The 115,343-nt window shown below is 37.5% G+C and carries 106 protein-coding genes (2 of these 106 cut by a window edge); 50 read left to right on the top strand and 56 right to left on the bottom strand.

Annotated features, from left to right (window positions below; genetic code table 11):
* The 5 genes from ACQWU4_RS11730 to ACQWU4_RS11710 all read right to left on the bottom strand — a co-directional run.
* Window positions 1-1,711: the 5' portion of a T9SS type A sorting domain-containing protein gene (locus ACQWU4_RS11730; RefSeq protein ID WP_429935941.1), read on the bottom strand. It extends 353 nt beyond the left edge of the window; the window shows 1,711 of its 2,064 coding nt (coding positions 1-1,711); the start codon lies at window positions 1,709-1,711; its stop codon lies off the left edge, out of view.
* A gap of 365 nt (window positions 1,712-2,076) precedes the next feature.
* Window positions 2,077-2,754, bottom strand: coding sequence for an RluA family pseudouridine synthase (locus tag ACQWU4_RS11725; RefSeq protein ID WP_429935940.1), 678 nt, complete (start codon window positions 2,752-2,754; stop codon window positions 2,077-2,079).
* A 3-nt stretch (window positions 2,755-2,757) separates the two neighbouring features.
* Window positions 2,758-3,078 carry a hypothetical protein gene (locus tag ACQWU4_RS11720; protein ID WP_429935939.1) on the bottom strand — a complete coding sequence of 107 codons (321 nt, stop codon included), beginning with the start codon at window positions 3,076-3,078 and terminating at the stop codon, window positions 2,758-2,760.
* Between the two features lie 3 nt (window positions 3,079-3,081).
* Window positions 3,082-3,897, bottom strand: a complete 816-nt coding sequence (panB, locus tag ACQWU4_RS11715; protein ID WP_040999307.1) for a 3-methyl-2-oxobutanoate hydroxymethyltransferase — start codon at window positions 3,895-3,897, stop codon at window positions 3,082-3,084.
* Between the two features lie 62 nt (window positions 3,898-3,959).
* Window positions 3,960-4,673: a Crp/Fnr family transcriptional regulator gene (locus ACQWU4_RS11710; protein WP_429935938.1), complete on the bottom strand. Its 714-nt coding sequence runs from the start codon at window positions 4,671-4,673 to the stop codon at window positions 3,960-3,962.
* A gap of 89 nt (window positions 4,674-4,762) precedes the next feature.
* Here ACQWU4_RS11710 and ACQWU4_RS11705 point away from each other — a divergent pair, with 89 nt between their 5' ends.
* The 10 genes from ACQWU4_RS11705 to ACQWU4_RS11660 all read left to right on the top strand — a co-directional run bounded on the left by ACQWU4_RS11705 (window position 4,763) and on the right by ACQWU4_RS11660 (window position 15,277).
* Window positions 4,763-7,141: a heavy metal translocating P-type ATPase gene (locus ACQWU4_RS11705; RefSeq protein ID WP_429935937.1), complete on the top strand. Its 2,379-nt coding sequence runs from the start codon at window positions 4,763-4,765 to the stop codon at window positions 7,139-7,141.
* 109 nt (window positions 7,142-7,250) lie between these two features.
* Entirely contained in the window at window positions 7,251-7,478 is a 228-nt protein-coding gene (ccoS, locus tag ACQWU4_RS11700) for a cbb3-type cytochrome oxidase assembly protein CcoS (RefSeq protein ID WP_048505436.1), read from the top strand.
* A gap of 5 nt (window positions 7,479-7,483) precedes the next feature.
* Window positions 7,484-9,745 (top strand): cytochrome-c oxidase, cbb3-type subunit I, encoded by a 2,262-nt coding sequence (gene ccoN, locus ACQWU4_RS11695; protein ID WP_429935936.1) that lies wholly within the window; start codon window positions 7,484-7,486, stop codon window positions 9,743-9,745.
* Window positions 9,746-9,761: 16 nt separating this feature from the next.
* Window positions 9,762-9,962 carry a cbb3-type cytochrome c oxidase subunit 3 gene (locus tag ACQWU4_RS11690; protein WP_184162687.1) on the top strand — a complete coding sequence of 67 codons (201 nt, stop codon included), beginning with the start codon at window positions 9,762-9,764 and terminating at the stop codon, window positions 9,960-9,962.
* A 10-nt stretch (window positions 9,963-9,972) separates the two neighbouring features.
* Window positions 9,973-10,854: a cbb3-type cytochrome c oxidase N-terminal domain-containing protein gene (locus tag ACQWU4_RS11685; RefSeq protein WP_429935935.1), complete on the top strand. Its 882-nt coding sequence runs from the start codon at window positions 9,973-9,975 to the stop codon at window positions 10,852-10,854.
* 94 nt (window positions 10,855-10,948) lie between these two features.
* On the top strand, window positions 10,949-12,403 hold the full coding sequence (gene ccoG, locus ACQWU4_RS11680; RefSeq protein WP_429935934.1) for a cytochrome c oxidase accessory protein CcoG: 1,455 nt from the start codon (window positions 10,949-10,951) through the stop codon (window positions 12,401-12,403).
* Window positions 12,404-12,464: 61 nt separating this feature from the next.
* Window positions 12,465-12,917, top strand: a complete 453-nt coding sequence (locus tag ACQWU4_RS11675) for a FixH family protein (RefSeq protein WP_429935933.1) — start codon at window positions 12,465-12,467, stop codon at window positions 12,915-12,917.
* On the top strand, window positions 12,908-13,663 hold the full coding sequence (locus ACQWU4_RS11670; RefSeq protein WP_429935932.1) for a sulfite exporter TauE/SafE family protein: 756 nt from the start codon (window positions 12,908-12,910) through the stop codon (window positions 13,661-13,663). Before ACQWU4_RS11675 ends, ACQWU4_RS11670 begins: the two co-directional genes overlap by 10 nt.
* 17 nt (window positions 13,664-13,680) lie before the next feature.
* On the top strand, window positions 13,681-14,421 hold the full coding sequence (locus tag ACQWU4_RS11665) for a hypothetical protein (RefSeq protein ID WP_429935931.1): 741 nt from the start codon (window positions 13,681-13,683) through the stop codon (window positions 14,419-14,421).
* Window positions 14,422-14,500: 79 nt separating this feature from the next.
* Window positions 14,501-15,277 (top strand): hypothetical protein, encoded by a 777-nt coding sequence (locus ACQWU4_RS11660; protein ID WP_429935930.1) that lies wholly within the window; start codon window positions 14,501-14,503, stop codon window positions 15,275-15,277.
* A 76-nt stretch (window positions 15,278-15,353) separates the two neighbouring features.
* On the opposite strand, the gene serS is transcribed toward ACQWU4_RS11660, so the two are convergent.
* Window positions 15,354-16,622, bottom strand: coding sequence for a serine--tRNA ligase (gene serS, locus ACQWU4_RS11655; protein ID WP_429935929.1), 1,269 nt, complete (start codon window positions 16,620-16,622; stop codon window positions 15,354-15,356).
* Between the two features lie 66 nt (window positions 16,623-16,688).
* Entirely contained in the window at window positions 16,689-17,213 is a 525-nt protein-coding gene (locus ACQWU4_RS11650; RefSeq protein ID WP_429935928.1) for a hypothetical protein, read from the bottom strand.
* A gap of 76 nt (window positions 17,214-17,289) precedes the next feature.
* Between ACQWU4_RS11650 and ACQWU4_RS11645 the strand changes: the two genes are divergently transcribed.
* Together ACQWU4_RS11645 and ACQWU4_RS11640 are read left to right on the top strand one after the other, a co-directional pair.
* Complete coding sequence (locus tag ACQWU4_RS11645; RefSeq protein ID WP_429935927.1) at window positions 17,290-18,522, top strand: oligosaccharide flippase family protein; 1,233 nt, start codon at window positions 17,290-17,292, stop codon at window positions 18,520-18,522.
* Window positions 18,509-19,117 (top strand): acyltransferase, encoded by a 609-nt coding sequence (locus ACQWU4_RS11640; protein ID WP_429935926.1) that lies wholly within the window; start codon window positions 18,509-18,511, stop codon window positions 19,115-19,117. The genes ACQWU4_RS11645 and ACQWU4_RS11640 overlap by 14 nt, the downstream gene beginning before the upstream one ends.
* 21 nt (window positions 19,118-19,138) lie before the next feature.
* On the opposite strand, the gene ACQWU4_RS11635 is transcribed toward ACQWU4_RS11640, so the two are convergent.
* The 5 genes from ACQWU4_RS11635 to ACQWU4_RS11615 all read right to left on the bottom strand — a co-directional run bounded on the left by ACQWU4_RS11635 (window position 19,139) and on the right by ACQWU4_RS11615 (window position 25,144).
* Entirely contained in the window at window positions 19,139-19,627 is a 489-nt protein-coding gene (locus tag ACQWU4_RS11635; protein WP_429935925.1) for a hypothetical protein, read from the bottom strand.
* A gap of 102 nt (window positions 19,628-19,729) precedes the next feature.
* A complete protein-coding gene (locus ACQWU4_RS11630) occupies window positions 19,730-20,515 on the bottom strand; it encodes a (Fe-S)-binding protein (RefSeq protein ID WP_429935924.1) in 786 nt (261 codons plus the stop codon).
* A 49-nt stretch (window positions 20,516-20,564) separates the two neighbouring features.
* Window positions 20,565-21,905 carry a 4Fe-4S dicluster domain-containing protein gene (locus ACQWU4_RS11625; RefSeq protein ID WP_429935923.1) on the bottom strand — a complete coding sequence of 447 codons (1,341 nt, stop codon included), beginning with the start codon at window positions 21,903-21,905 and terminating at the stop codon, window positions 20,565-20,567.
* Window positions 21,906-21,912: 7 nt separating this feature from the next.
* Window positions 21,913-22,863, bottom strand: coding sequence for an MlaD family protein (locus ACQWU4_RS11620; RefSeq protein ID WP_429935922.1), 951 nt, complete (start codon window positions 22,861-22,863; stop codon window positions 21,913-21,915).
* 127 nt (window positions 22,864-22,990) lie between these two features.
* Window positions 22,991-25,144, bottom strand: coding sequence for a SurA N-terminal domain-containing protein (locus ACQWU4_RS11615; RefSeq protein WP_429935921.1), 2,154 nt, complete (start codon window positions 25,142-25,144; stop codon window positions 22,991-22,993).
* A gap of 261 nt (window positions 25,145-25,405) precedes the next feature.
* On the opposite strand from ACQWU4_RS11615, the gene lon reads away from it, so the two are divergent.
* From lon to ACQWU4_RS11600, 3 genes are all read left to right on the top strand, one after another.
* Complete coding sequence (gene lon / locus ACQWU4_RS11610; protein WP_429935920.1) at window positions 25,406-27,811, top strand: endopeptidase La; 2,406 nt, start codon at window positions 25,406-25,408, stop codon at window positions 27,809-27,811.
* 381 nt (window positions 27,812-28,192) lie between these two features.
* The gene (locus tag ACQWU4_RS11605) at window positions 28,193-29,305 is read left to right on the top strand and encodes an AI-2E family transporter (RefSeq protein WP_429935919.1); all 1,113 of its coding nucleotides are present in this window, start codon (window positions 28,193-28,195) and stop codon (window positions 29,303-29,305) included.
* A gap of 147 nt (window positions 29,306-29,452) precedes the next feature.
* Window positions 29,453-29,830, top strand: a complete 378-nt coding sequence (locus ACQWU4_RS11600) for a DoxX family protein (protein ID WP_429935918.1) — start codon at window positions 29,453-29,455, stop codon at window positions 29,828-29,830.
* Window positions 29,831-29,896: 66 nt separating this feature from the next.
* Here the strand turns inward: ACQWU4_RS11600 and ACQWU4_RS11595 are convergent, their stop codons facing one another.
* Window positions 29,897-31,255, bottom strand: coding sequence for an acyl-CoA dehydrogenase family protein (locus ACQWU4_RS11595; protein ID WP_429935917.1), 1,359 nt, complete (start codon window positions 31,253-31,255; stop codon window positions 29,897-29,899).
* A gap of 208 nt (window positions 31,256-31,463) precedes the next feature.
* Here ACQWU4_RS11595 and ACQWU4_RS11590 point away from each other — a divergent pair, with 208 nt between their 5' ends.
* The 12 genes from ACQWU4_RS11590 (at window position 31,464) to ACQWU4_RS11535 (ending at window position 42,450) form a co-directional block, all read left to right on the top strand.
* A complete protein-coding gene (locus ACQWU4_RS11590) occupies window positions 31,464-32,381 on the top strand; it encodes a DUF4349 domain-containing protein (RefSeq protein WP_429935916.1) in 918 nt (305 codons plus the stop codon).
* Between the two features lie 155 nt (window positions 32,382-32,536).
* Window positions 32,537-33,406 (top strand): TraB/GumN family protein, encoded by an 870-nt coding sequence (locus ACQWU4_RS11585; RefSeq protein WP_429935915.1) that lies wholly within the window; start codon window positions 32,537-32,539, stop codon window positions 33,404-33,406.
* A gap of 100 nt (window positions 33,407-33,506) precedes the next feature.
* Window positions 33,507-33,941 carry an RNA polymerase sigma factor gene (locus ACQWU4_RS11580; RefSeq protein ID WP_429936049.1) on the top strand — a complete coding sequence of 145 codons (435 nt, stop codon included), beginning with the start codon at window positions 33,507-33,509 and terminating at the stop codon, window positions 33,939-33,941.
* The gene (locus ACQWU4_RS11575) at window positions 33,931-34,539 is read left to right on the top strand and encodes a hypothetical protein (RefSeq protein ID WP_429935914.1); all 609 of its coding nucleotides are present in this window, start codon (window positions 33,931-33,933) and stop codon (window positions 34,537-34,539) included. The genes ACQWU4_RS11580 and ACQWU4_RS11575 overlap by 11 nt, the downstream gene beginning before the upstream one ends.
* A 197-nt stretch (window positions 34,540-34,736) precedes the next feature.
* The gene (pgi, locus tag ACQWU4_RS11570) at window positions 34,737-36,377 is read left to right on the top strand and encodes a glucose-6-phosphate isomerase (RefSeq protein ID WP_429935913.1); all 1,641 of its coding nucleotides are present in this window, start codon (window positions 34,737-34,739) and stop codon (window positions 36,375-36,377) included.
* 3 nt (window positions 36,378-36,380) lie between these two features.
* Window positions 36,381-37,205, top strand: coding sequence for a class I SAM-dependent methyltransferase (locus ACQWU4_RS11565; protein ID WP_429935912.1), 825 nt, complete (start codon window positions 36,381-36,383; stop codon window positions 37,203-37,205).
* A 21-nt stretch (window positions 37,206-37,226) separates the two neighbouring features.
* On the top strand, window positions 37,227-38,111 hold the full coding sequence (locus ACQWU4_RS11560) for a bifunctional 5,10-methylenetetrahydrofolate dehydrogenase/5,10-methenyltetrahydrofolate cyclohydrolase (RefSeq protein WP_429935911.1): 885 nt from the start codon (window positions 37,227-37,229) through the stop codon (window positions 38,109-38,111).
* 7 nt (window positions 38,112-38,118) lie between these two features.
* Window positions 38,119-38,748, top strand: coding sequence for a 7-carboxy-7-deazaguanine synthase QueE (locus ACQWU4_RS11555; RefSeq protein WP_429935910.1), 630 nt, complete (start codon window positions 38,119-38,121; stop codon window positions 38,746-38,748).
* Between the two features lie 45 nt (window positions 38,749-38,793).
* Window positions 38,794-40,164 (top strand): exopolysaccharide biosynthesis polyprenyl glycosylphosphotransferase, encoded by a 1,371-nt coding sequence (locus tag ACQWU4_RS11550; protein WP_429935909.1) that lies wholly within the window; start codon window positions 38,794-38,796, stop codon window positions 40,162-40,164.
* 120 nt (window positions 40,165-40,284) lie between these two features.
* Entirely contained in the window at window positions 40,285-41,037 is a 753-nt protein-coding gene (locus tag ACQWU4_RS11545) for an MlaE family ABC transporter permease (protein ID WP_429935908.1), read from the top strand.
* The gene (locus ACQWU4_RS11540) at window positions 41,037-41,852 is read left to right on the top strand and encodes an ABC transporter ATP-binding protein (RefSeq protein ID WP_429935907.1); all 816 of its coding nucleotides are present in this window, start codon (window positions 41,037-41,039) and stop codon (window positions 41,850-41,852) included. The genes ACQWU4_RS11545 and ACQWU4_RS11540 overlap by 1 nt, the downstream gene beginning before the upstream one ends.
* The gene (locus ACQWU4_RS11535; RefSeq protein ID WP_429935906.1) at window positions 41,836-42,450 is read left to right on the top strand and encodes an outer membrane beta-barrel protein; all 615 of its coding nucleotides are present in this window, start codon (window positions 41,836-41,838) and stop codon (window positions 42,448-42,450) included. Before ACQWU4_RS11540 ends, ACQWU4_RS11535 begins: the two co-directional genes overlap by 17 nt.
* A 35-nt stretch (window positions 42,451-42,485) precedes the next feature.
* Here ACQWU4_RS11535 and ACQWU4_RS11530 read toward each other — a convergent pair whose 3' ends face one another.
* Window positions 42,486-42,794, bottom strand: coding sequence for a hypothetical protein (locus tag ACQWU4_RS11530; protein ID WP_429935905.1), 309 nt, complete (start codon window positions 42,792-42,794; stop codon window positions 42,486-42,488).
* A 95-nt stretch (window positions 42,795-42,889) separates the two neighbouring features.
* The gene (locus ACQWU4_RS11525; protein ID WP_429935904.1) at window positions 42,890-43,696 is read right to left on the bottom strand and encodes a M48 family metallopeptidase; all 807 of its coding nucleotides are present in this window, start codon (window positions 43,694-43,696) and stop codon (window positions 42,890-42,892) included.
* 109 nt (window positions 43,697-43,805) lie between these two features.
* On the opposite strand from ACQWU4_RS11525, the gene ACQWU4_RS11520 reads away from it, so the two are divergent.
* Complete coding sequence (locus ACQWU4_RS11520; protein ID WP_429935903.1) at window positions 43,806-44,351, top strand: DUF4251 domain-containing protein; 546 nt, start codon at window positions 43,806-43,808, stop codon at window positions 44,349-44,351.
* Here the strand turns inward: ACQWU4_RS11520 and meaB are convergent.
* Entirely contained in the window at window positions 44,348-45,331 is a 984-nt protein-coding gene (gene meaB, locus ACQWU4_RS11515) for a methylmalonyl Co-A mutase-associated GTPase MeaB (protein ID WP_429935902.1), read from the bottom strand. The genes ACQWU4_RS11520 and meaB overlap by 4 nt on opposite strands.
* Before the next feature lie 141 nt (window positions 45,332-45,472).
* Between meaB and ACQWU4_RS11510 the strand changes: the two genes are divergently transcribed.
* Genes ACQWU4_RS11510 through ACQWU4_RS11500 form a run of 3 tightly spaced genes read left to right on the top strand, consistent with a single transcriptional unit; the run spans window position 45,473 to window position 46,453 of the window.
* On the top strand, window positions 45,473-45,763 hold the full coding sequence (locus tag ACQWU4_RS11510) for a c-type cytochrome (RefSeq protein WP_429935901.1): 291 nt from the start codon (window positions 45,473-45,475) through the stop codon (window positions 45,761-45,763).
* Between the two features lie 21 nt (window positions 45,764-45,784).
* A complete protein-coding gene (locus ACQWU4_RS11505) occupies window positions 45,785-46,072 on the top strand; it encodes a cytochrome C (protein WP_429935900.1) in 288 nt (95 codons plus the stop codon).
* A gap of 15 nt (window positions 46,073-46,087) precedes the next feature.
* Window positions 46,088-46,453 (top strand): hypothetical protein, encoded by a 366-nt coding sequence (locus ACQWU4_RS11500; RefSeq protein ID WP_429935899.1) that lies wholly within the window; start codon window positions 46,088-46,090, stop codon window positions 46,451-46,453.
* Between the two features lie 3 nt (window positions 46,454-46,456).
* Here ACQWU4_RS11500 and ACQWU4_RS11495 read toward each other — a convergent pair whose 3' ends face one another.
* The 12 genes from ACQWU4_RS11495 to ACQWU4_RS11440 all read right to left on the bottom strand — a co-directional run bounded on the left by ACQWU4_RS11495 (window position 46,457) and on the right by ACQWU4_RS11440 (window position 64,414).
* Window positions 46,457-47,449, bottom strand: coding sequence for an enolase C-terminal domain-like protein (locus ACQWU4_RS11495; RefSeq protein WP_429935898.1), 993 nt, complete (start codon window positions 47,447-47,449; stop codon window positions 46,457-46,459).
* Between the two features lie 86 nt (window positions 47,450-47,535).
* On the bottom strand, window positions 47,536-47,994 hold the full coding sequence (locus tag ACQWU4_RS11490; protein WP_429935897.1) for a hypothetical protein: 459 nt from the start codon (window positions 47,992-47,994) through the stop codon (window positions 47,536-47,538).
* Window positions 47,995-48,118: 124 nt separating this feature from the next.
* Complete coding sequence (locus tag ACQWU4_RS11485; RefSeq protein WP_429935896.1) at window positions 48,119-50,722, bottom strand: T9SS-dependent M36 family metallopeptidase; 2,604 nt, start codon at window positions 50,720-50,722, stop codon at window positions 48,119-48,121.
* Between the two features lie 348 nt (window positions 50,723-51,070).
* The gene (locus ACQWU4_RS11480; protein ID WP_429935895.1) at window positions 51,071-53,671 is read right to left on the bottom strand and encodes a T9SS-dependent M36 family metallopeptidase; all 2,601 of its coding nucleotides are present in this window, start codon (window positions 53,669-53,671) and stop codon (window positions 51,071-51,073) included.
* Window positions 53,672-53,722: 51 nt separating this feature from the next.
* Entirely contained in the window at window positions 53,723-54,223 is a 501-nt protein-coding gene (locus ACQWU4_RS11475; RefSeq protein WP_429935894.1) for a tetratricopeptide repeat protein, read from the bottom strand.
* Window positions 54,210-54,908 (bottom strand): peptide chain release factor H, encoded by a 699-nt coding sequence (gene prfH / locus ACQWU4_RS11470; RefSeq protein WP_429935893.1) that lies wholly within the window; start codon window positions 54,906-54,908, stop codon window positions 54,210-54,212. Before prfH ends, ACQWU4_RS11475 begins: the two co-directional genes overlap by 14 nt.
* Window positions 54,909-55,460 carry a nucleotidyltransferase domain-containing protein gene (locus ACQWU4_RS11465; protein WP_429935892.1) on the bottom strand — a complete coding sequence of 184 codons (552 nt, stop codon included), beginning with the start codon at window positions 55,458-55,460 and terminating at the stop codon, window positions 54,909-54,911.
* 80 nt (window positions 55,461-55,540) lie between these two features.
* Complete coding sequence (locus tag ACQWU4_RS11460; protein WP_429935891.1) at window positions 55,541-56,932, bottom strand: RtcB family protein; 1,392 nt, start codon at window positions 56,930-56,932, stop codon at window positions 55,541-55,543.
* Window positions 56,933-56,958: 26 nt separating this feature from the next.
* On the bottom strand, window positions 56,959-57,693 hold the full coding sequence (locus ACQWU4_RS11455) for a hypothetical protein (protein ID WP_429935890.1): 735 nt from the start codon (window positions 57,691-57,693) through the stop codon (window positions 56,959-56,961).
* Between the two features lie 401 nt (window positions 57,694-58,094).
* Window positions 58,095-59,075, bottom strand: coding sequence for a M28 family peptidase (locus ACQWU4_RS11450; protein WP_429935889.1), 981 nt, complete (start codon window positions 59,073-59,075; stop codon window positions 58,095-58,097).
* A gap of 78 nt (window positions 59,076-59,153) precedes the next feature.
* Window positions 59,154-61,274, bottom strand: coding sequence for a methylmalonyl-CoA mutase (scpA, locus tag ACQWU4_RS11445; protein ID WP_429935888.1), 2,121 nt, complete (start codon window positions 61,272-61,274; stop codon window positions 59,154-59,156).
* Window positions 61,275-61,411: 137 nt separating this feature from the next.
* Window positions 61,412-64,414: a reprolysin-like metallopeptidase gene (locus ACQWU4_RS11440; protein ID WP_429935887.1), complete on the bottom strand. Its 3,003-nt coding sequence runs from the start codon at window positions 64,412-64,414 to the stop codon at window positions 61,412-61,414.
* A 474-nt stretch (window positions 64,415-64,888) separates the two neighbouring features.
* On the opposite strand from ACQWU4_RS11440, the gene ACQWU4_RS11435 reads away from it, so the two are divergent.
* The 6 genes from ACQWU4_RS11435 (at window position 64,889) to ACQWU4_RS11410 (ending at window position 70,328) form a co-directional block, all read left to right on the top strand.
* Complete coding sequence (locus ACQWU4_RS11435; protein WP_429935886.1) at window positions 64,889-65,170, top strand: hypothetical protein; 282 nt, start codon at window positions 64,889-64,891, stop codon at window positions 65,168-65,170.
* 11 nt (window positions 65,171-65,181) lie between these two features.
* The gene (locus ACQWU4_RS11430; protein ID WP_429935885.1) at window positions 65,182-66,747 is read left to right on the top strand and encodes a helix-turn-helix domain-containing protein; all 1,566 of its coding nucleotides are present in this window, start codon (window positions 65,182-65,184) and stop codon (window positions 66,745-66,747) included.
* A 142-nt stretch (window positions 66,748-66,889) separates the two neighbouring features.
* Complete coding sequence (locus tag ACQWU4_RS11425) at window positions 66,890-68,389, top strand: hypothetical protein (protein ID WP_429935884.1); 1,500 nt, start codon at window positions 66,890-66,892, stop codon at window positions 68,387-68,389.
* Between the two features lie 101 nt (window positions 68,390-68,490).
* The gene (locus tag ACQWU4_RS11420; protein WP_429935883.1) at window positions 68,491-68,913 is read left to right on the top strand and encodes a transposase; all 423 of its coding nucleotides are present in this window, start codon (window positions 68,491-68,493) and stop codon (window positions 68,911-68,913) included.
* Window positions 68,889-69,224 (top strand): helix-turn-helix domain-containing protein, encoded by a 336-nt coding sequence (locus ACQWU4_RS11415; protein WP_429935882.1) that lies wholly within the window; start codon window positions 68,889-68,891, stop codon window positions 69,222-69,224. Before ACQWU4_RS11420 ends, ACQWU4_RS11415 begins: the two co-directional genes overlap by 25 nt.
* Before the next feature lie 189 nt (window positions 69,225-69,413).
* A complete protein-coding gene (locus ACQWU4_RS11410) occupies window positions 69,414-70,328 on the top strand; it encodes a hypothetical protein (RefSeq protein WP_429935881.1) in 915 nt (304 codons plus the stop codon).
* Between the two features lie 57 nt (window positions 70,329-70,385).
* On the opposite strand, the gene ACQWU4_RS11405 is transcribed toward ACQWU4_RS11410, so the two are convergent.
* The 3 genes from ACQWU4_RS11405 to prfA form a co-directional block, all read right to left on the bottom strand.
* The gene (locus ACQWU4_RS11405; RefSeq protein ID WP_429935880.1) at window positions 70,386-72,428 is read right to left on the bottom strand and encodes a prolyl oligopeptidase family serine peptidase; all 2,043 of its coding nucleotides are present in this window, start codon (window positions 72,426-72,428) and stop codon (window positions 70,386-70,388) included.
* Between the two features lie 153 nt (window positions 72,429-72,581).
* Complete coding sequence (locus tag ACQWU4_RS11400) at window positions 72,582-73,256, bottom strand: hypothetical protein (protein ID WP_429935879.1); 675 nt, start codon at window positions 73,254-73,256, stop codon at window positions 72,582-72,584.
* Window positions 73,257-73,360: 104 nt separating this feature from the next.
* On the bottom strand, window positions 73,361-74,446 hold the full coding sequence (gene prfA, locus ACQWU4_RS11395) for a peptide chain release factor 1 (RefSeq protein ID WP_429935878.1): 1,086 nt from the start codon (window positions 74,444-74,446) through the stop codon (window positions 73,361-73,363).
* Between the two features lie 566 nt (window positions 74,447-75,012).
* Here prfA and ACQWU4_RS11390 point away from each other — a divergent pair.
* From ACQWU4_RS11390 to ACQWU4_RS11365, 6 genes are all read left to right on the top strand, one after another.
* Window positions 75,013-75,618 carry a hypothetical protein gene (locus ACQWU4_RS11390; RefSeq protein ID WP_429935877.1) on the top strand — a complete coding sequence of 202 codons (606 nt, stop codon included), beginning with the start codon at window positions 75,013-75,015 and terminating at the stop codon, window positions 75,616-75,618.
* Between the two features lie 11 nt (window positions 75,619-75,629).
* Complete coding sequence (locus ACQWU4_RS11385; protein ID WP_429935876.1) at window positions 75,630-76,403, top strand: hypothetical protein; 774 nt, start codon at window positions 75,630-75,632, stop codon at window positions 76,401-76,403.
* A gap of 29 nt (window positions 76,404-76,432) precedes the next feature.
* A complete protein-coding gene (locus tag ACQWU4_RS11380) occupies window positions 76,433-77,224 on the top strand; it encodes a hypothetical protein (RefSeq protein WP_429935875.1) in 792 nt (263 codons plus the stop codon).
* A gap of 33 nt (window positions 77,225-77,257) precedes the next feature.
* Window positions 77,258-77,440, top strand: coding sequence for a hypothetical protein (locus ACQWU4_RS11375; RefSeq protein ID WP_429935874.1), 183 nt, complete (start codon window positions 77,258-77,260; stop codon window positions 77,438-77,440).
* Window positions 77,441-77,521: 81 nt separating this feature from the next.
* The gene (locus tag ACQWU4_RS11370; RefSeq protein ID WP_429935873.1) at window positions 77,522-78,331 is read left to right on the top strand and encodes a hypothetical protein; all 810 of its coding nucleotides are present in this window, start codon (window positions 77,522-77,524) and stop codon (window positions 78,329-78,331) included.
* A 2-nt stretch (window positions 78,332-78,333) separates the two neighbouring features.
* Entirely contained in the window at window positions 78,334-79,503 is a 1,170-nt protein-coding gene (locus ACQWU4_RS11365) for a hypothetical protein (protein ID WP_429935872.1), read from the top strand.
* Window positions 79,504-79,525: 22 nt separating this feature from the next.
* Here ACQWU4_RS11365 and ACQWU4_RS11360 read toward each other — a convergent pair whose 3' ends face one another.
* Both ACQWU4_RS11360 and ACQWU4_RS11355 read right to left on the bottom strand, forming a co-directional pair.
* The gene (locus ACQWU4_RS11360) at window positions 79,526-82,363 is read right to left on the bottom strand and encodes an alpha-amylase family glycosyl hydrolase (RefSeq protein WP_429935871.1); all 2,838 of its coding nucleotides are present in this window, start codon (window positions 82,361-82,363) and stop codon (window positions 79,526-79,528) included.
* 218 nt (window positions 82,364-82,581) lie between these two features.
* Window positions 82,582-84,660: a T9SS type A sorting domain-containing protein gene (locus ACQWU4_RS11355; RefSeq protein WP_429935870.1), complete on the bottom strand. Its 2,079-nt coding sequence runs from the start codon at window positions 84,658-84,660 to the stop codon at window positions 82,582-82,584.
* 148 nt (window positions 84,661-84,808) lie between these two features.
* On the opposite strand from ACQWU4_RS11355, the gene ACQWU4_RS11350 reads away from it, so the two are divergent.
* The gene (locus ACQWU4_RS11350; protein ID WP_429935869.1) at window positions 84,809-85,678 is read left to right on the top strand and encodes a helix-turn-helix domain-containing protein; all 870 of its coding nucleotides are present in this window, start codon (window positions 84,809-84,811) and stop codon (window positions 85,676-85,678) included.
* 95 nt (window positions 85,679-85,773) lie between these two features.
* Here ACQWU4_RS11350 and ACQWU4_RS11345 read toward each other — a convergent pair whose 3' ends face one another.
* Both ACQWU4_RS11345 and ACQWU4_RS11340 read right to left on the bottom strand, forming a co-directional pair.
* Window positions 85,774-86,058 (bottom strand): hypothetical protein, encoded by a 285-nt coding sequence (locus ACQWU4_RS11345; RefSeq protein WP_260541601.1) that lies wholly within the window; start codon window positions 86,056-86,058, stop codon window positions 85,774-85,776.
* Between the two features lie 93 nt (window positions 86,059-86,151).
* A complete protein-coding gene (locus ACQWU4_RS11340) occupies window positions 86,152-87,759 on the bottom strand; it encodes a fumarate hydratase (RefSeq protein WP_429935868.1) in 1,608 nt (535 codons plus the stop codon).
* Window positions 87,760-87,895: 136 nt separating this feature from the next.
* Between ACQWU4_RS11340 and fumC the strand changes: the two genes are divergently transcribed.
* Window positions 87,896-89,290 carry a class II fumarate hydratase gene (fumC, locus tag ACQWU4_RS11335; RefSeq protein WP_429935867.1) on the top strand — a complete coding sequence of 465 codons (1,395 nt, stop codon included), beginning with the start codon at window positions 87,896-87,898 and terminating at the stop codon, window positions 89,288-89,290.
* 88 nt (window positions 89,291-89,378) lie between these two features.
* Here fumC and ACQWU4_RS11330 read toward each other — a convergent pair whose 3' ends face one another.
* The 10 genes from ACQWU4_RS11330 to ACQWU4_RS11285 all read right to left on the bottom strand — a co-directional run bounded on the left by ACQWU4_RS11330 (window position 89,379) and on the right by ACQWU4_RS11285 (window position 99,204).
* Window positions 89,379-90,314, bottom strand: a complete 936-nt coding sequence (locus ACQWU4_RS11330) for a Dyp-type peroxidase (protein WP_429935866.1) — start codon at window positions 90,312-90,314, stop codon at window positions 89,379-89,381.
* Between the two features lie 15 nt (window positions 90,315-90,329).
* Complete coding sequence (locus tag ACQWU4_RS11325; protein ID WP_429935865.1) at window positions 90,330-91,049, bottom strand: ABC transporter ATP-binding protein; 720 nt, start codon at window positions 91,047-91,049, stop codon at window positions 90,330-90,332.
* A 13-nt stretch (window positions 91,050-91,062) separates the two neighbouring features.
* Entirely contained in the window at window positions 91,063-92,523 is a 1,461-nt protein-coding gene (locus tag ACQWU4_RS11320) for a DUF5687 family protein (protein WP_429935864.1), read from the bottom strand.
* A 51-nt stretch (window positions 92,524-92,574) separates the two neighbouring features.
* Window positions 92,575-94,224, bottom strand: a complete 1,650-nt coding sequence (locus ACQWU4_RS11315; protein WP_429935863.1) for a DNA repair protein RecN — start codon at window positions 94,222-94,224, stop codon at window positions 92,575-92,577.
* A 90-nt stretch (window positions 94,225-94,314) separates the two neighbouring features.
* Window positions 94,315-94,836 carry an SMI1/KNR4 family protein gene (locus ACQWU4_RS11310; RefSeq protein ID WP_429935862.1) on the bottom strand — a complete coding sequence of 174 codons (522 nt, stop codon included), beginning with the start codon at window positions 94,834-94,836 and terminating at the stop codon, window positions 94,315-94,317.
* Window positions 94,837-94,839: 3 nt separating this feature from the next.
* Complete coding sequence (locus ACQWU4_RS11305) at window positions 94,840-95,745, bottom strand: DUF4835 family protein (protein WP_429935861.1); 906 nt, start codon at window positions 95,743-95,745, stop codon at window positions 94,840-94,842.
* Between the two features lie 37 nt (window positions 95,746-95,782).
* Window positions 95,783-96,988: a bifunctional phosphopantothenoylcysteine decarboxylase/phosphopantothenate--cysteine ligase CoaBC gene (coaBC, locus tag ACQWU4_RS11300; RefSeq protein WP_429935860.1), complete on the bottom strand. Its 1,206-nt coding sequence runs from the start codon at window positions 96,986-96,988 to the stop codon at window positions 95,783-95,785.
* 122 nt (window positions 96,989-97,110) lie between these two features.
* Entirely contained in the window at window positions 97,111-97,434 is a 324-nt protein-coding gene (locus ACQWU4_RS11295; RefSeq protein WP_027372958.1) for a DNA-directed RNA polymerase subunit omega, read from the bottom strand.
* Between the two features lie 41 nt (window positions 97,435-97,475).
* Window positions 97,476-98,471, bottom strand: a complete 996-nt coding sequence (locus ACQWU4_RS11290) for an outer membrane protein assembly factor BamD (protein WP_429935859.1) — start codon at window positions 98,469-98,471, stop codon at window positions 97,476-97,478.
* Between the two features lie 103 nt (window positions 98,472-98,574).
* On the bottom strand, window positions 98,575-99,204 hold the full coding sequence (locus ACQWU4_RS11285) for a TetR/AcrR family transcriptional regulator (protein ID WP_073328854.1): 630 nt from the start codon (window positions 99,202-99,204) through the stop codon (window positions 98,575-98,577).
* Between the two features lie 99 nt (window positions 99,205-99,303).
* Here ACQWU4_RS11285 and ACQWU4_RS11280 point away from each other — a divergent pair, with 99 nt between their 5' ends.
* The 4 genes from ACQWU4_RS11280 (at window position 99,304) to ACQWU4_RS11265 (ending at window position 101,839) form a co-directional block, all read left to right on the top strand.
* Window positions 99,304-99,930 carry a TatD family hydrolase gene (locus ACQWU4_RS11280; RefSeq protein WP_429935858.1) on the top strand — a complete coding sequence of 209 codons (627 nt, stop codon included), beginning with the start codon at window positions 99,304-99,306 and terminating at the stop codon, window positions 99,928-99,930.
* Window positions 99,923-100,648 carry a tRNA threonylcarbamoyladenosine dehydratase gene (locus ACQWU4_RS11275; RefSeq protein WP_429935857.1) on the top strand — a complete coding sequence of 242 codons (726 nt, stop codon included), beginning with the start codon at window positions 99,923-99,925 and terminating at the stop codon, window positions 100,646-100,648. Before ACQWU4_RS11280 ends, ACQWU4_RS11275 begins: the two co-directional genes overlap by 8 nt.
* Window positions 100,648-101,022: a ribonuclease P protein component gene (gene rnpA, locus ACQWU4_RS11270; protein WP_429935856.1), complete on the top strand. Its 375-nt coding sequence runs from the start codon at window positions 100,648-100,650 to the stop codon at window positions 101,020-101,022. The genes ACQWU4_RS11275 and rnpA overlap by 1 nt, the downstream gene beginning before the upstream one ends.
* Before the next feature lie 208 nt (window positions 101,023-101,230).
* Window positions 101,231-101,839, top strand: a complete 609-nt coding sequence (locus ACQWU4_RS11265) for a DUF4126 domain-containing protein (RefSeq protein ID WP_429935855.1) — start codon at window positions 101,231-101,233, stop codon at window positions 101,837-101,839.
* A 48-nt stretch (window positions 101,840-101,887) separates the two neighbouring features.
* On the opposite strand, the gene ACQWU4_RS11260 is transcribed toward ACQWU4_RS11265, so the two are convergent.
* The 11 genes from ACQWU4_RS11260 to ACQWU4_RS11210 form a co-directional block, all read right to left on the bottom strand.
* Complete coding sequence (locus tag ACQWU4_RS11260) at window positions 101,888-103,915, bottom strand: hypothetical protein (protein WP_429935854.1); 2,028 nt, start codon at window positions 103,913-103,915, stop codon at window positions 101,888-101,890.
* A gap of 1 nt (window position 103,916) precedes the next feature.
* Window positions 103,917-104,438, bottom strand: coding sequence for an LPS assembly lipoprotein LptE (gene lptE / locus ACQWU4_RS11255; RefSeq protein ID WP_429935853.1), 522 nt, complete (start codon window positions 104,436-104,438; stop codon window positions 103,917-103,919).
* A 44-nt stretch (window positions 104,439-104,482) separates the two neighbouring features.
* The gene (locus ACQWU4_RS11250) at window positions 104,483-105,769 is read right to left on the bottom strand and encodes a sigma-54 interaction domain-containing protein (protein ID WP_429935852.1); all 1,287 of its coding nucleotides are present in this window, start codon (window positions 105,767-105,769) and stop codon (window positions 104,483-104,485) included.
* A gap of 30 nt (window positions 105,770-105,799) precedes the next feature.
* Window positions 105,800-106,597 carry a tetratricopeptide repeat protein gene (locus ACQWU4_RS11245; protein ID WP_429935851.1) on the bottom strand — a complete coding sequence of 266 codons (798 nt, stop codon included), beginning with the start codon at window positions 106,595-106,597 and terminating at the stop codon, window positions 105,800-105,802.
* Entirely contained in the window at window positions 106,569-107,081 is a 513-nt protein-coding gene (locus ACQWU4_RS11240) for a hypothetical protein (RefSeq protein WP_429935850.1), read from the bottom strand. Before ACQWU4_RS11240 ends, ACQWU4_RS11245 begins: the two co-directional genes overlap by 29 nt.
* Before the next feature lie 8 nt (window positions 107,082-107,089).
* Window positions 107,090-108,526, bottom strand: a complete 1,437-nt coding sequence (gene miaB / locus ACQWU4_RS11235) for a tRNA (N6-isopentenyl adenosine(37)-C2)-methylthiotransferase MiaB (RefSeq protein ID WP_429935849.1) — start codon at window positions 108,524-108,526, stop codon at window positions 107,090-107,092.
* A gap of 213 nt (window positions 108,527-108,739) precedes the next feature.
* A complete protein-coding gene (locus tag ACQWU4_RS11230; RefSeq protein WP_429935848.1) occupies window positions 108,740-109,225 on the bottom strand; it encodes an energy transducer TonB in 486 nt (161 codons plus the stop codon).
* A 115-nt stretch (window positions 109,226-109,340) separates the two neighbouring features.
* Window positions 109,341-110,540, bottom strand: a complete 1,200-nt coding sequence (lysA, locus tag ACQWU4_RS11225) for a diaminopimelate decarboxylase (RefSeq protein ID WP_429935847.1) — start codon at window positions 110,538-110,540, stop codon at window positions 109,341-109,343.
* A 234-nt stretch (window positions 110,541-110,774) separates the two neighbouring features.
* Complete coding sequence (locus tag ACQWU4_RS11220) at window positions 110,775-110,966, bottom strand: DUF5808 domain-containing protein (RefSeq protein WP_429935846.1); 192 nt, start codon at window positions 110,964-110,966, stop codon at window positions 110,775-110,777.
* 15 nt (window positions 110,967-110,981) lie between these two features.
* Window positions 110,982-112,205, bottom strand: coding sequence for a 3'-5' exonuclease (locus tag ACQWU4_RS11215; protein ID WP_429935845.1), 1,224 nt, complete (start codon window positions 112,203-112,205; stop codon window positions 110,982-110,984).
* A gap of 337 nt (window positions 112,206-112,542) precedes the next feature.
* Entirely contained in the window at window positions 112,543-114,069 is a 1,527-nt protein-coding gene (locus tag ACQWU4_RS11210) for a helicase HerA-like domain-containing protein (RefSeq protein WP_429935844.1), read from the bottom strand.
* 362 nt (window positions 114,070-114,431) lie between these two features.
* Here ACQWU4_RS11210 and ACQWU4_RS11205 point away from each other — a divergent pair, with 362 nt between their 5' ends.
* Window positions 114,432-115,343, top strand: partial view of an MBL fold metallo-hydrolase gene (locus ACQWU4_RS11205; RefSeq protein ID WP_429935843.1) — the 5' portion only. The gene runs 498 nt beyond the window's last position; the window shows 912 of its 1,410 coding nt (coding positions 1-912); the start codon lies at window positions 114,432-114,434; its stop codon lies off the right edge, out of view.

The raw sequence follows: 115,343 nt of genomic DNA, 5'->3' as shown, positions 1-115,343 counted from the left end.
TTGCAGTAAGATTTCCAGCAGTTATAGATAATGCCCCCGGAACCGTAAATGGATAAGTACCCCAACCGCTGCCTGATTCTCTTATCAAACCACTTACACCACCGGATCTGGTCAGCATCATCAATTTATAATTGCTTCCCGGCGGAACTGTAAAGTTTAAAGGAACGTAAGTTTTTACATATGGGGCTCCAGTGCCTGTAAGATTTACGGTAATGGTCTGCAGAGTTGTAGCAGGAGAAACATTTCCGTCTTGTAAAGCAATTTCTACAGTCCCGGCTCCCGTACCCATCGGATATACATTTACTCCATTGATTGTAACGGTAGAATAAACATCAAAAAGTAAACCTGCATCCAGGGTATATCCGGTTGTAGATACTGCATTTGCAAATCCGGTTGAAGATGTACCTGTTGTTGAAGCAGCTACATAATAAGGTGTTGTGGTACTTAATGCAGGTGTTGTAAAACTTGATCCTGTACCCACTACATTTCCTGCTGTAGCAGCATCATACCAGGTTATGGATGCTCCGGTATCTGCCGTAGCGGATAATGTTGCAGTCTGATTAGGACAAACAGTTGCTCCCACAGTTGAAAGAATTGCAGGCGGCTGACACTGTGTTATTACCTGTACCGGCTGAAGAGACCATATACTTGTATTTCCCGATCCGCAATTTGACCTGATCCAGACATAATATGCTGTAGCTGGCGCCAAAGGACCTATTGAGGCTGAAGTTCCCGGAACATTCGGGGTTGTAGCAGGAGTTGAAGATACGGGAGGAGTGCTTGACGTACTGTAATAGATATCATATCCTGAAGGCGATGACGGAGAAGCAGTCCAGGATATAGCTGCACTGTTATTTGTAGTGACTCCCCCGGTAAGGCCTGATGGAGCATAACAAGTTGGAGGCACCCAGGTGTAGGTTAATCCTGCAGTTGGCATTCCCGGAACTGCATTGGAGGTATTAAATGCCTGTGTGCTGCTGTTTGCTGTACCTGGTGTAGAATTGATAAATTCAAGTGTTGTTGCATTAAGCCGGGTATTAAAGTCGGCGGCAGCGGTACCTCTTAAACCTATCTGAGCTGTCCCTGAAACAGCTGTACTTCCCACTAAATAAGCTCCGCTGCTATAAACCATCTGAATAATATTAGAAGTTTCCTGCAGACGGATCTGGAATGAAAAGGTATAAGCTGCGGCAGTGGAAGTACTGCTGTTTGGTCTGAAATTTTTCCACTGGATAACAGCTTCACGATTGGGAGCTGTACCGGTTGTTTCCCAACTGATATCACCGGTAGTCGAGCTGATATCGAAAACACTGCTCAAATCCCGCCCAAAAACAGAAATTGCCCCGTCATAAGCTGTAGTACTGGAGATTGGAGTCGTAGTTGTTGTACCCGGAGCTGTTGAACCAAAAGTTATAAATCCGTTTGATGATACATTCAATGCATTGTACGAAGTTCCGTTAAATACAAAATTGAATGGTAATGTTAAAGGATAAACATTACTGTTAAGATTTGTTGTTGAAGCATTACCTGTAGCTGCTCCCAGTATGCTTCCCGATATTGGGGTATAAGTTCCCGCAGCCTGGGCAAAACTGTAAGCACTTACCTGAGCCTTGGCAGCAGTTCCGGCAACAAGCAGAGCAAAACAACTAAAAGCTGTTTTCAAATACTTTTCCCTTCTCTTGTTCAAGAGAATCTTGTAAAAATGTTTCATAATGGAATAGGATTAGATTAACTCACAATTTATGATTTTTTTAAAATATACCACCAATAAATCAATTTTAATATTAAATTTATAATAAATCCAAATAAATAAAGGTAATTCAATACGTTAATTTAAAAAAATAGTATAAAAATGTTTTTCATAAAACACTGTAAAAACAAAAAAAAGAACCACTTCAAGATTGAAATGGTTCTGTATTTTTTCATTTTAAATGCCTTTAATAGTAAAGTTTTAAATTTCGATTAGGATCATATTAATTAGTCCGGTATTGTCGATCAGAGTAAATCCTTTATCCTGCTGGTATATTCTGGTTCTCCTTTTTAGGATATTCGAAGAGGGGCAAATAGAATCAGTTTTTATTCTTCACAAGCCCGCCAGATAGCATCATTTTGCGGAACGGGAGCTATAATCTCTATTTTTTCTTTGGTGACAGGGTGAATAAATTCCAGCTTCCTTGCATGAAGGTTGATTCCTCCGTCAGGATTGGAACGCGGAGCACCATATTTCAGGTCCCCTTTTATAGGAATTCCGGTTTTTGACAACTGGGCGCGGATCTGGTGATGCCTTCCGGTTTCAAGGTCAATTTCAAGAAGCATATAATTATCCAGTGTTTTAATCACATGATACGTTAAAATTGCTTCTTTTGCCCCTTCTGTTGCTTTTGGAAAAACAATGGCTTTATTATTCTTTTCGTTCTTCTTCAGGTAATGAACAAGTCTTTGGCTCTGGGGAATCATTTCTTTTTCTACAACAGCCCAATATGTTTTTTTTACCTCCCTGTTCTTCACCATCTGGGTAAGACGGGAAAGCGCTTTGGAAGTTTTGGCATAAATAACCAGCCCGGAAGTCGGACGGTCTATACGGTGAACTAAACCAAGGAAAACATTTCCAGGCTTAGCATCTCTTTTCTTTATAAAAATTTTAATGGACTCCAGCAAAGATTCATCACCGGTTTTATCTCCCTGAACAAGCTGTCCTACTTTTTTATTAACTACCAGAAGGTGGTTGTCCTCATATACAATCTGTTCCTCCATACCTTATATACGCTTGGGCCTGCTGGTAAAAGAAAGTGCGATTCCTCCAAGCAGACCGATTGTTTTAAGAATCGAAAGCTTAGAATCTTCCGGCAAAGTTGCCCCAACTATACAAAGCAGTGCAGCCGCATACATCGCGTATGTAAAATTTTTATTGGTCAGCAAAGGTGCCTGGACAAAAAAGCTGGCTCCTATCAGATAATAAAAAACTTTTCTGGAAAGAAGAATATTAATTTCCGGAGAAAACAGATTAAACCAGCCCGCTGCAAGACAGACCAGTGCTGCAATTGATAAGATCCCCTGAATAGTTTGTTGGTTCTGCATCAATTAGTAGCTTTCATTTTCATTAGGGAATTCAACACTTTTCACATCTTTTACGTATTGGGCAACCGCTCCCGTAATTTCTGTATAAAGATCAAGGTATCTTCTCAGGAACTTTGGACTGAAACCTTTGTTCATTCCAACCATATCGTGGTACACAAGAACCTGTCCGTCACAGTCCGGTCCGGCTCCGATTCCGATGGTAGGAATAGAAATGCTTTCTGATACTTTTTTAGCCAAATCAGCAGGAATTTTTTCCAAAACAACTGCAAAACAGCCTAATTCTTCCAAAAGCTGCGCATCCGAGATTAATTTCTCAGCTTCAGCTTCATCTTTGGCTCTTACTTTATAGGTCCCGAATTTGTAAATCGACTGTGGAGTCAATCCCAGGTGTCCCATTACCGGAATTCCGGCATTGATAATTTTTTTAATAGATTTTGAAATCTCTTTTCCGCCTTCAATTTTTACAGCATGAGCTCCTCCTTCCTTCATCATTCTTACAGCAGATTCCAGTGCTTTTTCAGGATTACTCTGGTAAGTTCCAAATGGAAGATCCGCTACAACAAGCGCTCTGTCAGTTCCTCTTACTACACTTTGAGAATGGTAGATCATCTGGTCCAGTGTGATAGGCAGTGTGGTTTCAAAGCCGGCCATTACATTGGCTGCAGAATCTCCGATCAAAATGGCATCAACTCCGCCTGCATCTACCATCTTGGCTGTGGTAAAGTCATATGCAGTAAGCATCGTTATTTTCTCCTTGTCGAATTTCATTTTTCTCAAGGTTTCAGTGGTAACTTTTTTAATTTCAGAGTGAACAGACATAATTTATCTATTTTTTAAAAGTTAAAAAGTCGGCTTTCGCCGACTTGAATTTTGTATGATTGTTATAAAACTACGTGACCTAGTTTCATCAATTTGTCGTGGTTTAGAATTTTGATATTTCTTCCATCTACTTCTATGAGACTGTCCTGTTTAAATTCAGAAATCAAACGGATGGCACTTTCCGTAGCAGTACCGATGATGTTGGCAATTTCTTCCCTTGTAAGCGAAATTTTAATAAACCCTTCAGGATCTACTCCCAATTTCTGTTCCAGAAGAATAAGGATTTCAGCCAGCCTTTCTCTTACTGTTTTCTGAGCAAGGAAAGTGATCGTATTGGAAGACTCTCCTAATTCAAATGAAATTTTCTGAAGCATCGCAAAAGAAAGCTGCGGATCTACTTCCAGAAGATACATGAAAACATCTGCCGGCAGGAAAATGCATTCAATGTCTGTCATAGCCTCAGCCTTTGCCTGGAAATTTTCCCCACAAAGTAATGAACGATAGCCGATAATATCCCCCTCTTTGATAAATCTTAAGATCTGGTCTTTTCCAAAAGCTCCGGATTTGGAAAGTTTAGCTGCTCCCTTTTCTAAAACATAAACTCCTTTTGGTGCTTCTCCGTCTTCGAAAATGGTGTCGTGCTTCTGAAAACTTAATTTTTTCTTGCTGTTAATGTATTTTTCAAAATCAGTGCTAGAAAGTCTTTCCTTAAATGATTTATCATTAAAAACTCTGGCGAACCTCTCTTCAATTGCAATCTGTTGTTCCTGCGACATTTTATATGACATTTATCACAAAAATAGAACTTTTTAACGCGATAAACAAAAAAAATTGTTATAATTTTGTAGTTCAATATTTTATGGTGGTGAGCGAGAACTGTTTTCATTGTGGTCAAGGTATAGAAAAGGAGCGAATTTTATTTGATGAAAAGACTTTCTGCTGCAACGGCTGCAAGTCTGTTTACGAAATTCTGAATATCAATAATTTAACTAATTTCTATGAACTTAATAAAAGAGCCGGAATCCGTCCAAGCGATGAGAGCTCTTCCCAGTTTGAATATCTTGACACTTCTGAAATCTTCGAAAAGATCACCGATTTCTCTGAAGGAAGCACCAGTCTCGTCACCTTCAAAATTCCTGTAATACACTGTTCTTCATGTATCTGGCTCTTGGAAAGCCTTCACACACTGAACGAACATATCAAGTATTCCCAGGTGAATTTCACCAGAAAGACCTTACAGATCTCATTCAATCATAATGATCTAAAATTAAGCGAACTAGCTAATTTCTTAACCAATCTCGGATACAAACCCGTTATCAGCCTGGAAACAGCTGATAAAAACGTAGATCATCTTGACAAATCTCTTCTCATAAAATTTGCCATTGCCGGTTTTGCTTTCGGAAACGGGATGTTCCTTGCTTTTCCTGAATATGTAGGCGGTGAAGATTTCTGGATGGAGCATTATAAAGGTCTTTTCAGAACACTGATGTTCCTTTTGGCGTGTCCTGTTGTATTTTATTCTGCTTCGGATTACTATAAATCTGCCTGGTATGGATTGAAAAACAAGATCGTTAATATTGACGTTCCTATTGTTTTGGGAATTTTCGTCCTTTTCGGACGAAGTATTTATGAAGTGGTTACAGATTACGGACCTGGTTATTTCGATACCTTGTGCGGACTCCTTTTCTTCATGCTGATGGGTAAAATTTTCCAGAAAAGAACATATAGTGCATTGTCTTACGACAGAGACTACAAATCATTCTACCCTATTGCCGTTACCAAAGTAGATTTTGAAGGAAAGCAGGATAACATTCTTCTTTCTGAGGTAAAAGTTGGCGACAGGATATTGGTAAGAAACCAGGAAATCATTCCGGTGGATGCCATTCTGATCAATGGAGAAGGAAATATCGACAACAGTTTTATTACCGGAGAAAGTGAGAGCATCAGCAAACAGCCTGGCGATAAGATATACGCAGGAGGAAAGCAGATCGGCTCTTCTTTGGAACTCGAAGTAATTAAAGATGTAGATCAGAGTTACCTGACACAACTTTGGAACAAGGAAGCTTTCAAAAAACATGAAACCGGCCTTGATACACTGACCAACAACATCAGTAAATATTTCACTTTCATTATTTTAGGCATTGCAGTAGTTTCAGGAACTTACTGGGCTTTTATTGATCTGGAAAAAATGTTCCAGGTAATTTCAGCCATTCTGATTATCGCCTGTCCATGTGCATTGGCATTATCTGCACCGTTTACTTTCGGGCACATTATGAGAATTCTGGGCCGTAATAAGTTTTATGTAAAAGATACTTTAACGATTGAAAAGATTGCCAAACTTGACACCATTGTTTTTGATAAAACCGGAACAATTACCCATAGAAAGAAATCAAATATCAGATATGAAGGCACTGAAATCAATGAATTTGACTACCTGAATATCAAGACATTATTAAAAAATTCCAATCACCCGCTTTCTAAATCCCTGTATGAATTTATAGAGGTCAATGATGATTATTTCACTGTTGAGAATTTCCGGGAGATTTCCGGAAAAGGATATGAAGCCAGTGTAAGAGGAAATATTTATAAAATCGGTTCCGCACGTTACAACGATCAGGAACCCAAGAACCTTGAAACCGCTGTTTACATCAGCAAGAATAACCAGTTTTTAGGCAAATTCATCTTTAAAAATGAATACCGTCCGAAACTGAAAGAGCTGTTTACAAAGCTTGCCAGCTACAAAATATTCATCCTGAGCGGCGATAACTCCTCTGAAGAAAACCAGCTTAAAGAACTGATCCCGAATTATAAAGGAATGGCTTTCAACCAAAGCCCTGAAGATAAGCTTAATTACATCAAAAACCTTCAGGATCAGAACATGAAAGTTGCCATGCTGGGTGACGGGCTGAATGATGCCGGAGCATTAAAACAAAGCAATGTAGGGATTGCGATTGCAGATGACACCAACAGCTTTACGCCTTCCTCCGATGTAATTATGAATGGTGATAAAGTCGTTACACTAGACAATTATCTGAACGTATGCAAAGGCTCGATTACTATTGTAAAAATGACATTCATAATCAGTTTTCTATACAATATTGTTGGTTTAAGTTACGCAGTTACAGGCCATATGCACCCGCTCTTCGCAGCAATCATCATGCCAATCAGTTCCATCACTGTGGTTACATTCACTACTCTTTCCACCTGGATTTTGGGCCGAAAACATTTCAAGAAACAGGCGTAGAAGCCCTTATTTAGACTGATTTTAAATTAGCTGAAATCCGCATTTCGTGATGAATGTCATTATTTTTCACTAAATTTGAACCCCGAAAATAGGTTAATTTTGTTGTCCAATGGATATTCTATATTTAATGATCCTTTGCAGTGTTTCTTTAGCTGCGATTTTCTTGGTCGTATTTATAGTGTATGCCCGAAAAGGACAGTTTGAAGATGATGAATCTCCGGCTGTCAGAATCCTTTTTGATAATGGAGAGATCAAGGAAAAGGATGAAAGCGGCAACAAAGATAAAGACGAGAAAAAAATAGGAGAGAATAATAAAATTGAAGAAAAAAGTGAATAGTTGATATGGAAACACAAAAGTTTAGTTATGACAACAGTATTGTCCGTGCGTTCCTTTATGCGACCTTAGTTTTCGGTCTTATAGGATTTACGTTCGGGCTTACGGCGGCATTAATGCTTTTCTACCCGGAATTGCCGGAATTTATTTTCGGTACAGATGATACAACCATCAAAAGCCTTGCATCAGGCAATATTCAGGGGTTAATAAACACTCATGGTGCATTTGGTTTTGGTAGAATCAGAATGCTTCATACCAATACCGTAATCTGGGCATTTGTATGTAATATCGTTTATACCGGTATTTATTACTCATTGCAGAGATTATTAAAAACAAGAATGTACAGTGATACATTATCTTGGTTACATTTCTGGACTTGGCAGTTTATGATTGTTGCTACGTTCATTACATTCTTTATGGGGATCAATACTTCAAAAGAATATGCTGAACATGAATGGCCGATCGACATATTGATTGCATTCTCTTGGATCATTTTCGGGGCGAATATGTTCCTTACGATCGCAAAAAGAAGAGTAAGACACCTTTATGTAGCAATTTGGTTCTATATCGGAACATGGATTGCTGTAGCAATGCTTCACATTTTCAATAACTTAGAAGTTCCATTATCTTTCGCCGGCTGGAAATCTTATTCAGCATATGCGGGGGTAAAAGACGCCATCGTACAATGGTGGTACGGTCACAATGCAGTTGCATTCGTACTGACAACTCCGGTTCTTGGTTTGATGTATTACTTCCTTCCGAAGGCAGCAGACAGACCGGTTTTCTCTTATAAACTGTCTATTATTCACTTCTGGTCATTAATTTTCGTATATATCTGGGCTGGTCCTCACCACCTTCAGTATACAGCTCTTCCTGCATGGGCACAGGCTGTGGGAACAGGTTTCTCCATCATGCTTATTGCACCGTCTTGGGGAGGAATGTTGAACGGTCTTCTTACGCTTAGAGGGGCTTGGGATAAAGTAAGGGAAAACCCTATCCTTAAGTTCTTCGTAGTAGCTGTTACCTGCTACGGTATGGCAACATTTGAAGGTCCGCTTCTGGCAACTAAAAATATCAACAAAATTGGTCACTTTACAGACTGGGTTATCGGTCACGTACATTTAGGAGCTCTTGGATGGAATGGTTTCATGGCATTCGGGGTTATCTATTATCTGGTACCAATTATGTGGAGAACAAAAATCTGGTCTGTAAAATTAGCTAACTGGCATTTCTGGTTAGGGACATTAGGAATTATTTTCTATGCAGTACCAATGTATATTTCAGGATTCACACAAGGTTTGATGTGGAAACAGTTCAATCCGGACGGTACTTTGATGTACAAAAACTGGCTGGATACAGTAACTGCTATCATCCCTTATTTCAAGATGAGATTCCTAGGAGGTGTATTCTATATTTCCGGAGCTATCTTAATGATCGTTAACGTAATCGCTACAGTAAGAAAAGGTTCATTCCAGAAGGAAGTTCCTGCTGAAGCACCTGCGTTGGCTAACATCGGAAACAAACGTAAAGAAGGTGAAGGAACTCACTTATGGCTTGAAAGAATGCCTGTATTATTAGGTATTTTATCTTTCTTCACTATTTCCATCGGTAGTTCCATTGAAATTATCCCTACACTGTCTCTAAAGAAAAGTGTACCTACAATTTCAGCAGTAAAACCATATTCACCACTTGAACTGGAAGGTAGAGATATTTATATCCGTGAAGGATGTAATGCTTGTCACTCCCAGATGATCAGACCTTTCCGTGATGAGATCACCAGATTCAACGGTAAGAACGGACAGTATTCTAAAGCAGGAGAATTCGTTTATGACAGACCATTCTTATGGGGTTCTAAGAGAACAGGACCGGATTTACATAGAGAAGGAGGGAAAAACCCAAGTTCTTGGCACTACAAACACATGTATAACCCAAGATCTACCTCTGCAGGTTCCATCATGCCTCGTTACCCTTGGTTAATTGCTACCAACTTAGACAGATCTAAAATGGTAGACAAAATGAAGCTGATGAAGAACACATTTGAGGTTCCTTACACTAAAGCTGAAATAGATTCTGCAAATACATGGGCAGATAACCAGTCAAAGAAAATTGTAAAAGATATCTTCTCTGAAGCTAATGACCTTAAAGTTGCTTATGCTAAGAGACCTCAGGGAGAGTTGGAGAAAAAAGAGATCGTAGCTCTTATTTCTTTCCTTCAAAGACTGGGAACAGATATCAAGACAACAGAAATAAAAACAGCAAGTACTAACTAAACATTAAAAGGTTCACATGATTCCTCAGAACTTTAAAGATATATTATCCAATACAGAAAACGCTGGTCTCTACCAGACGCTGGCTCTGATTTTCTTTATGTTGTTCTTCGTAGCTCTTGTAATCTATGTTTTTACCAGACCTAAAAAATATTACAAAGAGGAAGAAGAAGCTCCGCTTGGGGATGATGAGGATGACGATTTTAATTTAAAAAATTAAACTATTTATTATGAAACAAAGAACACCTGTTGTTGTAAACATCTTAATAATAACTGGACTTTTAATAGTTTTTTATTATTTGTTTGTACAAAGCTACTCGTTCCTAGCTTCACCTTACTTCTGGGGAACTGTGGTGATCAGTGCTATTTTGGCATATATCCACAGTGCAATTGGAGATTTGATTGAAAATAACAAATTCAAAAAATTAACTCCGGAAGAAAAAGCAGCTTATTTAGCAGAAAAGAAAATTCCTTTCTTAAGAAGAATGTACGACAGTGCATTCAAAAAACAGTCTGCTACTGAAGAAAAAGATATCCTTATTGACCACGGTTTTGACGGGATTATGGAATTGGACAACCAATTACCAAAATGGTGGGTAGGTTTATTCTATTTTGGGACTGCTTTTTGTATTGTATATATTGCAGCTTACTCTTTCACAGATTTCGCACACCCGTTGAGCGAATATGAACAAGAATATAAAGAGCAGATGGCAAGCATTGCTGAATATGAGAAAAACCAGCCTCCTGTAACTATAGAAACAGCAAAATATTCTGCTGATAATATTGCAGACGGTAAAGAACTCTTCAAAACCAACTGTGCATCTTGTCACAAAGAAGACGGAAGTGGTGGTATCGGTCCAAACCTTACGGATAACTACTGGATCAACCAGCCGGAGAAAACTTTATTCAAAAATGTATTCCATATGGACTGGAATGGTTCTCCTACTAACCCTGCGATGAGAGCATTCGGTAAAAACGGAGAGGTTTCGGGTGCAGAGATTGAAAAGATTGCAGCTTATGTATATCACATCAATCAGGAACAACCTCCAGTAACGCAGGCTCAGGGAGGAGCTGCTCCTCAGGGAACCGAAGCGCATTGGGAAAAAGAGTAATTTAAAAGATTAGAAAACATATGAAAAAAACATAATTTGTTATTAAAAAAAATAGTAACGAATTATGTTTTTTCTTTTTTAAACACATTACGAAATGTCAGATATAGAAGAAATAGAAGTACGCGGCGGACAGGGACAGGTTCTGGACCCTGAGACTTACAGAGATTCTATCGGGACAATGGAGCAATCCGGTAAAAGAAAATGGGTATTTCCAAGAAAGCCAAAAGGGAAATACACCAACTATAGAAACATTGTAAGCTATGCTTTATTAATTGTTTATTTTGTGGTGCCATTTTTAAAAATCAATGGTAACCCATTCTTTTTATTCAACGTTATTGATAGGGAGTTTTTCATTTTCGGACAGCCTTTCTATCCACAGGACTTTTTTATCCTTACTTTAGGTGCCATCGCATCTTTAATATTTATCATCATTTTTACGATTGCGTTCGGAAGAATTTTCTGCGGGTGGATATGTCCTCAGACAATTTTTATGGAATCTATCTTCCGTAAAATTGAATATCTTATTGAAGGTGACCGAAACAAGCAGATGAAGCTGGACAGACAGGAGTGGAACAGTGAAAAAATCTGGAAACGAAGCTTGAAATGGACTGTTTACATTATCATTTCATTGATCATCACCCACTTTATGCTGATGTATATTGTTGGCTATAAAGAAATATTCAGAATCATATCGGAAGGGCCATTTGCCCACCCTACCAACTTCATCGTCATGGTTCTTTTTACAGCAGCATTTTACTTTGTATTTGCTTGGTTCAGAGAACAGGTTTGTACACTGGTTTGTCCATACGGAAGATTGCAGGGAGTTTTAATAGACAAAGATACCATCAACGTTTTTTACGATTTTAAAAGAGGAGAAAACAGATCGAAATGGAGAAAAGGCGAAGACCGTAAAGCCGCAGGAAAAGGAGACTGTATCGATTGTCATCAATGCGTCGTGGTTTGTCCTACAGGAATTGATATCAGGGACGGACAACAGCTGGAATGCGTAAACTGTACAGCCTGTATTGATGCCTGTGATGAAGTAATGGAAAAAGTAGGTCTTCCGAAAGGACTGGTAAGGTATGCTTCCGAGAACGAAATTGAAAACCAGACCCAGTTTAAATTTACGGGAAGAATGAAAGGTTTTGCCGTGGTTCTTGTTCTACTGGTTGGATTCCTAGGATTCCTTCTTTACAGCAGAGGTGAAATGGAAGCAAAATTCATCAAACCTGCAGGAAGTACATTCTTTGTAAGAGACGGAAGAATTACCAATACCTATAACTATACATTCCTGAATAAAACGAATGATAAGAAGATCGTTACGATCAAAGTTCTTGAACCTGCTCATGGTGAGATTACCTACAGTGCATCCAGTAAAATCCAGGTAGACAGGGATAAAATTTCGAAAGGAACCATCAATATCAGTTTCCCGGAAAATGATATGAAGCTTTCAAAACAGAATATAACCATCGGCGTGTATGATATGAAAGGTAAGCTTGTAGATTCTTACCAGACTTATTTCGAAGGGCCGTTCAAACTGCAATTTTAATTTTAAGAAACCTCTGTAATTAATCATTGAGGTTCAAAAACAAATAAAAAATCCGGAAGAAATGAAAAACTTTAGTTGGGGACACGGTGTTGTAATTGCATTATTTGCATTCATTGTTTTTATATTATCTATGTTATTTCTTTTCCCGAACGGGCAGAAGAATTCTGAAATGGTAACTGATAATTATTATGAAGAAGAGCTTAAGTACCAGGATGTAATTGATGCTAAGAAAAGAGCTGATGATTTGCAGGAAAAACCGGTATACAGCCAGGAAAAAAACGGAATCAAGATTACTTTTCCAAAAGAATATAACAATACAAATACTACGGTAAAATTTGTTTTAAACAGAACCGACGACCAGAATTTAGACATAAAAAAATCTGTACAGCTTGATGCGGCTCAGTCTTTTTTTATACCGGGACAGGTATTAAAAACAGGGAACTACACCCTGAGACTGATGTGGACAAAAGACAAAACAGACTATAGAATGGATTATGATGTGATATGGAAATAGGACTCATTTTATCGGCTATTGCTTTGGGCTTTGCTTCCGGTTTTCACTGTATCGGAATGTGCGGACCTATTGCTTTATCGATGGGATTGACTAAGAAACAAGCCACCAATTTCTATCTTCAGAATTTGACTTATCAGTTTGGAAGAATCTTCACTTATTCTTTATTGGGTGCTATTCTGGGAATTGTAGGTGAAGGTTTTGAAATGGCCGGTTTCCAGCAGTATCTTACGATTATTGCAGGAATCCTTCTGATTATTATGGCTTTGTTTTCGTTTGGCGGAAAAGATTTCGCCTCTAAAATTCCTTTTCTTTCCAAATTCCTGTTTTCAGTAAAATTGAATTTAGGAAAACTGCTTCAGAAAGCAGATTACCGTTCGAGGTTTACCACAGGACTTCTTAACGGCTTTCTTCCGTGCGGAATGGTTTATATGGCCCTTACAGCAAGTTTGGCAGCCGGAGGAATATGGCAGGGAGCTTCATATATGGCTTTATTCGGGTTGGGAACACTTCCGTTCATGTTTGCAGTAGTTCTGGCCGGAAATCTCATGAATCAGGCTTTTAGAATTAAAATTCTGAAAGCAGTTCCTGTAATCATGATTATTCTGGGAGGATTGTTTATCCTGAGAGGCCTTGAGCTGGGGATTCCTTATATCTCGCCAAGAGCCGAAGCTATGACGATTTCTAAAGATCATAACGGTAGCTGCCACATTGAAGGGCACGATCACAGTTCTACCAACTGTCATTAATACAACTAACTAATTCCATGAAAAAAATCCTCTTTTTATTCGTTGCAGCGCTTTTTGTTCTGCAGTCGTGTACCATCAACTCCGAAATCGTGTATCATAAAGATGCGGCATCCTCTTCTGTTACAGATATTGATATGAGACAGTTTATTTCAGAAATGAAGGCAATGACTCCTGACTCACTGAAACAACAGAAAGAATTTGGAGAAATGGATAAGATTCCAACGGTTTGGACAAGTCTTTTTGATATCCAGAAGCAGGACGGCAAAAAGCAGACTACAGACCCGGATTCCATCAGGATCATGAAAAAGATCTTTATGAAGATGAATAAAGAAAATAGTGAACCGGCCGGATTTTCCTTAAAAACGGATCACTTTACACAGACAGATTATCAAGTACTTAGCAGCTATAATAAAAAGGAAAAGCTTCCGCTGGATCAGAATACCTTCAATAACTGGGACGGAAAGACACTGACAATCAATACAGAAAATTTCAATCTTAAAAATATTGAAGAAACCCTTAAAAGCAAAACATCCAAAGATGAAGCTGAAAAAGTGGAAGGAATGATCACCATGTTTTTCAAAAGTGTTGGAACAACTCTGAAATTTGAAAACAAAATAAAATCTGTCACCGGAAAACATGACTGGGTGAAACAGACAGATAATTACACCATTAAAATTGATTACGATCTCAAGGCAATGTATGATAAAGAGGCTAAATTTAAAAATGCCGACAACAAAATTGTGATCGTTACAGAATAAAAAAAACGGCTGAAATTTCAGCCGTTTTTTGGTTGGTATCTGTTTTGTAATACATAAGAAAACACTAAAAATTTTAGTAATGATTAAACAGATAAATTTTTTATGGGCTGCTATTCTTATCGTGGTTCTTCAATCCTGCTCTATCAATACGGAAACTACCTATTATAAAGATGCTGCAACCAGTATGCAGTCTAATATCCTGATGGATAAAAGTGTGATGGGAATGATGAGCATGATGGGATCTGATCCCCAAAAACTGGGTGAACTTGATAAGCTGCCTACCGACTGGACAAGTCTCTACAATGTTCAGAAGCATGGAAAGATCACTATAAATGAAGATTCAGCGAAAGTATTGAAAAAGGTTTATATGAAAGTAGATAAGGCTAAAAATGAGATTGTTGGTCTATCACTGAAATATGACAAACTTATGCCTTCCGAAATCACACAGCTTTTAGCCAACGATAAACGACTGAAAAAAATTCCTTTACAGGACATTGCAGACTGGAACGGTAAATCATTGACCATTAATACTGATAAATTCAATTCTGATGGTATTCTTAAAATGCTGGAAGAAAAAGATTCTGAAGAAAAAACAGTTCCTAAAACCAAAAGCGATTCTATCGAAGCATACGGAAAACAAATGGCTTCCGGAATGGTAGGTATGCTCAGAATGTTCAACCTTACATTCACCAATACCCTGAAATTTCAGAAACCGATTAAAAGTATTGAAGGAAAACACGATTTCGTAAAACAGGTGGATAATAAAACAGTTGAGATCACTGTAAGGTCCAATGATCTTGTAGATGGCAAAAACTTAGTCAATAAAGATAAAAAAGTGGTTATCACAACTGAATAATTCCAATTTTAACGGTATAAAAGAAAATCCCCTTCCAAAGATGAAAGGGGATTATTTATTATACTGAAATAAATTTCTAGTTAATCAGATTGAATCTCGCATATTCTGCAATCTTCTTAGGAATTCTGATTCCTTCTGCTGTCTGGTTGTTTTCAAGCAAAGCCGCCATAATTCTCGGAAGCGCCATTGCAGAACCGTTTAAGGTATGAACCAGCTGAGACTTCCCTTCTGTTTTGAAACGGCATTTCAGACGGTTTGCCTGGAAAGTTTCAAAATTGGATACAGAGCTTACTTCCAGCCACATTTCCTGTGCCGCGCTCCATACTTCAAAGTCATACGTCATCGCAGCTGCAAAACCCGTATCTCCCCCGCAAAGTCTTAATACTCTGAATGGAAGTTCAAGATCTGTAAGGATTTCTTTGATATGTTCTACCATTTCCTCTAAAACCGCGTATGAATTTTCCGGCTTTTCGATTCTTACGATCTCTACTTTTTCAAACTGGTGAAGACGGTTCAAACCTCTTACGTGAGCTCCGTAGCTTCCCGCTTCTCTTCTATAACACTGAGAGAAAGCTGTATTTTTGATAGGAAGATCTTTTTCCTCAAGCAATACATCACGGTAAAGATTCGTTACCGGAACTTCTGCCGTTGGGATCAGATACAGATCATCCAAACCAACATGGTACATTTGTCCTTCTTTATCCGGAAGTTGTCCTGTCCCATACCCTGAAGCCTCATTCACAACGTGAGGAGGATTTACCTCAAGGTAGCCTTTTTCAATATTCTTATCTAAGAAATACTGAACCAAAGCTCTCTGAAGCCTTGCTCCTTTCCCTAAATAAACAGGAAAACCTGTACCTGCGATCTTTACTCCAAGTTCAAAATCAATCAGATTATATTTTTTAGCCAATTCCCAGTGAGGAATAGCTCCTTCTCCAAGACCTTCTACAGGGTGAGACTGGAAAATATTCTCATTGTCTTCCGCAGAAGCTCCGTTTTTTACCAATTCATATGGAATATTCGGGATCTGGTACAAAATATCCAGTAAAGCTTTTTCCGCTACGTCTAATTGGGATTGCAGTTCTTTACTCGACTCTTTGAATTGTGCTGTTTTAGATTTTGCAGACTCCGCTTCTTCTTTTTTTCCTTCTTTCATCAAAAGTCCAATTTCTTTGGAAATTTTGTTGATCTCGGAAAGCTGGGAATCTAATTCAAACTGGATTCTTTTTCTTTCGTCGTCAGTAGCAATAGCATCGTCTACCAACCCAAGATTCTTGAATTGTCTTTTCTGAAGACCTTCTAAAACGCGTTCTTTATTGTCGCGTAAAAAATTGACTTGTAACATTGTATTGAGATGTTAAATATTAGATGTTAAACTTAAATCCTAAGCTAACAGTTTTGCAAATTTAAATTATTTTATGATAGTAAAGGTATTTATAGCATTGGGTGCATCTGCCTCTTTTGAAAATATAACCTGATCATTGTAAAGTACCTCTGAAACCTGAAACAGTGATGGCGTCCAACGGTAACGGATTTCCATAGCATCTGTAACGGTCACTACCTGATTGTTCACTGTTCTGCTAAGCGAGAAAGTCAGATTTGAATGATAGGTTTTATTCTCCGGACTGATGGAATCCATGATGATCCTTTTGGCTCCGCTTACATATTCAAAATAATATAAGGAATCCGTCGTCATTTTAAGCGGAACGGACACCGGTGATACATCTGTTGCACCGTTGTCATCATTCACTGAAAAAGCAGTATATGAACCCGCTTTTTTAGGGTTCAGCAGATCCTGTCCGGCGCTGTTTTTCATATAGAAATTCATAACCTGATCGATTCTCTGTAAGGATTCATCATCGCTTCCACACGAAGCCATTAAAAACATGACCGCTATAAGTTTAAATAATACAATATGATTCAGCTTGAATTTCATCTTCCGTTAATTTTCAATAATCTTTTTTATTTTATGCAAATGTATAATTATATATTTGTTCTCGTAATATTTTACCATGTTTTTAAACAAACTCAAAAGATTAAACGGCAGCCATATCACCACCATATTCAAAGGAAATTTTATTTCCAAATTCGTTTTGGTGATCGGAGGGCTTCTGCTGGCAAAATATTACGGGTCTTCAGAATATGGTATTTTCAGTATTTACCTGAGTATCATGAGCATATTCACGGTAGTACTCAGCCTTGCACAGGAGCACATGATTATGCTTGAAGGCAATGAACAGGATGTGAATAATAATTTCAGTGCGGCGGGTATGATTTCAGCCGGAGTTATGTTATTGGCTTTCCTGTTGGTATTCATTCCTTTTGATATTCCGAAAAACATCTTATTTCTGGGGATTTTTACTGGTTTTATTTACCTGTTTACGAATAATGCAAAGTTTCTGCTGGCAAAAAAGAAGCTCTTCAAACTCGTTTCTGTACTGACGATCGTAGATTCTGTAGTAAGTTTTCTTTTTCAGGTCGTATTTGTCTTTATTAAGATAGAAAACGGTCTTGTAATCGGCAGTTTGATCGGTTATATTGCTGCTTTTCTTGCTGCCCTTTATTACTCACGGAAATATTTTGTAAAACCTGATCTCAAAAGGTATATTGCCAATGCGAAAAAAAGGCCGGAACTTTTTAAATATTCTTATCCTTCTACGTTAATCAATGCTTTAGGAAATAACATCATGCCAATCCTGATCTCGCTCTATTTTGCCGATTCTTTATTGGGCGAATATTCTTTGGCAGTAAAAATAATGTCTGTTCCTCTTCTTCTGATCTCATCATCCATTGCAACCGTTTATTATCCTAAAGCAGCAGAAATCAACAACAGTGGCAGAAGCAGAAGTGAGCTGTTTGCTTATACGAAGAAGATGAGCCTAATGAATTTTTACATCATTTTTGCACTCTACATACTCATTAATGTGGCCGGAATCCCTATTCTGAAAATGTTCTTCAATAAAAACTGGGAACATCTGGGGCTTTTCATTTTTCTGATGTCCTTCGGATATCTTACCCGAAGCCTTATCAACCCCATTTCCGATATTTTAACGATCCTGAAACGGAACAATGTTGCCCTGGTTTTTAATATTTATCTTTTCCTTGTCAATATAGCAGCCATTTTCATCGGAAAAGAAATGGGAATCAGTTACCTGGTGGGGATTTTTTCGGGATTCTTGTTTATCGGCTACGGATTTTTGTATTTTTACATCATGTTTATTCTGAAGAAAAATGAATCCGATTAAAAAGTTTATTGAATACCAGATCTTCCATAGAATTAATAATTTCTTCTATCCTGAATATTACCGTCAGAAGTATGATTATATGCTTCCTCACGTCCTGTTTTTTCATTATCTGGTTCCCCAAAAAATATTGAGGATCAACGGAAAAGTTCCCTGGCCTGTACATTTTACTTCAGTGATCAGAAATCACCCGAAAATTCAAAAGGGAATTCTTTGTGATCCAGGTGATAATCCTAATATTTATATTCAGGCCAACAATGGTATTATTATAGGAAATAATGTAGGTTTCGGAGCGGGAACTTCCCTGATTTCTGCAAACCATAATCATAACGATCACAGTATTCATGATGAATGCGGGCCGATCATTATAGGAAATAATGTTTTTGTAGGAACTAATTCCGTGATCCTTCCGGGAGTAAAGATCGGGGATAATGTAGTGATTGGAGCCGGCTCTATCGTGGCAAAAGATATTCCTTCGAATTCGATTGCAGTAGGAAACCCCTGTAAGGTCATTAAGCAAAAAGAACCTTACATTGAAGACTTTACAAAGACTGTTTTCAACAGAAAACTGCCTGAAGGCCTCAATCTAAAGTTCTGATTGATTGTTTTTTATATTTGCTTAAGCTATACCTGCAGCCCAGCTTTTATCCAATGGAAGCAGAAAGTGGCTTAAAAAGTCAAGGTAAGTATTTTTAGAAAAATCAAATACCTGAATATCTTTCGGCAGTTCACTGCTTCTCAGCTGAGATTTGAAGTCCTGAAGTTTCAATGTCTTTACTTCTCCGTTTTGCACAAAGCTGGCTTTCATTCTGTCGAAAAGTCCAAGCTGGTACTCTTCGTCTATTTCGCGCATAATCTTCCCCAGAGCATCAATACTGCATCCTGAAGCCATTTCTTTTTCCTCATCTACACATACCACGATAAATTGATTTTTTTCAATTTTAAATGATGAAGCAAGAGGTTTTCCGTGTGCAGCCCATGTTGCCAGAAAGTCAAATAGCTTTTCTGTAATTACTTTAGCTTCTTTGGTTTCAAAAGGTCTGGATGCCGGGTATATAATGACTCTGTAGTCGCTGGTTTCTACTATACTGGATTCTTCAATTTTCATATCCTGTCAATTTTAAAGTATAAAATTAAGAAATATTCCTGAGTTTATGATAAAGAAAAACCCAAGCCTGAGCCTGAGTTTTAATCTATCTTTATGTAATCTTTACAGATCTTCTGCTTCTGCGAGAAGTTCCACAATATCTTTTACAGCTACTTCCGTATTCTTGTTAAAATGTTTTACCCCATCTGTCATCATGGTATTACAGAACGGGCATCCTGTAGCAATAACCTTAGGCTCGAAAGATAGAGCTTCTTCTGTTCTTTCGATATTGATGTCTTTGTTTCCTTTTTCAGGCTCTTTGAACATCTGGGCTCCTCCTGCTCCACAACATAGACCGTTGGTTTTGCAACGCTTCATTTCTACAAGCTCTGCATCAAGCTTTTCAAGAAGCATTCTTGGAGCTTCATACTCGTCATTGGCTCTTCCCAGATAGCAAGGATCATGGAAAGTAATCTTTTTTCCTCTGAAAGCACCTCCTTCAATCTTTAATCTACCCTCTTCCATTAATGTTTTAAGGAACTGGGTATGATGTACCACATCAAAATGTCCTCCTAAGCTCGGATATTCATTTTTAAGGGTATTGAAACAGTGAGGGCATGCTGTAACGATTTTTTTCACTTCATAGGCATTCAGGACCTCAATATTGGTAAGGGCCATCATCTGGAAAACAAATTCGTTTCCTGCTCTTTTTGCCGGATCTCCTGTACAGCTTTCTTCCTGACCCAGAACGGCAAATTCAACACCTATTTTGTTTAATATCTTGCAAAATGCTTTTGTAATTTTTTTGGCACGGTCGTCAAAACTTCCGGCACATCCAACCCAGAATAAAACTTCCGGAGCTTTTCCTTCGGCAGCATATTCTGCCATTGTTTTTATATTGAAATCCATTTGTATTATGAATTTTTATTTAAATAATATCCTGCAATTTTTTGCACCATTAATCATTTGCCCAATTCAGACGGTCTGCCTGGTTATACTGCCACGGAGCGGCATTATTTTCCACATTCGTCATCATAAGATTCAGTTCCTGAGGGGCAGCAGACTGTTCCATCACCAGGAATCTTCTCATTTCGAAAATAATAGAAAGAGGGTCTAGCAATATCGGACATGCGTCTGTACATGCATTACATGTTGTACACGCCCAAAGTTCTTCTTTTGTGATATAATCATTCAGAAGCTTTTTGCCATCGTCTTCAAACTTTCCGTTTTTGTCAATATTTCTGCCTACTTCTTCCAGTCTGTCTCTTGTTTTCATAAGGATGAGCCTCGGAGAAAGTTTTTTACCTGTAATGTTGGCAGGACATACGGAAGTACATCTTCCACACTCTGTACAGGAGTAAGCGTTAAGTAGCTGTACCTGATTAAGGTCAAATATATCTTCTGCACCAAATTTAGACGGAACATCTGCTTCAGCCCCTTCAGCCGGAGCTGCATAAGGGTCGGCATTCGGATCCATCATTAATTTGATCTCTTTGGTTACAGAGTCAAGATTGTTGAATTTTCCTTTTTTATCAAGATTGGCAAACCATGTACTTGGAAATGCAAGAATGATATGTAAATGTTTTGAATAATAAAGATAGTTCATGAAGAAAAGAATTCCTACAAAGTGGAACCACCACGCACCTCTTTCAATAAAAACCAAGAATCCGCTATCAAAGCTAAAAACGTTTAAGAATGGAACAAAAAGCATTTCACTGATTGGAAAAGAACCAATATGATGAAAACCTTCTGCATTTCTTGCCTGTAAAACAGATTCTGAAGCATTCATACTAAAGAAAGCCATCATCAGGGCAAATTCTATGATCAGAATCCAGTTGGCATCGTTTTTAGGCCAGCCAAAAAGTTCTTTCATAGTAAGCCTTTTAACTCCGTAGAAATTTCTTCTGATAAAGAAAATAACAACTCCGATTATTACTAAAAGAGCCAGTACTTCTAAGGTTGCTGTAAAGAAATTGTAGAAAGTATGTCCAAAAATGGAAGACAGGAATCTGTGGGTTCCAAAGATACCATCAACAATAATTTCTATAAGTTCAATATTGATAATAACAAAACCCACATACACAAAAAGGTGAAGAATACCTGCTACAGGACGTTTTCCCATTTTGCTCTGCCCCATCGCCACTGTGGCCATGGTTTCCCAGCGTTCGGATTTCCTGTCGCTTCTATTGATTTCTCTTCCTAATTTGATATTTCTGTAAATCTTTTGCAGGCTTTTTGCAAACAGCCCGAATCCCGCAACTAATAAGATCAGAAAAATAATGTTATCGATGTACTGCATAAGGTGATTAGTCTTTATTGTTCTTACCGAAAACCGAGAAATTGATATATCTCTTAGGGTTTGCTTTCATATCCTCAATCAATGAATTCAGGTTGGTGGAAGCAGAGTTTAAATTGTTGTATAACTGCTCATCTTTCATTAGTTTTCCTAAGCTTCCCTGCCCGTTATCAACTCCTGCAATTACCTGATTAAGTTTTCCTACGGTAGCATCCAAACTGGCGATTGCCGCATTCAGTTTTTTAGTATCAATGCTTTCTGCAAGATTTCCGTATTTATCTAATGTTACTTTTCCGCTCTGCATGGTAACGCTTGCGTCATCAAGTACTTTCTGAAGTTTAGGATCGTTATGTCCTACAAGAGTATTTACGCTTCCTGCTGTAGTTTCCAAAGCACCTACAGTCTTATTAAGATTGGCCAGTAATGCTTTGATTTCAGCTCTGTTTTGCCCGTCAACCAACTGATTGGCATTAGCCATTAGAGAATCTACACGATGTAAAACTGTCTGCAGCTGATCTTTAACCGGGCCTACCTGAGAAGAAAGGCTTCCCAATGTTCCTAATTTGAAAGATCCCTGAAGCGTATCCCCATCTTTTGCAGTTGGCCCTCCGTACATAAGGTTTACTCTCATTTCTTTTCCTGACATTAAACCAGGTTCAAAGATTTCAAGAGTTGAATTTTTGGAAAACTCGAATTTGTCATCTACTGTAATTTTTACTACAAAACTTATCTTTCCGTCTTTTGCCGTTCTGGGAATAATCTTATCGACCTGTCCTACTTTCAGACCATTAATGGAAACTGCGGATGACTGTGCAAGACCCTCCACATTATCATATTTTGCGTAAAATATATTATCGGTAGTAAAAAGACTTCTGCCTTTCATGAATTGAAACAACACCACAAAGCCTACAATAGCTAAAAGTGCAATCACACCAGCTTTTAATTCTTTACTGAACTTCACTTGCTAAATTTTTTCTAATGAGCAAATATAGCACATTTTAAATTAATCTTTTTCTTTATTGCTCTGCGTTAAATACAAAAAAGCGGCAGAAAATTCTGCCGCTTTTGTATCTGTAAAAATTAATTTCTTACTGTTGCTGAGTTCCCAGCTTGTTCCAGATTTCGATTCTGTAATCTTTGATATCTGCATTATCCTGAAGGCTCTTCATCCAAGCCTGTCCGAACATTCCTGCATTTCTCTGGGTAATAGATTCTGTGAACTGCTTAGCATCACCCGGCTGCTTGTTTACTGTTTCTGATTTTTTGATCAGTACATAAACTCCTGTTCCCCCTTCTATAGGATTGGAAAGTTTACCTTTTGCAACACCGAATGCAGCACCTGCAACTTTAGGCTCCATAGAACCTGCTACTGAAGGGTTCAGCATATTAACCTGAGCTGCTTGTTTTGTTGAAGCAAACATTTTAGCAATCTGATCTAAGTTTGAAGCTTTAGCTCCGGCAATTTTATCAGAGATCTGTTTTGCTGCCAATTTATTTTTAACGATTACTTCAATCTGATCTCTTACAGATTCAGGATCTGCAAGACCTGCTTCCTGCTTTCCGTTAAGGTAAGCAACGATTTTATCTCCTGTTCCTTCTACAGTAAAGAATTCGGTATCTCCTTTGGTTCTTTTCTTATCGAAAGCCCAAGCTAAGATCTCTCCGTCTTTGTCTGTACCAAGACCCTGAAGCTGTCCGTCAAATCTTTTGGCTGCTTTAGGATTGGAGAACTGGTAGTTTCCTTTTTTGGCAATATTCACGAAATCGTTGAAAGATTTCCCCTGAACCTGCTGAATGAATCTTCTTGCTTTTTTATCAGATTCTGCTTCTGTAGCATCTGAAGGCTTCACTTCTTTTACAAGGTTAGCTACTTTATAGCTCATTGCCCCTGCTTTTTTATCTTCAATATTGATGATATGGTATCCGAACTGTGTTTCTACAACACCTGTAGCTCCTTTAGGGTTGTTAGCCAGGTAGGTAAGGAACTCAGGAACAAAAGGTGTTTCCGGAGTAGTCCATCCTAAGCTTCCTCCTTGTGCTGCAGAGTTAGGATCATTGGAAAGCTTAAGGAATTCCGTAAATTTAGCAGGGGTAGCTTTTACAATAGCTCCGATAGAGTCAGCTAATTTTTTAGCCTGTTCTTTGGATCTTGTTACACCTTCTCCCGCCGGACTTCCTTTGAAAGCAATAAGGATATGTCTTGACAATGTAGAGTCAGAAGTCTTTTTATCTAAAAGTTTTGAAACTACATAGAAGTTTTGTTCTTTATAAGGACCAAAAGTCTGCCCGATAGCTGCAGTTGCAATTTGTCCCTGGATAGCCTGAGGCAATTGGTTAGGCTTTGAATACTGATTGTTGAAAGGCATATCAGAATTAGCCATTACGAACATAGAGTCGTTCTTTGTATTCTGGAAGTTCTCCGCACCTCCGCTTGCATCTGTACCGGCAGAGAAAAGTTTATTGATTTCCTTCTGAGCTGCTGCATCATCTGCCGCACTTGGTGTGGAAGGGAAATATACAATTCCGATATTTCTGCTAGGTTCAGCTTTGAACATTACAGGGTGCTGCTTGATATAATTTTCAAGGTCTGCTGTACTAACGTTGATCTTTGTTTTCTGAAGGTATGCAGCATAATCGATCTTTACAAAATCGATATCAGCCAGCTGATCTCTCTGCTTCATAAGCTCTTCAGCTTCTTTCTTACCAGTAGTGATCCCTGCAGAAATATTAGTAAACACCTGTCTTGCCATCAGTCTGTACTCAACTGTTTTTCTGGTTTTCAACCATTGGTTGTACCCTTCAGGATTGGTGTTCTTTAATGTTTCAATTTCTTTTTTAAGCTCTTGAGTTTTAAAATTACCTTTCTCATCAAAGAACTGCTGCTGCTGGGCAAACATCTGATCGTACTGGATCTGACTCCAGAAATAATCATCAGTCATCTCAAAGCCCAATTTTTCAAACTGCTGCTTGATAAGTTTAGATTGTACAAGTAACTGCCAAGCCTGCTCTTCAAGTCCCGTTTTTGGACGGCCCTGTTGCTCAGCCTGCTGCTGCAGTACGAAAAGCTGATCATTAAACTCTTCGCGGGTGATTTTCTCACCGTTTACTTTTCCTAAAACATCAGGATTTTTTCCAAAAACCTTGTCGATGCTATCAGGGTTTACCAGAAACGCTAAAAGCGCCAATGCTATCACTCCCATCAAAAGCCAAGGCTTACTCCTAATCTGTCCTAAAATTGCCATTTTATATATTATAGTTTTTTATCAGTTTGCGAAAATACACATTTTTAAGAAATTAGAGAAGCGGAAGTCCTTTATTTTAATTTTTAAAATGAAAGATTATTAAAAAAAGGAAATTTTGACCATATTTTTCAGCAAAAAACAAATGGCACAGGTATTGTGCAATTTAAGGAACTATAATACGCTACAGGTTTTCAGCGTGTATTGTAAAATATCATTTTAACGATTTAAAACGAAGGTGACAATTTGTCATTTTATATAAGTATGACAGAATTTGAAGATATCAGTTTAGAGGAAATGATCAGCGATGGGTTTGATATTGTAGCGGAAGAGATCAATCTTTCAGACTTTTCGGAAACTGATAAGAATTCCGGACAAAGAATATTTCCCATACTTCCTGTAAGAAATATGGTCATGTTTCCAAATGTGGTAATTCCTATTACTGCAGGAAGAAAAACATCAATACAGCTTCTTGAAGAGGCTCAGAAAAACGGTGAGTTCATCGGAATTGTGAGCCAGAAAAATTCAGATCTGGAGCAGCCCGGTGAGAAGGACATGTTCCAGACCGGTACGCTTGCCAAGATCATTAAGATCATCAAACTTCCCGAAGGTAATATCACTGCTATTACGAAAGGTTTTCACAGATTCAAAATAAAAAAGATTGTAGAAAACCAGCCTTATTTTAAAGCTGAAATTTCAAAACTAAAAGATTCCCAACCAAAAAATAAGGAAGAATACGAGGCTTTGCTTGAAAATATTAAAGATCTTGCGTTAAAGATTATTGAGCTGGATCCTAATATTCCGAATGCAGCCAATTTTGCGATCAAGAATATCAATAATAATGATGATCTTCTGAATTTCATCTGTACCAATGCCAGTTTTCCTTCTCCGGAAAAGCAAAAACTGCTTGAAGAGAAGAGCCTTATGGAAAGAGCAAACAAATGCTATGAAATGATGCATGAGGATTTCAGAAAACTGGAATTAAGAAACCAGATCCATCAGAAAACCTCAAAAGATCTTGATAAGCAGCAGAGAGAGTATTTTCTGAACCAGCAGATCAGAACCATTCAGGATGAGCTTGGTGGTGGTCCGGAAAGTGATGTAGAGGATCTTATCAATAAAGCAAAAAGTAAAAAATGGAGCAAGGAAGTAGAGGAACATTTCCAGAAGGAAATCAACAGGCTGCAGCGTCAAAATCCCAATGCTCCGGATTATAATGTACAGAGAAATTATCTCGATTTCTTTACAGACCTCCCTTGGGAGACTTATACAAAGGATATTTTTGATATTGCCAAGGCTGAAAAAACTTTAGATAAAGCTCATTTCGGACTGGAGGATATTAAGAAAAGAATTCTGGAACACATGGCTGTTTTAAAATTAAAAAACAACATGAAATCTCCTATTCTGTTGCTTGTAGGACCTCCGGGAGTGGGAAAAACATCTTTAGGAAAGTCTGTAGCAGATGCTTTAGGCAGAAAATATGTGAGGTTATCTCTTGGCGGGCTTCATGATGAGAGTGAGATCCGCGGACACAGAAAAACATATATCGGAGCTATGGCAGGAAGAATCCTGCAGTCTATCAAGAAATCAGGAACTTCCAATCCAGTGATTGTTTTGGATGAGATTGATAAAATCGGGCAAGGTCTTCACGGAGATCCTAGTTCTGCTCTTTTAGAAGTCCTTGATCCTGAACAAAATAAAGCTTTCTATGATAATTTTCTGGAAATGGGCTATGATTTGTCTAAAGTGATGTTTATTGCTACGGCCAATTCACTTTCCACGATCCAGACTCCGCTTTTAGACAGAACAGAGATCATTCAGATTGCCGGATATACAATGGAGGAAAAAACGGAGATCGCGAAAAGACATTTAATCAAAAAACAGCAGGAAGAAAACGGACTGGATGCAAAATCATTCAAACTTGGAAATCCTGAACTTAAGCATATCATTGAAGCACATACTTCAGAAAGCGGTGTGAGAACCCTTGAAAAAAGAATTGCATCCATTGCAAGATGGGTCGCTCTTCAGACTGCTTTAATGAAAGAATATGATCCAAAAATCACTGTTGAAAAAATAGACGAGATCCTTGGAGTACCAAGACCAAAAAGCTTGTCTGAAATTACCGGAGTACCGGGTGTTGTAACAGGTCTTGCATGGACAAGTGTAGGTGGAGATATTTTATATATTGAAAGTATTTTAAGTAATGGAAAAGGCGCTCTTACCATGACTGGAAACCTCGGAACCGTTATGAAAGAATCCGCAACCATTGCGCTGGAATATATCAAAGCCAAACATGATGAGCTTGGAATACCACAGGAAGATCTGGATAAGAAAAACATCCACGTTCACGTTCCGGAAGGAGCAACACCAAAGGACGGACCATCTGCCGGTATTGCTATGCTGACATCAATGGTTTCTTCATTCAAGAACAAGAAAGTAAAACCTCATCTTGCAATGACGGGAGAAATAACTTTAAGAGGAAAGGTGCTTCCTGTAGGCGGAATCAAAGAAAAACTTCTTGCCGCAACCAGAGCAGGAATAAAAGAGGTTATTCTTTGCGAAGCGAACAGGAAAGATGTAGAAGAAATCAAAAAAGATTATCTGAAAAACCTTACCGTACATTATGTGAACAGAATGGAAGAGGTAATTGATTTCGCCATCGAAAAATAATTCATAACATATCAACTCTCAATAAGAAAACGCTTCTCAGGTAATTCTGGGAGGCGTTTTTTGTTAGTAGATTTAACAACATTTTTATTAACATTTATATATCTTCTAGTTTAATTTTAATAATGATGCATACTAAAGTTCACATTATCTAAAAGCAAAAGTTTACATAACCACGCTGGTAAAAATCGGCCCAATCGGCAAAATCAGCGAGAGATAAAAACACCACTGCCTTTTTATAAAAATATCTAAACTAATTTTAAGAAATACATACCACACTTCCCTATTCATGTACCTTCCTTATCAAAAGAATTATGTTAATTAACCCAAAATGCCCTTGAATTAGATGGGTTTTTCTTATTTTTATACAACAGATTTGAAACTATGAACTTTCTTAGACTCCCTTTTCTTGTCAATCTCACGCTTGTAGTTATTTCCATCATTGGATTGGGCTACCTTTTGGCACTTGGACAGAGCATTTTAGCACCTTTCTTTCTGGCTTTTTTAATGGCTATGCTCTTTCTTCCTGCTGCCACTTTCATGGAGAGAAGGTTAAAGTTTCCAAGATCTATATCCACCATGACTTCTGTTTTTATAATGCTGGCTATTTTATCCGGGCTTATTTACTTTTTCGGATCGCAGCTTTCTGATTTCAGTAAAGATCTTCCGCATCTCAGGGAGCAGGTAACAACGGTTTTCAATAATCTGCAGCACTGGATTTCCAAAACATTCAATGTAAAAATAGATGAGCAGCTTGACTATATTAATCAGGGACTGAATAAATTGTTATCCTCTTCCGGGGTAATTCTTGGCTTTACTTTCGGAATATTTTCAAGCGGTTTCGGATTTATCGTATTCTTCACGCTGTTTTTTATCTTTATTTTAAACTATAGAAGAGTTCTGAATAATTTCATTGTAACCGTTTTTAATGAAAAGCATAAAACAAGTGTACAGGAAGTAGTTACCGAGATCAGGGTTATGACCAAGAAGTATATTTTCGGACTTTGTCTGCAGGTTTTGATCGTTTCAATTCTCTGCTCTATCCTTCTTACTATCTTAGGGATAAAATATGCTATACTCCTTGCTATTCTGACAGGTTTATTAAATGTGATTCCTTATCTGGGGATCTGTATTTCTCTTTTAATATCATGTTTCATCGCCTTTGCAACCGGAGCACCTTCTACCTGTATATACGTAGCTATCGGTTATATTGCAATTCATATTATTGACGGAAACATCGTGCTTCCGTTTGTAGTAGGTTCAAAAGTAAAGATCAATGCCTTATTTTCTTTTATTGGAATTATTCTGGGGGAGCATCTTTGGGGAATTGCGGGAATGTTTCTCTGTATTCCGGCTATTGCCATCATTAAAATCATCTTCGAAAGAGTGGATGGTTTAAAACCCTGGGGCAAACTGCTTGGTGAAGAGGAAAAGCCTGATAAAAAGAAGAAGACCTACAAGATTTCCAAGAATATTACCCTGAAGGAAATGGACTGATTATGAATAATAAGCAATCCCCCAACACTCTATAGAGTTTTAAATTTATAGCACATTTAACAAAAAACTAAAAACATCAACAAAATTCATTGAAAATAATTCAACGAACATCATTTTTGTATTACATTTGATGTAAAATCATCAATTATGAAAATCGTAAAGTTTATTCTTTGTCTTCTGTTTGCCTTGGTTTTCATCAATGCCGGACTGGACAAATTTTTTCATTATTCTCCAATGCCAAAGCTTACTCCTGAACAGGTAAAGATTTTTGCCGCTTTCGCAGAAATTCGCTGGTTATTGCCATTAGTGGGAATTGTAGAAATCGTTGGTGGGCTGCTATTTATTTTTCCAAAGACAAGAGCTTTGGGTGCCATTATTATCCTTCCTGTTATGGTGGGAATAGTTCTTCACAATGTATACAGGGATCCTAACCAGATGGGAGTCATTATGGCTGTGGTAATGTTCCTGATCAATATCTGGGCAATTATCGACAACAGAGAAAAATATAAAGCTTTAATTAGCTAAAAGATTATAGAAAATAGGTGGCAGATATGTTAAATCGTCCATTATCTGCCACCTACAATCTTTAGTCTATACAAATGCACTGAATCCCGTAATTGATCTTCCCACAATCAGGGAATTGATCTCTTTTGTGCCTTCATATGAATAAATAGCTTCGGCATCTGCCACAAATCTGGCTACATCATACTCAAGGAGAATACCGTTTCCGCCCATTACCTCTCTTGCCCTCGAAACAATATCCCTGGTTCTCAAAGTACAGAAAACCTTAGCCAGTGAGGCGTGTTCATCCTTTAAAATCCCTTCATCCTGCATTTCGGATAACCGGAAGACCATAGTCTGCATAGCGGTAAGATTGGAAAGCATTTCTACCAAATGCCCCTGAATCATCTGGAATGAAGCAATAGGTTTTCCGAACTGCTCTCTTGTTCTGGTATATTGCAAAGCACTTTCATAGGCTCCTCTTGCACAGCCTGTAGCCATCCAGGCTACTCCTGCCCTGGTCATACGCAGTACTTTTCCGGTATCTTTAAATGAATCTGCTTTCTGCAGACGGTTTTCTTCGGTAACCAGACAATCTTTCAACGTGATCAAACCATTCTGAACGATTCTCAGCGCCATTTTTCCTTTGATCTTCTCCACTGAATAACCCGGATTATCTTTTTCTACAATAAAGCCTTTTACTTCGCCACTATCCAGATCTCTTGCCCAGATGATTACCAGATCTGCAAATGTTGCATTTCCGATCCACTTTTTCTGACCATTGAGAATCCAGCCTTCAGGGGTCTTTTTGCAGGTTACCGTGAGACCCCCTGCTGCTCCGGAACCTACTTCAGGCTCTGTAAGACCAAAAGCTCCTATTTTTTCAAACTTCTGCATCTGAGGAAGCCATTTTTCCTTCTGCTCTTCAGATCCACAGATATAAATAGATCCCATCGCAAGCCCGGACTGTACTCCGAAAAATGTAGCAATAGAGGCATCAATTCTTGCCATTTCCATAGCGATAACACCTTCCATTAAAAACGGCATTCCCGGACAGCCGTATCCTTCGTAAGTTACTCCGCAGATATTCAGTTTCTGAAATTTCGGGATGAGCTCAAATGGAAATTCGTCTCTGAGCCAGTAATGATTTACCAAAGGTTTCACTTCTTTCTCCATGAAGGCTCTTACCTTCAGCTGAATTTCCCTCTGCTCCGGAGTCAGCGTGTGGTAAATATCATAAAAATCACCATCAACCGGAGGAAGTTCACGTTTTTTCTTGTCGGGATCAAGCATTTTCATCATTCCGTTCAGCTGTTTATCATCCAGTTTGGAAAAATTCTGCATCAGTTTCGGCAAATCAATTTTTTGCGAAATAGCAGTCAGTTGATCAAAATCTATGGATCTGAACAATTCTATAGCGTTTCTGATTTTGGAAAGAGGATTTGACATAATAGTGTTTTGTGGGGTTGGTTTGTAAAAGTGAAGCAAAAACTGCTCCGAAAACAAGAGCTTAATTTTTAATTTATTTTACAAAACACTCATTTACAATAAATTAAACCGGAAATATTTCTTTACAAATTTTTTACGGTTAATTTTCAAATATTACAAATGATCCTTGCAGAACTTTGACCTAAGAAAACCCACAAAAATCAAAGCTATGAAAACGACTTACATTAAATTATCATTATCTGCAGTCCTTTTATTAGGTATTTATTCATGTAAAAAAGGAGAAGCAGGGGCCTCTTCTACCGAGCGTGCAGACTATGCTGTAGCAGATTCTTCGGCTGCAGTTGCACCAGACAGTGTTTCCTCTGCTGCAACTATGAAGGTAAAAGACAAGCAGTTCATTAAAACGGCAGATGTGAATATGGAAGTGAAGGACGTTTATGAAGCCACAGTATCCATTGAAAAAACGGTTCAGGATCTGGGAGGATTTGTCACCAACAGTAATCTCCACAGCAATGTAATTTCTGAAGACACTTATAATACTTCAAACGAAAATGCCATGCTGGTAAAAAAATATCAGACGGAAAATACGATGCAGGTACGCGTTCCTACAGAAAAGTTAGGTGAACTTTTAACGCTGATTAATGATAAAAAGCTTTTCCTGAATTCCAGAATAATCAATGCAGAAGATGTCACATCAAACATCAAGTATGCAGAGCTGGAAAGCAAAAGGGTACAAAAGACAGGCGAGAATATAGACCAGTTAAAGGCAAACAAGGATAAAGTAAAGCTGGACAACGACAATATGGCAGAAGGAAATCAGCAGCAGCTTGCTAAAATGGATGTTTCGGATAATATAAAATACAGTACAATAGACATTTACATCAAAGAACCGAAACTGCGTATTGCTGAAATTGCAGTAACCAATACGCAAAACATTGACAACAAATATAAATTCAATTTTATATATGATGCTAAAAATGCTTTTGTAGAAGGGTTTTACCTGATTCAAAAGATTGCGGTGGGACTTATTACGATATGGCCGCTATTATTAATCCTTGGTGCAATTATTTATTTTTTAAGAAAAAGAAAGCTGATAAAGCCAGATCATACAAAAATTTCAGAATAACAAGAAAATTCCTAACCAATTGGTTATCATCATAATTTTAGATTTTACAAGCCTCCTATTTCAGGAGGTTTTTTATTTTTATAAAAAAAACTGTAACGATCGTGATACTGTCCTTACCTACTGTTTAAAGAATAAAAAATCAAAAACTTAATTATATGAAAAATCTAGTAAAACTTGGGTTCGCAGCATTATTATCGGCAACTTTCATTACAACAAATGCTCAAAGCAAAAACACAGAAAACAGTACGCTTTGGGAAGTTTCAGGAAACGGGCTTACCAAACCTTCTTATATTGCAGGAACGTGTCATATTATGTGCAGTAAGGATTTCGAGATCAAGCCGAAAGTAATGAAAGCGCTTGAAAAATCTGATAATTTTGTCATGGAGATCAATTATACGGATCCGGCTGAAATAGCAGCTATGCAGAAAATGTTTCACGCGGATAAGAAAATATCCGACCAACTTACTCCTGCAGAAGCTGAGGAACTGGATAAGATCCTCGCCGATTACGGAACAGATTTAAAAAAGATGGATAATTCCAGTTCTCAGGGACTTTATGCGCTTATTTCAATGAAAGCGGTTCCATGCCCGCAGACTGAAATAAAAATGTATGAAATAGAGCTTCTTCAAAATGCCCTTAAAAGTAAAAAGAAAGTTTACGGTCTTGAGAAAGTGGAAGACCAGATGACTTCCATCAATAAAGCCTATGATCTGAGAGCAGTGATCGGGCAGTTAAAAATGGGAAAAGAATATGAAATTCTGATGAAGGAGATGGTAGCAGCCTTTAAAAAAGAAGATGTACAGTCCGTCTATACCCTTTTTAAAAATGAAAAAATAATGAATGCCGAACAGGAAAAAGCCATGCTGACAGACAGAAATAAAAACTGGGCAGAAAAAATACCGGAAATAATGACAAAAGAAAGCTCTTTCTTTGCAGTAGGAGGTGCACATCTTATGGGTGAAAACGGAATCATCAGTCTTTTAAAAGCAAAAGGATATACCGTAAAACCTGTATCGAGCCTATAATCCGTAACCAAACCATGAAATCATCGTGAGCAGTCAAACTGAAACCGCTTTTCTAAAGCTCGTCAATCAGCACAAAGGCATTTTGTACAAAGCCTCCCGTATCTATGCGGATTCCCAGGAAGACCGGGAAGACCTTCAGCAGGAGATTCTTATTCAGCTGTGGAAATCTTACCGGAACTTCAAAGGCAACAGTGAATTTTCCACATGGATGTACCGCGTAGCCATCAATACAGCCATTACTTATTTAAAAAAAGAAAAACAAAGAACAAATAATCACACAGACGTTCCTTCTCATTTTGAAGTTCAGCATGAAGATTACAATCCCTCAAAAGATAAACAGCTGGAAGCTTTCTATACTGCTGTTCAGGAGCTTAAAGCTCTCGAGAAAGCAGTTATATTCTATTTCATGGAAGGCATGTCTCACAAAGAAATCGGGGACAATCTGGGGCTGAGTGAGGGCAATGCCCGTGTAAAACTTAACAGAACCAAAGAAAAAATACAGCAAATCATAAAAAAATCAGGTTATGAATTTTGATCAATTAAAAGAACAGTGGAATAATGAAGCCGGAGAAAGCGTTCATATTCCCAACACCATAGAACAGCTAAAGAAAAGCAAACACCCTATTGAAAAAATCAAGAAAAGTATGAAAGCAGAATTTCCGATGCAGATTATTGCCATCATCCTTATCGCATTCTTTCCGCAGCAACTGGGGTTCCCTACCTCACAATATGTTATCTACTATACTTCTTATGTCATACTTTTGGTAATCTCTTCTTATTATCTGTTTGGATTTTATAAATTTTATAAGCAGACAGAATTGTATACCGGTAATACCAAAAACAGCCTCTGGAAAATATATCATGAACTGAAACTGAATATGGAGAGATACCAGTCTTTCGGATTCCTGCTTCTTCCGCACTTTATGATCACTTTAGGACTGGAAATTTTTAATCTGCTGGAGAAAAAAGGAAAATCATTAGGAGATCTTTCCAATTCTTACCAACAAACCTTAATTCTGGCAGTACTTCTCGGAACTGTAGCTATTGTGACCAGCATTGTTTTATGGACAAAATATGTATACGGACGTCACGCTAAACAGCTTGAAAATATTCTCAACGAAACGGATGAATAATTCTTTTCAATATACATCACCAAACAATAAACCTCAGATACATTCTGGGGTTCCTTTTTTAAAAAATTGTTATTTATCCTGTTCAAATTTATCTGAGGTTTTATTTTTCCTTAAATTTGCAGATCAGAAATAAAATGATATGGATCTTAAGCTTTTAAATCGTCCGTCATTTTCTGAATCTATATAATTTCTAAAATATGCTATCAAAAATAAATCCTCTACACACCAACAGCTGGAAAGCCCTTGATGACCATTTTGCCGGAAACGATTTTGACATGAGAAGTCTTTTTCAGTACAATCCTGACCGTTTTAAAGAATTCTCTCTACAGAAAGATAACTTTCTTTTCGATTATTCTAAAAACCTGATCGATTCAAGAACGAAGGAGCTTTTACTTGATCTGGCCAATGAATGCCAGCTGAAAGATGCTATTTCCAAAATGTTTTCAGGAGACAAGATCAATGAAACGGAAGGAAGAGCAGTTCTTCATACAGCTTTAAGGGATTTTTCCGATAAAGAAATCATCGTAGACGGTGAAAATATCAAGCCTCAGATCAAAAAAGTTCTTGACCATATGAAAGCTTTTTCTGAAAAAATTATTTCAGGGGAACATAAAGGGTTCAGCGGAAAAGAAATTACCAATGTTGTGAATATCGGAATCGGAGGTTCAGATTTGGGACCTGTAATGGTTTGTTCTGCTTTAAAACATTTTAAGACAAGACTAAACGTTCACTTCGTTTCAAACGTGGACGGTAATCACATTGCCGAAACCGTTAAAAAACTGAATCCAGAAACGACCTTGTTCATCATTGCTTCCAAAACATTTACAACTCAGGAAACAATGACCAATGCCAATTCTGCGAAGGACTGGTTCCTGAAAGCAGGTAAAGAGGAAGATGTTGCCAAACATTTTGTAGCCTTATCCACTAATGTTGAAGCAGTTAAAAACTTCGGGATTGCAGAAGAAAATATTTTTGAGTTCTGGGACTGGGTAGGCGGAAGATACTCTCTTTGGAGTGCCATCGGTCTGAGCATCGTTCTGGCTGTAGGATATGACAATTTTGAGCAGCTTTTAAAAGGAGCTAATGATACCGATCAGCATTTCCAGACTGCAGATTTTTCTGAAAACGTTCCGGTTTTAATGGGACTTTTAGGGATCTGGTACCGTAATTTCTATGCGGCAACAAGCTATGCAATTCTTCCATATTCTCAATATCTGGACAGATTTGCAGCTTACCTTCAGCAGGGAGATATGGAAAGTAACGGAAAATGTGTAGACAGAAACGGCGAATTTGTAGAGTATGAAACCGGGCCTATCATTTGGGGCGAACCGGGCACAAACGGGCAGCATGCTTTCTATCAGCTAATCCATCAGGGAACTGAACTTATTCCTTCAGATTTTATCGCTTATGTGAAAAGCAGTAATGCGGTTTCTGATCACCAGCCAAAACTTTTAGCCAACTTTTTTGCACAGACTGAAGCACTTGCCTTTGGAAAATCTGAAGAAGAAGCAGAAGAAGAACTGAGAAATGCCGGAAAATCTGAGGAAGAAATTGACAAGTTATTAAACTACAAAGTCTTCCACGGAAACACACCAACTAACTCTATATTATTCAATGAATTAACTCCTTTTTCATTAGGACAGTTAATTGCAATGTACGAGCATAAGATTTTTGTTCAGGGGGTGATCTGGAATATTTTCAGCTTCGACCAGTTTGGAGTGGAATTAGGAAAAGTTTTAGCCAATAAGATCCTTCCTGAGCTTGAAAACAATGAGATAATCATTTCTCATGACAGTTCTACGAACGGATTGATCAATTATTATAAAGGAAATAAGTAGCAGATGTCTGCATTAAGGTCATATTATTATAAACTTCCTCCCGGGCTCAGGCTTTTGGGAAGAAAGATCTATTATTTTCCGATAGATCTTTACAACGGGCTTACCGGAAAAAGATCTGAAAATGAGCCTAAGAAAGGTGATATTTATGTAGGAGGCAGTGACTTTATTCCCCACGGAATACGTCAGGTAAATGCACTTAAAAAATATATTGCCCTACAAAATACCGATCATGTTCTGGATGTGGGATGTGGTATCGGAAGAACAGCGGTAGCCCTCACAGAAGTTCTTGACAAAGGAACTTATGACGGTTTTGATGCTGTAGAAAAAGGAATTAACTGGTGCAATAAGCATATCGGCAAAAAACATCCGAATTTTAGATTCAAGTTTACACCGATTTATAATGATCTGTATAATACTTTCAGCCAAAAAGCTGAGAATTTTACATTCCCTTATGATGATGCACAGTTTGATAAAGTATTCCTGTTTTCTGTTTTCACCCACATGCAGATTCCTGAGATTAAAAGATATCTCAATGAAATCAGCAGAGTATTAAACAGTAACGGACAGTGTCTGGCTACATTCTTTCTGTATGATGAAACTAAAAAAGAATTTGGCACAATGCCATTTCCCCATCAGTATGAAGGCTATAGACTAATGGATGATAAAGTAACCGCAGCCAATATTGCAGTAAGCGTTCCATTGCTGAACCGGATGGCAACAGAAGCCGGATTAAAAGTAACCACCATAAAAGGAGGATTCTGGAGAACCGATGTGGAAAAGGAAGGAGCCGATGAATTCCAGGATATTGTTGTATTCAATAAAATCTAAATAAAAGTAAAAAAAGTAAAAATGGCAGAAATTCTTGACGGACTTAAAGTATCCAAAGAAATAAAAGCAGAGATCAAAATTGAAGTAGATAAGATTCTTGAAAGCAAGAAAAGAGCACCCCATTTGGTAGCAATTCTTGTAGGAAACAATGGAGCAAGTAAAGCCTATGTAAACAGTAAAGTAAAAGACTGTGAGGAAGTAGGATTCCGCTCTTCTCTTTTAAAGTTTCCAAGCACTGTTTCTGAATCTGAACTGCTTGAGAAAATTGATGAATTAAATAAATCCAAGGAAGTAGATGGTTTTATCGTACAGCTTCCATTGCCGGATCAGATTGATCAGGAAAAAATCATCAACGCAATTGATCCGAGAAAAGACGTAGATGGTTTCCACCCTGAAAACTTCGGAAAAATGGCTCTGGAAATGGACACATTCCTTCCAGCTACTCCGTTCGGAATTTTAACATTATTGGAAAGATATAATATTGAAACCAAAGGTAAAGACTGTGTAATTATCGGAAGAAGCAAAATTGTAGGAAGACCTATGAGCATCCTGATGGGAAGAAAAGATTTCCCCGGGAATTCTACCGTAACATTAACACACTCTTACACAAAAGACATCGAAGAATATACTAAAAAAGCGGATATCGTAATTACCGCTTTAGGTGATCCTCATTTCTTAAAAGGAGATATGATCAAAGACGGAGCAGTAATTGTAGATGTAGGTATTACAAGAGTAGATGATGACTCTACAAAAGGATACTACCTTGCCGGTGACGTAGATTTTGACAGCTGTGCAGCCAAAGCAAGCTGGATCACGCCGGTACCCGGAGGTGTAGGCCCGATGACCAGAGCCATGCTGATGAAAAATACCATCATCGCTTACAAAACTTCGGTCTATAACGACTAATTTTAAAATGAACAAAGAAGAAGATATTTTATTAAAAGAAGGTAAAATGCTCCCTGTGATGGAGCATTTTTATACTTTACAGGGAGAAGGAGCCCACACCGGAAAAGCATCCTATTTCATCAGACTGGGAGGCTGCGACGTTGGGTGTCATTGGTGTGATGTGAAAGAAAGCTGGGACCCAAACCTGCATCCATTAATGAATGCAGAAGAAATTGCAGAAACTGCAGCAAAGCACTGTAAAACAATTGTTTTAACCGGAGGTGAACCATTGATGTGGAATTTAGATATCTTAACATCCAAATTAAAAGAGCTGGGATGCACCATTCATATTGAAACTTCAGGAGCTTATCCTATGAGTGGACACATTGACTGGATTACGCTTTCGCCTAAAAAAACAGGGCTTCCGAAAGAAGAAATCTACAAGAAAGCAAGTGAGCTTAAAGTAATCATTTTCAATCAGCATGACTTTACCTTCGCTCAGGAACAGGCAGCAAAGGTTTCCGAGAACTGTAAGCTTTATATGCAAAGTGAATGGAGCAAGCGCGACGAAATGTATCCGAAGATTACCGATTTTATTTTAGCCCATCCGGAATGGCAGGCTTCTGTCCAGACTCATAAATACCTGAATATACCGTAAAAAATACGTACATTAGCTCTTCGTATCCGTTACAAACACTGATAGATGCAGAGAATTCGATACTCTAGATACCTGAAATCGATTATTATTTTGCTTGACCTTTTGGTTATTGCATCTATTTTTATATTCTTTTTTATAAGCAGGAATGAAAATTTAAAGTATCACGAAGAAACCTGGTATCAGAACATTTTATCCCTGATATTGCTCTTTCTGTTCTGGATGCTCCTAAGCGGCAGGACAAAAATTTATAATATCCAGAGAAATCTTACCTATACCCTGTTTCTGGAACGCCTCCTGATTCACTTCCTGTTTTTCATACTCGGCGTTCTGCTTATTGGAAAGGTGAGCAAGAATGTATTTTTCAATTCAGATATTTACTGGCTTTCATTCTATTTTTTTTGTTTTATTTTCATTACCAAATCAGTTATTTATTTTTCCATAAAATACTTCCGTTCTCTTGGTATCAATTATAGAAACGTTATGTTTTTAGGAGAAACAGGCTCTACAGATATTCTAAAGAATATTTTTGAAAACAGAAAAGATTACGGGTATAAAATATTTGAGTACGAAAATTCGGATATAAGCCCGGATGAATTAGTTGGTTTTTGGAAGAAAAATGGAATTCATACCCTGTTTTTATCTACAGAAAACACTTTCAGTGAGGATGTGGAAGCTGAAATTTTTATGCTGGCCGAAAACAATAAGGTTCACGTTTCATTGATTCCGAGTATCACGCAGAGTGATTTTTTCCTCTATGATCTTGGATATATCCAGACACAGCCGGTTCTCAGCCAGGCAAAATATCCTTTGGATTATTATTCCAATTTCCTGGTTAAAAGGACTTTTGACATCGTTTTTTCTATTACCATATTGGTTTTGTTATGTTCATGGATGTTTCCTGTCATTGCTCTTTTAATAAAGGCAACCTCTAAAGGGCCTGTTTTTTTTGTTCAGAAGAGATACGGATTTCATGAAGAAGTTTTCTCCTGTCTGAAATTCAGAACCATGATCGTTAATGAAGAATCTGCAACAAAAACTACACAGGAAAATGATTCCAGGATCACAAAAATCGGAAAATTCCTCAGAAAAACGAGCCTTGATGAACTTCCCCAGTTTATCAACGTACTGAAGGGAGAAATGTCTATTGTGGGACCACGTCCGCATATGCTGGCTGTTGATAATTTTTATAAACCTAAAATAGGAAGATACAGCTTAAGAAGTATGGTATCTCCGGGAATCACAGGCCTCGCCCAGGTAAGCGGACTGCGCGGAGATTATGGAGATGTGGAAGTGGAAATGAAGAAACGGATCCTTGCAGACACCTTTTATGTGAGAAACTGGAGCTTTGTTCTGGATCTGGTTATTATTTTAAAAACCGTTTTTTTAGTTGTCGGCGGAGATAAAAACGCAAAATAAATCAAACAAAAGGTTAAGATTAAAATTGAGGAATCATATTTGCTTCTAAGCTTACATAAACCTCATCCGTCCTATGGATGGCTTATCCTTAATTAAATAAAAAAAGTCTAATTTAGCAGCATGTTAAAAAAGTTTTTCACAGCAATAGGAGAATATATTATCCTTCTAGGTAAATCCTTACAGAAACCTCAGAAAATGAGGGTTTTTTGGAAGCTGTTCATGAGAGAAATCAATGATCTCGGCGTCAATTCTTTTGGGCTTGTGATTTTCACTTCTATATTTGTGGGAGCTGTAGTGGCTATCCAGATGTTCAATAACTTTGATTCTTCCTCTTTTCCTATCCCTCCTTCTTTTGTAGGATATGCCACAAAAGCTGTTTTGGTTCTGGAATTTTCACCAACCATTATCAGCCTCATTCTGGCAGGTAAAGTAGGATCATATATCGCATCAAGTATAGGAACAATGAGGGTTTCTGAGCAGATTGACGCACTGGATATCATGGGAGTAAACTCCCCGAATTTCCTGATATTCCCTAAAATCATTGCCTGCGTCATTTTCAATCCTCTGCTTATTGCCATCAGTATTGTATTTGGTATCGGAGGGGGTTATCTGGCCGGTATTCTGACCGGAAACTGGACGGAAAATGATTATATTGTGGGTATCCAGATGTATATGCCGAATTTATTCGTGTACTACGCATTTATAAAAACTATCGTATTTGCATTTATTATTGCCACAGTTCCTTCTTATTTCGGATATAATGTAAAAGGAGGATCGCTGGAAGTGGGTAGAGCCAGTACACAGGCGGTAGTATGGACAATGGTATTTATTATCATTTCCGAATTAATTTTAACCCAATTAATATTAAGCTGATGATTGAGGTAAAAGATCTTAAGAAGAGTTTTGACGAAGTTGAAGTACTTAAGGGAATTTCAACATCATTTGACAAAGGAAAGGTGAACCTGATCATCGGGCAGAGTGGCTCCGGGAAAACTGTATTCCTGAAAAGCCTGCTGAATGTTTACCAGCCATCATCTGGAGAGATCCTTTTTGACGGCAGGGATATCAACACAATGACCAGAGATGAAAAACAGCACCTGCGTTCAGAAATCGGAACGGTATTCCAGGGCAGTGCGCTTTTTGACTCTCTGACGGTGGAAGAGAATATCATGTTTCCACTGGACATGTTTACAAATCTTACTTTCAGAGAAAAGAAGAAAAGGGTATTTGAAGTAATAGGGAGGGTACATCTTGATAAGGCAGGCAGAAAATTCCCCTCTGAAATTTCCGGAGGAATGCAGAAACGTGTTGCCATTGCCAGAGCTATTGTAAATAACCCGAAATATCTGTTCTGTGATGAGCCAAACTCAGGACTTGACCCTTATACTTCTAATGTAATTGATGATCTTCTCCTTGAAATCACAAAAGAATATAATACAACCACCATCATCAATACCCACGATATGAACTCCGTGATGACGATTGGTGAAAAAATTGTATACCTGAGATTAGGGATCAAAGAATGGGAAGGAAACAAAGACATTCTGATCACTGCAGGCAATAAAAATCTTATAGACTTCGTTTATTCTTCAGAACTGTTTAAAGAACTGAGAGAATATTTACTTGAAAATAATAAAACGATTGAAAATACAATCCATAAAATAGATGATAATGAAAAAGGTACTTAGTATAGCGTTAATCGGGTTTTCAATGTTCGCTTCTGCACAGATTTCACTGGCAGGAAAAGCCAACTTAATATTCCCGACAGGCTCTCCTTCCTGGAAAAACATTAAAGGAACGGTAAATGATGCCATTGAAGGAACAGGAAAAAACAATGCAGGTTTTAATGTGGGGCTTTCATTAAAAGTGGGACTTCCTGGCTCACTGTATGTAATGCCGGAATTGTATTACACTCACTTCAAAAATGAATTCACTACGGAGAATACTACTTTTGATGTAAAGAGCAACCGTCTGGATATGCCGGTTTTATTAGGCTATAACCTTTTAGGGGATATGCTTGGAGTTTTCGTAGGTCCGGTGGCCAGCTATAATTTAAGCAAGGACAATACCTATAATGATTTTCAGGAAAATGCCAAAAATGATTTTACAGTAGGATACCAGTTCGGGGCACAGCTTGAAATTAAAAAACTTATTATCAATGCGCGTTATGAAGGTGCATTCAGCAAAGATGAAAGAAACTTTATCAATAAGGTTTCAGGCTCGGAAATCAGATATGACAACAGACCTAATCTATTTTTGGTAGGTGTAGGTTATAAGTTTAAATAATTTGAAAATAACACTATAAAAAAACCCTCAAAATTCTATATTTGAGGGTTTTGATTTTGATGAAGTTCCGCTTCACGTTTGGCAATATCTGCCGCCTGTTTTTCCAGCTCTTCTTTTTCTTTCTGTAGTCTTTTGAATTCTTTTTTCTTTTCTTCCGCTTTTATGGCGCTTCCTTTACTTACATATCCTACCATTCCGCCAATAATAAGACCAATTCCCACTCCGGCCATTACTCCCATCATATGAGAAATGGTGATTCCTCCCACTGTAAAATCAGTAGTAAGATAAAAAAGCAATGCGGAAACAGCAAGCAGTATAAGTCCGGTAATTGATAAACTTTTCATAGATATTGTGTTTAAGTGGTTTACATTGAAAAAAAGCCTTACCCAATTTAGTAAAAATTCAATAAGGCTTTATACAAGATTAAATTTCTGAATAACTATATTTTCCCTCCGGCCGCTTTATAATATTCCAAAGCTTTTGGAAGGTTTTTATTGATATCTGAGATCCTTGTTTCAGGGTTCGGGTGGGTAGATAAGAATTCAGGCTGTCTGGACCCTGAAGATGCAGCCTCCATCCTATTCCAGAAAGGAATTGCTTCTCTCGGATCATATCCCGCCATAGACATAAGATACAGTCCCATCTGGTCTGCTTCTGATTCCTGATTTCTGCCATATTTCAACAGGGCAACCTGTGATCCGATAGGATACACTTTTTCAAAAATACCTGCCCATTGTGAATTAGAGATTGTTCCACCCAAAATGGAACCTCCATATTGTGCTACCATAGCCTGAGAAATTCTTTCATTACCATGTCCGGCTAAAGCGTGGGAAACTTCATGTCCCATCACTACTGCAATACCATTGTCATTTTTAGTAACAGGTAAAATTCCTGTATAAACCGCAACTTTCCCTCCAGGCATACACCATGCATTGAGTTCTGTACTTTGTATAAGATTAAATTCCCAGTTGTAATTGGCAAGATCCGCAGATCTTCCTATACTCTGGTAATATCTTTCTGCTGCACTTTTTATTCTGCTTCCTACACTCGTTACTCTTTTTGCATCTGCAGTTCCTGTGATAATTTTAGATTTAGACAATGTTGTTTTGTATTCCTGAGCAGACATTGTTAATATTTCCGAATTATTTGCAATCTGTAATGAAGACCTGCCCGTAATTGGATTAGTAGTACATGCGGCAGCTGACAAGGCAACTGCTCCTATTCCTAATAGATGTGTAAATTTCATAGTTGTTTGAGTGTTAATAATTCAACATTTACAATTTTTATTCCAAAATGATTCAGAAGGAATATATTTGCATACAATTTGCTATTTAAATTTAACAATTATTACGGTTATGAAAAAGTATATTTCACTTATATTTATTTTTGGATTTCTTTTTTTGTTCCAAAGCTGTTCCTCACAGTCTTCATTAGATTCCAAAACAGTAGATGCACTGGTAGATTCCCAGGAATTTACTTTTCATGCACAAAGAGCCAATCCTATAAATTATGAGGTGATCAATGCAATGGGATCTATTCAGAATGCCCCATCAATGCGAATTCTTCAACTGGACGAAGGGTCTTATACCATAGAGCTTAGAAAAAATAATCTGGAGGTAGTTCTTCCCTATTTCGGAAGACTATACAACGCTTCATACAATACGGCCAATAACAGTTACCGTTTCACTTCAAAAGATTTCACTGTAGACAAATCCCAGAATAAAAAAGGAAAATGGACGTTAAAGATTAAACCCAATGATGTAAGAAATGCTGATGAAATTAACATAGAAGTTTTTAAAAACGGGAAAGCTCTTGTTTCCATAAGAAGTAATGACAGGCAACCGATCTCGTATGACGGATATGTTTCAAAGAATGACGAATCTCAAAAAGAAAAGCTTTAGTCTTTAGATAAAAATTTTTCAACAAATAATTTTGCTTCAGTGCTGGGATTAGAAACCATTTCTGAAGCATTTTTTTTGTGCTGTATATAAGCTGCTTCCGCAGAATCGCTCCTTTTCATCATGGCCAGAATATATTCCTGAACCCAGTATTCAAAACGTTTTTCTGCCTGATGGGTGCGTATTTCATGAAAACGTCCTGTTTTCTTTTTCAAACCAATAAACTCATCGATTTTATTAAAAACCTCATCCAGGCCTTCATTGTACAGGGCAGAGCCTAAAAGTACAGGAATTTTCCAGTTTTTTTCTTTGGGAGGAATGAAATCCAGTGCCCGTTTCAGTTCCAATCTTGTATTTTTTGCTTTCTGCAGATTGTCCTGATCTACTTTATTGATGAAAATAAGATCCACCATCTCCATGATACCCCGTTTGATCCCCTGCAGCTCATCTCCTCCTCCAATAATTTTCAGAAACAGAAACACATCGGTAATATCTGCTACAAGCACTTCAGACTGTCCTACTCCAACAGTTTCAATCAGAATATAATCATATCCGGCTGCTTCACAGATCATCATCGTTTCAAAAGTGGTATTGGCAACACCGCCAAGAAATCCGGAACTTGGGGAAGGACGGATAAAGGCATTTTCTTCTTTGGCCAGTTCTTCCATTCTGGTTTTATCACCTAAAATACTTCCTTTGTTGATGGAAGAGCTGGGATCAATAGCCAGAACCGCTACTTTTTTACCATTAGCAATGGCAAGTTTTCCGAAATTTTCAATGAATGTGGACTTTCCTGCCCCCGGAACTCCTGTGATTCCTATTCTTACGGAATTTCCCGTAAAAGGCATTATTTTTTTCAGAAGTTCTTCTGCCTGAGTTCTGTGCTCAGCCTTTTTACTTTCAACTAAAGTAATAGCTTTTGCGATCAGGCGTTTATTTCCTGACTGTATTCCCAGTACCAGTTCTTCTGTAGAAAATTTCATTGATTCAAAAATATAAAAATAACCTTCAAACTCCCATATAAAGAGGTATTAATTTTATTTCTTCTAAATTAAAACTAGGGTCCGTTTCATCAATGGAAGTGGTAAATTCCTACATTTGTTTTAAATCAAAATATAAGAAACATGAAAAAAATATCCGCTGCTGCATTATTTATCTGCATTTTACTGGCTTCCTGTACATCAAAAACCTCTACAGCCGGCCCGGTAGGACCTGCCGTTTCCAGTGCAGAACAGATAGCGCAGGGAAAAACAATCTTTGAAAACTCATGTGGAAGATGCCATAAGCTTCCGGATCCTGCATCACACACTTCTGTACAGTGGGTAGGAATTATGAATTCAATGGCTCCGAAAGCTAAACTGACAGACGAGCAGCATCAGTGGGTATATGATTATATTGTTTCTGCAAAAAAATAATCACCAAATCAAAATAGGGGTATGAAAAAAGTAATCTTAAGTATGATCGCAGGTGCCACATTTATGGTATCCTGCGGACCGAAAAGTGTTGCTGTAACCGGACCAAAGTATACAGCATCTGAAAAACTGACTCAAGGGAAAACTATTTTTGAGAACTCATGCGCCAAATGCCACAAACTTCCGGATCCGGCCAAGCATGATGATCAGGGATGGATTAAAACTTTAAGCAGAATGGCTCCGAAGGCTAAATTAAGCGATGAGCAGCACCAGATGGTTTATGACTATCTTATTTCTGTGAATAAAAAATAGAATGTTCTTTCCCTAATGTTCAATTTCATAAAAAAACTGTTCCTAAAGGAGACTTTAACTGGAGAGTGGCTAACGGAAGATGGAAGTGGTTTTTCTATGATTATGGGTTCCTGGATTGAATTCAAACGGGATGGAACAGGCAGTTATGAAAGCTGGTACAACGGAGAGGAGAGCTATCATCTAAAAGGAAGTTTCAACTGGGTTAAAACCGGACCTTTTCAGATAAAAATCCAGGAAAGTAATAAAGATCCTGAAATTATTGATTATAGATTTCAAACCATCCATAACAGGACAGAATTATTAAATTCCTCCGGTAAAGTGGATGGTAAAACTGAATTTGAGCAGTTTTGGAATCTTGGGCAGACGGTATTTAAAAAATAATTCCTATTTAAGTTCAATTCCCAAACCCGGTTTTCCTGATAAAACTATTTTCCCGTTTTCCACAAAGTTTCCGGAGGCATAGTCATTGGAAATAAGGTTGGCTCCGTCCAGATCGGCAAAATCAGTAAGTCCTGCCAGTAAGCAACCGGCAGAAATTCCGACTGTAGATTCCGTCATACATCCTATCATAATTTTATACCCTAATTCTTTAGCTTTTTGGATCATTTCCAACGCAGGAGTGAGACCACCGCATTTCATGAGCTTTATATTGACACTTTTGTAGTAAGGAGCTAATTCTTCCAGAGAATCTATATTCTGGCAGTCCTCATCTGCCATCCAGTTGGCAAAACTGTCTTTTTTCAAAACATTGTAGAGGTCAACCGGCCGCGGCTGTTCTACATACGAGAATTTTTGAACCTCACTGTTTTCCTGAAGCCATAAGCAGTCCTGATCTGTAAAACTGGCGTTAGAATCCAACGCGATACTATGATTTAAGTTCAATAGCATTTCAACACTGTCTTTGTTCAGCCCTTTGCATTTCACTTTGAATTTGTTCCAACTGCTATTTTCTATTTTTCTGATCTGATCTTCAATACCGGCTACAGAAATGGTGATAGAACTTTCTGCTAAGCTATCAGAAGGAATATGATTTAATTCTGTAAAGCTTTTATTTTCAAGTTTTCCGAACAGATCCCAATAGGCACAATCCAAAGCAGACATCAAAAAGGGATGCAGGTTCAAATCTGAAAGAAAATAAAAGAAATCTTTCGGATGAATTATGGGGTATTTTTCCAGTAAGGACTGTATTTCTTTTAATCTGCTGATAAAACTTTTCAGATCAATCTGATAATAATCTATAGCTACACATTCTCCGTATCCTTTACAGTTTAAGTAAGATAATTCTATCAGTAATGCATCTCTTTTGCTGTAATTTCCATAAGCAATTGAGAAAGTTTCCTTTAGCCGGAGCTCTTTTATAATCCAATTTACTTTCATAGCCTAACTAACCCAATCCTGAACTAATTTAACTTCAATCCATTCTCCATTGATCTTTTTATAAATTGCTGTATACCCACTTCCGTTTAAATAACCACAAGAAGTTGAACTTTGAACAATACACATTGTTTTATCTTTATTAAAAAAGGCACAGAAAAGCTTCGGATACATATATACCCAAATTTTTTGTGAAATTCAGTCCAAAAATCGCTTTTCCTGTTTTCCTCCAATGTATTAAGTTCTTCATCTGTCACATATCTGAGTTTTTCATGAATTTTAGCTTTATCTAATCTAAAATCCGAAATTATTTTTTCCTGGTTTTTATAGTAAACAGAATCCTTTCTTGAAAAAATTGTGTCATATGTCAGAACACTCCCCAACGGTCTGGGTTCATTACTATCCCCATTTTCGTTAAAAGAAACTGTTTTCAATGTGCTGATAAAAATGTAATTGTTCTTTTTAAATGAAATACTATCGTTCGCAATCAATTGATTTAAAACTTCATACCTTAAATCTAAATTTTCATCTTTTGGATGGATACTCATTTTGGTATCGTTCTTTTTACAGGAAGTAAAAATCAGTAAGAATAAAAAAATATAATGCTTCATATATCTAAAGCTACAAAAAAAGAGACCATTTCTGGCCTCTTTTATTTATACATGACTAAATTTATCTTACAATCAGTTTTTCAGTCTGAATTTTTTCTCCCTGCTTGATGCTTACCATATACACTCCTTTCTGGAATCCTTTGGTAGAGACAGCTTTTTTAGACTGAGAATCTCTGGAATCCGAGAAAACTAATTTTCCGGACATATCAAATATTTTGATCTGTACATCCTGAGATGATTTATCTAAATTGCCTACAAAGAACTCATCATAGGTAGGATTAGGGAATACAATAAATTTATTATCCGCTGTTTTAATATCCTGAGTAGATAAAACAGTATTACATTCTGCAGGAACAGTGAAATCTTGTACCTGATCTGTCATAACAGTTTTAGAACCTGTAGAAGCATTTACTCCCAAACCTCTTTTCGCAAATGCTTTCCATATCATACATTTGTCGGCTCCTGCATTTCCCAGGACATCAGCCTGAAGAATAGCATCTCTTCCGTCAATAAATGAGGGGCTGCATGCCTGTAGTTTAAGTCCATCCATAACAAGTTGTAAAACTTTTGCATTTCCGGAGGTGGTGCTTGCCAGTACATCATTGTTATATCCATACTTTTCTATGTATTTCCAGGTAAGATCCCAAAGCATGGTTGCCCATACAAATCCTATAGCATGAGATTCAGTCATTGTATTAGTACTTCCATAAGTAAAATTATTTACAGTAAAATCCGGAGAATATTTAGCTGGTCTTAAACCAACTCCTGTCGTAGGCTGATCTTTTGCATATGTACCCATACTTCTTGCTAGGCTGGACGTATCTCCCGGTCTTGCCGTAAGCATTAAGGCAAAGAAGTCTGACCACCCTTCTCCCATCTGTTCCGCACTGTTTGTTTCTGAAAGACAGCCATAACCCGGTCCTGTAAGTCTATTGGAAATACCATGTCCATATTCATGAACCATAATACCATTATCTAAACTTGAATGTTTAAAGCCATTATAATCAAAAGCTAAAGTAGCATTAATTACTGTTCCTGCTGTGATCTGGCCAGCTAAATACTGCCCTTCTGTTTTACCTACCATAATACTTGGGATGGTGATGGTAGCATCTGTTCCCCCCATTGCCTGTGGAGTATCAGAAAACGGATGATATTCTATTACCCCGATAGCGCCAGCATTCTGCAAATTTTTAGTCTTAACAGTGAATGCACAGTTTGCAGCCGTCACCACCGCAATTTTACCTGTCAAACTACCTGCAGGTACAGCTGTACAGGCATCAGCAGGAGTAGATAACGCCAGATTTCCTGTCACAGTCTGACCATCAAATAAAAGAGGTCCGAAAGCCGCTCCATAGCTTATTACTTTAGGCCGGCTTGCTATATTTGCCGGCGAATTATATTGATATCTGGAAATAGGATCTGCAGTAGTCTGTGCTCTGTCCCAAAGATACATCTGCATTCTTGGAGCCATAAGATAAGTTGTACCCGAAATTACGGTTTCATACCCTGGATGGAAGTTAGCATTGCCAAGCCCACTTCCGTCAAATCCTTCAGCATTTACAGCATCTCCGCCTATTCCTCCGTTGGCAAAATTATTGGTCTGATAATTTCTTGCAGTCTCTGTAAATCCGAATTTATAGAAAACATCATGTACCTTATTATTCATATAAAACAGATTGGTAATTGCTGCATCTTTATAATTAAAAGGATTTATATATCTCCCTTCTGCATACGGGAAATCAAAATTCAGTGAAGCTCCGCCATCTGGAGAATATCCCGGTGTATTTGTATTATCCTTATCTGAATAGGCATAAACGTTGTTTCCTCTTGTGATGGTGTAGTTATTCGTACCGTCAGAATGCCATCCTTCCGGAGAAGCTGTTAAATCCCAGGGATTACTGAGAATGGTACGCGGTCCAAAAGTAGGTGCTTCTGTGGGTAAAGGAAAAACATTATAAGAAGCATTGGACGGAAGCAGAGTTGTATTTACTAAATTAGTTAATGTAACTCCCTGTGTATTTTGTAGTGTTCCTGCTGACAAACTCTCGGAATCTAATGGCATTGAGGTTTTAGATTCATTAATTTGAGTATCATGTTTTTCAAAATTACAGCTGAGTGTCATATTGTTTTTTACAAGAACTTCTCCCGAACCTGCATCGGCAATAACATGCCATACATCGGAAGAATTCTTATCGGAAACAAATATTTCTTTTGCCAGTACATATACTCCATTTTTCTCAAAGTATATATTAGGTAAATAATCAACTTTTGAGATATCACTCAGTCCTAAGTTTTGCTTAAGAGTACTGTCAGAAAATTTATCCACAGCATTTCCCTGGCTGGCAACTGTAATATTTCTATTAAAGTCATTTTTTTCAGAGACAATCTTATCTCCTTTAATGATTACTTTTCCTAAAGCATTGTATACTCTTAATCCCTTATAAGTCTGCTGCACGTTTACAATATTTGCCCCCAGACTTGCTGACAGGTCTTCATTCAGAATGATTACGTCTACGTTGGCATTATTGGTGTTGTTTTTCTGATTCAGCTGATTACTTTTCTTATAATAATCCTGAACAAGTGTTTTTGAATTCTGTGCATTCATATTGCTAAAAGCAAAAAATGCCGCCATAGAAATCGGCAATAAAAATAATCTTTTATTCATAATTGTTTTTTTAGACCGTCAAAGTAATGTTTTTTTAATAAAAAACAAGAGAAATTTTTAAATTATATCAAATAACAAAATCAGTTAATCTATTTCTTTTTTTATCTTTTACTTTCATCAGATTTTTTTTCTTTTTTTTCTTTTCTGTGAAAAAAATCCAATCCCTATTATGGCATATTCCATATTTTGTCTCCTAATTATCTCAAAGAGTTTGCAAAAACTTCTTTCATCTGCTCATTTTAAGTCTAAATTTTCATTCTTTACATTGATGTAAACATGAGGAATAATGATCAAAAAATAAAAAAAGAGACCATTTCTGGCCTCTTTTTTATTGATATGTGGTTCAATTTATCTTACAATCAGTTTTTCAGTCTGAATTTTTTCCCCCTGCTTGATGCTTACCATATACACTCCTTTCTGGAATCCTTTGGTAGAAACAGCTTTTTTAGACTGAGAATCTCTGGAATCCGAGAAAACTAATTTTCCGGACATATCGAACATTTTGATCTGTACATCCTGAGATGATTTATCTAAATTGCCTACAAAGAATTCATCGTAAGTCGGATTTGGAAATACAATAAATTTATTATCTGCAGCTTTAATATCCTGAGTAGATAAAACAGTATTACATTCTTCCGGGACAGCAAAATCCTGCACCTGATCATTAGCTGTTGCCTTAACACCAGCTGAAGCATTTACCCCCAACCCTCTCTTGGCAAATGCTTTCCATATCATACATTTATCTGCTCCGGCATTTCCTACAGCATCAGCCTGAAGAATAGCATCTCTTCCGTCAATGAATGAAGGGCTGCAAGCCTGTAATTTAAGTCCATTTACAACAAGTTGCAGAACTTTTGCATTTCCTGAAGTGGTACTTGCCAATACATCACTGTTATAGCCATACTTTTCTATGTATTTCCAGGTAAGATCCCAAAGCATGGTTGCCCATATAAATCCTATGGCATGAGAACCTGAAACCGTATTTGTATTAGCATAAGTATAACTATTTATGGTAAAATCAGGAGAATATTTTGCAGGTCTGATTCCTCCTCCTGTTGTCGGCTGATCTGCTGAATATGTTGACATCCCTCTTGCCAAAGCTGAAGTATCACCTGGTCTGGTCGTAAGCATTAAAGCAAAAAAATCAGACCATCCTTCTCCCATCTGTTCTGCACTGTTAGCTACGGAAAGACAGCTGTACCCCTGACCGGTTAATCTGTTTGAAATACCATGTCCGTATTCGTGGGCAATAATTCCATTATCTAAGCTTGAATGCTTAAATCCATTAAAATCATTTCCTAATGTTACATTGATAGTAGTTCCATTCCCAAGCTCCGTTACCATATACAAGCCTTCCGTTTTTCCAATATTGATGGCAGGAATAGTCACCTGGCTTCCCGAAGCTCCTCCTCCCATGCTGACAGGCGTATCTGTAGAGGGTCTGTAAACAATAGCTCCGATAGCACCTGCATTCTGTGCATTTAAAACTTTAAGTCCATATTCGCAGGTTGTACTCGTTATCACTGCAATTTTCCCGGTAAGACTTCCGGCTGCGGGTGCAGTACATGCATCTGCGGGTACTGAAACGGCAAGATTTCCTGTTACCGTCTGCCCATCAAATAAAAGAGTTCCGAAATTTGCACTTCCTGTCATTACTTTAGGTCTGCTGACAGCAGTTGCAGGAGAATTATACTGGTATCTGGAAATAGGATCTGCTGCAGTCTGTGCCCTGTCCCAAAGGTACATCTGCATTCTTGGAGCCTGGAGATAAGTTACCCCTGAAATCACAGTCTCATATCCTGAACTGAAATTCGCGTTATTCAGGCCGCTTCCATCAAATGCTTCCGCATTTACAGCATCACCGGCCATACCTCCGTTCGCAAAGTTATTGGTCTGGTAATTTCTTGCTGATTCTGTAAAACCGAACTTATAAAAAATGTCATGCATTTTATTATTCATGTAGAATAAATTCGTAATCGCAGCATCTTTTTGTGCAAAAGGACTTATAAACCTGCCTTCCGCATAAGGGAAGTCAAAATTTAAAACAGCTCCTCCGCTTGGAGAATATCCCGGAGTATTGGTATTGTTCTGATCTGAGTAAGCATATACATTATTTCCTCTGGTATTGGTGTAATTATTGGTTCCGTCAGAATGCCATCCTTCCGGAGATACCGCAATATCCCAGGGATTGTTGACAATAGCGCGCGGGCCAAACGTAGGAGCCTCTGTAGGAAGTGGAAAAACATTATATGAAGCATTGCTAGGAGCAAGCAAACCGTTTATGGCAGGTCTATTTACTGCACCGGCAAAAGTTGCAGCTTCGGCTTCAGATCCAAAATGCTGATCTGTTTGTGGCGTTGAATCATTGTCAAAGTGGCTGTCATTCGTAAAATTGCAGTCCAGTGTTAAATTATCTTTTGCAAGAATTTCACCTGTAGCAGCATCTGCAATTATATGCCATACATCTGCAGATTTCTTGTCGGAAACAAACAGTTCTTTCGCTAAAACATAAACTCCGTTCTTCTCGAAATATACATTGGGAAGGTAATCTATTTTGGAAATTTCACTCAGATTCAATTTCTGTTTAAGAAAATCTTCTGAAAACTTTTCTTTGGCTTTACCCTGACTGGCAACAGAAATATTTCTTTTAAAATCATTTTTTTCAGAGATAATTCTATCTTCCTTTATCATTACTTTTCCCAAAGCGTTATAGACCCTGAGCCCGTCATAGGTCTGCTGAACATTCACAATATTTACGCCAAGGCTTTTGGAAGGATCTTCGTTCAGAATAATAACGCCGGTTTTATTACCAGTACCATTTTTTTGTGCAAATTGCCCATTTTTCTGATAGTAATCCTGAATCAGCCCGTTAGAATTTTGGGCATTGATTTTGCCAAAAGCAAAGAAGACGGCCACCGATACTGGCCACAAAAATAATTTTCTACTCATAAGGTTGTCTTTTTCTCAATAAATTTATGAATTTTTTAAGAAAAAACATATTTATTTCTTCTTTTTGCCATTTTTTGTCATTTTATTTTTTATGAATTTTGTTTTGTTCGTCAAAAAATCGGTCATAGCTTGATTATAACTGTACTTTTTTGCTTCTTTTAAGGGCTTCAATGCTTTTTTATATTCATGTTTGATTTCAAAAAGCAACGATTTTTGAATCAATATTCTAGCCTTGTCTATTCCTTTGATTTTTAAGGCATAATTAATAAGCTTTTCAGCTTCATCCAGGTCTTCATTATCCAAAAGGCATTTGATGTAATACTGAGGTATGTTAAGATTCGCAACATTACACTGCATAGCTTCTTCAAAATAAACTTTTGCTCTTTCATAGTCAGTCAGCATTTCGCTGTAAATCCTACCCATCAGGCAAAGGCTGTCTGCATCTTCCGGATCGTAGGAAAGGGCATAATTCAAAGCTTCCAGACAGTCCGGAAGGCTGTAAGGATAATTATCCAGCGCTTCAAAATAATATTTACTTTTAGTTAAGGTCATTTCTATAGTTTTTTAATTCTTTTTTCAGAGTATTTCTCTGTTTTTTAAATGATTTATCCTGATGATTCTTTTTAAAATCTGTTCCGGAAAATGTACGGACCGGATTTCCTCTCTGTACCTGCAGATGATTGTTCCATGTATCCTGCATTCTTTTTTCAAGCTGTTTGATATAAATTCCGGCAACTTTTTCTTTTAATCGCATGATGGCAAGTTTTTTATTTTCCAGTTGCGACCGTGAATCCTGAGCAAACACACTTTCTCCGGTTGGCAAATGAACAGCACGAACAGCTGTATTCACTTTGTTCACATTCTGTCCTCCGCTTCCCTGGCTTCTCGTCGTTTGAAACTGAATATCTTTTTCATTGAAATTGATTTCTTTCAGTCCTTCCAGTTCAAAAACACCAATGAACCAGTTGCTTCTTTTATGAAGTTTCCTGAATGTGCTTTTCCCGGTCCAGCATATGCTTCCCAGCCAGGTTTTTAGGAATATATCCAATTCTTTTGCTTTTAAAAGTATCGTTACAGATTTCAAAGTCAGGTTTTCATCACCGTTTTCGCGGTGGATGATTTCGTAATCTATTTTGTTATTTTTAATTTCCTCAAGGAAAACCTTCAGAACTTTTGCAGTTACCCACTGGCATTCTAAAGGCCCTCTTCCTGAAGTTATCTGTATGAGTTTTTCCATTTAATTTACTTTAGGCATTTCACTTAATTTCGGATGCCCCACAGGGTCGATCCCTTTATTCAATAAGTCTTTGGCAGCCATAACCGCCCAGCATTTATCACTGGAATGAATGTTTCTGTAAAACGTAAGCAAAAGCTCAGGCTTCACAACGGTAAAACCATTAATTTCAATAGTTTCCAGATCATCCTTTTCGAAGAAATCTATGGTGATTCTATGAGATTTACCATTTTCCAGTTCTTCCGTTTTTTCATATCTGCGGAAATTTTCTTCGCTCTGAAGATGATCATAACGAGTCCATACTTTCTGAAATCCTTCCTGCTGAAGAATCATCACAGCTTCTGCAGTATTTTCTTTTTTTACAAAAACATCAATATCCTTGTGGTCATGGGCGTGTTTGTATTCCGTATGTCCTTTTTCTGACATGAAATGCCACGCCCAGCCACCTGATATAATGACTTTTTCTTTTAATTTATTCAAAATTTCAAGTCCGTGACGGATTCTAAATTCCGGCCAGACTTCTCCATATCTTTTTATATTATGAGGTGCTCCCATTTTTTATCTTTTTGTTGTTGGTTGCCTGTTCCGGCTATCAGTTTGATTTTCAACTGATAGCCAGAAACCTGCAACTAAAATTACTTGTCCATCCTGACAATTCTGGGTTGAAATGTTCCAAGAATGTCCACTAATTCACTTTGTGCGTTCATCACTTCATGAATGTCTTTATAAGCCATTGGTGCTTCTTCCGTATTACCGCCCATCAGAGTGACTTTCTTCAGCTTAAGCTCTTTTTTGATATCATTCTGAGTAAAAAGGCTTCTGCATTCTCCTCTTGAATGAGCTCTTCCTGCTCCATGTGATGCTGAGTTCAGGGAATCAGGGTTTCCTTTTCCACGAACGATAAAGCCTTTGGCTGTCATAGATCCGGGAATCATTCCCAACTCATTTTCGTTGGCAGGTGTAGCCCCTTTTCTGTGGACGATCACTTCTTTTCCGTTGTGAATTTCTTTCCACGCAAAATTGTGATGGTTTTCAATTCTTGCTTTTACTCTTCCACCTACCGCTTTTACCAGTCTCCTGTGAATATCATCATGACAGGCGGAAGCATAATCTCCGGCAAGGTTCATTGCAGTCCAGTATTCCAGACCGAGATGAGTACTGAGATCCAGCCAGGCAAACTGCTGGGCTTCTTTTGGTAAAGGACACTGATCTGCTGCTACTCTTGAGTAATATTGTGCAATTTCAGCTCCTAAGCCTCTGGAACCACTGTGAGAAAGAATTCCCAGGTATTTACCTTTCGGAAGTCCTATCTGATCATCCTGTTCCGTGATCTCAACTTCACCGAATTCTACAAAGTGATTTCCGCCACCCGAAGATCCCATCTGTTTAATGGCTTTTCCTTTTAATCTTCTCAAAACCGGGATCATATCGAAGGTATCTCTCTCGAAGATTTCATGATCTACATGAGATTTATGTGTCTCATACATCCCGAATTTGGTATGCTCGGCAAGAGCTTTTTCATATTTGTCTCTTGCTCCGTCAAGATATGAAACCGGTATATCCAAAATACTGAGACTCATCCTGCAGCCGATATCCATTCCTACTCCATAAGGGATTACTGCATTTTCTACAGCAAGAACACCGCCTATCGGAAGACCGTAACCGCTGTGCGCATCGGGCATTAAAGCGCCCTGAGTTGAAATCGGCAGTTTTAGGGCCGTGTACAGCTGGTTTTTTGCTTCTTCAGAGATATTGTTGCCAAAGATCCGGAAGTCGGCACGCTGGGTATTCAGCATTCTTTTTTCTGTTTTCCTGGATGACAGCAGTGATTCTGCAATCTGTCCGAAAGTCAGGTCTTTTTTAAAGTTTTCCGGGTTCAGGAGGATTTCTTTTAAAATAGATTTTACGTGATGAATGTTCTTCGTTGCAAAATTTCTTTTCATGACCTCCAAAGCCACATTGACACTCTGATTGTTCGGATAACCGAGTTTTAATATATCTTTTCCTTTTAGTTTTAAATTTCCCATTGTTTTTGTTTTAAATAATACTGGACCTATAAGTCCTCAAAATATTCTGCAAACTCTGTTGCAGACATGATGCAGTGTGCATATTTCCTGCTTTTGATAAGATCAGTTTCATATTCTCTTTTCCATGGAAATGATTTACAATGAATCTTTTTTTGGATTATTCCTGTCACTTTATATTTTTTTATATATGATTGTACCTCTGCGTATTCTTTTTCAAGTTGTGCATCTACAGGTTTGTAGTGGGTAATCATGTGAGGTCTTATCCGTAAAGTAAATCTCCAGGGTTCAGCGAATTCGTAGCAAGTCTCAATTCTTCTTCTGAATGGATTGTATTCCTGTCTTTTAAGAAAATACAGCCTTTCTCTTGGGACAAGCCCAAACCTGGGGTCTATCCATGTATAATAGGAAATACTGTTGAGTTTCTGCTCTTTTTCCACATATATCCGACGCCCATGCTTTCTCTTCTTTTTAAGAAACAGCCTGCTTTCGGAATACATATAAGAGTTGATCTTCTTCAGAATTCCTTCAAAAAAATCTGCATCTTCAGATCTTTTCACATCATCCCTGAGAACAAAGAATCTTACAAAACCTCTCTGATAAGGCTCTTCCAATGGAATCCACGGAATATCCTTTCTAATGTTCCAAAGCTCACTACTACGTTTATACTTTTTTCTTACCTGTTTTTCTACATTTTTTTTAATTGCTCTTTTCCTGCTCCTCACACTTCTTAAGCATGAGAACAGAAGGTTATTATTTTCCATTAAATAGAAGTTGGAAGTGAGATATTAGAGATTAGATTCTGATAAATCACAACAATTTCTTATTCAACTAAAATACTAGTTGATTGATTTTACGATGAACATTATGAAATATGGCCATAAAAGACCTATTCATTTGTTCTTAATAACACAAAAAATTTCGGGGAAACTGGAGTTTAGATATTGCGCAATAAAAAACCCGAAATCTTTACGACTTCGGGTTTTGATATTTCGTTGTACTATTATTCTAAGAGTATACCAAACCACGAAGCCTTACCACCATAAGCGGTACTCCAGCTGTAGAATTTTGATTCGTTTTGAACATTGCTTCGTTGTTTTTTAATTGGTTAAACTTGATTTTCAGGTGCAAATATATTAATTTTTCTGAATATCAAAATATTTTTTTATTTCAAGTGGATCAGGCTCAGAAAAATACCGTCTATTACTTTGGTCATTCTCACAAGATCCAAAGTTTCCAGAGTATCTGTAGGCTGATGATAGTTTTTATTTCTGAAAAATGATGTATCTGTGATCATCAGGGCAGAATAACCAAAATTCCAATAGTTGAGATGATCTGAAAAATCTGTTCCTTTTACAAATTTAGGGGCCGTAAAAGTTTCTGTTTTGATCTGGTTGGCATCTTTAAATTGGGTGCTGAAATTATTTACAAAATTTCCAGCACTGAATTTTTTAACAAGGGTAATAAAATCTCCTTTGTTACCATAAACCCAGGATAAAATCCCCAACGGGTAGTTTTGTGAATCTTTTTCATCTTTGAAATATCCTATCATTTCCACACTGGCCATACCGTATACATCAATATTGTGATCTTTGAGATATTTAGCATGAATATAGCTTCCCATATTTTCGGTCCTGAAATAAGGCGGCTCTTCGAGTGTGTAGGCAACAAGGTCGATCCTGTAATTCAGCTTTTGACCTTTAAGCATTCTGGCGAGTTCCAGAAGAGCTGTAACGCCGGTAGCATTATCATCTGCTCCCTGCTGGTCGCCGCAAACATCATAATGAGCACCGATAATGATTCTTTTTTTATTTTCCGTTCCGAAAGAAGTGATTACATTTTTATATATTTTTCCTTCAACAGAATATTCCTGAAAAGCTGTACTGTCGCCATATTTACTGAAGTTCTGCTTAATATAATCTGCTACAGCATCTAACTGGTCTGTATTTTTATGATTTCTGAATTCAGGAGTTTGGGTAAGCGCCTTCAGATGGTTTTTAACCAGAGTGACATCAGCCGGTACCGGAGATTTCTGAGCCGGCTTGTTTCCGGAATCTGCTGTAAAACAGAACACTGCTATAAAAATCAAGCCTGCAACAATAATGATCTTATTGGCTGCAGGCTTTGTTATATTTTTAAAATTCATCTCACGGTAAGTTTTATTGTTGGAAATATTGAAATTAGTCTATTTCCGACAAGCTGTGTTACAGGAGAAAATTTTATTCTAATTTTCTAAGAATTTCTGTAGAATTTCTACGGCACATTTGGGAAGATTGGTTCCCGGACCGAAGATAAAATCGGCTCCGTTGGCGTACAGGAATTCATAATCCTGCTGGGGAATAACACCTCCTACCACAATGGTAACATCGTCAGCTCCCAGTTTTTTAAGCTCTTCTACGACCTGAGGAACGAGTGTTTTATGTCCTGCTGCAAGAGAAGATACTCCGAGGATGTGAATATCGTTTTCTACAGCCTGTTTTGCAACTTCTTCGGGAGTCTGGAACAACGGGGCTACATCGACATCAAATCCCATGTCTGCAAATGCTGTTGCTACGACTTTCGCACCTCTGTCATGACCGTCCTGTCCCATTTTGGCAACCATAAGTCTCGGGCGGCGGCCTTCTTCTTCTTCAAATTTCTGAGTCAGATGAAGGGCTTTTTCAAAATATTCGTTTTTCCCGGCATTCATAGCATATACTCCAGAGATTGTTTTAATATTGGCTTTATACCTTCCGAAGGTTTCTTCCATGGCATCACTCATTTCACCAAGGGTAACTCTTCTTCTTGCTGCTTCTATACATAATGCCAGAAGGTTTCCTTTTCCTGTTTTTGCACTTTCACGGATCTGGTTCAGGATTTCCGCAACGGCTTCGGAATTTCTTTCTGCTTTTATTTTTTCAAGTCTTTCGATCTGCTTTCTTCGAACTTCTGTATTGTCGATATCAAGGATCTCTATACCATCCTGTTTTAAAGCTGTTCTGAATGAATTTACTCCAATGATGAATTCTTCACCACTATCAATTTTAGCCTGCTTTTTAGCTGCAGCTTCTTCGATTCTCATTTTCGGAATTCCGGCTTCGATAGCTTTTGTCATACCGCCTTCCTGCTCTACCTCATCGATGTATTTCATAGCTTCCTCGATCATCTGCTGAGTAAGGCTTTCCACAAGGTTGCTTCCGCCCATAGCATCCACCACATCACAGATCCCGCTTTCCTGCTGAAGGATGATCTGGGTATTTCTTGCAATCTTTGCCGAATAATCTGTAGGAAGCGCAATAGCTTCATCCAGGGCATTTGTATGGAGCGACTGGGTTCCGCCTAAAGCTGAAGAAAGGGCTTCAATGGCAGTTCTTGTAATATTGTTAAAAGGTTCCTGTTCCGTAAGAGACCATCCAGAGGTCTGGGAATGGGTTCTTAAGGCTAAGGATTTTTGGTTCTGAGGGTTGAATTGCTGTAAAAGTGTAGCCCAGATGTATCTCGCAGCACGCATCTTGGCAATTTCCATAAAATGGTTCATTCCGATGGCCCAGAAGAATGAAAGTCTTGGGGCAAAATCGTCTACGTTCATTCCGGCTTTTATTCCTGTTCTTACATATTCAAGACCGTCTGCAAGTGTGTAAGCCATTTCCAGTACCGGTGTGGCACCTGCTTCCTGCATATGGTATCCTGAAATGGAAATAGAGTTGAATTTCGGAATATTCTGTGCTGTATATTCAAAGATATCTGCAATGATCTTCATGGAAGGTGCAGGCGGGTAGATGTATGTATTTCTTACCATGAACTCTTTCAAAATATCATTCTGAATAGTTCCTGATAACAGTTCCTGCTTTACGCCCTGTTCTTCTGCAGCAACGATATAGAAAGACAAAATAGGAAGTACGGCACCATTCATCGTCATGGATACGGAGATCTGGTCCAATGGTATTTCATTGAAGAGAATCTTCATATCTTCTACAGAATCTATGGCCACACCAGCTTTACCTACGTCCCCAACAACTCTTGAGTGATCGGAATCATATCCTCTGTGAGTGGCAAGGTCAAAAGCTACGGAAAGTCCTTTTTGCCCTGCTGCAAGATTTCTTCTGTAAAAAGCATTGGATTCTTCTGCTGTAGAAAAACCTGCGTACTGTCTGATAGTCCATGGTTTTTGCACATACATGGTAGAATACGGGCCTCTGAGATAAGGAGCAATTCCTGGAGAAGTCTGTGTTAAAGGTTCATTTTTAACATCTTTTTGGGTGTATGATGATTTTAACTCCAGTCCGTCTTTTTCAAAATTATAGATCTCTCTTTCCTGAGGTTCTATACTAAAATCCGGTTTTTTCACAGAAATTGTCTTTCGCATTCCAATAATTTTTGTCTGCGTAAAGTTAATTTTTTTGAATGAAACATGAAACTTCTGTTAACATTCAGTTTTGGTGAGTTTTACATTATAAAAAAGACCGGACAAATGCCCGGTCTCTGTATTGATATACTTACTTATTATTTTTTGATAAGTTTCGTATTGTAAGTGTTTTTGTCATCTTTAATAGTAATTACATACATTCCTTTTTCCAAACCAGCTACATTAATGATCTCACCATCAAGGTTACCGCTTTGAACAAGTCTTCCGTCTGCACTATAGATTTTATAATCTGCTTTTCCTTTAAGGTTTCTAACACCTACAAAAGTATCGGCAGGGTTTGGATAGATCTCAACTTCAGATTTTGTTGGTTTAGTTTCATCTACTGCAAGTGCAGATCCGAAAATTCTCACTGAGAAATCCATTACACTTCCTGCCCCACTTGGCAGGCTTCCAGCAGCAGTACCACAAGCATTGGTTAGCGCAGCAGCATAATTACTAGCCACTCTCATACCCACAACTCTATTTCCAACAAGAGCTGTAGCAGGAACAGTGAAGTTACCTGAAACACTTCCTACACCATTTGGAGCCGGAGCTGTTGCTGCACTTGTATACACTTTCTCAGTTGTTTCATATACACCGTTCCTATTATAATCGATCCATACGTTATAAGTCATAGGGGCAGCCTGATTATAAATTCCGAAAATAGCTATCGGATAAGAATTCCCTCTGATAAGGTTGATTATTTTCGCAGGATCTTCACTTAAATCTTTGTATGATCTAACGGTAGCATCAATATGGTTAACGTTAGAAAGCTGTACTCTTGCAATGTTTCCTACTGCGTTATATCCTGTGTTCAGGATACAGTAATTTACACCTGTTGCCAATGGTTTTGTCTTGAAAACATAGTTTGAAGAGAAATCTCCAGGTACACTGTTTACAACAGCTGCCACCTGTGTTTCATAAGGCGTTTCGTCTTCCAGACCGCTGATTAATAATGAATTAGTAGTGCTTGTTGCGTTAGTCCATGTTGAAGTCCCTGTTTTTCTGTAATTCACGGAATAAGAAGCAGCTCCCGGCACACTGTTCCAAGATAATATCGCTGAATTCTTAAGGACATCTGCAGCAGTAGTAGATACTCCTGTAGGTGCTGCTGTTGTAGAAGTAGGTGCAGCTCCGATAGTTACTGCAGGAGATACTGCATAGAATATATTATTTATAGCAGATACTCTTAATTTAACAGTTCCTGTTAAACTTGCAGGCATCTGTGCAGTATAGGTACCTGTGTTTGGTGTAGAAGCCACCAATTCAGTCCAGGTAGTACCGTTATTTGCTGTATAGTCTATTTTTACATTCGCAACGTTATAAGGAGCAGCAGTTGTATTGGCTACAGCCCATTTAATCGTGTTTGATGCATTGTTATATAAAGTTGTAGCAGCTGTAAGACCGTTAAATTTAAACGGACCGTCATTTCCTACATTCACTGTTGTTTCTAAGGATGAAAGCATTGGTCTCTGTGCGTTTTCATCTCTTACAGTTACTGCATAGTGAAGTAACCTAGGAACATAAGAAACTGATTCCCAAGTCGCTTTATTGGTAAGTTTTCCGTCCATTACCAAAGGTAAGCTAGGGAAATATCTTCTTCCGCTTGTTGTTCCGAAGAAAGATCTTGCTACAGATCCCTGAGAGTTGTATCCCCAACCAGCATCACCAGAAATGGTAGCATCTTCATCTACGCTATCATACTGTTCCCATGTATATTTTACAGGATCAGTATCTGTTGCTGTAGCATCTAAGTAATAAGCTGTCCCTTTAGGAATGCTGTATGCAGTAAGAGGAGAAATAACAGGTGCTGTATTTGTTGTAATAGTCTGAGAAACACCACATGTTGTCTTGGCATCAAGATTATTAAGAATCTGATTAACAGAAGCATAATGGAAATACGCATCAGAATTCATCTGTACGTTATCGTAAGTAATTCCGGCATAACCCATAATTGTAGTACCACCTCCCGGCTCTACGTTTACCCCAGAACCTTCTGTATTATTTGAGAAGGTATGATTTCCTCCTAACTGATGCCCCAGTTCGTGAGCAACATAATCTATATCAAAAGAATCTCCTAACGGAACTGCATTGGCAGGAGAAGTAAATCCGGAACCTTTGTAAGCTACCGGTGAACCCTGATCCAGTGTCATATCATCACTACAGATACATCCGATACATCCTGCATTACCGCCACCTCCGTCAGCACCAAATAAATGCCCGATATCGAAATTGGCTTCTCCAACGTTGTTATGAAGAACGTTCATTAATTCTCCGTTCCACAATCCATCATCTACACCCGGACCAGAGTCAGAGTAAGGATCGGAAGCAGCATTGGTATAGATAACGTTCTGATAATCCTGAACCAGAAGTTTAATACCAAAGTCTTTTTCAAATACTCCATTCACTCTTGTCATGGTGTTGTTTATCTGTGCAACTGCACCCGGAACACCTGAGAAATAGGTAGTATATTCACCTGTAGTGGACATTGCCAATCTGTAAGTTCTATACTTTGTACTTGCAGGTCTGTTTGTAATTCCTACGTTAGAAAGCTTTTTTTTACCGTTTTCTTTCAAAAACTGGATATCTTTACTGTTCTTTTCGTTGGTTCCACATTCAAATCCCTGCTCGCTGCTTGTTCTTTTTGTTTTATAGAATACTCCGTAAGTCTGCTTGTCGGTAGTAATCGGCTCAATGAACTGGAAAACCCCGTCTTTGATAATCATAGACTGCATTTCTGTAGGAGATGTGCTGAATCTCACATATTTTGAAGGGTCATCAACCCCTACGCCTACATATGATCCTAGCTGATATCTGTCTGCCATAGACTTTTCCATCACCGGATTGCTGTATACTGCAAACTTTTCAATTTTTCCTTCTACAGTAGGAAGAGAAACAATAACCGGTTTTGCATCTTTACCGGTCTCTACTGCATCTTTTAAAATACTTCTCAGGGATGTAAGATCTACTCTGTAAGAGTATTTTACATCAACTTCTTTTCTGATTTGGGATGTTTTCTGCGATACAGACTCCCACCTCTGCGCATTAAAACTGGCAACACCAGCTGCTAATGCACAAACTAGTAAAATTCTTTTTTTCATAATAATCTACATGAATAGAATTAATAAATTTTAAATATCCATAGCAAAAATAACAATTTAATACACAATAACATTAAAAAAAACGGTTAATTTAAATTAGATTAGCCATTTTAATTATTTTTTATCATTAATAAACCATTACTCGTTCTTATTACATATCATGCAAAATGATACAATATCAATAATTTTATCAAGGATTTGTTTAATTGATCTTTTAAGCTTGTGATCTTATTTTTCTCAATTTTTAATCAGATGGACAATTTCTGAAGAAGTTTCTGTTAAAAAAAGAGCAGACCGGGTAATTGATAAAAACAAAAATTATGGAAATCAACATTTTACACTTTATAGAGTCAAGGAAATACTATTTTTTATAAAATAATAATCTGATCATTTTTTGCACTAAATCATAAACGGGCTATTTTAATATCTTTCAGTGACACCTTTTTAATACTTTTGTATAGAAAACCACATTTAATGAATAATATTTATAAAATATTAATCCCGGCCTTATTTTTTATCAGTATTCATCTCTATTCGCAAATTTCGGAGGAGGATCGTATAAAAAATACTTTAAAAATCCGTCTCATACAAAATGCTGAAGCCATCAATCCGGATTCTGCCCTGGTTTTGGCTCAAAAGCTGCTTCCTTCCTTAAAAAATGATCCAAAAACAAGATCGGATCTTTATATCGAAATGGCACAATGCTATACTTTCCAGGCAAGAAAGAGCAACTTTCTTTCTTATACATTAAAATAAAGTCCACTTTTATGAACGGTATCTATAAATTAATATTTATCTGCTTTTTTTTACTAAACTTCCAGTTAAAAGCACAATACTCTGAGAAAGAATTTAGAGAAATTTTAGGGCAAATACAGGCAGCCGAATCTAATTCAGATTCAGCAATTGTGATCGCCAAATCTTATTTACCTAAACTTAAAGACAATAAATTCCATTTGACAGAAATGTATGGGGTAATCAGTCAAAATTATTCCCGACTTGGAAAAAGAGAACAGGCTTTGCCTTATGCCATTAAAGCAAATGAAACTGCTTTAATGACCAACGACTATAAAACCATCGCCCGATTCCATGGTTTATTAGCTGATCAATACCGAAATGTAAAGCTTTACACAAAGGCAAAAGAAACTGCCCGGAAAGGGGTTTTAAGTACTGAAAAAATAGATGATGGTGACGGAAAATGGATAAAAGCAGCTTTGCTAATTGAATATGCAAGTATTCTGGATATGGAAAAAGATAATGATTCTTCCATTATTTATAACCAGCTGGCTTTAAATACCTTATCTCAAGCAAAGACTAATCAGCAAATGATCACGTATTATTATGCAGTTGCGAATTCTAATATCGGAACGAATTATTTCAACAAGAAAGCAATGGACTCTGCGGAGCATTATTATAATAAATCTCTTGGCTTTTCTAAAGGTAGCTTTGATGCTGCTTACAGAAAAAGATATGCTTACACCAATTTATCTCTTGTTTATAATTCCAGAAAACAATATCAGAGAGCTATTGATACTTTAAAAATTATAGAAAAGGAGGTCCGCCCCGAGGAATATCCTATCAAAGCCGAAGTATATGGTTATCTGGCACAAAACTATATGCTGATTAATGACCTGAAAAATTATAAAAAATATAATGAGCTCTATCTCAATACAAAAGATAAGCTTTCTGATGAAGAGGTAAAGGCAATCAATGAAACATTACAGAAACTGGATGAAGATCATAAAAGAGAGACTCAAAAAAACGAATCTCATTTCAAGATGCTGAGCATTATTCTTTTATTAGCTACTATCTCAATAGTACTTCTTATTTATTATTTTCAGAAAAAGAGAAAGAAAGAGAAGTTATTTTACCAGAATTATATTAAAACCCTTGAAGAAAAAAATCTACAAGTGAAAATAGAGGAAGAAAAAGTGATTAAAAAAGCCAATTCTTCCATGGAAATCACAGAAGAAACTGAAAAACAAATCATTACAAAGCTTAATAAGTTTGAAATTTCTGACAGATATCTTAATCCGAATCTCAGCCTGTCTTTATTAGCATCTGATCTTAAAACGAATACCCGCTATCTTTCGGAGATTATCAGCCGTCATAAAGGCAAGAATTTTAATACTTACATCAATGAGCTCCGTATAGAATATATATGCAGGAATATATTGGAAGATGCCAAATTCCGGAAATATAAGATAAGTGCGCTTGCTTCCATTTCGGGATTCTCCTCCGGAGAGAATTTTTCCAAAATCTTCAAAAAAACTACCGGAATTTCTCCTTCTGTTTTCATTGAAAATGCTAACAATGGAAATAAAAACACGGCATAACAAAATCTAAAATAACATATTGAAAATAAACAACTTAAAAACAAAATTCAACCTGTAAAATTCCGAAAAAATCAGAAGTATTGGAATATTTTCATAGGTAATAAGGATACTTTTGCCTCAAAAATCATCCTAAAAAACATTTATGAAAAAAACATTATTTCTAATCGGAATTTTGAGTTTCACTTTTTCCAATGCCCAAGTCGGAATAAATACAGGTGTCCCCAAAGCAACTTTGGATATTACAGGGCTACCTTCAGATAATACTAAAACTGATGGTCTGATTGCTCCGCGTATTACAGGGAATGAACTCAAAGCAAAAGATGCCCTATATGCTTCCGGGCAAACAGGAGCTATTATTTATGCAACAGCTCCGGCCAGCCCCATTACGCCCAAAACGGTTAATGTAACAACAGCAGGATATTACTATTTTACAGGCACTGTATGGACAGGACTGGCAGAAACATCCAATGAGGGTGGAAATTATATAGAACCATGGTATGATGTAGCCACCAATAAACCTGCCACCAAAAATACACAGGATATTTACCAGATGGGTAAAATAGGAACAGGAACAAGCCTACCCATTACCAAGTTAGATGTCCGGGGTTCTATTCGCGGGGGATCTCCCAATGCAGAAGAAATAAGCGGGATTTCTCCTATTGGAAGTAATTCTATTGCCGTAGGGAATAATAATAAGGTGTCAGGGGGAAGAAGTGCTGCTTTCGGTGATAATAACAGTATAACCGGGGTCAATTCTATTGCAACAGGTAATTTAAATATAGTTACATCCGATTATAATGCTGTTTTTGGTCTCCAAAATGATATTGCCGGAAGCCGAAATCTGATAGGTGGGTTTCAAAATATGATATCCGGAAGTGCTACTTCATTTAACTTTATTTCAGGACTTAAAAATATCGTATCACCGATTGCCGGAGTAACAAATTCTGTCGGAAATATAGTAGGAGGAAACACAAATGAGATTCAGAATGATTATTCAATAGTAAACGGGTCTCAAAATAAAGTGTACGGAGATTATAGCATTGTTAATGGAAGCACAAATTCAATCGATCAAACTTCCTCAAGCGTTTTCGCTCTCGGATATCAAAACGTAGCAACCAACTCTTCTTACGTAGGGTTATTTGGGAATAACAATACTGTGGCCAATGCAAACTTAACTTTAGTGAGCGGGGCAAGAAATACCGTAAATTCTCCTACTTCATTTGTTGCCGGAGCAGATAATATTATCAATACAAATGCAGCTTATGCCACTGTTTTCGGACTTAATAATACAATTGGAGGGAATGGCACAATAAATTATGCAACTTCTATCGGAACACGAAATGCTTCTAAAGGACACGTTTCTACAACAATAGGTGCGGATTTAACGGCTAGCTCCTTTTCGGAAATTGTTTTTGGAAGATGGAACGAAATTACCTCTGCTTCCAATCCTACAAGCTGGGTAGCGACAGACCCTATTCTGCAAGTAGGCATCGGGACCAGTGATACCGCCAAGAAAAATGCATTAACTGTATATAAAGACGGAAAAGTACAAGTAAATCAATTGAAAGGTACAGGAAATGCCTATGCATGTCTGGATTCTGAAGGAAATCTCTTCAGAAGCACTACCCCGTGTGCTCCATAAATAGCAATTCTAAAAACACATGATAAATACTATTGCCACATAAGATTTTATGTGGCTCTTTTTCCTAAAGTAAATTTCAATTCTTCAAAATTAAATCGATAATGAATTTTAAAAATATACATATTGGATCCCTGATTCATGAACAAGTTGCAGATTGCGAATTAGAAATGTCCCGGATCTGTAACTTTTTCAAGCATTCTGAAAAGGAAATAGAAGCGATGTACATTTCTGCAAACATCAGTGCTGAAGCTTTATTGAAATGGAGTAAAATACTGAAATACGATTTTTTCAGATTATACTCTCATCACTTAATTCTTTACTGCCCACCATCGATTATAGAAAATAACATTAAAAAGCAAAAATCAGCATTGCCTGCATTTCGTAAAAATATTTATACGAAAGAAATTATTGATTTTATTCTGGACCTCATTAAATCTGGCGAAAAAACCAAACAACAGATTATAAATGAATATAGAATCCCTAAAACCACATTATATAAATGGATAGAAAAATATCAGCCATAAGGACGGAGGTTCCAAATTATGTCAAAATATATGCTGATCTTATCATGATGAAGCATCCTGAAAAAATGAAGGATTGCCAATATTTTCTTTCCAAAAAAAATCTGACCTCTATAGATATTATTAAACTGAATGAAATTATTTTCGGTAAAGCTCCCGCTAATCAAAAATACCGTTCCTATGATCTTTCCACTATACTATCTATCCTTGAGCATCAGAAAAGAAAAGGTATAAATAATACAGAATTAGCCCGCCATTATAATCTGAGCAGAAATACTATAAAAAAATGGAAAGAAAAGTATAATATAAAATAGAAGCAGAGCTATTTTTGATTGTTTTGCAAAATAATGAGAATAGATCATCAACTCAAAAACAAAAAAAACAACAAACTCATTATCAGTAAATTAACCCACATTTCCATCATGTGAAATTCCGAATTTTACAGACAGTAATCTTTTTTTCGGCTTAATAACCGGCTACTTTTGTCAAAAAAACAGAGACAGATGAGAAAATATTTTTTGCCTTGCCTTATTTTATTTATGGCTGATATGTCTGCACAAGTAGGCACGGGAAATGTAGGAATTAATACCGAAGCTCCTGAAAAAACGCTGGACGTAAATGGAAATTTCCGTTCTCAAAAAACGGACTCTTCCACCAGTACACAATATTTACTAGAAACCAACAGTCTTTTAGATCCTGCATATAATCTTGCCACGGTTACTAATTCTTCTGACGGAACCGGGGCTTTATTGTATCAGAATAAAGATTTTTCAGGTTTAAATCAAACTAATTCTAATGGTGAATTTTCAAGGCTGATTTTATTTGGTACTCCTGGAAGTCCTGCTACTAGGCTTGATAGCTCTAGTGGCACTTTGAATACATATATGTATACAAATCCGCTTGGCTTATACATGGATGCACAAGATATATTAACAGGAAGATCCAATTCTTTTTTCATTCCTAATTCTACAATTGGACCATCATTTTCTTATAAAGATACATCAGGAACAATTACTGGTCAGTATTATCTTCCCAGAAATTATGGCTTAAGAGGACAAGTCCTAGTAACTCATGGCAACCCGAGTGCGGCAGGAAATGGCGGAATGGTCAATAATCTTGTATGGAGAAATGTTGCTGATCTTATCGTTCTAAAATCCCCTGGAGGAAATTGCTATAAAATTACCGTAAGCGATACCGGCGTTCTGGGAACAACGCCTGATTCTGACTGTATGGTGGATCCATATGATACAACAACTTATTCCACTACTTCAAGAATGGCCGCCGGAAGTACAGATAAGACCTTAGCAGATCCCAACAAAATGATTGAAGAACAGAAAAAGCAGATTGAAGAAATGCAAAAACAAATGAAGGAGATCAGAAGTAAACTGATCCACAAAAACGCTAAAAACACAAAGTAAAATATAAAAAAGTTCCGGCCGCTCTTCGAGCGGCCGAAACTTTTTATTTATGTGAAATTATTTCAGTTTTGTTATTCCCATTTCATACAGGGCAAAAGAGATAAGATCTGCATTTTCACTGATCACCTGATCGGTTGCCCTTCCGGCTCCGTGGCCTGCATTTTTCTCAATTCTCAATAAAATCGGGTTTTTACAGCCTTGCTTCTCCTGAAGTTCTGCACCGAATTTGAAAGAGTGTGCAGGAACTACTCTATCGTCATGATCACTTGTAATAATCATTGTGGAAGGATAACATGTTCCTGTTTTCACATTATGTACCGGGGAATAGGATTTAAGGTATTCAAACATTTCTTTGCTGTCTTCTGCAGTTCCGTAGTCATATGACCAGCCTGCCCCTGCTGTAAACTTGTTGTACCTCAGCATATCCAGAACACCAACACCCGGGAAGGCTACTTTGGCAAGATCAGGACGCATCGTCATCGTTGCGCCTACAAGAAGTCCGCCGTTCGATCTTCCGGATAATGCCATATATTCTTTTGAGGTATAGCCTTTACTCTGTAAATATTCTCCAGCTGCGATGAAGTCTTCAAAAACATTTTTCTTTTGTGTTTTCGTTCCTGCGTCATGCCACTTTTTACCATACTCACCACCTCCACGGATATTTGGTACGGCGTAAATTCCTCCGTTTTCCATCCAGATCGCATTGACTACTGAGAATGAAGGCTGAAGACTGATATTGAAACCTCCGTAAGAATACAGGATTGTAGGGTTTTTACCGTCTAGTTTTGTTCCTTTTTTATAATTGATCATCATTGGAACTTTGGTTCCGTCTTTTGAGCTATAGAATACCTGTTCAGAAACATAATCTTCAGGATTAAATTTTACTTTTGGCTTTTGATAGATTTCTGATTTCCCTGAATCTGCATTAAATTTATACGTAGTTCCCGGTGTAATATAGTTGCTGAAAGAGAAATAAAGCTCTTTTTCCTCTTTTTTACCTCCAAAACCTCCTATATTTCCTTTTCCGGGAAGCGCAATTTCTCTGATCAGTTTTCCTGTTTTATCAAACTGTTTTACCTGATCAATGGCATCAATCATATAGGTTGCAAAGAAATATCCGCCTCCTGTAGATATGCCCAAAACATTTTCTGTCTGCGGGATCACATCTTTCCACGTTTCCGGTGAAGGATTGGCAATGGTGGTTTTTACAAGACGCATATTGGGAGCATCTTTATCGGTAAAGATAAAAAGATCATCACCCTGAGTGTCTACAATGCTTGCATTAATATCAAATCCTTTATTGATCTGTACAAAATCACCCCCTTTCTTTAAATCTTTGATATACAGCTCATTTCCATTGGTTGCATTGGCAGCTGAAATGATCAGGTATCTCTGGTCTTCGGAAACACCGGCTCCAAGATACCTTCTAGGTGTTTTATCACCTCCGAAAATTAATTTGTCTTCAGACTGCTTCGTTCCTAATTTATGGAAATACACTTTATGCTTATCAGTCATTCCTGAAAGTACTGTTCCTTCCTTCGGCTTATCATAACTTGAATAGTAGAAACCTTCATCACCCTGCCAGGAAATTCCGCTGAATTTTACATCTATCAGGGTCTCGTCAATTTGTTTTTTGGTAATCGCATCGATGATAATGATCTTATTCCAGTCACTTCCGCCTTCGGAAATAGAATAAGCTGCAAGATTTCCTTTTTTGTTGAATGAAAGATTGGAAAGCGAAGTTGTTCCTTTTTCTGAAAATTTATTCGGATCTAAAAATATTTCGGTTGCTTTACTCTTATTATTGGTTCTGTATAGAATAGACTGTGCCTGAAGACCATCATTTTTATAATAGTAAGTATAATCTCCCTCTTTGAAAGGTGCTGAAATTTTCTCATAATTCCAGATCTCTGTAAGCTGATCCTTGATGTTATTTCTGAACGGGATCTTTGAAAGGTAATTCTGGCTGTAGGCTACTTCATCGTCTACCCATTTCTTTGTAGCATCGGAATCATTTTCCAGATCTCTGAAAGGATCTGCCACAGCAGTACCAAAATAAGTATCTGTCTGACTTCCTTTTACGGCTTTGGGATAATTCATTTTTTGAGAATAAAAAGTTGCTGAAAACAAAACTCCAGCGGTTAATAAGATAGGCTTAAAATTCATAATCAAGGGTTTTCTCAAAAATACATAAAGTATATGACATAAAAAAAGCCCTGAAACCAGAGCTTTTATTAATATTTTCAGGGATCATTATTTAGATCCGAAGCTTTCAAAGTAAAAATCCGTTAACCCAGAGACAATTTCATCAGGACTACCATTCCAATAGTATATTTTTCCACCTTCACTAAGCTGATACAAACTGAATTTTTGTTCTGTAGATACAACTTTATCCGCATTTTTAAAATCCTGCACACTTTGAATCAGGTATTTTTTTAGATCTTCAGGCTGAACTTTTTTGATGTCTCCTGACGGAATATCAGAAAATTTCGCAGGAACTCTGAAACTTACCGAGTAATTGATCTCAGCAATTTTCTGGTCTTCTATATATTCATTCTGAACAATTTTTACATCTTTCACGGAAAGCTTTCCGTTTTTAAAATTCTCCATCATGGCGGTAAAGTATTCTTCAGCTTCTTTTCTGCAGGCATCTGCAGTAGGTTTGGAAAAAGCAGATAAAAAATTATCTGTACTTTCTTTCATCATTTCCTGGGAAACGGTTTTAAAATCTACCTGATAAGCTGTCTCACCATCTACAGTCGGCTTTAAATAGTCATTCAGCCTGGAAAGCACAGCAGCATCATTTTTAACAAAAGTCCCGAAGTACATTTCGAAGATCTCCGAAGGTTTTTTCACTTCTGTCTGAGCCAGCAGGCTTTGACTTAACATCGCCAGCATCATGAATATAATGATTTTAAAGTTTTTCATCGTTATACTTTGGTTTGGTTGTTGTAATTGATTTTCTTATTCCTCGAAATCTTGTTATATAAATAAAAAAGCTCCTGAAATTCAAGAGCCTGTATTATCCGTTTTTAATAATTTTCTTCTTCTCCCTTCATCTTTTCTGCATTTTCCGCCATGATTACTGCATCTATCATTTCAGCAATATCACCATTCATATAGGCATCCAGATTATACATAGATTTATTGATTCTATGATCCGTTACCCTTCCCTGAGGATAGTTGTAGGTTTTAATCTTTGCGGAACGGTCTCCTGTAGAAACCATTGTTTTTCTCTGTGCCGCAATATCTCCCTGCACTTCCTGAAGTTTAATATCATATAATTTAGCACGAAGCATTTCCATGGCCAGCTCACGGTTAGCGAGCTGAGAACGTGCCTGCTGACATACCACCACCAAACCTGAAGGCTTGTGGGTAAGCTGTACTTTAGTCTCTACCTTGTTAACGTTCTGCCCACCGGCACCTCCTGAACGGGATGTCTGCATTTCGATATCTGCAGGATTGATTTCCACATCCACTTCTTCAGCTTCCGGAAGTACTGCAATGGTGATTGCAGAGGTATGAACCCTTCCCTGAGATTCTGTTTCAGGAACACGCTGTACACGGTGAACTCCGGATTCAAATTTCATGATTCCGTAAACACCTTCGCCTTCCACTTTCATGATCAGTTCTTTGTATCCTTTAGCAGCTTCATTAGAATCCGTTACCTCATGTCTCCACCCTTTTGCTTTGAAATACATGGTGTACATTCTGTAGATATCTTCCACAAAAATAGCAGCTTCATCACCTCCTGTTCCTGCACGTAATTCTACAATAATATTTTTATCGTCCGCAGGATCTTTAGGGATCAGCAGAACTTTCAGTTCTTCTTCCAGACCCGGAATTTTAGCCTGAGCTTCCAGTTTTTCCTCTTTAGCAAGATCTACAAGATCTCTGTCTGAGCCATCAGCGATAATCTCATCAGATTCTTCAATCGCATCTAAAGCACCTTTGTATTGATCGTAAACTTTTACAATCTTTCCCAAATCACTGTATTCTTTGTTTAAAGCTGAATATTTTTTTTGATCTGAAATAACATCAGGCTGTATAATAAGGTCTGCAACCTCATTATATCTTTGCTTAATAGCTTCTAGTTTTGGAATTAAACTCTTAGACATAGTAAAAATTTAGTTGGCAAAGATACGGATTGATTTGTAGATGTGCTAATTTCAGATAAAATGAGTGCATATAAATGACCCGTATTAATGGGGGCTGAATATTTTTCACAAATTCACTTTAATATGCATTGAATATAATTGCAATTTTTTCCTCATTTACACTAATTAGTCCAACAATAAAACTATTTTAATAAAATTAAATCTGCAGTATTAATTTACAATTAATTAATATACAAAATAAAAATATTATATACAATTTAAACATTTTTATCAAAAATGCAAAATAAATAAGCAAAACATAGTTAAAGTGATTATTAATATATTTTTTTGCGCATTTTTTTGAAAATTTAACAATTTTTAAAATTGAAAGTTTATATATTTGCAGTGTTCGTTTTGCAGAAATTCTGCAGAATGATCAAAAAACACAAAAAACAACAAATACGATGAAAAAAATAGTTGCAGTCATTATGGCTGTTTCTTTCTGCACGCATTATACTGCGCAGATAGGAATAAACACCCCCTCCCCTAAACAAGAATTACAAGTATCCGGCTCAGGAACCGGTATATTGCAGCCTGTTATAAGAATTGAAGGATTAAATAGTACAAATAATCCGGCACATGAGAATGCATCTTCAGTAAAAAGAGTATTTGCAGATTCAAACGGGACGTTAGTAATTGCTAATAACAACCAGACTAACCAATCTTACCAAGTCCAATTACCAACGACTATAATTCCTGCGGGATCTGATAAATCTGTAGCAAGCCAGACATTTACTTTAGAATACCCATCAATTGTCCATGTACAAGCAAAAATAGGATTAAGTTCGGATAAAATTTCAGATGTCGATGCATTGAGAAATGGGCAGGCAAGATTATTTGGAAGCTATTATAAATTCACTTCTGCGCCTACAGGTGTTCAGACTAATATTGCATTTGGACAGGTAATCATTCCTTTTAACACAATAAATGATAATCAAAGACAATTAGGTGGTAAATTTTATATCGAACCAAGAAAAGATCTGTATCTCCCTAAGGGCACTTATACTCTTGCATTATATGGTTACTCCCAAAGCAGCATCTTAGACTTAACGGTCAACGATCCTGAAGCGTCCACTGGTCTTCCCCAGCCTTCACAGCGAATGACAATCAGTATTACTCCCATAAGCTATTAGAAACTCAAATCATGAAAAATATAATCATTTTTAGCTGTTTTATTTTAAACACTACTCATATTTTGGCTCAAATAGGAATATCAACGAAAACCCCTCAAAAAGCGCTGCATATTTCCGGAACAGTTTCTTCTAAATCTGTTCCCGGTACTTCAGTGAATATTATAAGTCCCACGATGAGGATAGATGGGTTAAATAATACAAGCCAAGCCCTTACAGAGGCCCTTCATCCGGTTTCCGTAACAGATAATGGGGATCTAGTTCTATCTCAAACCATCAAACCGATATTAATGATTGACCCTATTAATACTTCAAACAGCAAAAAAGATTACATTCCGACTGCTGTTAGTATTAATCAGGCTTCAGCAACAACAAATGCAGCCATACAGTCATTTGACTTCACTTTAACATCTCCAAGTTTGGTTAAATTTAGCTCTGTTACAAGTTTTAGATTTGGAAAAGCCTCTGATGGGACACCAATTACAGATGGCTCCAACAGAACATGGGGAACAAAGTTTAGTTTTTCAAGAGTACCTTCAGGAAGCCCTATTGTTTTAAACACATATTTTGGAGAATCTGTGAAATCTTATAATAATATTATAAACAGTACCGAAACAGCCACCGGAATATTGTATGCTTTATCTGATGATGCTTTATATCTTCTTCCCGGTGACTATACTTTAGTTGTTAACCTTTCCGTAGCAACTAATACATCTCAGCCTCTTTTAAAAATAACCTATGGAGAAGGATCTGATACACTAAGCATTTTGGCTTATCCAATACAATAGTAATTCAATATAATTAAATTATTTCAACAGTGAAAAACAATCTTAAAATAATATCTGCTATTGTCATATTGACTCTAAGTCAAAATATTTCTGCCCAACAAAATATTGGGATTAAGACAAGCACACCTCAGGAAAAACTCCATGTAGGAGGACCTTCCAGTATTGTAGATAACAATATCGGAACTACAGGTATTCCTCTCATTACACCCACCGTAAGAATAAACGGCCTTAACATAGCTAATAATGCATCTGCTTTTACCGGAACTGACACTACTGCTCCTCTTTATGTAGATAACAACGGTGATACTTCCGTGAAAAAAGGACTGGAAACATTTGGAACTTATATTATTCCGGGAGATGATGCCATTACAACCAGCAAGCGATTAGATGTTGCCGGAGATGAAGTGTTTGCCACCGTCAATCTACTTACCACATCTTTCACTATCAACCAAAGATCCGTAGTTTACATCTCTTCCAACTTATCTGCTGATGTACAAAACTCATCAGGAGGAACACTAGCAGATGGAAAAGACAGAATGATTGTTGGTGCCATCTACTTCACCAGTGCACCAGCTTCTAGTGGAATTGATACCACTTCCAGCTATGCGATTGATACCTTTGTTTTTTCCAATAGATCCACCAATTCAGCGAATAGCTCTTTCAGACTAAATCCAACCTGCGAATTAGTTCTTCCTGCAGGAACCTACACCGTAGTGCTAGCAGGAAGGGGAGTAGCTGCTGCATATGCACCAGATGCCTACCGCATTATCTTCGGAGGAGGATCTGGAGATAAACTTAATGTATTTGCAAGACCTTTATAAAATTATTATCTAACCTTATAAATTTTTTTTATTATGAACACATTGAACGAAAAATTAGCGAAATTTTCTATCGAAAAACTTGAAGAGCGTAAAGAATTTACATTCTACTGCAACCCAACTCCTTGTGAGCCAAAGCCGTGCACGCCAAAACCTCCATGTGGTGGTGATACAACACCTACCGATCCGGGAACTGGGACTCCAGGAACTTTCAGATAGATAATTGATACTGAACTGATTTCAAATTAATTGCAAAGTACCTGATCATGATCAGGTACTTTTAAATTTAAATAAACAGATATGGCAGATATCCAGCCCTCACTATATTTCTTTAGAAACCAAACTCATTTTCTAAAGGAAAACTTCATTATTGACAATGAGGAACTTCTTCAAAAGTTTACAACTTCAGTAGAACATCTTTGTTATTTTACTCTTAAAATGGATAAAATCATCGATGGAGACTATAAATTCAGTAATGAATCTGAAAATAGTGACTTTTATTCCGCGGTAAAAAGCCATCAGGAATCGGTAAGGATTATGACAGAAATTTTTCCAAAAAATCATGACTTCTGGAATCATCTTGATGAAAATAACCGTCAATATTATACTACTCTTTCAAAAGAAAAATACAATACTTCCACTAAACCGGTTTTTACACTGAAAGAATTTGAAAAATATGCAATTGGAAAACATACACTTGCTTTTATCCCTATTATTGGCCTGGATTATATTTTTGAGAAAAAATGCAATATTGAACAATTAAAAGAGGTTTACGTATTAATTTTTAAGGGAATCCAGATGAATGATGATATTGAGGATTTATCTGCAGATATTCAAAATGGTCAATGGACCTACGTGAGATCCCGCGTAGAGGAGTTTATAAAAGAAAACAATCTTTCCAACGAATCTAATCTTGATCAATTTGAGGAAAGAGTATTCTATGTATCAGGAATTGCTCAGGAGCTTATACATTATAGCAAGGAAAGCTTTATCAAAGCAAGAAATATTGCTATAGAAAATAACTATAGAGAGATCACCCAATGGCTTAGCGAAATAATTGCTGACATCAGTAAAAATGAAGAGCTTGTGTTAAGTCTTATAAACGATTAGTTATGTCTTTAATCCGAACAGATTATTTTTTATCTCCCTATCAAACCGGAAAATGGGTCTTGGAAGTTTCCGGGGCACATTTTATTATTAACGATGATACTAAAAAACTAGTTGATATTCTTTCCCGGGCACAAAATTATGAGGAGGCAACAGTACAGTTCAATTCTGATTTTGAAAATCACGACCTCAATGAAACAGAATTTACCAGTTTTACAGAAAAGGTTTTTGAAGGAATTCCCATTTTCAATAATTCTACCATAGAAGTAAAAGAATCAAAAAGCTATATCAAATTTCAAAAAGAACTGCTAAAACCTTCTACTGCTGGAAAAATAGCTTCCCTGATTACTTTCCTGTTTAATAAAAAACTGTTCTGGATTACTTTTTCCCTGCTTGTTTTGCTGGAAATTATAATCATGGTAACAACTTCTTTATCTTCTTTTACAAACCTTTCACCCCTCTGGATTTTGGCAATTTATACCTCAACCATGTTTTTACATGAGCTGGGACATATTGCTGCCTGCAGGAAGTTTACTGGAAAAAATGGAGAAATAGGTTTCGGGATTTATTTTATATTTCCGGTATTATACTCAAATATTTCATCTGTCTGGCATGCCAGCAAACAGGAAAGGGTGATTACCAATCTGGCAGGAATTTATATGCAGCTATTGTGTATGTTTATCTTATACGGACTTTATTTACTTACACATAATGCTTCTTTGCTTTATCTGGCTTATTTTATTGCCTTTTATTGCCTTTTACAGGTCTTTCCGTTTATAAGATCTGACGGATACTGGTTATTATCTGACCTTACATCTACTTCCAATCTTCTTCAGAAATCTGAAACTGAAGTTAGAAGTTTTATCTCAAAACCCTTTGGCTGGCTGAAAGAAAAGAAAGAGAAAAAAGTATTTCTTTTAGGCTATGGCCTTTTCAATTACGCCATTCTTATTTACTTTATTACTACACAACTTATTTTTAACTGGAAGGGAGTTTTATATTTTCCTGTTTATATTTTTAATACAATTAAACAGGTTCTCACTTTACAGTTTGATAAGATGACTTTCGATAATAGCCTGATTACTGTTGTTATATTCTATATTCTTTTATTCAACAACATCAGTAACATTACAAAGAATATTTCAGCATCAATAGATAAAAAAAGAGACCGCTAAAGCAGTCTCTCAATATTTATATTTATTTGATAATCATTTTCTGAATGGCTGTTCCTGATTCAGACCGCAGATGAACCAAATAGGTTCCGGCCGGATAATTTGCCTTCAGTTCATATGTTCCGTTTTCAGCATTTAATTTAAATGAATCCATTTTTTTGCCGCTCATATCAAAAATAACGATTTCCCCGTTTTTAACTTTGTGGTAAACTAATTTTGCCAAACCGTTTTTCACAGGATTATCTGCAATCTGAAGAGACAGTTTATTGGCTGCATTCACATCAATAGTTGATAAAGCTCCTGCATAATTTCCAAAGATTCTGAATTCTCCCGGCTGCAAAGTGATAGGAGCCGTTGTAGAAGCAACATTCGAAATTGAATTATCCATCAGATTCTGCCACTGCCCTGTATAAGGGAAATAAGGAACCACATTCTGAGCTGCAGTAGTATAGTTTGCCAGCACTACAATGTTCTTCACTCCGGCTATTGTATTGTCATATACATAGATTCTGGTAATCAAACCGTCAGGATCGTTGGTAAGATTGTTAGATTCAACTGTGTATGTTTTTGATTTGAAAACCGGATAAGTATTTCTGATATTGATAATTTTAGCCCAGGTATCATATACCGATTTTCTCGCCGCATTGGTATCATATCCTAAAGTAAAGGCCACAGGCTTTTCATCAGTTCTGCACCCACTGCTGATTGTACCGTCTGCACATCTGTTGATACTGAATTCATAACCCAGTTCACCAAACTGCCAGATCATTTTCGGACCCGGAATGGTGAAGAATGTTGCTCCGAAAGTTTTCATTCTTTCAAGGGCCGTATTTAGGTTGGTAACATTGTAAGTTCCATTAACTGCCCCGTAAGCAAGATTCTTAAACATTAATCTTTCTTCGTCATGGCTTTCTCCGTAGCCTACAGCAGACATATTCGTAAAGCCGTGAAGACTGTGATTCATTCTGTCGTAGTTACTGTTCTCTTTGTAGCCCATTGTATTTTGGTTGTATGGATCAGTCTGCTTATTCCAAAGCATTACTCCTTTTCCTTCAGCAATTCTATAATTTGCCCACTGCTGTTCCTCTGCATCTGTTCCCAAATGCTCAAATATCATGTAAGAATTCGGATCGATAGCCCATTGCTTATCAGCATAGTTTTTCATAATATCCACTCTGTCCTGCTGGTAAGCATTGGTGCAGGCTTCGTCATTTTCAGAGCAGCTTTGGGTAAATCCTTTTGTAAGATCCCAACGGAATCCGTCGATATGATATTCAGTCAGCCATTGCTGCAGAGTTCTTTCAACATAATACTGTGTTGCAAGGCTTGTATGGTTAAAATCATTAAATACATTATAAGAATGCTTCGGAACCTGGTTGAAATAAGGGTTATTAGCTGCAATATCTCCAAAACCATCTCCATCAGGATCAATATTCCAAAGCCTGGCTAATGGTGAACGTCCTGTCGCATGATTAAATGCCACATCTAAAATAACAGCAATCCCATTCTGATGACACAGATCAACAAATTCTTTGAATTTTTCCGGAGTTCCATAAGCTTTATCCAGTGCATAATGGAAAGAGGTATTATAACCCCACGAAAGGTTTCCGTCAAACTCCATAATAGGAAGCAGCTCAATAGCGTTGATATTCAGGTTCTTTAAATAAGTTATCTTATTAATAAGTGACTGCCAGTTTTTTTCCTGTGTAAAGTCTCTCAGCAATAATTCGTACACCATCAGGTTTTCCTTAGCAGGTCTTTGAAAATTTGTTACCTGCCAGTTATAAGGAGTCTGCCCGGTTTTAAACATAGATACTTCAAAGTTTTGTCCGGCAGGAAAAGCTGGTAGATTCGGGTAAGTAGTGCTTGAAATCCACTGATCATCATAAGAAGATAAAATTTGCGGAGAGAATGGGTCTGCCACAATCTTTATATCATTTGTTCTGTACTGGAAAGTATATAGTTGCTGTGGAGTCAACCCGGTAAGTTCAATCCAATAAAGATCAGGATTAGCAGTATCTCTCTTCATTAAATAAGTGTCATTCACTGTCCAGTTATTAAAACTTCCTATGACATGTACAAAGTTTTTATGAGGAGCATACAGCGCAAGACCTACTTTGGTCTGATCTGTAGGACTATAATTGATCCCCTGTCTGATCCAGCCCGGAATTGCTTCAGAAATCACATTTCTTGGAATTTGCAACATGAATGTAGCATTCTTGGTGTTTGAATTGGCATCCGTTGCAATCAGCTCCATATTCGCATCCTGAGTTACTGTGTAGCTGTAATTGTAAGATTGAGAAGGTGCAGAAGTAGAATTTACAACTGCTCCGTTGGCTTTTAGCTGGAAAGTTGCGGCAACATTCGTTGTTGCGGTAATGTTGATAGAATTCCCTGCCGGAACTGTAGTCAGACTGTTCGCAGCCGGATTGGTCAGATTTAAATTTAAAATCCCGACATTCACAAAAATATCCGGTGAAGTTTGGTGAGCTCCGGTCTTATCTTTTAATAAAAAGCCAAATCTTCCTATACCGGTCCTTCCGTAAAAAACAGTTGGAGTAAAAGATAAGGAATATGTATCCGTTCCTGCATTATAAGCAAGTTTATTCAGTTCATTGGAGTTATTCCAGCTGCCGTTGGTAGGACAATCCTGGCTATTCTGATAATTGGTATCCAAAGACCATGACCAAATGTAAATGGCATTATTTGAAACACCCCAACCCGTTTCATCAATCTGATCACCGGGAACCGTTAAAGTAATTGCATCTGTTTCATTGAATGGATTCGGAATAATCGTATAGTTGATTTGTCCAAAAACAAAGGCTCCAATAAACAGATAAATAAGGGAATAAAATTTTCTCATTAGTCTATTTTTTTATCGAATATAGGGTTTATTTTCTTTTTACATATTTATTTTTTGATAATGAGACAATATAAAAAAAGACCCATGATTTTTTTTCATGAATCTTTGCAATAAAAGTAATTGTAATGAACTATGCTTTAAAATAAATTAATTCTAAGTTTTCCCAACAAAAGGCTTTCCTAAAAAAGCCTTTGCTGATCAATCAAATAAAGCCGGACCTAGTTTTTAATAATTTTCTTAGAAAAAACCTGCCCGTTCTTTAATTTTAACTCTACCATATAAATTCCACCAGGCACCCCGTTGATGTTGATCTGGTTATTGGTGAACTGTACATTATTGAGCTTTTGCCCAACCATATTGATAATACTTACACTTTCAATCAATGAATCTGCCTTGATATTAAGAATACCATTCGTAGGATTAGGATATATTCCTACTGTTTCAGTATTTTTTATAATATCAGATGTTCCCAGTGCTGAAGCCGTTTTTATGCATCTTACCGCAGAGCCCTGTCCTCTCATTGCTCCCGAAGAAGGATTGGCAATAGTAGAACCTATATATAAATATTTTCCACCGGAGTTGGATGTATCCGAACTCCAGAAATAACCTCTTTGTCCCGCGAACGTAAGAGCTCCGCTTGAAGAACTTCTATATCCCGATGCCGGAAGCTTCAAATGACTGTTATAAGCAGTTCCCGGATTGGCAATATTTTCTGTATTCACAATATCCGTCCATTCAGCCTGAGAGGGCATTTTCCAGCCCGGCCCTACTGCTCTGCAAGGATCTGCCCCAATACTATTTGTTACATTGGCAGGGTTTGAAGCTGACCATTTATCGGTTGCTGCAAAAGTTCCCCACCATGAAGGTGATCCAATGATAAAGGCATTCAAACCCGCTAATCCGTCCGGAGAATTCGGAGATGTTGGGGCTGCTGTGGCTGAATTTCTAAGCTGGTGCCCGTCATCCCATCTTCCCCATTGGAAAAGATCTCCATAGGAAGCCTCATCTCCCATAGAAGAGCTAACCTGAGAGCTTCCCAGGTTCTGCTGAAGCCATATATTTCCATCACTGCCTCTTACCGTAGCATAAGTAACCTGCTGCCCGCGATACGTAAAGGTAACACAGCCTGTATCTCCTGCATTACTTCCCGGATCTGTATTGGTACAACCCGGTGGAACGCCATCCAGCAGAATTCTTTTCACTTTGGTTACACCTTCTGAATAAGCCAGTACCAGATAATTATTCGTCCTGTCTATAGCCAGATCATTATATTTTGCTTCTCCTGCAGAAATAAAATCTCCGCCAAGAGTCAACCAGTTCTGCGTAGCGGTATCAAATTTATAAACCGTATTTCTTAGTAAATTATCATTTTCAAAACGGCTGGCTACAACATAAGGCTGCCCGGACTGGGTAACCGCTATAGCTACATGCTGTACCTTTCCACCGGAAAAATTAGCTTCTCCAAGCTGTATCCAAGCGTTTCCTTCAAATTTCTTTACATTTAATTTCTGGCCGTTTGCCGGGCTGGAAACATAGGCTACATACAGGTTATTATTCCCATCTACAGCAATATCTGATGTATATTGTTCCGAAGAGGAAGCAGCATCCACAATACTTCCGCCAACCAGAGTCCATGTATCTGCAGCCGTAGCTGAAGTGCTGTTCTGATACACCCTCATTCCTTCAGATACACTGCAGGTATATACTTTTTCATTGGATCCTATAACCATTTCTGCAAATGAAGCGCCATTGGAAAACCCTGCATTTCCTACCTGTTCCCAAGCTCCGTTTACATAGCGTTGTACCGTTCCTGAATTCTGTCCTCCAAATGTAAACAGTACATCAGATGGCGAAACTGCTGAAGCATGATAATTGGCTGCTGATGTCGTAACATTAGGAAGCTGTGACCATGAAGTCCCATTAAATTGACGTACTGCAATTCCCGATCCCGGATACCCAATCTGATTAGTATAGAAAATCTTCCCTGAACTGTCAAGCGATAAAGAGTTAAAAGTCGCTGTTCCTTCAGTAATTCCTGCAGATCCTCCTACATATGACCATAAAGTTCCGTTAAATTTCTGTACAGTCCCTTTTGCAACAGAGGTATCATAATAGGACAGGTAATAATTTCCTGCCTGATCCACTGCCAGATTATTGTAACTGCTTCCGGCAGCTGAAACGCCTCCCACACCTCCTACATCTTCCCATTGCTGGCCATATAGATAACTTCCTGCGATGGTAAGTAATGCTAAACCTGCTCCTATTTTACGCATCGCAAAATGTAAATTTTGAAACATATATAATATTATTTTTAATTATTCTAAATTTAATTTAATTTTGCGCAAAATTACTTTACATCCTCAACCTCAAGTTATCATTTTCAAACTTTTTGTTATCCGGTGTAGGAATTTATTTCAAATTGTACCACTCTTAAAGTCATTTCGTATGAAGAATCCATCCCGGAACGGACTATTGTTCAGTTCAGAAAACATCAGGATTATTATACAGGAGGATAAGCAGCCTGAAAAGTTTTCAAGATTACATATGATTGAGAGTAAGGCAAGTTTCAGTCTCCTTTTTCTGCTGAGCCCCAATATAAGGCTGGAGGCCAATGACTGTGAGACAAAATTCCTGTTCAGAAAAAATCAGTATATTCTGCATTACTCTTCCAGGGAAAGTACAGCAGAGCTATGGACTGAAAACCAGGAAACAATAAAATATTTTCAGATACAGATTAACTACCAGTATATTTTCAATCTTATAGATCCGGAATCCAGCAGAGAAAATGCAGAAATTCTCGAAAATATGATCAGAAACAATTATATTTTCCTTCATAAGAAAACTCCGCCTTATATGACTGTGGAAATGCATATGATTCTGAATGAACTGATCAGCTATTCAAAAAAAGGAATGATGCAGAGATTATTTGTAGAAGCTAAAATTATTAAACTTCTCATTCTTATTTTTGAACAGTTCAATGAAAAAAATAAAACACAGGAAGATCCGGGAATTTCTTTCCTGGTGAAAAAATTTATTGATGAAAATTACCATAGGAGCATCAGAGCTGAAGATATTGGGAAACTGACAGGTTTTAGCCAGAATAAGATCAGGAAAGAGTTTAAGTATCAATATAATATGACCGTTACAGATTATATTTCGGAACTGAGAATGCTAAAGGCAAAGAAAATGATCATTGACAAGGATATTATGATCAAGGAAATCGCCATTGAATGCGGTTATGAATATGTACAGAACTTCACCCGCGCATTCAGGAAAAAATTCGGAGTATCTCCTGAAAAGATGAGAAACGGATAATAAAAAAACCGCCTAAAAAATTAAGCGGTTTGTATATGTTGTTTTGCTTTGATATTACTTTTTCAGAATTCAGGTGAAAAAGCAATGACAATCAATTAATGATGATGTCCGTGATCGTGGATGAAAGGACCGTTCCCTTTAGGATTGCTGAAGATTACTTCTACACCTTCCTGCTCATTAACCTCTTTTCTTCTGATATCCTCAGGATCAAAAGGTTTTACTTTTCCGAAATATTCTTTCAGACCTTCAGTTAACCACATTGGGATTACCAAACCGAAGAACATGAAGATACACCAGAACCCTACTAAGAACATAATTATAAAGAATACAGTCCATAGGAACTGGTAGAACGGCCAAAATGCTGATAAAATAGTTATCATTCTCTTAAAGATTTTAGGCAAAAATAGGACTTTTTTGTGTTGTATACAAAAGATACAGGTCCTATTTTATAATTTATTTTGATTTTAAACTAATTAATGGGCAAGATCTGCGAAGAAATCATTGCCTTTATCATCCGTAATAATGAATGCAGGGAAATCTTTTACTTCAATCTTTCTTACAGCTTCCATACCCAATTCCGGGAAGTCCACAACATCTACAGATACAATATTGTCTTTGGCAAGAATAGCAGCCGGTCCACCGATTGATCCAAGATAAAATCCTCCGTACTTACCGCATGCATTGGTAACATCTTTACTTCTGTTTCCTTTGGCCAGCATGATCATACTTCCGCCATGACTCTGGAATTCATCAACATAAACATCCATTCTACCTGCCGTTGTAGGTCCGAAACTACCTGAAGCCATTCCTTCCGGAGTTTTTGCGGGTCCTGCATAATAGATCGGGTGATTTTTGAAGTATTCAGGCATTGGTTTTCCACTGTCGATGATCTCTTTGATCTTTGCGTGGGCAATATCTCTCGCAACGATAAGTGTTCCGTTTAATTTCAATCTTGTTTTGATCGGATATTTCGATAACTCTGCCAATATTTCCGGCATTGGTTTGTTCAGATTGATCTCTACAGCTTCTTCAAGATGTGGTGGTGTATCAGGTAAGAATCTTTTAGGATCCTGCTCAAGCTGCTCAAGGAAAATACCGTCTTTTGTAATTTTTCCTTTGATATTTCTGTCTGCAGAACAAGAAACCCCCATTCCAACCGGACATGAAGCAGCGTGACGGGGAAGCCTGATAACTCTTACGTCATGAGTAAGGTATTTCCCTCCGAACTGCGCTCCGATTGCACTTTCCTGACATATTTTCTGAACTTTAGCCTCCCACTCAAGGTCTCTGAAAGCCTGTCCGGCTTCATTCCCTTCTGTTGGAAGATGATCGTAATATTTTGCAGATGCTTTTTTTACGGCAGCCAGGTTTGCTTCAGCAGAAGTTCCACCTATGACAAGAGCCAAATGGTAAGGCGGACATGCAGCCGTACCAAGGTCTGAAATTCTTTCTTTAACAAATTCTTCAAGAGACTTTTCATTTAATAATGATTTGGTCTTTTGATATAAGAATGTTTTATTGGCAGAACCACCACCTTTTGTTAAAAATAAAAATTCGTAGTAATCTCCTTTTTTTGCATAAATATCAATCTGTGCAGGAAGATTTGATCCTGAATTTTTTTCATCAAACATCGTTAAAGGAACTACCTGAGAGTATCTGAGGTTTCTTTTCTGATAGGTATTGTAAATTCCTTTGCTCAAATATTCTCCGTCATCAACTCCTGTATAAACATTTTCTCCTTTTTTCCCCATCACAATGGCAGTACCTGTATCCTGACATGAAGGAAGAGCTCCTTCAACAGCAACTGCAGCATTCTGCAACAGGTTGTAAGCCACGAATCTGTCATTATCAGTAGCTTCCGGATCATCAATGATTCTTCTGAGACTTTCAAGGTGGGAAGAACGAAGCATGAATGAAACATCAGCCATAGCTTCTTCAGCGAGAAGTTCGAGTCCCTTCGGATCAACCGTTAAAATCTCCCTTTCTCCTAATTTCTCAACCTTTACATAATCTGATGTAAGCTTTTTATACACCGTATCATCCTTCTGAATCGGATACGGATCCTGATATCTAAAATCCATTCAATTTTTGTTTATGCAAAAATACGTCATCCCTTAAAAAACATGAGTAAAATCAGTCATTCGTATTGATATTTATAATGATTATAAATTGCGTGATTCTGCGTTTATGGTTAACTTTATAAAAATTTCAATCACAATGAATTACAGAATCGAAAAGGATACTATGGGAGAGGTTCAGGTACCTGCAGATAAGTTTTGGGGGGCACAGACTGAGCGTTCAAGAAATAATTTTAAGATCGGGCCTGAAGGTTCTATGCCTCATGAGATCATTGAAGCTTTTGCTTACTTAAAAAAGGCAGCAGCCTACACCAACACTGATCTTGGAGTTCTTTCCGCAGAAAAAAGGGATATGATTGCCAAAGTGTGCGACGAAATTCTTGATGGAAAACTAAATGATCAGTTTCCTTTGGTAATCTGGCAGACCGGCTCGGGAACCCAGTCCAATATGAATGTCAATGAAGTGGTTTCAAACAGAGCTCACGTTAACAACGGCGGAACTTTAGGTGACAAATCCGAAATTCATCCGAATGATGATGTAAACAAATCCCAGTCTTCTAATGATACCTACCCTACGGCCATGCATATTGCTGCTTATAAAAAAGTGGTAGAAGTAACTATTCCGGCTGTTGAAAAATTAAAGAATACCCTTGCTGAAAAAGCAGAAGCTTTTAAAGATATTGTGAAAATAGGACGAACTCACCTTATGGATGCTACCCCGCTTACTCTGGGACAGGAGTTTTCAGGATACAAAGCACAGCTTGAATTCGGACTGAGGGCTTTAAAAAATACACTTCCTCACCTTTCTGAGCTTGCTCTTGGCGGAACTGCTGTAGGAACAGGACTTAATACTCCAAACGGTTATGATGTAAAGGTGGCTGAATATATTGCCAAATTCACCAATCATCCTTTTATAACTGCAGAAAATAAATTTGAAGCACTAGCTGCACATGATGCTATTGTTGAATCTCACGGGGCTTTAAAACAGCTGGCTGTCTCTTTATTTAAAATTGCTCAGGATATCAGATTACTGGCTTCCGGGCCACGCTCCGGAATCGGGGAAATCCATATTCCTGAAAATGAGCCGGGATCTTCCATCATGCCGGGGAAAGTAAACCCTACACAAAATGAGGCAATGACCATGGTTTGTGCACAGGTTTTAGGAAATGATACTACAATTTCTTTTGCAGGAACACAGGGAAATTATGAGCTGAATGTTTTCAAGCCAGTGATGGCCTACAATTTCCTTCAATCTGCCCAACTGATCGCTGATGCATGTATTTCCTTCAATGATCACTGTGCCGAAGGTATTGAACCGAACCATGAAAGAATTAAAGAACTGGTAGACAAATCATTAATGCTTGTTACCGCTCTGAACACACACATTGGTTATGAAAATGCCGCTAAAATTGCGAAAACAGCGCATAAAAATGGAACTACTTTAAAAGAAGAAGCCATCAAGCTTGGTCTTTTAACTGCCGAACAGTTTGATGAGTGGGTAAAACCTGAAGATATGGTAGGAAGCCTGAAATAAGATTTCAGTAATTATTGATTAAATATTAGAAAGCCTCAGAAATTCAGAGGCTTTTATTTTTTCAGCATTATTCTGCCAATCTTTTTTATTATCCTGAAAACTCATCCAGCATATTTCGGGTAGGAACAAAGAAAAGTGTTCCGGTAACCGCTGTACTGAAATCTAAAATCCTGTCATAATTTCCCGGAGGATCTCCGATAAACATATTCGTCAGCATTTTTTTAGTTGTACTGAAAGTATTTGAATAAGCAATAAAATAAGTTCCGAACTCATTGGAAGACGGGCTTCCAAAAGGCATATTATCTCTTACAATTTTCAGTTCTTCACCATTTTCGCCTTCAATATTGGCTAAAGCGATATGAGAATTGGATGGCTTTACGGCATCAGACATTTCAATATCATTTTCTTTTGACCTACCGATCACTTTTTCCTGCTCCTCTGTAGAAAGTCCTTTCCATGCATCCATATTGTGGATGTATTTCTGAACAAATAAATAACTTCCGCCTTTATACTGAGGGTCTTCGTCTCCTATTTTGGCAAAATAATCACGGTCTTCTCCATGAGGATTTTCTGTTCCGTCCACAAAACCGAGAATAGAACGTGCGTCCCAGTATTTAAATCCATGAATTTCAAGAATACTTTCTGCGACGGGAGCCAGAAGCTTTGAAATCTCTATCGCCATATCAAAAATAAGGCTTTTATTATCTGCTCTCAGGTGAAAATGAAGATCTCCCGGTGTGGAAACAGCTGCATGTTTTCCCCCTTTAATCTCTTCAAAATTAACTAATTCCTTAGGCAAAGGAGTCGAAAGTTCCAGCTTTTTCCAGGCTTCAAAACCTATTCCCATAACACAGCTCGCCCGGCTGTCGGGAAACCTGTTGAAAACAGAATTATTAAGATTGAGGACCAAAGCACAAAGCTGTTGAAAAACAGGTTTCAGCTGAGGACTTTCATTAAGTTTCCATACCATAAAGATGGTATTGCTGTTAGGATAATCCGTAACGTTCTGTGATTCTATGCTCATTATTTTTAATATGGATTATACTGCTGAAGGCGTAGAAACCTGATCTGCAAAATACTGTTCCAGATCTTTCAATGTTTCCGGATTCGTCTTGATGTCTTTTACCAGCTGGCCTTTGTTTACTACAACAATTCTGTTACAGACTTCCGTAGTATGGGAAAGATCATGACTGGAGATCAGGAAAGTAACTCCATCCTGTTTTGAGAGTTCTTTAATGAGGTTTTTCAGCTTGATCTGGGTAGAAGGATCAAGATTTGCAAAAGGTTCATCAAGAATAATAATTTCCGGATTTCCAATAACAGCTCCTACGATTCCTACTTTTTTCTGGTTACCTTTGGATAAGTCACGGACGTATTTTCCGGAATTAAGGATCTCTCCGTTAAAGAAATCATGAAAAGGCTTCAAGAATTCATCAACAGAAGCTTTGTTCTGGCCTCTCAGTTCTCCGATAAAGTAAAAATATTCTTCAGGGGTAAGATAGCCGATCAAAAAAGTATCATCTACGAATGCAGAGACTTTATTTTTCCAGGCTTCGGACTCATTAACCTTGATATCTTCAATGCTTACAAATCCTGTCGTAGGCTGGATCAGATCAAGCATAAGACTGAAAAGCGTCGTTTTTCCAGCTCCATTGTTTCCTACAAGTCCAAACGTTTCACCGTTAGGGATTTCAAGATGTTCAATATTAAGAACTGTAGCTGTTCCGTATGTTTTGGATAAATTATTGATCGTAATCATAGAAGTTTAGTCTTTATTTTTTAAATGCGTCCAGTGTGCTGTACTTTTCGCTTTTGTATTGTTTAACAATGATATTGAACATTTTTTCTCTGAATAAGAATCCTGCAAATCCTAAAATTGCAATACTCACCACTCCGGCCGTAATTCCAAAAAAGTATTTTGTCAGAGCAAAAACACCCATAGGAAGTAACATTTTAGGAATTAAAAGGAGCATAGATTTAAGGTTAAAGCTGTTTTTCTGTCCTATTCTTTTCTCTTTTGAGTTCAGGTCAATCTGGGTTTTGTTAAATGCTCCGGACCAGAGTGTCAACTGGGAGTTCACTCCTATATTATAAATCCCTGCCGCAAAGAATGTTACGTAAACTTCCCAACCGAAGTAAACATAAAACAACGCAAGAACCACGGAAGCTGCTGTCATGATATTGATGAGCCACCATTTTGCCTTAAGATATTCTTTGTAAGGAACATTCAGCGTCATCATTAAAGGATAGTAAGAGCTGTCGAAAGCTGGAACCCGCTGTCCGAAAAGAAATTGGAAACCACCGGTCACAAATAACCCCATAAGCATCATCATAGCAGGTGTTTTATATCCATTAGAAGTATACATCAGCATTCCATAGAAAAGGAATAAAAAGCTTCCAATCAGGATTCCTTTTGTTACTTTATTTCGTCTCAGCATTTTAATATCATTATTGATAAACGTTCCTATGACACCATATTTGTTTAAGAAAGCAATATTTTCTGTCTTTCCAAACTGTTTCTTAGCCTCCAGTCCCTGATCCAGATAAAATTCTTTACGGACATAGCCGAAGCAGATTCTCCACAGAGCCAAAAACAGAACAACCGGAATGGCAATCAGATAAGGATTTTGGTAGAAACCATATATCAGTTTTTCCGAATAAGAAAGTACTGGTATAATATTATAATAGCCTAGACCGGCAACTGCAGCCAATATACAGCCTATGATAATAACGATGGTCTCTTTATCATTAAACAGGATATTGATAAAATTATTAATATAAAACAATAAAGAAATCCCGATAAACCACGTCAAAATACCCACAACACTATAGCCGTTGAATAATGCAATGATTGAAAATGTGATAAAGAATAAAGAATTCAGCCAACTTAACGCCGAAAGAAAGGTTTTTATAAGCATATAATTAACCAGCGTATTCTTCGGAATATTCAGGGTAAGGAAAGGTTTGATGTTCTGGGTTGGCATTTCCTGCCAGATGTATTTCAGGACCAGATCTACCGCCCATGCAACCACCAAAAGTTTTGAAATTGCTTTTAAAGGGTCCAGATGCATTTCATCCCGCACATAAAAAAATGCAGCAAAGGCACCACCCGCAAGGCACGCCATAAAATAAAGAACAGCCATAAAACGCAGGATCTTCATTAAAAGGTTCACGCCTACAGAAGTACCGCGGAAAAAGCTTTTTACTTCAAGCCTCAGGAACTTTAGAAACATATTTTAGTTTTTTTACATTAGTAAATATAATGTAAAATATGTTACAGTTTTTTAGCCGATTAATTCTTTTGCCTGTGCCAGTGCTGCTTCGGTAATTTTACTTCCGGAAAGAAGCTGTGCGATCTCGTTCAGTTTCTCTTCGCTGCTCAGAGGAATAATTGTAGACTGTGTTTTGCCGGAAACATCCTGTTTTACCACTTTATAGTTGTCATTTCCTTTAGCCGCAACCTGTGCAAGGTGAGAGATAACTATAAGCTGCATATCTGTAGCCATTTCTCTCATCAGGTTTCCGATCTCTTCTGCCACTTTTCCGGAAACTCCGGTATCAATTTCATCAAGAATCAGGGTTGGAAGCTCATCACTTTCGGCAATTATTTTCTTTACGGCAAGCATTACTCTTGATCTTTCACCACCGGAAATAGCCGTCTGAATAGGTTTTAAAGGAAATCCTGAATTAGCCTGGAAAAGCAGCTGGATATTTTCTTTTCCGAATGCATTAAATTCCGATACATCCTGAAGTTCAATATCAACTCTGGCTTTTTCAAGACCTAGTTTTTTAAGAAGTGTTTCTGCTTTCTTGATAAAAACAGGAATAGATTTTTTTCTGTTTTTTGAAAGCTTTTCTGCAAGGGTCTGAAGCGTTTTTTCTTTTTTGGAAATATTTTCTTCAAGTTCTGCTATATGATCTTCAAGTTCCGAAGCCCCTTTCTGCTCACTTGCCAGCTGGTCTCTGAGTTCTCTCAATTCATTGATATCGGAAACATTATGCTTTAGAAATAAAGAATTGATTTTATTATTAAGTTCAACAAGAATGGCAAGATTAGCCGGGTTAATCTCTATTTTTTCCGATTCATTCTCAAGCTCGGAAATAATATCTTTAATTTCTACAAAAGAGGTTTCCAGCCTTTCATCAAGCTCGGAAAAACCATTAGAAACTTCTGAGATTTTTGACAGTTTATTTTTAGCTTCGTTGAAGAAAGAAAGAATTCCTACCTCTTCCTGATGAAACCTGGAGAGAATCTGTACAAGATTTTCAGAGATCATTTCGGCATTTTCCTGGATAGAAAGCTGGTTTTGCAGATCTTCATAGTCTACATCATCGAGTTTCAGTTCTTCCAGTTCGTTCAGCAAAAATTCCTTGTAATCACTTTCTTTTCTGTTCTCGGAAAGCTGATTCTGAAATTTCTTAAGCTGTATTTTCAAGCTCTGAAAGTCTGAAAATTCATTTTGGTAGTCTTCAATCCCTTTTTTATTTTCAGAAAGTCCGTCAATAATTTTAAACTGATATTCCGAAGTGAAAAGATTTGAAGTTTCAAACTGGGAATGAATATCAATCAGTTTTGAGGAAAGTTCTTTAAGCACATCAAGAGTCACCGGAACATCATTAATGAATGCTCTGGACTTTCCGGAAGGAAGAATTTCTCTCCTGATAATTGTATGATGCTCATAATCCAGATCATTTTCAACAAAGAATTTTTTGAACTGGTTATTAAGATCAAACTCCGTTTCTACAATACTTTTTTCTTCTGATGTAGCAATGGATTTTGCTTCAGCCCTTTCACCAAGGATAAGTCTTAAAGCGCCTAAAATAATAGATTTTCCCGCTCCGGTCTCTCCGGTAATTACCTGCAGACCGTTATTCAATGATACTTCAAGGGTATCAATCAAGGCAAAATTTTTAATATAAATTCTCGAAAGCATGGATAATCCGCGTTTTTATCAGATATTAATATTGTAAAAATAGTTTTTTTTAACGAAATCAGTATGACAGATGTGATTAAATGCAGACTTCTAGCCTTCTTTTGAAATCTCATTCATCAGGTCATGGAAGTTGGTATATTTATATTCGAAAGTTCCCTCGTCTTCATGATCCCAAAGTACCACGGCATTACTGTTATGGGTATCAAAACATAAGAGTCCCCAGTCACTGTAAAGGGCAAACGGCACGTATCCTTTATCAAAAAGAAATTCTCTGGGATAGGTTTTAAACATCATTTCACGGAGAGATGCCTTCCAGATGTTGACCGGATGGGAGCAAAAGGAAACTTCTGAAATTTGAAGTTCATAAAAATGCTTATGCTTCAGGAATTTTTTAAAGTCTTCAGGAAAAATAAATCCGGTTTCAGTTTCAAACTCCTGAAGATCGGTGTCTGTTACCGTGCTTTTGATGGGGAGCCAGAATTTCCATTCATCATCAGGTTGCTCCGGAGCAAGCATTTCTTTTTCAATTTCGCACGGAAGCTGATTGACTTCATTTTCAACCCAGGATTTAAGGACCTTGTCTACAATTTCCTCAATTGATTCTCCAACCATATCCTAATTCTTCCATTTATTCCACTTATTCTCCGAATTTTTTGGAGAAAGGGTCATCATCAGCTGTCTCAGATCATTCATCACGATGCCTCCATTATTCCCGGAATTGAAAATATTGAAGATTTCATCACTTTTATTATCGAGAAACAGATTGAAGTAATAGGACTGCTGGAAAGAGTTTTCATATCTTTTCAGCTGCATGAGAGCATCGAAAATCACTTTTTTTGCAGCAGTCTGATCCTGATTGAAGAGATTATCCAAACCTGCTCTGTGATAGGTATACATTGTGGAACGCAACTGGCTCCAGTTCGGATTGATAATTTCATTGATCAGTATCGTACGGCTTCTTGGCTCGTTGATGACATTCCAGCCTTCATAGTTTCTGTTCTGGGAATTCTGGGCAATCTGCTGAGCTTTTGCAAACCACTGAGTCCCGCCCATCGATTGGAAACTGTCTGCATCATAGCCTAAAATGACATATACATAAAAGCTTACCACATCAATCAGGTTTTTTCCGGAGAACTGTCTTTCGTTGAACACAAGGTTTTCATTTTCAATATATTCAAAGGAAAATCTCTGATCCTGAAGATTAACAAGCGGTGATTCATAGCTTGTACTGAATACAGGACGCACAGCCTGGATTACAATACTTCCTTTGAACCTATTCCCATCTCTTTCAGCAATTACAACGGCAAAGTTACATTTGATCTTTTCGAAATTCTGAAGCTTTTTTCCAGTCCAGCTGGTATTGTTGATAAAGTCTCTGAGGCTTTTTTCCAAAGCTTTATAGGCCTGCTGGTTACTTCCTCCCAGCTGCTGGGAATTAATTTGTACGGTTGCAAGCAATTCCTGGGAAAAACTCAGATTGTATATAAAAAGCAGCAAGAATAAGCTTATGATTTTTTTCATTATCTAATTAAAAATTGAGAACGGAAATTTATTAAAATTATTTTAAAAGTTGAGCCTCAACAAAATCCAGAATATCTGCAGCTACTGCATCTTTGGATTTGAGGTCAAATTCTTTCTTTTCTGTTTTTGTAAATATCCTGATTTTATTAGTGTCATTTTTAAATCCGGCCCCTTCATCACGAAGAGAGTTCAGAACAATCATATCAAGATTTTTCTTTTCCAGTTTTCCTTTGGCGTTTTCTTCTTCATTCTGGGTTTCCAACGCAAAACCTACCAAAAACTGATGGGTTTTCTTTTCGCCCATTGTTTTAAGGATATCCGGATTTTTAACCAGTTCGATGGTTAAACTGTCATCATTTTTTTTAATTTTTTCTTTGGCAACTTCTTTTGGAGCATAATCCGCCACCGCAGCGCTGGCAATACCAATATCCACGCGGTCATAAAATTCAAAAACCTTATTCAGCATTTCTCTGGCAGAGATTACTTTATGGAGTTCAATGCTTTTATCATCAGTTACCTGTGTACTTGGTCCGGAGATCAGAATAACTTTTGCCCCTCTTTTGGAAGCTTCCTCAGCAAGGGAAAATCCCATTTTACCTGAAGAATGATTTCCGATAAATCTCACAGGATCAATTGCTTCATAGGTAGGTCCTGCAGTAATCAGCACTGTTTTTCCTTCCAGGCTTTTGGGCTGACTTCCGGAAGCAAGAAAGTTTTCAACAGTTTTGAAGATAGTTTCAGGTTCTGCCATTCTTCCCTGACCTATTAAACCACTGGCCAATTCACCGGTTTCAGCAGGAATAATGATATGTCCGTAATCTTCTGCCAATTCAATATTCTGTTTAGTGGAAGGATGTGCATACATATCCAGATCCATTGCCGGGGCAATAAATACAGGACATTTTGCAGACATGTAGGTGGCAATCACCAGATTATCACACATTCCGTGAATCATCTTGGCTAATGTATTGGCTGTACATGGAGCAACAATCATTACATCTGCCCACAATGCCATTTCTACATGACTGTTCCAGGTACCATTATCACCGTAAAAATCTGAATACACAGGTTTTCTGGAAAGGGTTGAAAGACTTAGTTTTGTTACAAACTGCTCTGCATCGGGTGTCATAATCACCTGAACTTCAGCTCCTTTTTTGACAAAATCCCTGATCAGGAAATGAATTTTATAAGCTGCAATTCCTCCAGAAACAGCGATAAGTATCTTTTTACCGGAAACACTCATTTAGTTTTAATTTTTGAACTCCTAAATTACTTATTTTTTTGCACAAAGACGGGTATAAACAGACAAAGGTCATAAAAGAACTAAATTCCCTTATGACCTTCATATATAAAAAACACAAATGATTATTTTCTGTCTTCTGTCTTTCTGAAATAGATATCTTCATTCAGCCATTCTTCGATAGCGATAGAGGTAGGCTTAGGAAGTTTTTCGTAATGCTTAGAAATTTCGATCTGCTCTCTGTTTTCGAAAACTTCTTCCAATGTAGAATTGTGCACAGCAAATTCATCCAATTTATTGTGAAGTTCCGTACGGATCTCCGCATTGATCTGCTCTGCTCTCTTTCCCATGATAACAATAGCTTCATAGATTGAACCTACTTTATCTTCAATCTTGTCTTTATCGTAAGTAATAGTATTTACTTCTGCTTTTGTATCTTTTACACTCATTTTGAGAAAATTATTTTATTTTAAGATGGCAAATTTACGAATTATCTTTGAATTTTGAAAGTGGCTGCTGGCGGAGGGGTTTGAAGTGCTGCACTATCCCTCTGCATCTGCATTGCTTTCTTTTCATTGCTGATCTGATCTTTGATCTGCTGATCTGTTTTATTCTTTTCTGCCAGTTTATCGGCCTCTTTTTTCTGTTTTGCTGTTAATGCTGCTATTTTTGCTTCCGTCTGCTTTTTAACAACAACAAAATTTTCTTTTTCTTTTTCCAGCTTCACCTTAAGATCTGCTGCCGTTTTAGAATATTCTGTATTCGGAAGTTCTTTTTCTATCATTTTTGTATAAGAAATAGCACTTTCTATACGCTCGTCTTTAAGCTCGTAAACAGATTTCTGAGCCAGCTCATAACGTGATTTCATGATATAATCATAGATCTTCGGACGAAGCTTGGTACTTGGAAAATCTTCAAGTACATTTTCAAAAGCCACGTTAGCAGCTTTGTACGCTCCCATTTTGAAGTACTGTCTTGCATTTTCGTATGCTTTGAATTCTAATTTATAAGCCAGCTCATCAATCAGCTGGCTGATATTCTTAGATCTTTCAGAATTCGGATAATTGGTCAGGAAGTCCTGAAGCTCATTGATCGCTGTTTCTGTAGTAGACTGATCCAAATTGTAATCCATAGAACCTTCATAGTAGCATAATGCAGACATATATGCTGCTTCTTCTGCTCTTGGGTCTTTAGGGAAGTTTACGGCAAAGTTTTTAAACTGATGTCCCGCCAGCTTATAACTTTTGTCATAATAATTAGCATAAGCAGTATTAAAACCTACATTAGGAAAATCATCTGTTCCTGCCACGAGGTTAGTAAGCCTGTCATATAGAGCCAATGCATTCTTCCATTTCTTTTTGGCAAAATTTTCATTAGCTGCCTTTAAGATAAAATTCTTGTCAGCACTCTTCATTGCTCTTTCCTGCTGGCTTACGCATGAGGAAACAACTGCCACTGCAAAAAGACCTAAAATATATTTTTTCATATAAAAAATTCAACAGTTTTCGGATTATACAGCCGATTTACTAATTTGCAAAAATATAACTTTTTTGTCAATAGATTTTTTTTTATGAATATTTAACGTAAAATTAGTCTGCAGCGTATCCCAAAATTGCAAAAACGCTGACTAAAAGATTCATTCTTACTTTTTTCTCCGCTTCTTTGGTGTAAGCTTCTTCATTTTTGCTCGGCACATACAGTTCGTAGAAATTTTTATTTCTGATGACAAATAATGTGGAACCGATAATCATGGTAAGAATATCCTCCGGTTTCGGCGTAAAAGTGAATACTCCAGAAGCAACTCCTTTTTTGATGACATCGTCTAACTTTTTTACAAACAGCTGGTAGAAATCCAGCAGTTCATCTTTTAAATTTTCGGTATGCCTGAGCTCCTGCGTTACAAATCCGTGGAAATAATTGTATTTGAATAGTTGGGAAACAATATATTTTATGATCTCTCTCAGCTGCATCTCCGGTTTACCATCTTTAATGGTATCTGCAAATTCAGAAAAATTCTCCCTGGTTTTCAGTACGCGGTACTGATAAAGATAAGACATCATTTTTTCTTTGGAACCGAAGTAATAGGAAATCATGGCCACATTAATGTTGGCCTTGGAACAGATATCCCTTACAGAAGTTCCTTCGTATCCCTTTTTGGCAATAAGCTCTTCAGCAATATCCAAAATATGGATCTGTTTTTCTGTAAATTTTTTTCTCATGAAGTGTACTTTAGAGTAAAGTTAAGAAATTTTTAACAAAATTATAAACGTTCGTTTAATAATTTTAAATTAATTTTCTGGATAATTGTACTTTTGTGAATGGATTTTTTTGATTTTCACCACCATAAGAAGGATACTCTGTATGGAATTTACAATATAAATTTTGGAACGGTTCCGCCAGATTCCTCATATTCCATAGGTATCCATCCTAAAGATATTAGTGTGGATTCTTTGGAGGAACAGTTCAGCTGGCTGGAATCAAATATTACAGAAAATTGCATGGCTATCGGTGAATGTGGACTGGACTCCCTTGTTCCGGTATCTCAAAGCATCCAGGAAGAGGTTTTCCGCAGGCAGATCATTATTTCGAATGAAGTAAAGAAACCTTTGATTATTCACTGTGTAAGAAAGTTTTATGAGGTGATTTCTTTTAAAAAGGAAGCTGAACAGGCAGTTATCATTCATGGTTTCAACAAAAAGCAGCGCATTGCGGAAGATCTGCTGAAAAATAATTTTTATTTGAGTTTTGGGAAAGCTGTTTTGTATCATCTATCTTTGCAGGATATTGTAAGGAACACTCCTCTGAACAGAATGTTTTTAGAAACTGATAATGAGGAATTTAATATAGAGGAATTATATTCAAAAGTTTCGGAGTTAAAGGGTGTTTCTTTGGAAGAACTGAATGAACAGATTTTAGAAAATTTAGACACGATAAAGAATGGATAAGTATTGGCTGGAGAGAACGGAGCTCCTGATCAAAGAAAAAGGACTGGAAAAGCTGAATAAAGCCAATGTGCTTGTTGTAGGCTTAGGCGGAGTAGGTTCTTTTGCCGCAGAATTTTTAGCAAGAGCAGGCGTAGGAAATATGACGATCGTAGATGGTGATACTGTGGATATTACGAATATCAACAGACAGCTTCCTGCACTACATTCCACTGTAGGAAAACATAAAGTGGAAGTGGTAGCTGAAAGGCTTCTTGACATCAACCCGAAAATAAACCTCATCAAAATCAATGAATTTCTGAATCCTGAAAGAATGGATGAAGTTCTTGATGCAGGAAAATTTAATTACATTCTTGATTGTATTGACAGTGTAACTCCTAAAGTCTGCTTAATGAAGGCCGCGAGAAGACGGAAAATCAAGATTGTAAGCTCAATGGGTGCCGGTGGAAAAGTTGACCCAAGCAAAGTAATAGTAAGGGACATCAGTAAAACCCATAATTGTTTCCTTGCCAGACAGGCGAGAAAACGTCTAAAGAAAGAAAAAATCAATAAAGGAATAAGATGTGTATTCTCTACTGAGATCCACAACGAAGAAAGCCTGAAAATGACCGACGGAGCTAACTACAAAAGGTCTTTCTATGGCACTATCAGCTATATTCCTGCGATCTTCGGACTGTACGCAGCAGCGGAAGTGATTAATCATCTAGTGAAAAAAGATTAATGCAGAATTTCAAATACTCCAGAGAAGAAAAACTCAAAAAAAATACTGAGATTGCTTTACTTTTTGAAAAGGGTAAATGGAGGACCTGCGGAAATCTGAGAATCATTATTCTGAAAGATAAGCCCAATCTGGAGGTAGAAAGCCACAAATTCGGGGTTTCCGTTTCTAAAAGATATTTCAAGAAGGCTGTACACAGGAATCGTGTGAAAAGACTTCTGAGGGAATGCTACCGTCTGAATAAAAATTTGTTTAAAGAAGCTTTTGGAGAAAAAACACTGGCCATGATGTTTTGGGTGTCACCTGAAATGCCTGCTAAATTTCGGGAGGTGGAAGAGCAGTTTATCAGGCTTTGCCAGATGCAGAAGAAATCTTAATCATATAACAGGGAAACAGTTTATCAATAAAATAATCTTGGCAAACTCTCGTGAGAAGCCTTGAAGGTTTTTCTAACCACAGATGGCACGGATTTTCACGGATGATTGTGTATAACAGCTGTTATAAAAATTCATATGAATTTAATTTTTTACAAAATCTTGCATAGTTTTTGTAATTTTAGGGGAAACAATAAATCTGAAAATTAAAATGTTAGATCATATTCCCTACTTTTCTTACGTACTCAGTGCCTTTATCGGTATAGGACTGGCGGCGGCTACAGGCTTCAGAGTCTTTTTGCCGATGTTTGCGGTAAGCCTTGCCTCTTATTTTCACTGGATCCCGATGAATGAGCATTTTGAATGGCTTTCGGGGCTTCCGGCACTTATTACTACCGGAATAGCTACTATTGCTGAAATTTTAACGTATTACATCCCGTTTGTGGATCATTTACTGGATACGATCTCGGTCCCTTTGGCTACTGTGGCAGGCTCTGTTTTATTTGCCAGCCAGTTTGCAGATCTGGGAACTTTCCCTCAGTGGGCCCTTGCATTAATTGCAGGAGGCGGAACCGCAGCTACGATCAGTTCAGGTTTTGCGGGAATCCGGGCAGCTTCTACAGCAACAACAGGAGGTCTGGGAAATTCGGTGGTCGGAACCACTGAAACAGCGGGAGCAGGAATCATGTCTATTCTGGCAATGGCCGCACCCGTTATTGCAGCAGTTTTTGCGATCATCCTGATTATTCTTGTCGTGATATTCGGACGTAAAGCATGGCAGAAACTGAAAGGCACTAAAAATGCCGTTGACGATATATAAAAAAAGCTGAACATAAAATGTTCAGCCTTTTTTTATTTTTTAGCCTGTTTAGCCTTTACTTCTGAAATCTTTTATTTCCTGGATTTTGGATTGGAAATGTTCCTTTTTTTCAGGGTTTTTACTGATCAGAATTTCAAATGCCTTGATTGCTTTAGTATACAGTTTCTGCTCGAAATAAAGATTGGCAAGTGTTTCTGTCATTAAATGGGAGATGTCATCATTCTTTTCTTTTACCACATAAGAACTTTCTTCTTTTAACTGGCTGATTCTCGGATTATTTTCGATAAAAGCTTCAATAACCTTTTCCTGAATAGGTGTTTTTTCTTTTTCAACAGGCTCTTCTGCTGCCCTGTCGATCTTAAGCCAGCTCTGCCATGTATTGATAAATCCGGGAACATTACTGTCAACCGGTCTTTGTACCTCATTTTCAGTTTTAGCTGCCTGAGCAGGCTGTTCCTGTTCTGCTTTTTCTACTGCAAGGCTTGAAATATCTGTACCGAAGAAAGAAACATTCATAACCGGTGCTTCTTCTTTTGGTATTTCTGTTTCGATGGACTCTTCTGAATTTTCAACTTCTTCATGCTTTTCTTCTACAATTTCAGGTATTTTTTCTTCAACAGCCGGAAGTGTCTCTTCTGATACTGTTTCAAGGTCTTTTTGAATTTCTTCAACAATTTGTGGAGCTTTTTCTTCCTTTCTCGCTTCTGTAATAGGAATCTCTTCCTGCTTTGGAGCTTCCGGCTTGGGCTCAGGAGTTTTCACTTCCTTACTGATCATGGAATCCGGCAGGTTGGAGTCTAAGCTCATAGGTTTCCATGTTGAAGCTTCCTGTACAGCCGTTTCCGGCTCTTCTTCTTTTTCCTGAACTTCTACAGCCTCTTCATGCTGTACCGGCTGTTCTATAATTTCTTCTACCGTTTCTGCAACAGGTTCATCAGCTTTTGGTTCCTCTTTTTCAGTAGACCAGAAATGAAAGCTTTGTGTTTCTGCAAAACTGATCTCATGATCGGCAGTTTCGGGTTCTTCATTTTCAACTTTTGGAGCTGACTGTGCTTCTCTCATTTTTTTCTCCACTTCTTCAATCAGTCGTCTCATTTCCTCCTCATGTTTATTAACATTTGGTTTAGAAACTTCAGAAACTACAGCTATATCATCACTGTTCCCCTGGATTTTAACATCCGGAAGGAATTCATCCATTCCGTGAAAACTGATCTCAGCATGGGTTTCAGCTACATTTTCATCTTCATTAATTATTTCCAGAGCCGGATCTGTTTCAATAAGTACAGGTTCTTCAACAGCTTCGGTTTCTTCTGTTTTTTGAACTGCTTCCGTTTCCGGAGTCAAGGTTCCTACTTCGTGAAAGCTTAACTCTTCATCTTTATTTATTTCCTGTTCTTCTGCAGGGCTTTCAATTTTATTCTCTTCAATAATCACTTCGGGAGTGAATTCTGTGCCTGCTTCTGATTCTTCCTGAAGCTCGGTCTTCTCAATTTCCGATTCCTGTACAGTCTCTTTATCCGGGTTTTCAGTAACAGGTTCTGTTTTTTGGGTCACTATTACACCAGATTCCAGAGTAGATTCAAGATCAATTACCTCAGAATGGGTTTCTTCAAGGAAGTTCTCTTCTCCTTCAAACAGAATCCTGTTTCTTTCCCCATTCACGTAAACATGCTTGATTTCCTGTGCAGGCTGTATCATACATGCCGCCTCTTCATATTTCTCCTGATTTTTTTCAGAAGATTCGTCTCTTTTTATCGGGAAACCTTTGTAAGAGTATTTTGCCGGTTTTTCAAGGGATTTAGAAACTTGTTTGTCTTCTGTAATTTCAGGTTTCGGTTCCTTCTGGATTTTACCGTTGATCAGCTGATAAAGAAGCTTTTTATCCGTAGTATAGGCCGCAGTCGTGGAAAGCTCTTTCTGATAGTTTTCTTTATCATAAAGGTGTACCCCAAACAAATGAAGCGCCCTGATATTCTGAACATAAGGAAAGGCATGGATTTCTTCTTTCAAAAGACCGAGATCTTCCGACTGTATATTTTGAGGGCTCTTTATTAATTCTAAAACTCTGGGATTCATCTTACCAATTGGCTACAATATCGTTAAATATCTTATTAATAATTCTGTCTGTTACAAGCTTCACCTGGGAAGTTTCTATCTGGCTCTGGCTCAGGTCACTGTTGTAAACCACTTCATCCGAGTACGTCCTGTCGAAACTGGAATCCGGATGTATTTTGTTTTCGTAATGCACCTTTACACTAATCGTCAGTTTGCTCTGTGCCTGCTGTACTACACCTCCCGAAGGATTTGTCAGTGTATTGGAACTGATGGTAGTAGGTGAAAAATTGTAATCGGATATTTCACCTTCTATCAAAATATCAGGATTGGATTTTGTTCCTTTCAATGTGGTTCTCTGCAGAAATCTGTTCTGGATATCTGTAGAAAACTGCTGGGAAAGGGTTGGGTTCACAAGCGCTGCATTATTAGGAAATTCATTGATCTGAACGGTTTTTTCATCCGTCAGAGATGATCCTGTAAAAGAGTAACACTGGTGAAACAGTGAAAGAATTACAAACCCAAATATTATTTTTAATTTACTCATACCTTTTTTTGATTTACAGACTCTGCATCTTTACAAATCCCATTTTAATCCTCTAAGTTATACTGTTTTATTTTTCTGTATAAAGTTCTTTGTGAAATTCCAAGCTCGTCTGCCGCTCTGTTCCTGCGTCCTTTATGCTTTTCTAACGCCTTGATTATCAAATCTTTTTCATTATTTTGAAGGGACAGGGATTCAGGTCTGTTTTCCTCTATCTCTATATCTTCAATATCCTCATAACTATCATCAACATTTGAAATAATAGCAGGTGCAGCCTGAACTACCGGCGATTTATCTTCAAAATACAGTAATGAATTCTGGGCTACTGGCTGGGCCTGCTCCGCAGAATAGATCCTGTTGATCAGATTTTTTTCCTGATTACTCAGATCGGCTGTTCCTCTGTTTTTGATGAGCTCTGAGGTTAATGATTTCAGATCATTGATATCACTTCTCATATCAAAGAGAATTTTATACATAATCTCTCTTTCGCTTCCGAAATCATTCTGTTTCTGTGCAGTCTGATTATTTACCACCATCGGAAGATGGGTTTCCATAGGAATGTATTCGGCAAGTTTCTCAACACTTATCTGCCTGTTTCTTTCCACTACTGTCATCTGTTCTACCAGGTTTCTCAGCTGGCGGACGTTTCCGGGAAAGCTGTAATTTTCAATATAATGAACGGCACTTGGCTCCAGTTCAAGTTCCGGCATTCTGTACTTCTCAGCAAAATCTATAGAGAACTTTCTGAACAGTAAATGAATATCTCCTTTTCTTTCTCTTAAAGGCGGCATATCAATCTGTACGGTATTCAGACGGTAAAATAAATCCTCACGGAATCTTCCGTCATGAATGGCCTTCATCATATTGACATTAGTTGCAGCCACAATTCTCACATTGGTTTTCTGAACCTGGGAAGAGCCTACTTTCATGAATTCCCCGCTTTCCAATACTCTCAGAAGACGGACCTGAGTCTGTAAAGGAAGCTCACCTACCTCATCAAGGAAGATCGTTCCGCCGTCTGCCACCTCAAAATAGCCTTTTCTGGTTGCTGTAGCTCCTGTAAATGCTCCTTTTTCGTGTCCGAACAGCTCAGAATCAATGGTTCCTTCCGGAATGGCTCCACAATTGACTACAATATATGGCTGATGTTTTCTTTTAGATTCTGAATGAATGATTTTCGGGATAAATTCTTTTCCAACACCACTTTCTCCAATCACCAGAACGGAAATATCCGTAGGTGCGACCTGAATTGCTTTTTCCAAAGCCCTGTTCAATGCCGGGAAATTCCCGATAATTCCAAAGCGGTTTTTTATGTTTTGTAAGTCGTTGCTCATAAGTAAATTTTTGATTATTGATTTAATAATCTACAGTTCTTCGATCTGTTTTCTGTAGATTTTGTTAAAGTGATGAGTATAGACATCTTTCATGATCTTTCCTTCATCGTAAGTTGTTAATGCCAACTTCTTTAAATCCAAATAATCTTTGTTTCTGATTTTAGAAACTTTACTTTTAAAATATATGTTCTCGGCAAAGTCATATTCTTTGCTCTGCTTCTCAAAATGATCCAGGGCTTTGTCATATCTGCCCAGCTCAAAATAGGTTACCCCAAGCTGATAGTGGTCGTACAATCCTTTAAAATAACTTCTGGATGCAAGAAGGTTTTCAATAATTCCGGCTGCTTTTTCTTTCTGTCCTAAAGCACTGTAAGACATGGCTTTCACCACCTCCAGATGATAATCTCCGTTTAAAGATCTTCCCAGGTCATCTGGATAATATTTTTTCAGTGCTTCCAGATCCTGAACAGCACCTTTGTAATCCCTCAGAAACTGAAATTTGCACCAGCCTCTGTAACCTAAGTGCATTTTAGGATCTGCAGCGACAGCTTTGTCTATAAGTATTTTCCAGGTTACAAAATCCCCGTTCTTAAGATATGGAACAGCTTTTTCCATATAGGAATTGGAGAAATCGGGGCATAATTCAATAGCTTTATCAAAAGCTTCCTGAGATTCCCGGCTGCCTTGTCTGTCCGAAGCCCAGTTGTACTGCTCACAAGCTTTTTTGCAGTTCTCACCCTCTACTGCATTACAGTTGACCTGTGCAATAGTATTGGTGTAAACGATAAGCAATAAAAAGCTAAGGTAATACCTCTGAAACTTTTCCATTTTCAATTTTATAGGTTAAATACTGATAATAGCCTGCTTTAAACCCTTTTATCTCTTTCGGAATCCAGCCATCCAGCGATTTTGTAAACCGCAGGAGCCTTTCTCCCAGTTCTTTATCCGGACTTGTTTCCTTCTGATCTGTATTCATCTGCTGAACTCTGAACAGTCCTGTTTTTCCTTCACAATTTACTAAAAATCTTACGGTAATATACCCATTCATTTTAGTTTCGGAAGATATATTTTCTTTTTGCAGTTTTTCTATAATGGCCAATTTCTCTCCTTTATAGTTAAACTCCTTTTTCCCCTGATAATATTGAATACTCATCAATTTTTCGGGAGTACATTTTTCAAAAGCAGGATCATCGATTTTTTCATCAAATTCTATATCACCTACCGTTGCGGGATATTTACCTGTACTTTTTTCTGTCTGACAAGATATCAGTACAGAAGAAAATAAGGCCAGAAAACAAACCGTCTTTATCAAAGCTTACTTTATTCTGCTGTTCTCCCTAAAAGTGTGCCTTGTGTATTGTCATAGACAAAAACGTCCACAATGTCACCAATTTTCTGCCCTTCAAGCATATCGAAAACGCAGACTGCATTCTGGGAGTTTCTTCCCTTCCACTGGTTTTTATTCTTTTTGGAAATTCCTTCAATAAGAACCTGATGTATTCTTCCCACGTAAGATTCCATTCTTTTTCTGGAAAGCTCGCCCTGAAGTGCAATAACCTCAGCCAGACGTGCCTGTTTCACATCAGCAGGAATGTTGTCCTCCATTTTTTTGTGAGCCGGAGTTCCCGGTCTTTCCGAATAGGCAAACATATAACCGTAGTCATATTCCACCTCCTTCATCAGGCTTAGTGTATCCTGGTGGTCCTCTTCCGTTTCATTACAGAAACCGATGATCATATCCTGGGAAAAAGCAATATCCGGAACAATTTCCTTCGCTTTTTTAATTAGCTCCAGATATTCTTCACGGGTATGCTGCCTGTTCATCGCCAGAAGCATATTGTTGCTTCCGCTTTGTACAGGAAGGTGAACATATTTACAGATATTGTCGTGTTTTGCAATCATTCTGAACACATCAAGACTCATATCCTGAGGGTTTGAAGTAGAGAACCTGATTCTCATTTCAGGAACAGCTTTGGCAACCAAATCAAGCAGTTGTGCAAAATTAACAGCCGTTGCTTTCTGCATTTCGGAAGCTTTGTCAAAATCTTTTTTAGGACCTCCTCCATACCATAGGTAAGAGTCTACATTCTGGCCTAAAAGCGTAATTTCTTTGTATCCGTTATTTAAAAGGTCTTTACATTCCTGAATGATAGAATGCGGATCACGGCTTCTTTCTCTTCCTCTGGTAAAAGGAACTACACAGAAGGTACACATATTGTCACAGCCTCTGGTAATCGTTACAAAAGCAGTAACTCCATTTCCGCCTAAACGTACCGGATTGATATCCGCATAAGTCTCTTCTTTTGAAAGAATTACGTTGATGGCATCTCTTCCGTCTTCCGTTTCTTTCAGAAGGTTGGGAAGGTCTCTGTAAGCATCTGGGCCTACCACAAGATCTACCAGCTGCTCTTCTTCTAAAAATTTAGTTTTTAATCTTTCCGCCATGCATCCCAGAACACCAACCGTCATGCTGGGATTTCCTTTTTTCAGTTTTTTGAACTGGGAAAGACGCATTCTTACGGTTTGTTCTGCCTTTTCACGGATGGAACATGTATTCAGAAGGATAAGGTCTGCTTCTTCTACTTTCAGGGTGGTATTGTATCCCTGCTCATTAAGAATAGATGCAACAATTTCAGAATCAGAGAAATTCATCTGACAGCCATAGCTTTCTAAAAAGAGTTTTTTAGAATTTTCAGGCCTTTCGGCAATCGCAAAAGCCTCGCCCTGTTTTGTTTCGTCTATATATTTTTCCTGCACTGTAATCAATTTAAAGTTCAATATTCAGGGCTTAAAGTTCAATGCTGGCGAATGAGTTTTAATCCCTAAACACATTAATCTGCAAAGATACAAAATATTGTGACAGAATGGCAGGAGATTATTTTGGAGGATGAAAATTTAATGGAAGTGTGTAAAAGGGCTTTACAAGTTCTCCATTTCTTTTGCAAGGTCCATTTTTTCTTTCAGGCTTATTTATAGATCTGTAGCCATTGAGGAAAGATTCATTTTGAGTTTTATCTGGGAAGTAACTGGCTGCCCATCGCATGAAGCAGGCGTCCAGCTCTTTTTAATTCGTCTTACCACATATTTCATATCATCAAAAAAGTAAGAACTGTTGGCTACTTTAGGAGTTCCCTCAATATTGGTTACTTTTCCGGTTTTATCAATTGTAAGTGTAAATGTAAAATCGCCGTTCAGAACATAAAAATCTGAGTTCAGATAATCATACATAAATTTTTGAAGGGTATCTTTATAAACTACTACACCGCCTTCAAATGCCGCCGGTTTGAAATCATTACAGTTTTTCACCGCAACCTGCAAAAGAGGTTCCTTGATATCAATTTTTAAAAGGTTTTTATTGGTTTCTGTAATCTGATTGTCATCCCTGTCTTCAACGTCCTGCTGCGCAAATGTAAAATTGGCTACAAGAAGTGCTATAAATAATGTAAAAACTTTCATAGACCTGTTCATTAGTTATTAAAATTGCTTTAACAAAGTTAATTATTTAAATGTTTTATTAAAAAGAAAAACTCCACAGTCATCTGCGGAGTTTATATAAATTTGAATCTGATTTTTAGATTACTTCAATCTGATTTCTTAAAAGGTCTTCAAACTCATCTCTTTTACGGATCAAATGCGCTTTTCCGTCTAAGAATAATACTTCAGCGGGTTTTAATCTTGAATTGAAATTTGAGCTCATTTCAAAACCGTAAGCTCCAGCATTATGGAAAGCTAAAATATCTCCTTCTCTTACTTCATTCAATTTTCTGTCCCATGCAAATGTATCTGTCTCGCAGATGTTTCCTACTACGGTATAGATTCTTTCCGCTCCTTTAGGATTAGAAAGGTTTTCAATCTGGTGGTAAGAATCATAGAACATAGGACGGATCAGATGGTTGAATCCTGAATTTACTCCCACAAAAACGGTAGCCGTTGTCTGCTTGATCACATTAGCTTTCACTAAAAGATAGCCGCTTTTTCCAACAAGGAATTTCCCCGGTTCAAACCATAATTCGAATTTTTTTCCTGTAGATTTTGAAAACTCAGAAATTACTTTCTCTACTTTTTTACCTAAAGTTTTCACATCCGTTTCTTCTTCACTGTCCTGATAAGGAATTTTGAAGCCGCTTCCCATATCCAGATATTTAAGATTCGGAAAATGCTCGGAAAGATCAAGCATGATTTCCAATGCCTGAAGGAAAACGTCCGGATCTTTGATCTCACTTCCTGTGTGCATGTGAAGACCTTCCACATTAAGGTTGGTACTTTTCATCACTCTTTCGATATGACGAACCTGATGAATAGAGATCCCGAACTTACTGTCGATATGGCCTGTAGAAATTTTATAGTTTCCGCCTGCAAAAATATGCGGATTGATCCTTACAAGAATAGGATAGCTGTCTCCGTACTTATTCCCGAACTGCTCAAGAATAGAAATGTTATCAATGTTAATATGAACTCCGAAAGTCATTGCTTCCTCTATTTCAGCCAGGTCAACACAATTTGGAGTGAAAAGGATTTTTTCTTTCGGGAATCCTGCTTTTAATCCAAGTTTAACTTCATTAATAGATACACAATCCAAAGAAGCACCCAGGTTCTTGACATACTTAAGGATATTGATATTTGTCAACGCCTTTGCTGCATAGAAAAACTTTGTGTGTTTTAAAAAAGAAGATGTAAGTTTCTCGTATTGAGTTTTAATAGATTCAGCATCATAAACGTACACCGGGGTGCCAAACTCATTGGCAATCTTTAATAATTCTTTTGAATTCATAATTTCATTTTAACATAAAAAAAGGCAGATTCTTCTGAAAAGAGTCCGCCACATTGATTATTTTTTATGCAAGACAACTCTTTTAAATATTCCAAACCTTAGAGAACTTTACAGCTCCCTTTTTTCCAGTTTTAATTTGTTTAAAATTTTGCATTGCTTCTATTTATTTTTTTGCAAAAATACTATTTATTTTGAGAAAATTGGCCCGAATTCTTATAAAATATCAATATCAGCTTATTTCAGCAGCTGCGAAATAAGACCAATTATAATCAGGATCAATAAAAATACGGAAACAGATAATGGGTTGGCAAAGTTTACAGTCCAGCCAAATCCGAATCTTTTCGGAGGAAATATTCTTCTATCTTCTTTGTTATAATAAAAAAGTCCCAGCTTCCAGTGAGAAGGTTCCTTACCTACACTATTCATAATTTCGTTATTACACTACTTTGGCAATGGAAGTGTCTCAAAATCACCACGAAGCAACGCAAGCTGCAATTCATTATTCATATCTGCAGAGGACAGCGGGAGATCAATTTTCAGCTTGGCCAGTTTGCTTAAAGTCTGAATCTGGGTAAACAGTTCATAAAAACCATATGAAATTACCTTTCCGTTTTCAACAATAAGAAAGAGCTTCTCACCCAATTTTCTTCCCTGGCCGAGCCAAAGCTCATTTCTTTTCCTGAAATCTATTTTTTTAAGAAATACATTCACATCATTAAATTCTTCCTGTGAACCGATAAACTGCACAGCTTTTGTTCCCTGAGTAAATGACCTGAATTTCAGGATGGGTTTTTCAGTTTTATTCAGTTTATTTTTTTCAACAATATATTTATTGTTTCTGAAGTAAAGCCCGAACGGAAATACTTCTCTTTTTTTGATGTTTTTAGAATTAAGGATCAGCTTTGCAATAATATCTGTTCCTGTAAGTTCATAGTTGATCTGTTCCACATCTTTCTGGATCTGTTCCCATTTTTTAGATTTGGAATTGAAAACTTTCTTCGAAAATTTATTGATATCCTGAACATAATCTGATAAGATGATTTTACCTGCTTCGTTCTGAAAATAGACAAAGCCTCTTTCATTGGGAAGGTCCTGAGTCAGGACTTTAATCTTATTGATATAGGTTTTGGCATTCGTTTCGTCGTGCTGTTTCTGGATAATTTCGTTTTCAGTATCTTTTGATATCAAAAGTTTGAACAGCTCCAATGTGGCTCTTGCATCTCCCTCTGCCCTGTGATGGTTCGTTAAAGGTATCCCCAACGATTTCACCAGTTTACCCAATGAATAGCTTACCTCATCAGGAATCATTTTTTTGGCTAAAGGAATGGTATCTAAAGTACTGATCTGAAAGTCATAACCCAGCCTTTTGAACGACTGGCGCAGCATTCTGTAATCAAAATCAATATTATGACCTACCAAAGTTGTATTTTGGGTAATTTCAATAACTCTTTTCGCTATTTCATGAAATTTCGGAGCAGTTTTCACCATTTTTGGCGTTATACTTGTCAGTTTCTGCACAAAAGGGGTAATATCACTTTCAGGATTGACAAGAGATATAAACTGGTCCGTAATTTTCTGGCCATCGTACCTGTAGATCGCTATATCTATAATGCATTCATGTCTGTAACCTGCACCATTACTTTCTATATCTATAATCGAATACATTGAATTCCAGCTATACTGCTATTTTTTTATAATTAATAAATCCTGTAATCATCCACTCCCGAAACTTAATACATAACTTATGCCACAGGTCTTTAAAGATGATACTTGTTCTGCCAATATACAGGCTGACACTTGAAATTATTCCGGCAATAACCGATATGTTAATTTTTTATTCACTAATAAAGGCAACCCTGCGAAAATAACAAAAAATATATCAAAAAGAAGTAAAACAGCTTTTATACTCCCTGTAATCTTAATCAAAATGATCAGTAAAACAAATAAAAAGCTGATACTCTTTACATAGAAAATTATTTTTCAGAATAGTTAAATCTGCATCTTATCTCCTTCTCCCACCCAGTCCGAACATCCCAAGAAGCGCTTTTGCACCTTCACGCATTAAAGTACTGGTAAAAGTTCTTCCGGCCTTACTTTGAAGCACCTGCTCAAACATTCCCGGTTCTTCTTTCACTGGTTTCGTTTTCTGAGTTGGCGCAGAATTTTGTGCCGCCTGCTCCATTCTGTTGGTCAGCATTTCATAAGCAGACTCTTTATCAACCGGCTGCTCATATTTAGCTACTAAGGAAGAATTTCCTGTCAGTTCTGAAATCTCAGCATCGCTTAACACATCCATTCTGGATTCCGGAGAGATCAGATAAGTATGGACAAGCGGGGTAGGAATTCCCTTTTCATCCAAAGCTGTTACAAAAGCCTCTCCAATCCCAAGATTCTGAATCAGGTTTGATGCATCGTAAAATTCGGTTGTCGGATAGTTTTCAACCGCCTTGCTAATCTCTTTTTTATCTTTTGCTGTGAAGCCTCTCAAAGCATGCTGTATTTTAAGACCAAGCTGTGAAAGTACATTTTCCGGAACATCACCCGGAATCTGTGTAATAAAGTAGATCCCGACCCCTTTGGAACGGATCAGCTTTACCATTGTTTCTATCTGTGAAAGCAGAGCTTTTGAAGATTCATCAAAGATCAGGTGGGCTTCGTCTATGAAAAGAACCAGCTTAGGTTTTCCGCTGTCTCCTTCTTCAGGGAAAGTCATATAGATTTCAGCAAAAAGTGAAAGCATAAATGTAGAAAAGAGCTGTGGCTTATTCTGAATCTCTGCCACTCTTAAAATATTCACCACCCCTTTTCCATCTCTTGTCTCAAGAAGATCATGAACGTCAAAGCTTAATTCTCCAAAGAAATCAGCTGCTCCCTGCTGTTCGAGTGCAACGATAGATCTCAGGATTGCTCCTAAAGAAGCCGGTGCAATTGATCCGTAGTTCGCCGCCAGTTCGGCTTTCCCCTGAGCATTATCGGTTACGTACTGTAATACTTTTTTTAAATCATTAAGGTCAATTAACGGAAGTCCTTTATCATCACTGTACTTGAAGACAATAGACATAATGCTTTGCTGGGTATCATTAAGCTCAAGGATTTTACTTAATAAAACAGGTCCGAATTCTGTTACAGTAGCTCTTAATTTCACTCCTTTTCCTCCGGAAATGGTCATCAGCTCTACAGGAAATGCCTGCGGGTTATAAGGAAGCTGTGTTTTGGCATATCTTTCTTCGATTATCGGATTCATCTGTCCGGCTTCGGCTATCCCGGAAAAGTCACCTTTAATATCCAGTACCAGAGAAGGAATTCCTGCGTGGGAAAGCTGTTCTGCAAATACCTGAAGTGTTTTTGTTTTACCTGTTCCCGTTGCTCCTGCAATAAGACCGTGGCGGTTGATTGTTTTCAAAGGAATTGTAACGTTGACTTCCGGAACCACTTCCCCATCCAGCATCCCCTTTCCAAGTATAATATGTTCTCCTTTCGGAGTGTATCTTGCGTTGAGTTCTTCAATAAATTGTGTTTTATCTGCCATCTGATTTTTTTTAGCTTATAAATATAAAATTTTTTATAAAATGTTTGGTTACTAAAGTAATAATAGAAAATAATATTAATGATACTTAGGGAAATTACTTTTAATCCACTATCAGCAAATTTTAAACCATGAATCAAAATGCCTGCAGGTACCAGTACTACATAATTATTTCCATTTCTTAAACATGATAAAAAACAGCCTGTTAAATCACTTCTCCTTACTTTCCGTTTTTCATTCGAAAACAGAGGGTTTTACGGCTGATATCCCTTGAATATTGAAAGAAACTATCATCCGGATTTAACAATTCATTTACATTTCATCTAATACTTCGTATCTTTATCTAAAATTTAAAAAAGACCCCAATGAAAATTGAACAAATATATACGGGCTGTCTGGCTCAGGGTGCCTATTATATTGTATCAGAAAACGAAGCTGTCATTATCGATCCGCTGAGAGAGGTAAAACCTTATCTGGATCGTCTTGAAAAAGACAATGTTACCCTAAAATATATTTTTGAAACCCACTTTCATGCAGACTTTGTCTCGGGACATTTGGATCTGAGTAAAAAAACAGGCGCTCCTATTGTTTACGGACCTACTGCTCAGCCTGCATTCGAAGCTATCATTGCAGAAGATAACCAGATCTTTGAGATCGGGAAAATAAAAATAAAAGCATTACATACTCCGGGGCATACCATGGAGAGTACTACTTATCTTTTAATTGACGAAAATGGTACTGAAACGGCTATTTTTACAGGTGACACCCTGTTTTTAGGCGATGTGGGGAGACCTGACCTTGCCCAAAAAGCAACCAATCTTACTCAGGAGGATCTTGCAGGAATACTGTATGACAGTCTCCAGAACAAGATTATACCGCTGGACGACAGCATTACCGTTTATCCTGCTCACGGTGCAGGTTCAGCATGCGGAAAGAATATGCAGAAGGAAACCGTGGATATATTGGGGAACCAAAAAAAGACCAATTATGCCCTTAATCAGCCGGACAAAGCATCTTTCATCAAAGAAGTTCTTGACGGTCTTACTGCCCCTCCGAAATATTTCGGAATGAATGTAGCAATGAATAAAGGCGGATATGAAAGTCTTGATGTAGTAATGAACAAAGGCCTTAATCCTTTGTCTGCAGAAGATTTCGAAGCACTGGCAGAAGAAACAGGAGCTTTAATTCTGGACACAAGAAGTCCTGCCGAGTTTCATAAAGGATTTATCCCAAATGCTATTAATATTGGCCTTAAAGGAGATTTTGCTCCATGGGTA

The sequence above is a fragment of the Chryseobacterium sp. MIQD13 genome (assembly GCF_050496705.1).
Lineage (GTDB): Bacteria > Bacteroidota > Bacteroidia > Flavobacteriales > Weeksellaceae > Chryseobacterium.
This window is presented reverse-complemented; position numbering and strand designations above follow the sequence as displayed.

Coding starts and splice junctions, on each gene's coding strand:
- ACQWU4_RS11725 (WP_429935940.1), bottom strand. CDS start 2,754: ATGGAGGAACAGATTGTATATGAGGACAACCACCTTCTGGTAGTTAAT.
- ACQWU4_RS11720 (WP_429935939.1), bottom strand. CDS start 3,078: ATGCAGAACCAACAAACTATTCAGGGGATCTTATCAATTGCAGCACTG.
- panB (WP_040999307.1), bottom strand. CDS start 3,897: ATGTCTGTTCACTCTGAAATTAAAAAAGTTACCACTGAAACCTTGAGA.
- ACQWU4_RS11710 (WP_429935938.1), bottom strand. CDS start 4,673: ATGTCGCAGGAACAACAGATTGCAATTGAAGAGAGGTTCGCCAGAGTT.
- ccoS (WP_048505436.1), top strand. CDS start 7,251: ATGGATATTCTATATTTAATGATCCTTTGCAGTGTTTCTTTAGCTGCG.
- ccoN (WP_429935936.1), top strand. CDS start 7,484: ATGGAAACACAAAAGTTTAGTTATGACAACAGTATTGTCCGTGCGTTC.
- ACQWU4_RS11690 (WP_184162687.1), top strand. CDS start 9,762: ATGATTCCTCAGAACTTTAAAGATATATTATCCAATACAGAAAACGCT.
- ACQWU4_RS11685 (WP_429935935.1), top strand. CDS start 9,973: ATGAAACAAAGAACACCTGTTGTTGTAAACATCTTAATAATAACTGGA.
- ccoG (WP_429935934.1), top strand. CDS start 10,949: ATGTCAGATATAGAAGAAATAGAAGTACGCGGCGGACAGGGACAGGTT.
- ACQWU4_RS11675 (WP_429935933.1), top strand. CDS start 12,465: ATGAAAAACTTTAGTTGGGGACACGGTGTTGTAATTGCATTATTTGCA.
- ACQWU4_RS11670 (WP_429935932.1), top strand. CDS start 12,908: ATGGAAATAGGACTCATTTTATCGGCTATTGCTTTGGGCTTTGCTTCC.
- ACQWU4_RS11665 (WP_429935931.1), top strand. CDS start 13,681: ATGAAAAAAATCCTCTTTTTATTCGTTGCAGCGCTTTTTGTTCTGCAG.
- ACQWU4_RS11660 (WP_429935930.1), top strand. CDS start 14,501: ATGATTAAACAGATAAATTTTTTATGGGCTGCTATTCTTATCGTGGTT.
- serS (WP_429935929.1), bottom strand. CDS start 16,622: ATGTTACAAGTCAATTTTTTACGCGACAATAAAGAACGCGTTTTAGAA.
- ACQWU4_RS11650 (WP_429935928.1), bottom strand. CDS start 17,213: ATGAAATTCAAGCTGAATCATATTGTATTATTTAAACTTATAGCGGTC.
- ACQWU4_RS11645 (WP_429935927.1), top strand. CDS start 17,290: ATGTTTTTAAACAAACTCAAAAGATTAAACGGCAGCCATATCACCACC.
- ACQWU4_RS11640 (WP_429935926.1), top strand. CDS start 18,509: ATGAATCCGATTAAAAAGTTTATTGAATACCAGATCTTCCATAGAATT.
- ACQWU4_RS11635 (WP_429935925.1), bottom strand. CDS start 19,627: ATGAAAATTGAAGAATCCAGTATAGTAGAAACCAGCGACTACAGAGTC.
- ACQWU4_RS11630 (WP_429935924.1), bottom strand. CDS start 20,515: ATGGATTTCAATATAAAAACAATGGCAGAATATGCTGCCGAAGGAAAA.
- ACQWU4_RS11625 (WP_429935923.1), bottom strand. CDS start 21,905: ATGCAGTACATCGATAACATTATTTTTCTGATCTTATTAGTTGCGGGA.
- ACQWU4_RS11615 (WP_429935921.1), bottom strand. CDS start 25,144: ATGGCAATTTTAGGACAGATTAGGAGTAAGCCTTGGCTTTTGATGGGA.
- lon (WP_429935920.1), top strand. CDS start 25,406: ATGACAGAATTTGAAGATATCAGTTTAGAGGAAATGATCAGCGATGGG.
- ACQWU4_RS11605 (WP_429935919.1), top strand. CDS start 28,193: ATGAACTTTCTTAGACTCCCTTTTCTTGTCAATCTCACGCTTGTAGTT.
- ACQWU4_RS11600 (WP_429935918.1), top strand. CDS start 29,453: ATGAAAATCGTAAAGTTTATTCTTTGTCTTCTGTTTGCCTTGGTTTTC.
- ACQWU4_RS11595 (WP_429935917.1), bottom strand. CDS start 31,255: ATGTCAAATCCTCTTTCCAAAATCAGAAACGCTATAGAATTGTTCAGA.
- ACQWU4_RS11590 (WP_429935916.1), top strand. CDS start 31,464: ATGAAAACGACTTACATTAAATTATCATTATCTGCAGTCCTTTTATTA.
- ACQWU4_RS11585 (WP_429935915.1), top strand. CDS start 32,537: ATGAAAAATCTAGTAAAACTTGGGTTCGCAGCATTATTATCGGCAACT.
- ACQWU4_RS11575 (WP_429935914.1), top strand. CDS start 33,931: ATGAATTTTGATCAATTAAAAGAACAGTGGAATAATGAAGCCGGAGAA.
- pgi (WP_429935913.1), top strand. CDS start 34,737: ATGCTATCAAAAATAAATCCTCTACACACCAACAGCTGGAAAGCCCTT.
- ACQWU4_RS11565 (WP_429935912.1), top strand. CDS start 36,381: ATGTCTGCATTAAGGTCATATTATTATAAACTTCCTCCCGGGCTCAGG.
- ACQWU4_RS11560 (WP_429935911.1), top strand. CDS start 37,227: ATGGCAGAAATTCTTGACGGACTTAAAGTATCCAAAGAAATAAAAGCA.
- ACQWU4_RS11555 (WP_429935910.1), top strand. CDS start 38,119: ATGAACAAAGAAGAAGATATTTTATTAAAAGAAGGTAAAATGCTCCCT.
- ACQWU4_RS11550 (WP_429935909.1), top strand. CDS start 38,794: ATGCAGAGAATTCGATACTCTAGATACCTGAAATCGATTATTATTTTG.
- ACQWU4_RS11545 (WP_429935908.1), top strand. CDS start 40,285: ATGTTAAAAAAGTTTTTCACAGCAATAGGAGAATATATTATCCTTCTA.
- ACQWU4_RS11540 (WP_429935907.1), top strand. CDS start 41,037: ATGATTGAGGTAAAAGATCTTAAGAAGAGTTTTGACGAAGTTGAAGTA.
- ACQWU4_RS11535 (WP_429935906.1), top strand. CDS start 41,836: ATGAAAAAGGTACTTAGTATAGCGTTAATCGGGTTTTCAATGTTCGCT.
- ACQWU4_RS11530 (WP_429935905.1), bottom strand. CDS start 42,794: ATGAAAAGTTTATCAATTACCGGACTTATACTGCTTGCTGTTTCCGCA.
- ACQWU4_RS11525 (WP_429935904.1), bottom strand. CDS start 43,696: ATGAAATTTACACATCTATTAGGAATAGGAGCAGTTGCCTTGTCAGCT.
- ACQWU4_RS11520 (WP_429935903.1), top strand. CDS start 43,806: ATGAAAAAGTATATTTCACTTATATTTATTTTTGGATTTCTTTTTTTG.
- meaB (WP_429935902.1), bottom strand. CDS start 45,331: ATGAAATTTTCTACAGAAGAACTGGTACTGGGAATACAGTCAGGAAAT.
- ACQWU4_RS11510 (WP_429935901.1), top strand. CDS start 45,473: ATGAAAAAAATATCCGCTGCTGCATTATTTATCTGCATTTTACTGGCT.
- ACQWU4_RS11505 (WP_429935900.1), top strand. CDS start 45,785: ATGAAAAAAGTAATCTTAAGTATGATCGCAGGTGCCACATTTATGGTA.
- ACQWU4_RS11500 (WP_429935899.1), top strand. CDS start 46,088: ATGTTCAATTTCATAAAAAAACTGTTCCTAAAGGAGACTTTAACTGGA.
- ACQWU4_RS11495 (WP_429935898.1), bottom strand. CDS start 47,449: ATGAAAGTAAATTGGATTATAAAAGAGCTCCGGCTAAAGGAAACTTTC.
- ACQWU4_RS11490 (WP_429935897.1), bottom strand. CDS start 47,994: ATGAGTATCCATCCAAAAGATGAAAATTTAGATTTAAGGTATGAAGTT.
- ACQWU4_RS11485 (WP_429935896.1), bottom strand. CDS start 50,722: ATGAATAAAAGATTATTTTTATTGCCGATTTCTATGGCGGCATTTTTT.
- ACQWU4_RS11480 (WP_429935895.1), bottom strand. CDS start 53,671: ATGAGTAGAAAATTATTTTTGTGGCCAGTATCGGTGGCCGTCTTCTTT.
- ACQWU4_RS11475 (WP_429935894.1), bottom strand. CDS start 54,223: ATGACCTTAACTAAAAGTAAATATTATTTTGAAGCGCTGGATAATTAT.
- prfH (WP_429935893.1), bottom strand. CDS start 54,908: ATGGAAAAACTCATACAGATAACTTCAGGAAGAGGGCCTTTAGAATGC.
- ACQWU4_RS11465 (WP_429935892.1), bottom strand. CDS start 55,460: ATGGGAGCACCTCATAATATAAAAAGATATGGAGAAGTCTGGCCGGAA.
- ACQWU4_RS11460 (WP_429935891.1), bottom strand. CDS start 56,932: ATGGGAAATTTAAAACTAAAAGGAAAAGATATATTAAAACTCGGTTAT.
- ACQWU4_RS11455 (WP_429935890.1), bottom strand. CDS start 57,693: ATGGAAAATAATAACCTTCTGTTCTCATGCTTAAGAAGTGTGAGGAGC.
- ACQWU4_RS11450 (WP_429935889.1), bottom strand. CDS start 59,075: ATGAATTTTAAAAATATAACAAAGCCTGCAGCCAATAAGATCATTATT.
- scpA (WP_429935888.1), bottom strand. CDS start 61,274: ATGCGAAAGACAATTTCTGTGAAAAAACCGGATTTTAGTATAGAACCT.
- ACQWU4_RS11440 (WP_429935887.1), bottom strand. CDS start 64,414: ATGAAAAAAAGAATTTTACTAGTTTGTGCATTAGCAGCTGGTGTTGCC.
- ACQWU4_RS11435 (WP_429935886.1), top strand. CDS start 64,889: ATGAATAATATTTATAAAATATTAATCCCGGCCTTATTTTTTATCAGT.
- ACQWU4_RS11430 (WP_429935885.1), top strand. CDS start 65,182: ATGAACGGTATCTATAAATTAATATTTATCTGCTTTTTTTTACTAAAC.
- ACQWU4_RS11425 (WP_429935884.1), top strand. CDS start 66,890: ATGAAAAAAACATTATTTCTAATCGGAATTTTGAGTTTCACTTTTTCC.
- ACQWU4_RS11420 (WP_429935883.1), top strand. CDS start 68,491: ATGAATTTTAAAAATATACATATTGGATCCCTGATTCATGAACAAGTT.
- ACQWU4_RS11415 (WP_429935882.1), top strand. CDS start 68,889: ATGGATAGAAAAATATCAGCCATAAGGACGGAGGTTCCAAATTATGTC.
- ACQWU4_RS11410 (WP_429935881.1), top strand. CDS start 69,414: ATGAGAAAATATTTTTTGCCTTGCCTTATTTTATTTATGGCTGATATG.
- ACQWU4_RS11405 (WP_429935880.1), bottom strand. CDS start 72,428: ATGAATTATCCCAAAGCCGTAAAAGGAAGTCAGACAGATACTTATTTT.
- ACQWU4_RS11400 (WP_429935879.1), bottom strand. CDS start 73,256: ATGAAAAACTTTAAAATCATTATATTCATGATGCTGGCGATGTTAAGT.
- prfA (WP_429935878.1), bottom strand. CDS start 74,446: ATGTCTAAGAGTTTAATTCCAAAACTAGAAGCTATTAAGCAAAGATAT.
- ACQWU4_RS11385 (WP_429935876.1), top strand. CDS start 75,630: ATGAAAAATATAATCATTTTTAGCTGTTTTATTTTAAACACTACTCAT.
- ACQWU4_RS11375 (WP_429935874.1), top strand. CDS start 77,258: ATGAACACATTGAACGAAAAATTAGCGAAATTTTCTATCGAAAAACTT.
- ACQWU4_RS11370 (WP_429935873.1), top strand. CDS start 77,522: ATGGCAGATATCCAGCCCTCACTATATTTCTTTAGAAACCAAACTCAT.
- ACQWU4_RS11365 (WP_429935872.1), top strand. CDS start 78,334: ATGTCTTTAATCCGAACAGATTATTTTTTATCTCCCTATCAAACCGGA.
- ACQWU4_RS11360 (WP_429935871.1), bottom strand. CDS start 82,363: ATGAGAAAATTTTATTCCCTTATTTATCTGTTTATTGGAGCCTTTGTT.
- ACQWU4_RS11355 (WP_429935870.1), bottom strand. CDS start 84,660: ATGTTTCAAAATTTACATTTTGCGATGCGTAAAATAGGAGCAGGTTTA.
- ACQWU4_RS11350 (WP_429935869.1), top strand. CDS start 84,809: ATGAAGAATCCATCCCGGAACGGACTATTGTTCAGTTCAGAAAACATC.
- ACQWU4_RS11345 (WP_260541601.1), bottom strand. CDS start 86,058: ATGATAACTATTTTATCAGCATTTTGGCCGTTCTACCAGTTCCTATGG.
- ACQWU4_RS11340 (WP_429935868.1), bottom strand. CDS start 87,759: ATGGATTTTAGATATCAGGATCCGTATCCGATTCAGAAGGATGATACG.
- fumC (WP_429935867.1), top strand. CDS start 87,896: ATGAATTACAGAATCGAAAAGGATACTATGGGAGAGGTTCAGGTACCT.
- ACQWU4_RS11330 (WP_429935866.1), bottom strand. CDS start 90,314: ATGAGCATAGAATCACAGAACGTTACGGATTATCCTAACAGCAATACC.
- ACQWU4_RS11325 (WP_429935865.1), bottom strand. CDS start 91,049: ATGATTACGATCAATAATTTATCCAAAACATACGGAACAGCTACAGTT.
- ACQWU4_RS11320 (WP_429935864.1), bottom strand. CDS start 92,523: ATGTTTCTAAAGTTCCTGAGGCTTGAAGTAAAAAGCTTTTTCCGCGGT.
- ACQWU4_RS11315 (WP_429935863.1), bottom strand. CDS start 94,224: ATGCTTTCGAGAATTTATATTAAAAATTTTGCCTTGATTGATACCCTT.
- ACQWU4_RS11310 (WP_429935862.1), bottom strand. CDS start 94,836: ATGGTTGGAGAATCAATTGAGGAAATTGTAGACAAGGTCCTTAAATCC.
- ACQWU4_RS11305 (WP_429935861.1), bottom strand. CDS start 95,745: ATGAAAAAAATCATAAGCTTATTCTTGCTGCTTTTTATATACAATCTG.
- coaBC (WP_429935860.1), bottom strand. CDS start 96,988: ATGAGTGTTTCCGGTAAAAAGATACTTATCGCTGTTTCTGGAGGAATT.
- ACQWU4_RS11295 (WP_027372958.1), bottom strand. CDS start 97,434: ATGAGTGTAAAAGATACAAAAGCAGAAGTAAATACTATTACTTACGAT.
- ACQWU4_RS11290 (WP_429935859.1), bottom strand. CDS start 98,471: ATGAAAAAATATATTTTAGGTCTTTTTGCAGTGGCAGTTGTTTCCTCA.
- ACQWU4_RS11285 (WP_073328854.1), bottom strand. CDS start 99,204: ATGAGAAAAAAATTTACAGAAAAACAGATCCATATTTTGGATATTGCT.
- ACQWU4_RS11280 (WP_429935858.1), top strand. CDS start 99,304: ATGGATTTTTTTGATTTTCACCACCATAAGAAGGATACTCTGTATGGA.
- ACQWU4_RS11275 (WP_429935857.1), top strand. CDS start 99,923: ATGGATAAGTATTGGCTGGAGAGAACGGAGCTCCTGATCAAAGAAAAA.
- rnpA (WP_429935856.1), top strand. CDS start 100,648: ATGCAGAATTTCAAATACTCCAGAGAAGAAAAACTCAAAAAAAATACT.
- ACQWU4_RS11265 (WP_429935855.1), top strand. CDS start 101,231: ATGTTAGATCATATTCCCTACTTTTCTTACGTACTCAGTGCCTTTATC.
- ACQWU4_RS11260 (WP_429935854.1), bottom strand. CDS start 103,915: ATGAATCCCAGAGTTTTAGAATTAATAAAGAGCCCTCAAAATATACAG.
- lptE (WP_429935853.1), bottom strand. CDS start 104,438: ATGAGTAAATTAAAAATAATATTTGGGTTTGTAATTCTTTCACTGTTT.
- ACQWU4_RS11250 (WP_429935852.1), bottom strand. CDS start 105,769: ATGAGCAACGACTTACAAAACATAAAAAACCGCTTTGGAATTATCGGG.
- ACQWU4_RS11245 (WP_429935851.1), bottom strand. CDS start 106,597: ATGGAAAAGTTTCAGAGGTATTACCTTAGCTTTTTATTGCTTATCGTT.
- ACQWU4_RS11230 (WP_429935848.1), bottom strand. CDS start 109,225: ATGAAAGTTTTTACATTATTTATAGCACTTCTTGTAGCCAATTTTACA.
- lysA (WP_429935847.1), bottom strand. CDS start 110,540: ATGAATTCAAAAGAATTATTAAAGATTGCCAATGAGTTTGGCACCCCG.
- ACQWU4_RS11220 (WP_429935846.1), bottom strand. CDS start 110,966: ATGAATAGTGTAGGTAAGGAACCTTCTCACTGGAAGCTGGGACTTTTT.
- ACQWU4_RS11215 (WP_429935845.1), bottom strand. CDS start 112,205: ATGTATTCGATTATAGATATAGAAAGTAATGGTGCAGGTTACAGACAT.
- ACQWU4_RS11210 (WP_429935844.1), bottom strand. CDS start 114,069: ATGGCAGATAAAACACAATTTATTGAAGAACTCAACGCAAGATACACT.